General features: G+C 43.4%; 99 protein-coding genes and 3 pseudogenes (1 of these 102 running past the window's edge). 38 read left to right on the top strand and 64 right to left on the bottom strand.

Annotated elements, in window-relative coordinates; genetic code table 11:
• A protein-coding gene (cra, locus tag KI742_RS04280) for a catabolite repressor/activator (protein ID WP_170893210.1) crosses the window boundary here: on the bottom strand, positions 1 to 415 show its 5' end (the start). Its footprint begins 566 nt before the window's first position; 415 of the gene's 981 nt are visible here — the first part of the coding sequence; the start codon lies at positions 413 to 415; its stop codon lies off the left edge, out of view.
• 373 nt (positions 416 to 788) lie between these two features.
• Between cra and fruB the strand changes: the two genes are divergently transcribed.
• Genes fruB through fruA form a run of 3 tightly spaced genes read left to right on the top strand, consistent with a single transcriptional unit; the run spans position 789 to position 4,661 of the window.
• Positions 789 to 1,922 carry a fused PTS fructose transporter subunit IIA/HPr protein gene (gene fruB, locus KI742_RS04275; protein WP_005386065.1) on the top strand — a complete coding sequence of 378 codons (1,134 nt, stop codon included), beginning with the start codon at positions 789 to 791 and terminating at the stop codon, positions 1,920 to 1,922.
• A 9-nt stretch (positions 1,923 to 1,931) separates the two neighbouring features.
• Entirely contained in the window at positions 1,932 to 2,903 is a 972-nt protein-coding gene (gene pfkB / locus KI742_RS04270; protein ID WP_005386058.1) for a 1-phosphofructokinase, read from the top strand.
• Positions 2,904 to 2,921: 18 nt separating this feature from the next.
• Positions 2,922 to 4,661: a PTS fructose transporter subunit IIBC gene (gene fruA / locus KI742_RS04265; RefSeq protein WP_005376409.1), complete on the top strand. Its 1,740-nt coding sequence runs from the start codon at positions 2,922 to 2,924 to the stop codon at positions 4,659 to 4,661.
• 82 nt (positions 4,662 to 4,743) lie between these two features.
• Here fruA and KI742_RS04260 read toward each other — a convergent pair whose 3' ends face one another.
• The 4 genes from KI742_RS04260 to KI742_RS04245 form a co-directional block, all read right to left on the bottom strand.
• Positions 4,744 to 5,454 carry a hypothetical protein gene (locus KI742_RS04260; protein ID WP_005376411.1) on the bottom strand — a complete coding sequence of 237 codons (711 nt, stop codon included), beginning with the start codon at positions 5,452 to 5,454 and terminating at the stop codon, positions 4,744 to 4,746.
• A gap of 175 nt (positions 5,455 to 5,629) precedes the next feature.
• Positions 5,630 to 8,689 carry an efflux RND transporter permease subunit gene (locus KI742_RS04255; protein WP_005386052.1) on the bottom strand — a complete coding sequence of 1,020 codons (3,060 nt, stop codon included), beginning with the start codon at positions 8,687 to 8,689 and terminating at the stop codon, positions 5,630 to 5,632.
• Positions 8,689 to 9,750, bottom strand: coding sequence for an efflux RND transporter periplasmic adaptor subunit (locus tag KI742_RS04250; RefSeq protein WP_005376420.1), 1,062 nt, complete (start codon positions 9,748 to 9,750; stop codon positions 8,689 to 8,691). The genes KI742_RS04255 and KI742_RS04250 overlap by 1 nt, the downstream gene beginning before the upstream one ends.
• Complete coding sequence (locus KI742_RS04245) at positions 9,750 to 10,823, bottom strand: efflux RND transporter periplasmic adaptor subunit (protein ID WP_017820965.1); 1,074 nt, start codon at positions 10,821 to 10,823, stop codon at positions 9,750 to 9,752. Before KI742_RS04245 ends, KI742_RS04250 begins: the two co-directional genes overlap by 1 nt.
• Before the next feature lie 160 nt (positions 10,824 to 10,983).
• On the opposite strand from KI742_RS04245, the gene vdeR reads away from it, so the two are divergent.
• Positions 10,984 to 11,712 carry an efflux transporter transcriptional repressor VdeR gene (gene vdeR / locus KI742_RS04240; protein ID WP_017820966.1) on the top strand — a complete coding sequence of 243 codons (729 nt, stop codon included), beginning with the start codon at positions 10,984 to 10,986 and terminating at the stop codon, positions 11,710 to 11,712.
• Between the two features lie 70 nt (positions 11,713 to 11,782).
• Here vdeR and gcvT read toward each other — a convergent pair whose 3' ends face one another.
• Positions 11,783 to 12,901: a glycine cleavage system aminomethyltransferase GcvT gene (gene gcvT / locus KI742_RS04235; RefSeq protein ID WP_017820967.1), complete on the bottom strand. Its 1,119-nt coding sequence runs from the start codon at positions 12,899 to 12,901 to the stop codon at positions 11,783 to 11,785.
• Positions 12,902 to 13,161: 260 nt separating this feature from the next.
• Positions 13,162 to 13,785, bottom strand: coding sequence for a helix-turn-helix domain-containing protein (locus KI742_RS04230; protein WP_005376429.1), 624 nt, complete (start codon positions 13,783 to 13,785; stop codon positions 13,162 to 13,164).
• 379 nt (positions 13,786 to 14,164) lie between these two features.
• On the opposite strand from KI742_RS04230, the gene KI742_RS04225 reads away from it, so the two are divergent.
• From KI742_RS04225 to gcvP, 3 genes are all read left to right on the top strand, one after another.
• A complete protein-coding gene (locus tag KI742_RS04225) occupies positions 14,165 to 15,460 on the top strand; it encodes a serine hydroxymethyltransferase (RefSeq protein ID WP_005376430.1) in 1,296 nt (431 codons plus the stop codon).
• A 53-nt stretch (positions 15,461 to 15,513) separates the two neighbouring features.
• Positions 15,514 to 15,894 (top strand): glycine cleavage system protein GcvH, encoded by a 381-nt coding sequence (gcvH, locus tag KI742_RS04220; RefSeq protein ID WP_005376432.1) that lies wholly within the window; start codon positions 15,514 to 15,516, stop codon positions 15,892 to 15,894.
• A 126-nt stretch (positions 15,895 to 16,020) separates the two neighbouring features.
• A complete protein-coding gene (gcvP, locus tag KI742_RS04215) occupies positions 16,021 to 18,885 on the top strand; it encodes an aminomethyl-transferring glycine dehydrogenase (RefSeq protein WP_258479060.1) in 2,865 nt (954 codons plus the stop codon).
• Positions 18,886 to 19,232: 347 nt separating this feature from the next.
• Here gcvP and KI742_RS04210 read toward each other — a convergent pair whose 3' ends face one another.
• Positions 19,233 to 20,147 (bottom strand): WYL domain-containing protein, encoded by a 915-nt coding sequence (locus KI742_RS04210; protein WP_285384843.1) that lies wholly within the window; start codon positions 20,145 to 20,147, stop codon positions 19,233 to 19,235.
• Between the two features lie 208 nt (positions 20,148 to 20,355).
• Here KI742_RS04210 and KI742_RS04205 point away from each other — a divergent pair, with 208 nt between their 5' ends.
• Positions 20,356 to 24,978 (top strand): hypothetical protein, encoded by a 4,623-nt coding sequence (locus KI742_RS04205; RefSeq protein ID WP_285384842.1) that lies wholly within the window; start codon positions 20,356 to 20,358, stop codon positions 24,976 to 24,978.
• A 71-nt stretch (positions 24,979 to 25,049) separates the two neighbouring features.
• Positions 25,050 to 27,269: a hypothetical protein gene (locus KI742_RS04200; RefSeq protein WP_262628433.1), complete on the top strand. Its 2,220-nt coding sequence runs from the start codon at positions 25,050 to 25,052 to the stop codon at positions 27,267 to 27,269.
• A 444-nt stretch (positions 27,270 to 27,713) separates the two neighbouring features.
• On the opposite strand, the gene KI742_RS04195 is transcribed toward KI742_RS04200, so the two are convergent.
• The 3 genes from KI742_RS04195 to KI742_RS04185 all read right to left on the bottom strand — a co-directional run bounded on the left by KI742_RS04195 (position 27,714) and on the right by KI742_RS04185 (position 30,365).
• Positions 27,714 to 28,115, bottom strand: a complete 402-nt coding sequence (locus KI742_RS04195; protein WP_005388788.1) for a VOC family protein — start codon at positions 28,113 to 28,115, stop codon at positions 27,714 to 27,716.
• A gap of 250 nt (positions 28,116 to 28,365) precedes the next feature.
• Complete coding sequence (locus KI742_RS04190; protein ID WP_285384841.1) at positions 28,366 to 29,193, bottom strand: MBL fold metallo-hydrolase; 828 nt, start codon at positions 29,191 to 29,193, stop codon at positions 28,366 to 28,368.
• Between the two features lie 266 nt (positions 29,194 to 29,459).
• Positions 29,460 to 30,365 (bottom strand): LysR family transcriptional regulator, encoded by a 906-nt coding sequence (locus KI742_RS04185; protein WP_033906526.1) that lies wholly within the window; start codon positions 30,363 to 30,365, stop codon positions 29,460 to 29,462.
• 93 nt (positions 30,366 to 30,458) lie between these two features.
• Here KI742_RS04185 and KI742_RS04180 point away from each other — a divergent pair, with 93 nt between their 5' ends.
• The 3 genes from KI742_RS04180 to KI742_RS04170 all read left to right on the top strand — a co-directional run bounded on the left by KI742_RS04180 (position 30,459) and on the right by KI742_RS04170 (position 32,873).
• Positions 30,459 to 31,370, top strand: a complete 912-nt coding sequence (locus KI742_RS04180; protein WP_137282668.1) for a DMT family transporter — start codon at positions 30,459 to 30,461, stop codon at positions 31,368 to 31,370.
• Between the two features lie 196 nt (positions 31,371 to 31,566).
• Positions 31,567 to 32,028 (top strand): carboxymuconolactone decarboxylase family protein, encoded by a 462-nt coding sequence (locus tag KI742_RS04175; RefSeq protein WP_005376442.1) that lies wholly within the window; start codon positions 31,567 to 31,569, stop codon positions 32,026 to 32,028.
• A gap of 104 nt (positions 32,029 to 32,132) precedes the next feature.
• The gene (locus KI742_RS04170) at positions 32,133 to 32,873 is read left to right on the top strand and encodes a helix-turn-helix domain-containing protein (RefSeq protein WP_213987061.1); all 741 of its coding nucleotides are present in this window, start codon (positions 32,133 to 32,135) and stop codon (positions 32,871 to 32,873) included.
• Positions 32,874 to 32,992: 119 nt separating this feature from the next.
• On the opposite strand, the pseudogene KI742_RS04165 reads toward KI742_RS04170, so the two are convergent.
• Together KI742_RS04165 and KI742_RS23570 are read right to left on the bottom strand one after the other, a co-directional pair.
• Positions 32,993 to 33,145 (bottom strand): annotated as a pseudogene (locus KI742_RS04165) (YcxB family protein); the annotation flags it as partial.
• A 203-nt stretch (positions 33,146 to 33,348) separates the two neighbouring features.
• Complete coding sequence (locus KI742_RS23570) at positions 33,349 to 33,531, bottom strand: transposase (protein WP_373417476.1); 183 nt, start codon at positions 33,529 to 33,531, stop codon at positions 33,349 to 33,351.
• A 380-nt stretch (positions 33,532 to 33,911) separates the two neighbouring features.
• On the opposite strand from KI742_RS23570, the gene KI742_RS04160 reads away from it, so the two are divergent.
• Positions 33,912 to 34,481: a DUF6795 domain-containing protein gene (locus KI742_RS04160; RefSeq protein ID WP_256896086.1), complete on the top strand. Its 570-nt coding sequence runs from the start codon at positions 33,912 to 33,914 to the stop codon at positions 34,479 to 34,481.
• Complete coding sequence (locus KI742_RS04155; protein WP_115386625.1) at positions 34,481 to 35,677, top strand: lipase family protein; 1,197 nt, start codon at positions 34,481 to 34,483, stop codon at positions 35,675 to 35,677. The genes KI742_RS04160 and KI742_RS04155 overlap by 1 nt, the downstream gene beginning before the upstream one ends.
• A gap of 826 nt (positions 35,678 to 36,503) precedes the next feature.
• Here KI742_RS04155 and KI742_RS04150 read toward each other — a convergent pair.
• From KI742_RS04150 to KI742_RS04135, 4 genes and pseudogenes are all read right to left on the bottom strand, one after another.
• A complete protein-coding gene (locus tag KI742_RS04150) occupies positions 36,504 to 36,998 on the bottom strand; it encodes a YcxB family protein (protein WP_256896087.1) in 495 nt (164 codons plus the stop codon).
• A gap of 224 nt (positions 36,999 to 37,222) precedes the next feature.
• Positions 37,223 to 37,483 (bottom strand): DUF5062 family protein, encoded by a 261-nt coding sequence (locus KI742_RS04145; RefSeq protein WP_005376453.1) that lies wholly within the window; start codon positions 37,481 to 37,483, stop codon positions 37,223 to 37,225.
• Positions 37,484 to 37,565: 82 nt separating this feature from the next.
• A pseudogene (locus KI742_RS04140) lies at positions 37,566 to 37,934 on the bottom strand (threonine aldolase); the annotation flags it as partial.
• A complete protein-coding gene (locus KI742_RS04135) occupies positions 37,935 to 38,795 on the bottom strand; it encodes an immunity 49 family protein (RefSeq protein ID WP_213962485.1) in 861 nt (286 codons plus the stop codon). It abuts the pseudogene before it with no gap.
• Between the two features lie 356 nt (positions 38,796 to 39,151).
• On the opposite strand from KI742_RS04135, the gene KI742_RS04130 reads away from it, so the two are divergent.
• From KI742_RS04130 to KI742_RS04115, 4 genes are all read left to right on the top strand, one after another.
• Positions 39,152 to 39,766, top strand: a complete 615-nt coding sequence (locus KI742_RS04130) for a PolC-type DNA polymerase III (protein WP_285384840.1) — start codon at positions 39,152 to 39,154, stop codon at positions 39,764 to 39,766.
• Positions 39,767 to 40,018: 252 nt separating this feature from the next.
• The gene (locus tag KI742_RS04125; RefSeq protein WP_033906518.1) at positions 40,019 to 40,546 is read left to right on the top strand and encodes a DUF6795 domain-containing protein; all 528 of its coding nucleotides are present in this window, start codon (positions 40,019 to 40,021) and stop codon (positions 40,544 to 40,546) included.
• A gap of 117 nt (positions 40,547 to 40,663) precedes the next feature.
• A complete protein-coding gene (locus tag KI742_RS04120; RefSeq protein WP_172563780.1) occupies positions 40,664 to 42,424 on the top strand; it encodes an ABC transporter ATP-binding protein/permease in 1,761 nt (586 codons plus the stop codon).
• A 492-nt stretch (positions 42,425 to 42,916) separates the two neighbouring features.
• Complete coding sequence (locus KI742_RS04115; RefSeq protein WP_213962511.1) at positions 42,917 to 43,309, top strand: hypothetical protein; 393 nt, start codon at positions 42,917 to 42,919, stop codon at positions 43,307 to 43,309.
• Positions 43,310 to 43,349: 40 nt separating this feature from the next.
• Here KI742_RS04115 and KI742_RS04110 read toward each other — a convergent pair whose 3' ends face one another.
• From KI742_RS04110 to KI742_RS04095, 4 genes are all read right to left on the bottom strand, one after another.
• Positions 43,350 to 44,354 carry a metal-dependent hydrolase gene (locus KI742_RS04110; protein ID WP_213963209.1) on the bottom strand — a complete coding sequence of 335 codons (1,005 nt, stop codon included), beginning with the start codon at positions 44,352 to 44,354 and terminating at the stop codon, positions 43,350 to 43,352.
• A gap of 328 nt (positions 44,355 to 44,682) precedes the next feature.
• Complete coding sequence (locus tag KI742_RS04105; protein WP_054577846.1) at positions 44,683 to 45,141, bottom strand: hypothetical protein; 459 nt, start codon at positions 45,139 to 45,141, stop codon at positions 44,683 to 44,685.
• A 93-nt stretch (positions 45,142 to 45,234) separates the two neighbouring features.
• Positions 45,235 to 46,263, bottom strand: a complete 1,029-nt coding sequence (locus tag KI742_RS04100; protein WP_285384839.1) for a phospholipase A — start codon at positions 46,261 to 46,263, stop codon at positions 45,235 to 45,237.
• Positions 46,264 to 46,489: 226 nt separating this feature from the next.
• Entirely contained in the window at positions 46,490 to 46,993 is a 504-nt protein-coding gene (locus KI742_RS04095; RefSeq protein WP_047101474.1) for a DUF2938 domain-containing protein, read from the bottom strand.
• Between the two features lie 84 nt (positions 46,994 to 47,077).
• Between KI742_RS04095 and KI742_RS04090 the strand changes: the two genes are divergently transcribed.
• Positions 47,078 to 47,485, top strand: coding sequence for a helix-turn-helix domain-containing protein (locus KI742_RS04090; RefSeq protein ID WP_021707542.1), 408 nt, complete (start codon positions 47,078 to 47,080; stop codon positions 47,483 to 47,485).
• A gap of 72 nt (positions 47,486 to 47,557) precedes the next feature.
• Here KI742_RS04090 and def read toward each other — a convergent pair whose 3' ends face one another.
• From def to KI742_RS04050, 8 genes are all read right to left on the bottom strand, one after another.
• Positions 47,558 to 48,064, bottom strand: a complete 507-nt coding sequence (gene def, locus KI742_RS04085) for a peptide deformylase (RefSeq protein WP_005388756.1) — start codon at positions 48,062 to 48,064, stop codon at positions 47,558 to 47,560.
• Between the two features lie 234 nt (positions 48,065 to 48,298).
• A complete protein-coding gene (locus tag KI742_RS04080) occupies positions 48,299 to 48,763 on the bottom strand; it encodes an ABZJ_00895 family protein (protein ID WP_285384838.1) in 465 nt (154 codons plus the stop codon).
• A 32-nt stretch (positions 48,764 to 48,795) separates the two neighbouring features.
• Positions 48,796 to 49,125 (bottom strand): YceK/YidQ family lipoprotein, encoded by a 330-nt coding sequence (locus tag KI742_RS04075; RefSeq protein WP_017820979.1) that lies wholly within the window; start codon positions 49,123 to 49,125, stop codon positions 48,796 to 48,798.
• Positions 49,126 to 49,517: 392 nt separating this feature from the next.
• Entirely contained in the window at positions 49,518 to 50,057 is a 540-nt protein-coding gene (locus KI742_RS04070) for a tetratricopeptide repeat protein (protein ID WP_064354738.1), read from the bottom strand.
• Position 50,058: 1 nt separating this feature from the next.
• Positions 50,059 to 50,829 (bottom strand): hypothetical protein, encoded by a 771-nt coding sequence (locus tag KI742_RS04065; RefSeq protein WP_154204326.1) that lies wholly within the window; start codon positions 50,827 to 50,829, stop codon positions 50,059 to 50,061.
• A 296-nt stretch (positions 50,830 to 51,125) separates the two neighbouring features.
• The gene (locus KI742_RS04060; protein WP_285384837.1) at positions 51,126 to 52,571 is read right to left on the bottom strand and encodes an AGE family epimerase/isomerase; all 1,446 of its coding nucleotides are present in this window, start codon (positions 52,569 to 52,571) and stop codon (positions 51,126 to 51,128) included.
• 107 nt (positions 52,572 to 52,678) lie between these two features.
• Positions 52,679 to 53,221 carry an AAA family ATPase gene (locus KI742_RS04055; RefSeq protein ID WP_170960430.1) on the bottom strand — a complete coding sequence of 181 codons (543 nt, stop codon included), beginning with the start codon at positions 53,219 to 53,221 and terminating at the stop codon, positions 52,679 to 52,681.
• Between the two features lie 294 nt (positions 53,222 to 53,515).
• Positions 53,516 to 54,859 (bottom strand): magnesium transporter, encoded by a 1,344-nt coding sequence (locus KI742_RS04050; RefSeq protein WP_017635328.1) that lies wholly within the window; start codon positions 54,857 to 54,859, stop codon positions 53,516 to 53,518.
• Positions 54,860 to 55,074: 215 nt separating this feature from the next.
• Between KI742_RS04050 and KI742_RS04045 the strand changes: the two genes are divergently transcribed.
• Complete coding sequence (locus KI742_RS04045; protein WP_213899960.1) at positions 55,075 to 55,950, top strand: universal stress protein; 876 nt, start codon at positions 55,075 to 55,077, stop codon at positions 55,948 to 55,950.
• A gap of 43 nt (positions 55,951 to 55,993) precedes the next feature.
• Here the strand turns inward: KI742_RS04045 and KI742_RS04040 are convergent, their stop codons facing one another.
• Together KI742_RS04040 and KI742_RS04035 are read right to left on the bottom strand one after the other, a co-directional pair.
• Positions 55,994 to 56,383, bottom strand: a complete 390-nt coding sequence (locus KI742_RS04040; RefSeq protein WP_005376487.1) for a MazG nucleotide pyrophosphohydrolase domain-containing protein — start codon at positions 56,381 to 56,383, stop codon at positions 55,994 to 55,996.
• Positions 56,384 to 56,409: 26 nt separating this feature from the next.
• Positions 56,410 to 56,838: pseudogene (locus KI742_RS04035) on the bottom strand (PaaI family thioesterase).
• 211 nt (positions 56,839 to 57,049) lie between these two features.
• Between KI742_RS04035 and gloA the strand changes: the two are divergent.
• Together gloA and KI742_RS04025 are read left to right on the top strand one after the other, a co-directional pair.
• On the top strand, positions 57,050 to 57,436 hold the full coding sequence (gene gloA / locus KI742_RS04030; protein ID WP_005388741.1) for a lactoylglutathione lyase: 387 nt from the start codon (positions 57,050 to 57,052) through the stop codon (positions 57,434 to 57,436).
• A gap of 11 nt (positions 57,437 to 57,447) precedes the next feature.
• The gene (locus KI742_RS04025) at positions 57,448 to 58,548 is read left to right on the top strand and encodes an alkene reductase (RefSeq protein ID WP_053307640.1); all 1,101 of its coding nucleotides are present in this window, start codon (positions 57,448 to 57,450) and stop codon (positions 58,546 to 58,548) included.
• A 117-nt stretch (positions 58,549 to 58,665) separates the two neighbouring features.
• Here KI742_RS04025 and KI742_RS04020 read toward each other — a convergent pair whose 3' ends face one another.
• The gene (locus tag KI742_RS04020) at positions 58,666 to 58,941 is read right to left on the bottom strand and encodes a nitrogenase-stabilizing/protective protein NifW (RefSeq protein WP_053307639.1); all 276 of its coding nucleotides are present in this window, start codon (positions 58,939 to 58,941) and stop codon (positions 58,666 to 58,668) included.
• A 241-nt stretch (positions 58,942 to 59,182) separates the two neighbouring features.
• Between KI742_RS04020 and KI742_RS04015 the strand changes: the two genes are divergently transcribed.
• A complete protein-coding gene (locus KI742_RS04015; protein WP_285384835.1) occupies positions 59,183 to 61,033 on the top strand; it encodes an acyltransferase family protein in 1,851 nt (616 codons plus the stop codon).
• 79 nt (positions 61,034 to 61,112) lie between these two features.
• On the opposite strand, the gene KI742_RS04010 is transcribed toward KI742_RS04015, so the two are convergent.
• The 4 genes from KI742_RS04010 to KI742_RS03995 form a co-directional block, all read right to left on the bottom strand.
• Positions 61,113 to 61,583, bottom strand: a complete 471-nt coding sequence (locus tag KI742_RS04010; protein WP_005376497.1) for an RES family NAD+ phosphorylase — start codon at positions 61,581 to 61,583, stop codon at positions 61,113 to 61,115.
• A 1-nt stretch (position 61,584) separates the two neighbouring features.
• A complete protein-coding gene (locus KI742_RS04005; protein WP_258460907.1) occupies positions 61,585 to 62,037 on the bottom strand; it encodes an antitoxin Xre/MbcA/ParS toxin-binding domain-containing protein in 453 nt (150 codons plus the stop codon).
• A 165-nt stretch (positions 62,038 to 62,202) separates the two neighbouring features.
• Complete coding sequence (gene katG, locus KI742_RS04000) at positions 62,203 to 64,377, bottom strand: catalase/peroxidase HPI (protein WP_130545337.1); 2,175 nt, start codon at positions 64,375 to 64,377, stop codon at positions 62,203 to 62,205.
• A gap of 186 nt (positions 64,378 to 64,563) precedes the next feature.
• Positions 64,564 to 66,105, bottom strand: coding sequence for a glutamate synthase-related protein (locus KI742_RS03995; protein WP_285384834.1), 1,542 nt, complete (start codon positions 66,103 to 66,105; stop codon positions 64,564 to 64,566).
• A gap of 156 nt (positions 66,106 to 66,261) precedes the next feature.
• On the opposite strand from KI742_RS03995, the gene KI742_RS03990 reads away from it, so the two are divergent.
• A complete protein-coding gene (locus KI742_RS03990) occupies positions 66,262 to 66,741 on the top strand; it encodes an aminoacyl-tRNA deacylase (RefSeq protein ID WP_053303532.1) in 480 nt (159 codons plus the stop codon).
• 175 nt (positions 66,742 to 66,916) lie between these two features.
• On the opposite strand, the gene KI742_RS03985 is transcribed toward KI742_RS03990, so the two are convergent.
• From KI742_RS03985 to KI742_RS03975, 3 genes are all read right to left on the bottom strand, one after another.
• On the bottom strand, positions 66,917 to 68,329 hold the full coding sequence (locus tag KI742_RS03985; RefSeq protein ID WP_258494551.1) for a coniferyl aldehyde dehydrogenase: 1,413 nt from the start codon (positions 68,327 to 68,329) through the stop codon (positions 66,917 to 66,919).
• Positions 68,330 to 68,454: 125 nt separating this feature from the next.
• Positions 68,455 to 69,027, bottom strand: coding sequence for a GNAT family N-acetyltransferase (locus KI742_RS03980; RefSeq protein ID WP_285384833.1), 573 nt, complete (start codon positions 69,025 to 69,027; stop codon positions 68,455 to 68,457).
• 104 nt (positions 69,028 to 69,131) lie between these two features.
• Positions 69,132 to 69,590 (bottom strand): NUDIX pyrophosphatase, encoded by a 459-nt coding sequence (locus tag KI742_RS03975; RefSeq protein WP_005376504.1) that lies wholly within the window; start codon positions 69,588 to 69,590, stop codon positions 69,132 to 69,134.
• A 168-nt stretch (positions 69,591 to 69,758) separates the two neighbouring features.
• Between KI742_RS03975 and KI742_RS03970 the strand changes: the two genes are divergently transcribed.
• A complete protein-coding gene (locus KI742_RS03970) occupies positions 69,759 to 70,664 on the top strand; it encodes a DMT family transporter (protein ID WP_005376505.1) in 906 nt (301 codons plus the stop codon).
• A 79-nt stretch (positions 70,665 to 70,743) separates the two neighbouring features.
• On the opposite strand, the gene KI742_RS03965 is transcribed toward KI742_RS03970, so the two are convergent.
• Positions 70,744 to 71,058, bottom strand: coding sequence for a multidrug efflux SMR transporter (locus KI742_RS03965; RefSeq protein WP_005376506.1), 315 nt, complete (start codon positions 71,056 to 71,058; stop codon positions 70,744 to 70,746).
• Positions 71,059 to 71,452: 394 nt separating this feature from the next.
• Here KI742_RS03965 and KI742_RS03960 point away from each other — a divergent pair, with 394 nt between their 5' ends.
• Positions 71,453 to 72,817 (top strand): endonuclease/exonuclease/phosphatase family protein, encoded by a 1,365-nt coding sequence (locus tag KI742_RS03960; RefSeq protein WP_017820992.1) that lies wholly within the window; start codon positions 71,453 to 71,455, stop codon positions 72,815 to 72,817.
• Between the two features lie 284 nt (positions 72,818 to 73,101).
• On the opposite strand, the gene KI742_RS03955 is transcribed toward KI742_RS03960, so the two are convergent.
• The 4 genes from KI742_RS03955 to KI742_RS03940 all read right to left on the bottom strand — a co-directional run bounded on the left by KI742_RS03955 (position 73,102) and on the right by KI742_RS03940 (position 75,955).
• A complete protein-coding gene (locus tag KI742_RS03955; protein WP_017820993.1) occupies positions 73,102 to 73,635 on the bottom strand; it encodes a hypothetical protein in 534 nt (177 codons plus the stop codon).
• Complete coding sequence (locus KI742_RS03950; protein ID WP_005376510.1) at positions 73,629 to 74,015, bottom strand: MAPEG family protein; 387 nt, start codon at positions 74,013 to 74,015, stop codon at positions 73,629 to 73,631. Before KI742_RS03950 ends, KI742_RS03955 begins: the two co-directional genes overlap by 7 nt.
• Positions 74,016 to 74,224: 209 nt before the next feature.
• Positions 74,225 to 75,130: an EamA family transporter RarD gene (gene rarD / locus KI742_RS03945; protein ID WP_285384830.1), complete on the bottom strand. Its 906-nt coding sequence runs from the start codon at positions 75,128 to 75,130 to the stop codon at positions 74,225 to 74,227.
• Positions 75,131 to 75,232: 102 nt separating this feature from the next.
• Complete coding sequence (locus tag KI742_RS03940; protein ID WP_206957724.1) at positions 75,233 to 75,955, bottom strand: sulfite exporter TauE/SafE family protein; 723 nt, start codon at positions 75,953 to 75,955, stop codon at positions 75,233 to 75,235.
• Positions 75,956 to 76,399: 444 nt separating this feature from the next.
• Here KI742_RS03940 and KI742_RS03935 point away from each other — a divergent pair, with 444 nt between their 5' ends.
• Complete coding sequence (locus tag KI742_RS03935) at positions 76,400 to 76,930, top strand: prepilin-type N-terminal cleavage/methylation domain-containing protein (RefSeq protein ID WP_005376513.1); 531 nt, start codon at positions 76,400 to 76,402, stop codon at positions 76,928 to 76,930.
• 49 nt (positions 76,931 to 76,979) lie between these two features.
• On the opposite strand, the gene KI742_RS03930 is transcribed toward KI742_RS03935, so the two are convergent.
• Positions 76,980 to 77,960: a chemotaxis protein gene (locus KI742_RS03930; protein WP_025998672.1), complete on the bottom strand. Its 981-nt coding sequence runs from the start codon at positions 77,958 to 77,960 to the stop codon at positions 76,980 to 76,982.
• Between the two features lie 682 nt (positions 77,961 to 78,642).
• Here KI742_RS03930 and KI742_RS03925 point away from each other — a divergent pair.
• Positions 78,643 to 79,251, top strand: coding sequence for a response regulator transcription factor (locus KI742_RS03925; protein ID WP_017821556.1), 609 nt, complete (start codon positions 78,643 to 78,645; stop codon positions 79,249 to 79,251).
• On the opposite strand, the gene KI742_RS03920 is transcribed toward KI742_RS03925, so the two are convergent.
• The 5 genes from KI742_RS03920 to KI742_RS03900 all read right to left on the bottom strand — a co-directional run bounded on the left by KI742_RS03920 (position 79,248) and on the right by KI742_RS03900 (position 87,077).
• Positions 79,248 to 80,135, bottom strand: coding sequence for a LysR family transcriptional regulator (locus KI742_RS03920; RefSeq protein ID WP_017635345.1), 888 nt, complete (start codon positions 80,133 to 80,135; stop codon positions 79,248 to 79,250). The genes KI742_RS03925 and KI742_RS03920 overlap by 4 nt on opposite strands.
• A gap of 157 nt (positions 80,136 to 80,292) precedes the next feature.
• Complete coding sequence (locus tag KI742_RS03915) at positions 80,293 to 81,663, bottom strand: GGDEF domain-containing protein (protein WP_053349159.1); 1,371 nt, start codon at positions 81,661 to 81,663, stop codon at positions 80,293 to 80,295.
• Positions 81,664 to 81,672: 9 nt separating this feature from the next.
• The gene (locus KI742_RS03910; protein WP_017635347.1) at positions 81,673 to 82,269 is read right to left on the bottom strand and encodes a response regulator transcription factor; all 597 of its coding nucleotides are present in this window, start codon (positions 82,267 to 82,269) and stop codon (positions 81,673 to 81,675) included.
• Positions 82,262 to 83,428 (bottom strand): EAL domain-containing protein, encoded by a 1,167-nt coding sequence (locus tag KI742_RS03905; RefSeq protein WP_285384829.1) that lies wholly within the window; start codon positions 83,426 to 83,428, stop codon positions 82,262 to 82,264. The genes KI742_RS03910 and KI742_RS03905 overlap by 8 nt, the downstream gene beginning before the upstream one ends.
• On the bottom strand, positions 83,412 to 87,077 hold the full coding sequence (locus KI742_RS03900) for an ATP-binding protein (protein WP_285384828.1): 3,666 nt from the start codon (positions 87,075 to 87,077) through the stop codon (positions 83,412 to 83,414). Before KI742_RS03900 ends, KI742_RS03905 begins: the two co-directional genes overlap by 17 nt.
• A 447-nt stretch (positions 87,078 to 87,524) precedes the next feature.
• Between KI742_RS03900 and ylqF the strand changes: the two genes are divergently transcribed.
• Complete coding sequence (gene ylqF, locus KI742_RS03895; protein WP_285384827.1) at positions 87,525 to 88,469, top strand: ribosome biogenesis GTPase YlqF; 945 nt, start codon at positions 87,525 to 87,527, stop codon at positions 88,467 to 88,469.
• A gap of 337 nt (positions 88,470 to 88,806) precedes the next feature.
• Complete coding sequence (cqsA, locus tag KI742_RS03890) at positions 88,807 to 89,988, top strand: alpha-hydroxyketone-type quorum-sensing autoinducer synthase (RefSeq protein WP_285384826.1); 1,182 nt, start codon at positions 88,807 to 88,809, stop codon at positions 89,986 to 89,988.
• Between the two features lie 103 nt (positions 89,989 to 90,091).
• Here cqsA and KI742_RS03885 read toward each other — a convergent pair whose 3' ends face one another.
• Entirely contained in the window at positions 90,092 to 92,137 is a 2,046-nt protein-coding gene (locus KI742_RS03885; RefSeq protein WP_258460915.1) for a response regulator, read from the bottom strand.
• Positions 92,138 to 92,500: 363 nt separating this feature from the next.
• Between KI742_RS03885 and KI742_RS03880 the strand changes: the two genes are divergently transcribed.
• Positions 92,501 to 93,118, top strand: coding sequence for an HAD family phosphatase (locus KI742_RS03880; protein WP_213968442.1), 618 nt, complete (start codon positions 92,501 to 92,503; stop codon positions 93,116 to 93,118).
• Positions 93,119 to 93,207: 89 nt separating this feature from the next.
• Here KI742_RS03880 and KI742_RS03875 read toward each other — a convergent pair whose 3' ends face one another.
• Positions 93,208 to 93,756, bottom strand: a complete 549-nt coding sequence (locus KI742_RS03875) for a GNAT family N-acetyltransferase (protein ID WP_005376525.1) — start codon at positions 93,754 to 93,756, stop codon at positions 93,208 to 93,210.
• 271 nt (positions 93,757 to 94,027) lie between these two features.
• On the opposite strand from KI742_RS03875, the gene KI742_RS03870 reads away from it, so the two are divergent.
• On the top strand, positions 94,028 to 95,152 hold the full coding sequence (locus KI742_RS03870; protein WP_005376527.1) for a fatty acid desaturase: 1,125 nt from the start codon (positions 94,028 to 94,030) through the stop codon (positions 95,150 to 95,152).
• A 359-nt stretch (positions 95,153 to 95,511) separates the two neighbouring features.
• Positions 95,512 to 96,879 carry an anaerobic C4-dicarboxylate transporter DcuC gene (dcuC, locus tag KI742_RS03865; protein ID WP_203345392.1) on the top strand — a complete coding sequence of 456 codons (1,368 nt, stop codon included), beginning with the start codon at positions 95,512 to 95,514 and terminating at the stop codon, positions 96,877 to 96,879.
• Between the two features lie 102 nt (positions 96,880 to 96,981).
• Here dcuC and KI742_RS03860 read toward each other — a convergent pair whose 3' ends face one another.
• Positions 96,982 to 97,338: a hypothetical protein gene (locus tag KI742_RS03860; RefSeq protein ID WP_005376535.1), complete on the bottom strand. Its 357-nt coding sequence runs from the start codon at positions 97,336 to 97,338 to the stop codon at positions 96,982 to 96,984.
• A gap of 576 nt (positions 97,339 to 97,914) precedes the next feature.
• On the opposite strand from KI742_RS03860, the gene KI742_RS03855 reads away from it, so the two are divergent.
• The 4 genes from KI742_RS03855 to KI742_RS03840 all read left to right on the top strand — a co-directional run bounded on the left by KI742_RS03855 (position 97,915) and on the right by KI742_RS03840 (position 101,992).
• Complete coding sequence (locus KI742_RS03855; protein ID WP_005388232.1) at positions 97,915 to 99,147, top strand: OFA family MFS transporter; 1,233 nt, start codon at positions 97,915 to 97,917, stop codon at positions 99,145 to 99,147.
• A 67-nt stretch (positions 99,148 to 99,214) separates the two neighbouring features.
• Positions 99,215 to 100,828, top strand: coding sequence for a VRR-NUC domain-containing protein (locus KI742_RS03850; RefSeq protein ID WP_258470477.1), 1,614 nt, complete (start codon positions 99,215 to 99,217; stop codon positions 100,826 to 100,828).
• A 165-nt stretch (positions 100,829 to 100,993) separates the two neighbouring features.
• Complete coding sequence (locus KI742_RS03845; RefSeq protein ID WP_285384825.1) at positions 100,994 to 101,641, top strand: AcfA family outer membrane beta-barrel protein; 648 nt, start codon at positions 100,994 to 100,996, stop codon at positions 101,639 to 101,641.
• Positions 101,642 to 101,656: 15 nt separating this feature from the next.
• Positions 101,657 to 101,992, top strand: coding sequence for a YgiW/YdeI family stress tolerance OB fold protein (locus KI742_RS03840; RefSeq protein ID WP_167416069.1), 336 nt, complete (start codon positions 101,657 to 101,659; stop codon positions 101,990 to 101,992).
• An 81-nt stretch (positions 101,993 to 102,073) separates the two neighbouring features.
• Here the strand turns inward: KI742_RS03840 and yegS are convergent, their stop codons facing one another.
• From yegS to KI742_RS03785, 11 genes are all read right to left on the bottom strand, one after another.
• Positions 102,074 to 102,976 carry a lipid kinase YegS gene (yegS, locus tag KI742_RS03835; RefSeq protein WP_167416070.1) on the bottom strand — a complete coding sequence of 301 codons (903 nt, stop codon included), beginning with the start codon at positions 102,974 to 102,976 and terminating at the stop codon, positions 102,074 to 102,076.
• Positions 102,977 to 102,984: 8 nt separating this feature from the next.
• Positions 102,985 to 103,890 carry a LysR family transcriptional regulator gene (locus KI742_RS03830; RefSeq protein WP_005376541.1) on the bottom strand — a complete coding sequence of 302 codons (906 nt, stop codon included), beginning with the start codon at positions 103,888 to 103,890 and terminating at the stop codon, positions 102,985 to 102,987.
• 172 nt (positions 103,891 to 104,062) lie between these two features.
• Complete coding sequence (locus KI742_RS03825; RefSeq protein ID WP_005376542.1) at positions 104,063 to 104,488, bottom strand: bifunctional diaminohydroxyphosphoribosylaminopyrimidine deaminase/5-amino-6-(5-phosphoribosylamino)uracil reductase RibD; 426 nt, start codon at positions 104,486 to 104,488, stop codon at positions 104,063 to 104,065.
• A 49-nt stretch (positions 104,489 to 104,537) separates the two neighbouring features.
• Positions 104,538 to 105,839: a BatD family protein gene (locus KI742_RS03820; RefSeq protein ID WP_285384824.1), complete on the bottom strand. Its 1,302-nt coding sequence runs from the start codon at positions 105,837 to 105,839 to the stop codon at positions 104,538 to 104,540.
• Complete coding sequence (locus tag KI742_RS03815; protein ID WP_213877260.1) at positions 105,836 to 107,566, bottom strand: VWA domain-containing protein; 1,731 nt, start codon at positions 107,564 to 107,566, stop codon at positions 105,836 to 105,838. Before KI742_RS03815 ends, KI742_RS03820 begins: the two co-directional genes overlap by 4 nt.
• The gene (locus tag KI742_RS03810; protein WP_285384823.1) at positions 107,559 to 108,629 is read right to left on the bottom strand and encodes a VWA domain-containing protein; all 1,071 of its coding nucleotides are present in this window, start codon (positions 108,627 to 108,629) and stop codon (positions 107,559 to 107,561) included. Before KI742_RS03810 ends, KI742_RS03815 begins: the two co-directional genes overlap by 8 nt.
• Positions 108,622 to 109,200, bottom strand: a complete 579-nt coding sequence (locus KI742_RS03805; protein ID WP_017635361.1) for a DUF4381 domain-containing protein — start codon at positions 109,198 to 109,200, stop codon at positions 108,622 to 108,624. The genes KI742_RS03810 and KI742_RS03805 overlap by 8 nt, the downstream gene beginning before the upstream one ends.
• Complete coding sequence (locus KI742_RS03800; RefSeq protein ID WP_248486384.1) at positions 109,201 to 110,163, bottom strand: DUF58 domain-containing protein; 963 nt, start codon at positions 110,161 to 110,163, stop codon at positions 109,201 to 109,203. It abuts the gene before it with no gap.
• Positions 110,164 to 110,175: 12 nt separating this feature from the next.
• On the bottom strand, positions 110,176 to 111,159 hold the full coding sequence (locus KI742_RS03795) for a MoxR family ATPase (protein ID WP_005376549.1): 984 nt from the start codon (positions 111,157 to 111,159) through the stop codon (positions 110,176 to 110,178).
• An 85-nt stretch (positions 111,160 to 111,244) separates the two neighbouring features.
• Entirely contained in the window at positions 111,245 to 112,546 is a 1,302-nt protein-coding gene (locus tag KI742_RS03790; protein WP_285384821.1) for an anaerobic sulfatase maturase, read from the bottom strand.
• A gap of 106 nt (positions 112,547 to 112,652) precedes the next feature.
• Positions 112,653 to 114,179, bottom strand: coding sequence for an arylsulfatase (locus KI742_RS03785; RefSeq protein ID WP_017635363.1), 1,527 nt, complete (start codon positions 114,177 to 114,179; stop codon positions 112,653 to 112,655).
• Positions 114,180 to 114,319: 140 nt separating this feature from the next.
• Between KI742_RS03785 and KI742_RS03780 the strand changes: the two genes are divergently transcribed.
• Positions 114,320 to 115,177, top strand: a complete 858-nt coding sequence (locus tag KI742_RS03780) for a LysR family transcriptional regulator (protein ID WP_025767859.1) — start codon at positions 114,320 to 114,322, stop codon at positions 115,175 to 115,177.
• Positions 115,178 to 115,343: the final 166 nt, after the last annotated feature.

Below are 115,343 nucleotides of genomic sequence, written 5' to 3'. Positions count from 1 at the left end.
TTTGCAACTTAAGATAATACTCGTTTGCAGTGGGCATACCACTTGCCACAAACAACGCATCAATACGACGACTGACTAATGCTTCCGCCACCTTTTGCTCTGTATCAGGATCATCATCAGAGCAGCCAATCAAAATTTGGTACCCCGCTTTCCGAGAGTTCTGCTCTATCAACTTTGCAAGACGCGCATAACTGGTGTTCTCTAAGTCTGGGATGATAAGCCCAAATGAGCGTGAATTACCTGCCCGCAAGGAAGACGCCGCATGATCTGGCTTATAATTGTACTCATCTACAACGGCCATCACCTTTTTCTGAGTCTTCTCGCTGATGCGGTATTTCTGCGCTTTTCCGTTAATCACATAGCTTGCAGTTGTCTTAGAAACACCCGCTAATTTGGCTATTTCATCCAGTGTCATATTCTAAACCTTATTCTGTGCGCGCGATCATATTAATACATCAACGATCTTTCGATAAGTTGAATTATAAGCTGAACCGATTCAGTATAAAAGCTGAAAGGATTCAGCAAAACTTAAAAATTGACGTAAATCACCTGAATACACAACAAACCAATTTGTGAGCTAGGCTATAGGACAGCGGCAAAGGCTCGTTTGTTAACGTCAGTTTTTAAAACAGTTTTTCTGAGTCTTTTAAAAAATTTACCAACAAGCTGAATCGATTTAGCTTGAAATATAAAAGGTTTGAGGAGTGATAAGCGCTCAGAAGAAGCGGCGTTCAACTTCTCACACAGAATACATTTTTAAATTGATACCTTAAGGCTGGAGAAGCACCATGCTTAAGCTAAATAAGAACGACATTACCCTCTCGCAATCAGCGACAGATAAGTTTGAAGCAATAAAGAGTATTGCTCATAGCCTGACTGATAAAGGCCTAGTTGAGCAAGGTTACGTTGAAGGCATGCTAAACCGTGAAAACCAAAACTCTACGTTTTTGGGGAACGGTATTGCAATACCGCACGGTACAACCGACACTCGTGCAATGGTGAAAACAACGGGTGTTGCTGTGCACCACTTCCCACAAGGTGTCGACTGGGGTGATGGCAATACTGTGTTCGTCGCTATCGGTATCGCAGCTAAATCTGATGAGCACCTTGGCATTCTTAAACAGCTCACCAAAGTGCTAGGCGCAGATGGCGTAGAAGAACGTCTGCGTAATGCAAAAAATGAAGACGAAATCATCGCCCTACTGCACGGTGATGTTCAGCTTGAAGCAGACTTTGACGCTTCTTTAATTCAACTGATGTTCCCTGCGAGCGACATGCTACAGATGAGTGCTGTTGCTGGTGGTCTGTTGAAAAATACGGGATGTGCTGATAACGAATTCGTTGCAGATCTCGTTACCAAACAACCAACTCACTTAGGTAATGGCCTGTGGTTAATTGGCAGTGACAAACATGTCACTCGCACAGGTGTGTCATTTGTCTCGACGGCAAACGACTGCGAATATGAAGGTCAAAAAGTGCGTGCACTTGTCGCGTTCGCGGCATGTAACAATGCTCACCAACCTATCCTAAAAACGCTTTCTAATATTGTGTTTAACAATGAACACGGCAAGCTTTTAGATGCATCAGTAGAACAGATTCTTGCTTTGTTCAAAGGTGAAGAAGTCACAGCTGCATCTTCAGAAGAAGGCAATACCGCTGTATTTAAAATCAAAAACTCTCACGGCCTACATGCTCGTCCGGGGGCAATGTTAGTCGCAGAAGCGAAAAAGTTTGAATCCACTATACGTGTTTCCAACCTAGACGGAGATGGAAAAGCAGTAAACGCGAAGAGCCTAATGAAAGTCATCGCGCTGGGCGTTAAGCACGGTCACCAACTTCAATTTACAGCAGAAGGCCCTGATGCGCCGCAAGCCTTGGAGTCTATCGGAAATGCAATCGCTTCTGGCCTTGGTGAAGGTTAAGGATCCGATATGACAAACAAAACAAATAAGGTTGTCACTATTACGCTCAACCCGGCATTGGATTTAACAGGTTCAGTAAATGAACTAAACGTTGGTTCCGTGAGCTTAGTACAGCAAAGCAATCTCCACGCTGCAGGTAAAGGTGTCAACGTAGCAAAAGTGTTGAGCGATTTAGGCGCAGATGTCACGGTTACCGGCTTTCTTGGTAAAGATAACCCTGAGCTATTCCATCAGCTTTTCAATGACATCGGCGTTAAGAATGAGTTTGTAGAAGTACAAGGTGCAACTCGTATCAACGTCAAGCTCGTTGAGGCTAATGGAAACGTTAGTGACATTAACTTCCCTGGTGTTCAAGTTACGGCAGAAGAAATCGCGCGCTTTGAAGAAACCCTATTCCGCCTTGCTGAAACACACGATTACTTTGTATTGGCAGGCAGCCTACCGGGCGGTGTTACTGCAGAGCAATGCGCTGCATGGATAGAAGCACTGCATCAACAAGGCAAAAAGGTGTTGTTCGACAGTAGCAAAGCCGCATTGAAGTCAGGTATTGATGCTCACCCATGGTTAATTAAACCTAACGATGAAGAACTTGGTGATTTTGTTGGCGAACATCTAGAAACGCCTGAACAATGCCAAGCTGCTGCGCAAACACTGAGCGACAAGGGCATAGAAAACATCGTGGTTTCTATGGGACCTGACGGTGTTATGTGGCTCAACCAAGGCGAATGGCTTAGTGCAAAACCGCCTCGAATGAATGTAGTGAGCACCGTTGGCGCAGGCGATACGCTGGTCGCTGGCTTGTGTTGGGGCCACATGCAACTGATGCCTAAAAACGATTTATTGCGCTTCGCTACGGCACTTTCTGCTTTGGCAGTTAGTCAAGTTGGCGTAGGGCTAACCAGTCAGGAAGAACTGGAAAATATCAAGCGACAAACTGAAGTTAGCGCGCTTTACCCTATTACAAACTTAGAACAAAACTAAGGAACAGAAGGTTATCGTATGAATATTGCCATTATTACTGCCTGTCCGAGCGGTGTAGCAAATAGCATCCTTGCGGCAGGATTACTAGAACAAGCCGCCGCAAAATTAAACTGGAATGCCAAAATAGAATGTCAATCAAGTGTGGTTGAACCAACACTATTGACGGAAGCTGACGTTGAACAAGCAGAAGTCATTGTCATTGCGGCAAATACTAGCGTCGACACTTCTCGTTTTGTAGGAAAAAAGGTTTACCAAGCGGAAATTAGCGAAGTAGCAAAAGACGCAACTGCGTTTCTCCAGCAAGCGGTTGAAAACGCCACTTTACTTGAAAAAGCAACCACACTTGCAGCCCCTATCACTACAGATACAACATCAGCATCAAAGAAGATTGTTGCAATCACGGCATGCCCTACTGGCGTTGCGCATACCTTTATGGCGGCAGAAGCTTTAGAAGAAGAAGGCAAGCGTCGTGGCCATCAAATCAAGGTGGAAACTCGTGGTTCAGTTGGCGCTAAAAACCAACTGACTGAGCAAGAAATTGCAGATGCCGATCTGGTGATCATTGCTGCGGATATTGAAGTGCCACTTGATCGCTTTAACGGCAAAAAGATGTACCGCACGAAAACAGGCCCAGCTCTGAAAAAAACAGCCGAAGAGATGGACAAAGCATTCGAGCAAGCCACGGTGTATCAACATTCTGGTTCAGCTAACTCTTCATCTTCCACCGAAGAGAAAAAAGGCGCTTACAAACACCTGATGACCGGTGTGTCTCATATGCTGCCTGTGGTTGTCGCAGGTGGTCTGATCATCGCTCTATCTTTCGTGTTCGGTATTGAAGCATTTAAAGAAGAAGGCACACTAGCAGCAGCCTTGATGAACATTGGTGGTGGCTCTGCATTCGCATTGATGATTCCTGTACTTGCTGGCTATATTGCGTTTTCAATCGCTGACCGTCCTGGTCTCGCTCCTGGTCTTGTTGGCGGTATGCTAGCAAGTTCTACTGGCGCAGGTTTCCTTGGCGGTATCGCGGCTGGTTTCATTGCTGGTTACGCAGCGAAACTCCTCGCAGATAAGGTGAAACTGCCACAATCGATGGAGGCGCTAAAACCGATTCTGATCATTCCATTTGTGGCAACATTGTTCACCGGACTTGTCATGATCTACATCGTAGGCGGCCCAGTTTCAGGCATCATGAACGGCCTGACTGACTTCCTAAACAACATGGGTTCTGACAGTGCAGTACTACTGGGTATTATCCTTGGCGCTATGATGTGTTTCGACCTAGGAGGCCCGGTAAACAAAGCCGCTTACGCATTTGGTGTTGGCCTTCTGGCTTCACAAACTTACGCACCAATGGCGGCAATCATGGCCGCAGGTATGGTTCCTGCGCTAGGTATGGGTTTAGCGACCTTCATTGCGAAGAACAAATTTGAACAAAATGAACGTGAGGCTGGTAAAGCATCATTTGTCTTGGGCCTGTGTTTCATCTCTGAAGGCGCAATTCCATTTGCTGCGAAAGATCCAATGCGCGTGATTCCATCTTGTATGGCCGGTGGCGCGCTTACTGGTGCCCTATCGATGCTATTCGGTGCGAAATTAATGGCACCACACGGCGGTCTATTCGTGCTGCTAATTCCTAACGCAATTTCACCAGTATTAATGTATTTAGTGGCTATTGCAGCGGGTACAGCGGTAACTGGCTTTACTTACGCATTCTTAAAAAGCAAAGCAGAAGCGAAACAAGAAGTCGCAGCTTAGTTAGAGCGACTCCGGTTAACAATGCCACCCTCGAATTTGGCATTTAGCACCTCCCTTTAATTCCGGTTAAGGGAGGTGTTTTTTATTCCGCAGCCGGAACGGCTACAATGTCTACTTCCCCACTGCTCATATCCACCGTTGCTTGATAAGCGCTATGTGGGTCACCGTAGTGCTTGAAGGTAAAGTGGTAAACGTTAGCTGGCGTCCACAAGGTTTTTGACTCTGCGGGCAGAATGTCATAGCCGTCTTGCTGATAAAGCTCTGTCGCCATTACATTTGCGATTGCCGCCTGCTGGTTAGCGTCTCGATCCACCTTTGGCTCTAGTGACGGGTTACTTGGATAAGACTCACCGTTGTAACTCATGAGTCGATATGAGCCATTACTCCAAACGATAAAGTCCTGCCAACCATTACTGTAACTGTCGGCTAGTACAATAGGCGTGCGAGTTACCGACATTCGATTAATAACGTTTCCCTCATTATCAAACATATATGCAGAGCAGCCACCACTACCACAGAAATAGCGATCTTGAAGCAACACTATGTGTTCTGCCTTTCCGTCGCTGTTTAGGTCGGCGCTACCCGATAGATAACGTAGATTGTCTTGCTCGAGCGACAGCCCTTCAGGGGCTAAAACCTTACTATCAATCCAACTGGAAATTACTTCAGCACTAACACTGTTGACTTTAGGGGCAGGTTGTTTGGTTTCTGTCGGCATGCTATCCGTCGCGGTGCAGCCAACCAAGGTGAAAGAACCAACGAAGAAGAGTCCGTTTAATATGCGCTTATTCATGTAATCTCAATCTTTGATGTGTCGTTACATCAGTATACGCATGATTTGCATTGTAATCGTAAGAAAATCATTAAAATCAAGCAAATGAATGGTTTGGTATATATTAGTAAGATCAAAAAAGCCCCGAAGAAAACCTTCAGGGCTAGGCAGGAAGCTGGCAAATAGCCAGGAGTCCCTATGCAGTGGTCGGTTTTACCCTAAACAGAATTGCAAACATCACTGGCACCACTATCAGTGTCAGTACAGTAGCAAAACCAAGACCTGCCATAATCGTTATTGCCATCGAGCCAAAGAAGGCGTCGAAGACCAGTGGAATCATCCCCAAGATAGTTGTTAGGGCAGCCATACTTACCGGACGAACGCGGCTTATCGCACTATCGACAATCGCGAGGTAAGGATCTTTACCTGACTCCAACTCAAGGTTAATTTGGTCAAGCAACACAATACCGTTTTTCAGAATCATGCCACTTAGGCTTAACAAACCAAGGAATGCTGTAAAACTGAACGGCATGTTCGTGGTAAGCAAACCAAAAGCAACGCCAATGATCGCTAACGGAACGGTGAACCAAATGACCAACGGCTTTTTGATTGAGTTAAACAGTAAAATAGTAATGATGAACATCAACAAGTAACCCATCGGCAATGAACCGAATAGGCCTTCTTGTGCATCTTTGGATGATTCGTACTCACCACCCCATGTGATTTCGTACCCTTCTGGAACATGCAATGCCATCACTTTAGGTTGTACACGAGCAAATAAGCTTGCTGCCGTGTCGTCACTCAACACATCATGGTCCGCGAGAACGGTTAACGTACGCTTACGGTCACGACGCTGAATTAGCGGCTCACTCCAATCCAGTTGAACGCCATCAATCACTTGATCAACCGGAATATACGTTTGCAACGAAGGACTCCAAATGGTCACGTTTTGTAGTGATTCAAAATCTACGCGTTCTTCTTCAGGAAGGCGTGTCATAATTGGCAACGTATGTGTACCATCACGCAAGTAACCTAAGGTGCTACCACCAAACGCCATTTGCAATGTGCTTGAAAGATCTTCTTTCGAAATACCTAAGCGACGAGCTTTAGACTCGTTGAAAACGGGTACAAGTTCCTTGGTGCGCTCTCGCCAATCGTGACGAATGTTTCGGGCACCAGGGTCGGTATGAAGGATGTCTTCGACTTGCACCGCCAAGTCACGTAAAACTTGTGGATCAGGGCCAGTAATACGCGCTTCGATCTTAGACGCTGGTGATGGACCAAATTCCATCAATTTAAACTGGAACGTAGGCGCATCAAATGTTTTCGCCAGATTCGCATCTAACTTATGCAGTAAACCAAACATTTTCTCACGATCAGTCGCGCGAACTTGGAACTGAGCGTACGCTTCGTAACTTTTTTCTGGTTGATAGGTTAAAGCAAAACGCTGTAGGCCCTGCCCAATCGAAGCAGAAACAAAGTCAATATCATCTTGTTGACGAATGTAGCTTTCGACCTCTTCAGCTTTTTTAATCGTTTCACGGATGTCAGTACCCTCTGGCATCCACATATCCACGTAGAACATCGGCGTATTCGATGGTGGGAAGAACTGCTGTTTTACATTACCAAATGCCACGACAGCACCCACTAATAGCGCCACCATGCCAGCAACGGTAAGCCAGCGGAATCGCAATGCAAATTTCAGCGATGCCCCAAATACGACAAACAACCAGCCTTTATAAGGATCATCTTCGCTAGTACCTTGCTCTTTGTTTTCCTCTTTCAACAAAAGATCGGCAAGGAAAGGCGTCAGTGTAATAGCGGTAATCCAGCTTAAAAATAGTGAGAAACACAGCACCCAGAATAGAGAGCCCATGAACTCACCTGTCGCATCTTGCGACAAGCCGATAGGTGCAAAAGCCGTAATTGCAATAACAGTCGCGCCCAGCAAAGGCCATTGTGTTTGCTTTACAATATCGACAGCCGCTTGAACTTTGGTACGCCCTTTCTTTAGGCCAACCAATATGCCTTCCACGACAACAATCGCGTTATCAACCAGCATACCTAAGGCAATAATTAACGCGCCAAGAGAAATACGATGCAGTTCGATGTTGTTGTAATTCATCAAAATGAAGGTACCAAATACCGTCAATAACAACACAACTCCAATGATGACACCACTGCGTAAACCCATAGTAAACAGCAACACAATGATTACGATCGCCACTGCCTCCGCTAGACTAATTACAAACGCTTTAACAGATTCATCCACCTCATTGGCTTGGTTGTAAAAGTAGTTCATATCGATGCCAGCAGGCTTGATAGACTCAAGGCTCGCGAGCTCCGCATCCAAACGTTCACCAACCTCAACCACGTTCACACCCGATGCAAACGAGATACCGATATTAATCGCTTTTTGACCGTTAAAGAGTACGACGTTGCTTGGCTTCTCTTGAATACCGCGAGAAATCGTTGCTACGTCTTTTAGACGAATTAGATTTCCTGTGTCACGGCCATGAATGATCAGATTTTCTAGTGCTTCTACAGTGTTTAAGGTGCCGCTTGGGCGAATAACAAGGCTTTCGCCATTGACCATCACTTCACCTGCTGAAACCACATTGTTTTGCTGGTTCAACAAGCTCGAAACCACATTCATGTCTAAGTTCAGTGCAGCAAGGCGATCAAGTGAGATCTCAACGAATAGCATTTCTTGCTGATCGCCCGTGATGTCTACCTTACCAACACCATCAACAAGCTCGATTTCACGGGTCAGGTAATCCGCATAACGTTTCAGCTCTACATAGTCGTAATCGTCACCAGTGAGCATTAACATCACGCCATAAACGTCACCGAAATCATCAATGATCTGTAAAGACTGAACACCTTGAGGCAATGATGGTCGTAAATCATTAATTTTACGGCGCATTTCATCCCAAATTTGCGGCAGTTCATCAGGACCATAGTCCATTTCCATGCTCACCGTTATTTGAGACATACCATTAGAAGACGTAGAGGTAATTTTGTCGATATAAGGGAGTTTTCGAATCTCTTTTTCTAGAGGATACGTCAGTTCTTCTTCAACTTCTTTTGACGTCGCGCCAGGGTATGTTGAGATAATCATGGCATCTTTGATCGTAAATGCCGGGTCTTCTAATCGTCCAAGCTCCAAAAATGACGTTAAACCACCAACAGCAAGGATAATAATGAACAACCAGCTGATGACTTTGTTTTTTATTGAATACTCAGCAATGTTCATTATTGGTTATTCTCCACAACATCCACATGTTTACCTTCGCGTAATTTACGCAGATTTGAATTAATCAGAATATCGCCCTGGCTAACACCTGACGACACAATGGCTCCATTGCCATTCACTTGAGAAATCATGACAGGCACCCGTGTGACAATGTCACCTTCTTTTTTCCACACAAAGAACTCATTCCCTTCACTGCCAGCTTGAAGCGCCGTGACAGGAACACTGTAACCATCAATAGAGGTAATGCCCGCCTTCACCATATCGACCAAAACGCTTACGCTGGTTCCCGGCAATATCTCTGTTTTTGGCTGTGGCATCGTCAAGTACATTTCGTAGGTTTGAGTTTCAGCGTTGGGTTCACTTGTGTGCTCTAAATAGTCCAAAGCAAATCTGCCATCGATGCCGGAGAAGGTTGCTCTAGGCTTGTAGCTCATGCTGTCTGAGTTTGGGTCTACCATCGCTAAAACATTGTCGGAAAGCTCAATGCGCACGTAAACCAAATCGTTTTGGTATAGGTTTAACACGGGTTCACCAATTGCCACACGCTCAAAACGTTCTTTGAAAACATCAGATACTTTACCGGCGAACGGGGCGAATAAACGGGTGTAATTCAATTGATTGGTCGCGTTATAGAAAGTAGCCTCAGCTAGCTCTTTATTAGCGGTTAGCTCATCAAGTTCCGCTTTTGAAATCATTTGACGTGCATGCAAGTCTTCACCGCGTTTAAGCTGACGAATTGCAAGTGTGTATTGTGCTTCTGCGTCATTCACGGCTTGCTTCTCTTTGCTATCATCTAGCTTTGCGATCATTTGCCCCTGCTTCACAACGTCACCCGCTTTAACCAATACGTGCTGAACTTCCCCAGCGCGGCGAAATGCCATTGGCGTTTGCTCTGCAGGCACTACTATGCCTTTGAACGCGCGATGTTGACTTTGTACTGGTGCATCCACCGAGATAGTCGACACAAAAAGTGGCTGCTCGACGATAGCTTGGTTTTCATTTTTGCACCCTGTTAAAACTGCAAGTGCAATCGCAGAGATCGTAAGTAGAGAACGTTTCATTAAATGCCTCCCTCACGAACCCAAGCTTTCACCACTTGCCCTTCAACCAGTCTCTCAACACCAGCAATAACAACGTAATCATTGTTATCAAGCCCGGCTTTCACACCACCTGCTGCGTCAAGTGACACAGTGACTTTATTGACCTGCTGCGTGCTTCTGTCCATTACCCAAACTTCACCTTGCGTCCCATTTTTGTTGACCCAAGCAGACTGAGGTAACGTCATCGCGTCCGATACATGTTGTTTAGCAATGTGTACCTGCCCTGTCATACCTGTCAGCAAATTGCGATCTTCTGGTCGAGTGATGGTCACGATCGCCTCATAACTATTGGTATCGATGTTTGGCTGTGTCGAAATTTCTTTAAATTGCCCAGGAATACGTTTTCCTGGCTCGCTATCCATCGTCACCCACATATCGGAGTTTTGCAGTGACTCAAGTGATACAGATTCCGCATAACTTACTGGCAAGGTGAACGACACATCCAACGTCGTGTTATCAATGAGATTCAAGATCTCCTGCTTCTCTGCTACTACCTGAAATGGGTTGACATAGGTATATGACACTATGCCATCAAACGGTGCGTGAATTTTGGTATAGCTCAAATCGGTTTTAGCTTGTTCGTAGTTCGCCAATGCCGCTTTATATTGAGTTTCTTTCTGATCGTACTCATCAGTACTAATGAGTTTTTTTCCGTAAAGGTTTTTCGCGCGGTCCCATTGTGTTTTCGCTAACGCGTACTGCGCTTGAGCGGCATCTAACGCAAGCTGAAGATCTTTAGGGTCTAACGTTGCGAGCACTTCACCTTTTTGGACCTTTTGACCCATGCGTACACGTAATTCATCTACCTCTCCACCAACCTGAAAAGAAAGCTGCGCGCGATGTGTTGCATCAATACGCGCTAAAAAGGCGTGCGAGTCTTCAAGTTCTAGGTCTTTCACCGCCAGTAATTTTACAGGTTTGATTAAAGGTTCAGACGGCTCAGAAATGGCTTTATTACACCCAGTTAGCATCCCAGAAAGACTTAATGTCACCACTGCGCCAACTAAAGTGCGCTTTAAATATTGTTTTCGCACCCGCTTTCTCCGTAGGTTTTATATATTACACAGCCGTGCAGTATAAGCAGAATTTGAAATTGATCAACATATTTTCCAGGTGGATAGCAAATTAATTAGTCAAAGCGTTCGGTTTCTGGTAAAAGTAAGCGCGTGATTAATATTCGGGAAAATTCGAACTATGAATGAAAGAAAGCAGGGGCGTAGAAGTGCTGAAGCAGCAGAACAAACTAAGTGTCTGATCCTTAAAGTGGCAGCAGATATGTTTTGTGAACTTGGTTACGAGCGTGTCTCGCTGCGCAATATCAGTGAAAAGGCTGGTGTTTCACATAGTTTGATCCGTCACCACTTCGGCAGCAAAGAGAAAATCTGGCAAGCGGTTAGCGATGCAATGGACGAGTTCATGCAGTGCTATATGGCTGAACTCATCAATGAAATGCCGGAGAACACACCTTCGAATAGAAAAATTTATCTGTTTATGGTTCGCATGCTAGCATTTGCTCTCGTCAATCCTCATCCAGTACAGATGATCGCCGATGCCATTCGACAAGGCGATGACGGTGCTCTGCTGCAGTATTTCTTAAAGTCAAAAGATGAGTTCGCTGCGATATTTACCGGAATTTTCGAGCAGTACAACAGCGAAAACCCTAATGCACAGTTTGATCAGTGGGAATCAAAATGGCAAATGTTGATCTTCGCACATGGTGCTGTCAGTCTCGCGCCAATGATGCAAGAAACATGGCCGGATATTGCAGATAATCGCGAAAAACTGCTGATCAAGCATTGGGAATTGTTTAATACCATTATGGCCTCTCAATTTGGGATCGCAAAAGAAGAGATGATTCATCCGGAAAAGCTTGAAGATATCGTTATTGATATGTGCTGTACTATTGATGAAGCAGTAAACTAAAAGCAAACAAGCGAAAAGAAGACATAAAAATGCCGAGCTACAAAGCTCGGCATTTTTGTTTCAATTCGTTTTAACCACGGTAGTAACGTTGTGGTACGAACGGCATTTTTTCAACGGTCATTGGTAGCATTTTACCACGCACTTCAGCGAACACTTCAGTACCAATCGCCGCCAAATCCGCACGAACATAACCCATTGAGACTGGCTTACCTGCATTCGGACCCGCCGTACCGCTGGTTACAACGCCAATTTTAACGCCGTCAGCATCAAACAGTTCAACACCTTCACGCACTGGCGCTTTGGTTTGACCTACTAGACCCACACGCTTACGCGCCACATCTTTAGTCTCAATCTGCTTAAGAATAATGTCTGCGCCAGGGAAACCACCTTCACGTTCACCACCAATACGACGAACTTTTTGGATACCCCATAGCAAGCTCGCTTCAACAGGTGTTGTTGTTGTGTCTAGGTCATGACCGTATAGACAAAGGCCACACTCAAGACGAAGTGAATCACGAGCACCAAGGCCAATCCATTCAACTTCATCTTCCGCAGTCAGTTTACGTGCTAGCTCTTCCGCTTTGTCAGCAGGAACCGAGATTTCGTAACCGTCTTCGCCTGTATAACCACTACGAGAAACAATGCACTCGGCGCCTAAAATATCGACTTTACGAATATCCATGAACAGCATTTCAGAAACTTCTGGTGCAAAACGCGCCAATACAGCCGCCGCTTTAGGGCCTTGGATTGCAAGTAGAGCTCGGTCTTCGATAATTTCTAGCTCAACACCAGATGGTAAATGCGCTTGTAGGTGTGCGATATCTTGCGCTTTACATGCTGCGTTCACAACCACAAACAGATGATCGCCTAGGTTAGCCACCATCAAGTCGTCCATGATGCCGCCCTCTTCATTAGTGAAAAAAGCGTAACGCTGTTTACCAGACTCAAGATCCACAATATCCACTGGAACTAATGTTTCTAGGAACGCAGCTGCACCGTCACCAATTAGGCGAAGCTGTCCCATGTGAGAAACGTCAAACAGACCTGCCGCATCACGAGTATGTAAGTGTTCCTTCTTTACGCCTAGAGGATACTGAACAGGCATATCGTAACCCGCGAACGGGACCATTTTGGCACCAACTTCAACGTGAAGTGCGTGTAGTGGTGTTTTCAGTAGTTCTTGAGTCATTTTCGTCTCCATTTAGATAGACCCGAGAATGCTATCGGCATTCGATGTGTTTCCAATAATAAACATGGCTCATTCTATTTTGCACGAACAAGACGTAGATCGACTTGCAAAAGTGTGACTCTTAACATTTTAATCACAACAAATCGTACAAAAAAAGCGCTTTAATGAGCAAGTTCTCATCAAAAAAGCGCCTTTTCATCATAACGACCACCAACAGCAATCGTTTGCTTTCACTATAGGAAACTTACAAGTATTTATCACTATTTGGCTGTCACCCACAAAATGAGCGCATCTTCCTCGCTAACACTGGTCAACATATGTCCCATATTTGCATCGTAATAAACGCTGTCTCCCTCGCTTAAAACAACAGGTTCGTAAAACTCAGAATAGAACATGACCTCACCAGATAAGATAAGTAAAAATTCTTCGCCGTCATGACGAACCCAGTCTTTATATTCATCAAAACTACGAGCTCGAATTTGGCTCTTAAACGGCATCATTTTCTTATTGGAAAGTTGTGTCGCGAGCAGTTCATGTTCATAGGTTTGTGTTGGGTGTGGTTTACCTTCATTCTTCTTGGTAACATCCCTGCGCCCTGTCGCTACCTTTTTTCTAGGTGGCTCAAAGAGTTGTGGCATGTCAATTTGTAAGCCTAGTGCCAATTTTTGCATCGCTTGAAACGTCGGGGAGATCTGCTCATTTTCTATTTTGCTCAGTGTAGATCGAGCAAGCCCGGTTCTCTGACTCGCTTCTTCTAATGTGATACCGAGTTTCGAGCGGATATCCTTAATACGCTGGCCCAGTTTTAACGGCTCGATATTTTGGTCATGTTGCTCTTTTGCCAACGTCATCGATGGGTATTCATCGTAAATACTTTCTGCCATAAATCCCTCTATAGATATCCATATTTTTTGTCTTACTCGCATTGTGCATGAAGCACATAGTGGATAGAAGTCCACCAAGTGAATTAAAGCGTGCTCTTGTTAACAAATTTTGAAATCTTGTTTCCTATAGGAAATTTTTGGTTGATTGTTCCCGCCACAGGCGCTATGTTACCAACTTGTTAGATGTAGAGATGCATATTTCCGTAAGAGATTGGTAAAAGAAACACGCAATCCAACGGAGTTTTTGCCCAAATTTAGGGCCGGATGTTCACTCTGTTCTGCTACGCAGTTCAGCTGTTTTTGAGGACAAATGAACCACAACCGCAAATCATAACTCATCTATTGCGGGTTCATTTTCAGATTTGGAAGGTCAACTACCATGAATAAGAGTTACCCTAACCACAGCTTGGAAAACTTTTTCTCTACCAACCTCTCTGCGACAGATGATGCTGTCTTTGCTGGAATTCAAGCGGAATCCGCTCGCCAAAACGAACAAATCGAACTTATCGCTTCTGAGAACATTGTTTCTAAAGCGGTAATGCAAGCTCAAGGCACATGCCTAACAAACAAATACGCTGAAGGGTACCCAGGTCGCCGTTACTATGGTGGTTGTGAGCACGTAGATACAGTGGAAGCCATTGCTATCGAACGCGCAAAAAAACTTTTCAATTGTGAATACGCAAACGTTCAACCACACTCAGGCGCACAAGCAAACGGCGCAGTAAAGCTGGCACTGCTTCAACCTGGTGACACCATTCTTGGTATGTCTTTAGACGCAGGTGGTCACCTGACGCACGGCGCACGCCCTGCACTTTCTGGTAAATGGTTTAATGCAGTTCAATACGGTGTTGATCGCGAAACACTAGAAATTAACTACGAAGATGTTCGTGAGCTAGCACTTGAGCACCAACCTAAAATGATCATCGCAGGTGGTAGCGCTATTCCACGTACTATCGACTTTGCAAAATTCCGTGAAATCGCAGACGAAGTAAATGCAATTCTTATGGTCGACATGGCGCACATCGCTGGTCTTATCGCAACAGGCGCACACCCTAGCCCACTGCCACACGCACACGTTGTTACGACTACAACACACAAAACATTGCGTGGCCCTCGCGGCGGTATGATTCTTACTAACCACGAAGACATCATTAAGAAAATCAACTCAGCCGTATTCCCTGGCCTACAAGGCGGCCCACTGATGCATGTTATCGCAGCCAAAGCGGTCGCATTTGGTGAAGCGCTTGGCCCTGAATTTAAAACTTATATTGATTCGGTGATCAATAACGCAAAAGTCCTAGCGGAAGTATTGCAAACTCGCGGTTGCGACATCGTAACTGGTGGTACAGACACGCACCTAATGCTGGTTGACCTTCGTCCGAAAGGGTTGAAAGGCAATAAAGCAGAAGAAGCTCTAGAGCGTGCTGGGATCACATGTAACAAAAATGGCATCCCATTCGATACAGAGAAGCCTATGATTACATCGGGCATCCGTTTAGGAACGCCTGCGGGTACAAGCCGCGGCTTTGGCGCTGAAGAATTCAAACTCATCGGTAATTGGATTGGTGACGTACTGGACGGTTTAGTGAACAATCCTGAAGGTGACGCAGAAGTTGAAAAACGCGTTCGCAAAGAAGTAAAAGAACTTTGCAGTCGCTTTCCTCTATACCAGTAAACGATTTTTTTGAAATCATAATAATTCCTGACAAGTTATTCGGAGATTAAGCAATGGACAAAACACTGAAGTTTGCAGATAGCCACGAGTGGGTACGTGATAACGGTGACGGCACAGTAACAATTGGTATTTCTGAGCATGCACAAGAAATGCTAGGTGACGTGGTATTCGTTGACCTACCAGACGTAGAAGACGAAGTTGAAGCAGGTGAAAGCTTCTCTCTCGTTGAATCTGTAAAAGCAGCGTCAGACATCTACGCACCAATCACTGGTGAAATCGTAGAAATCAATGAAGAACTAGAAGACAGCCCAGAGCTAATTAACGAAGAGCCGTACGAAGGTGGCTGGATCGTAAAAGTGAAGATGTCTGATGTATCTGAACTAGATAACCTGAAAGACGCAGACGAATACCTAAACTCTATCGAAGAAGAGTAATTAGGATGTGACGAAAGCTGTTCCCTAGCCTGTTTAGAGAACAGCTTTTTTTCTAGGTTCGGACGTATAATTTAATTTATCAGTAACGCAAATCCGTTACCCGAACCAAGGAGTAGGTAAAGGACAATGACTGAATTACTTCAAAGCCTCAGCACACAAAACGAGTTCGTTGCTCGCCACAATGGACCAAACAAATCTGACCAACAGAAAATGTTGGAAGCGATCAACGCAGTTAGCCTAGATTCGCTTATCGACGAAACCGTACCAGCACAAATTCGCCTAGAGCAACCAATGAGCTTGGCAGAAGCGAAAAGCGAAGCAGACATGCTGGCAGCCATGCGTAAGTTCGCCGATCAGAACCAAGTTAAACGTACATTCATTGGTCAGGGTTACTACAACACCTTCACGCCGAACGTGATTCTACGCAACGTGATGGAAAACCCGGGCTGGTACACTGCTTACACCCCTTACCAACCAGAGATCTCACAAGGTCGTTTAGAAGCACTTCTAAACTACCAACAAATGGTGATGGATCTTACTGGTATGGAAATCGCGAACGCGTCATTGCTTGATGAAGCAACGGCAGCAGCAGAAGCGATGACACTTTGTAAGCGTGCGGGTAAAAGCAAGAGCAACGTATTCTTCGTTGCTGACGACGTTCACCCACAAACCATCGAAGTGGTAAAAACTCGTGCGAAATTCATCGGCTTTGAAGTCTTGGTTGGTTCTTTAGAATCACTACCAGAGCAAGACGTGTTCGGCGCACTAGTTCAATACCCAAGTACAACAGGTGAAGTTCGTGACCTAACGGACATCATCGCTAAAGCGCAAGCAAACAAAACACTAGTGACTGTAGCAACGGACCTTCTTGCTTCTACCCTGCTTAAACCTGCAGGTGAAATGGGCGCAGACGTAGCAATCGGTTCAGCACAACGTTTTGGCGTGCCGATGGGTTACGGCGGTCCACACGCTGCTTTCATGGCAACTCGTGATAAGCACAAGCGTACAATGCCTGGGCGTGTTATCGGTGTTTCTATCGATACCAACGGTAACCAAGCACTGCGTATGGCAATGCAAACGCGTGAACAGCACATCCGTCGTGAAAAAGCGACTTCAAACATCTGTACTGCTCAAGCACTGCTAGCGAACATGGCGTCTTTCTACGCGGTTTACCACGGCGCAGAAGGTCTACGCACGATTGCTCGTCGTACGCACCACATGACAGCCATCCTAGCCGCTGGCCTAACTAAAGGCGGCTTCGAGCTTGCTCACAACAGCTTCTTCGACACCATCACTATCAACACAGGCGCACAAACTGAAGACCTATACGCGAAAGCACTAACCGCAGACATCAACCTACGTAAGTTGGATACTCAGCTAGGTGTAAGCTTCGACGAAACCACAACCGTGGCAGATGTAGAAGCCCTATTCGCAGTATTCGGTGTGAAAGAAGAAGTCGCAGCACTATCAACTGAAATCGCAGGCAACGAGTTTGCAGCCATTCCAGAAGCATTGCGCCGCACAACAGAATATCTAACACACCCTGTGTTTAACACGCACCACAGCGAAACACAGATGATGCGTTACCTAAAACAGCTAGAGAACAAAGACTTCTCACTCACGCACGGCATGATCCCACTGGGCAGCTGTACGATGAAGCTGAACGCAGCAGCAGAGATGATTCCAGTAACTTGGCCTGAGTTTGGTTCGATCCACCCGTTCGCACCAGCAGAACAAGCAGCTGGTTACGCTGCACTCGCAAAAGACCTTAAAGAAAAGCTATGTGAAATCACTGGCTATGACGCATTCTCACTACAACCAAACTCTGGTGCATCGGGTGAGTACGCAGGTCTTATCGCGATTCAACGCTACCACGAAAGCCGTGGCGAAGGTCACCGCAACGTATGTTTGATCCCAAGCTCTGCGCACGGTACTAACCCTGCGACAGCATCTATGGTGTCAATGAAAGTGGTTGTGGTTAAGTGTGATGAAGAAGGCAACATCGACATCGACGACCTAGCAGCGAAAATCGAGAAACACAAAGACAACCTATCAAGCATTATGATCACTTACCCTTCGACGCACGGCGTTTACGAAGAGAAAGTGAAAGAAGTGTGTGAAATGGTTCATGCCGCCGGTGGTCAGGTTTACCTAGACGGCGCTAACATGAACGCGCAGGTTGGTCTAACATCACCAGGCTTCATCGGTTCAGACGTTTCTCACCTAAACCTACACAAAACCTTCTGCATCCCGCACGGTGGTGGCGGTCCGGGTATGGGTCCTATCGGTGTGAAATCTCACCTAGCTCCTTTCTTACCAGGGCATATTGAAGACGGTGTAGAAGGCGCAGATTTCGCAGTATCAGCAGCAGATATGGGTAGCGCTTCTATCCTACCTATCTCTTGGGCTTACATCGCAATGATGGGCGAACCTGGCCTAACAGATGCAACAAAAGTAGCAATTCTGAACGCAAACTACGTGATGGAAACACTTCGCCAACACTACCCTGTTCTTTACCGTGGCAAAAATGGCCGCGTAGCGCACGAATGTATTATCGACATTCGTCCGCTGAAAGAAGAAACAGGTATCAGCGAAGAAGACATCGCGAAGCGTCTAATGGACTACGGTTTCCACGCACCAACTATGTCGTTCCCTGTAGCGGGCACGCTAATGGTTGAGCCAACGGAATCGGAAGATCTAGAAGAGCTGGACCGCTTCTGTGATGCGATGATCGCTATCCGCGAAGAAATGGAGAAAGTGAAAAACGGTGAATGGCCACTGGATAACAACCCTCTTGTTAACGCGCCACACACACAAGTTGATCTTTCAGCTGAAGATTGGGACCGCCCTTACTCTCGCGAGATTGGCTGCTTCCCGTCTAAAGCGACCAAATCTTGGAAATACTGGCCAACGGTAAATCGCGTGGATAACGTATACGGCGACCGTAACCTAATCTGTTCATGCCCAAGCATCGATAACTACGAAGATTAATTCTTGTATGTACCAGAGTATTCTAATTTTAGACAAAGTGCTTAGTCTGGGCGAAACTTGATCTTGGTGTATAAAAAATCAGACAAACTTCCGTTTGTCTGATTTTTTAACGCTTCTAAGCATGTAAGCATGTTTATATGAGGAACCTAGAGAATCTGTATATAAAAACATTGTTCATTTTAGTAAATAATTGAACATACCAACCCAAAGCTATTCAACGAATAGCATTAGCAATGCTGCCAGCGCTCACATTAAGTCACAACGCGAACTGACAGATTTCCATAGCTAAGCTTTACCCCTGAAAGTTGAATAGATAGCCAGGTCCACCACTAGAAAAAAACTGTTAACTACGAACGCTCCATCTGCTCAATCATGTTTAAGTTAGTTAGTTCAAATTTGTAAAAACGATTAGCACCATTCTTACTATCTTCAATTTTTTGAGAGTTTGAACGTGCATCGATATACCACTTTTTCTCAAGAATCCATCTAAAAGCCGCCCTTTCCGTAACAAACAACTCATCTCTATCTTCTGGTATACCAAAATCTGCTCTTACTTTACGTCGGCCCTCTTCTGATAGTGAAGCATGTATATTTAGAACTAATGGTAGCCTTAGGTTCCAAAGTTTATCCTGTGATAAATCTTCGTGTTCTAGCTGTTTCATATCTTTGGATTGATGCTCTTCAACCACATTTCTAACTCGAGCAAAGTGAAAGTTCTTGAAGTTACGTCCATTGGTATCAGAGCGGTCATATCCTCTAAACATCCAACTAGTCCCATCGTGCATAATAGCTAGAGGGACAATAACCCTCCTTCGATGATTGCTACTATTTTCGGATAAGTAATTACATGTTATTGAATATTTGCCTGATATTGCCCTCGTAATCATAGCAACATCATAAACATTCAATTGACTCGGTATTCTTCCTATTTTCTCAAAGGCTAACTCTGTTATCCCAAAGACCTTATTACTATTAAATCCATTGGCAAGCATATCTAATGCAATATCAGCATCCATTGGGTTAAGGGCTTCAAATGAACTTCTAATTATTGTGTTTGCCTTTTGCGTTTTATTGTTTGGTCTCTGTCTAGAATACTCGGTCAAAACTCTGGAAGCAGACGCTTCTGCAATACCAAAAGCATTTTTCAAGTCAGTACGATTAACTCGACCTGTAAAAAAAAGCTTGAAATCGACGTAAGCAAGCCGAGCATTGATAGAACTACTTGCTACTGTAACGTTGTCTTTAGAACGATTATTACTCATAAAAATTTCCATCGCATTCCTCGTTGGCATCATAGCAAAGAAACTGACCACGTGTAACACAAGCTGGACCAATAGATCATTAAAAAACACCAAAATGAATCATAATAATTCATTAACAAACACTGATGGATTTTTTATACACAATAGTTGAATCAACATGACTTTTGACTTATGGTGGTAATCACTGTTTTTAATGTGGACATTCTATATGAAGAGATGGACTATCGAAGAAGAGATCAAGCTATACACTCTTATCCGCACTCACTTTGAAGCTTTCCGACGTAAAGGCAAGTTCAACGCTAATTCAGCCGAAGCATTGAGGCTTCATCAGGATTTCGGTAGCAGCGAACGTGACGCAGCCTCTCTTCTTTATCGTCTAACTAAAGATGCAAAACTCTTCACTTATGCTAGCCACCCAGGGTCTCATACGCCATTTTTTCGCTGCAAAGAGTGTGATGATAAATGTCTGTACGACTTCAGTGTTTGCACGCCTCTCCTAAAAAAGGCCCAGCATGCCGACACCATTAAAGATGTGATTGGCCGCTTTGATTTCTATTGCGACTCCATGACTACACAAGAAGCCATTACTCAAGTTGCTACTGAGCTAACTCTTTCTTCACTGATAGTCGAAAAGCTTCTAGTTGAAGCCGAAAAGATTCGCATTAACGATTATCTCAAGTACGAGCGAGTTTACGATACACCGCCATCGGTCTCTTCATTGGTTGCAATGCAAACCGCCAAAAAAGAGCTAGTTGATGCTATCAATAAAAATCGTAAGCAAGCTTCAAAGATATACCATGTGCATGAAAGAGACGGTGCAGAAATTATATTTAGCTCCGATGGTACTGGTTTTGGTAAAAGCTACGGCGTATTTGAAAGTTATGCAGATTATATTGAGAGGTTTCAGAGCAAGGTAAGTAACGATTCTGTCTTACCTGAATCCGGTTTTACCAATTTTCTGTTTCTTTCTCCGCTGAAATCTCAAATCGATCTAGAACGTAAGCACATAAAGCGTATTGAGAGTGCTGGTGGAGAGTTTATCTGTGTGCTGTCGCAAGCTGATACCTATGACCTTGATTTCGTTGACTGGGCGTCGGAACACACAAATCGCCAACGTTACCAAAGTTGGTGTAAATCAGCAGGCAAGAGTGGTTACATTAAAGCTGAACTATCTCGCCTTAAATACCTCATTAGCCAATCAGATTGGATAAACGAGCAGCTCAAATACTTGAACACCCGTGGTGGTGATGCTTATAGCCAAAAAATAGCTTACGAAGAGCAACTATCTACGATTCAATACGACATTTATAAGACTATTGTTAACGCATGTAAAAAGTTGTTTGACCGAGTGGACGCAGATAATGGGCTGTTACGCCAATACATCATAAAGGGCTTACAGGCACGAAAACGTAGAGCAGTCAAAAAAGCGGTTAACGTTAGCGTAGATGAAGTTTACTTAGACATCATCAAACAAGTGATGCCATTTGAAGTTTGTCAATTTATTCCTTCGGTCATGCTGATGACAACCAGTAAATTCGACACAACTACACTACGTTTGGTCCCGAAACAGCGCGGTGAAGGAATGAAGTTTGAAAGCGTGCGCTTTGAACACTTAATTGGTGGCAAGTTGAAACATCAAGAAGAAGGCGAGGACGATAACAATGAGTCATTTTCTGCTCTATCCGAGGTCTGTGATATGCCGCAAGCACTTCAAGCGGAGTATTTACGCAACGTGCACTTCAAACGTAACCCCGACTGCCCTTTTCGTCAAAAGAACATCCGATTTACCGTTGTAATCGATGAACTACATAGCGCTTATGACCGTTTAGTCAAAAGCTGCCACAAGAAACTCGTGAGTAAAGAAAATAATCTTTCACATGTAATATCGGTGCTCGGACGTATTTATCAGGAAGTTGAAAACCTACGTCTTCGAGATGTACCTGAATGCAATTTCACCGCATTCGAACGTGAAAGCGTTGCTTTAATCGATAAGTTGAAAGACGTCCTAGATAACTTCTGTGAGCTCTCTGAACACGTGAAATTAGATAGTTTTCTCAAGATGTTTAACAGCCAACTCGGCGCATTTGAAGTCAATAGTGATGCAGCTGAACGAGTCATTTCCATTACCAAAAACATCTTCAGCTTCAATGCTAAGGTGTATGTTAACGAACAAGCGTTGAAAAAGATTCGCCTACGACATGTTAATGGCAACAACACACGTATTGAACTTTATTATGAAGTTGAAGGAGACTCACTAGATACAAACCCAACACTGCACGACCTTTTTCAACTTGTATCAGCAATGCTTGCAGCGTGCTCACAAATCACTAATGCTCAGTATAAAAGGTGGATCAAAAATGGTGGTCAAGAGTTAGCTCCAAGTCAGAATACCCCGCTTGGTCAGTTTGTAGATGCCGCTAACAAGGTGTCAGCTGAAGTACGCCACATTTTTGAACGCGATACCAACGAAAATACACAGATCAACCATTTTTATACATACCTGTTGCCAAAAACCGTTTTTACTATGGCACCAGTAGAAACCCTTAATGTCTATAACCAAGGAGCAGAACGAACTGTCATCCTTGCGTTTGAAATGGACTTAATCAAAGAAATGCCTGAAGCCATGATTATGCGCATGCTTAGTGGTACTAACAATAAAGTACTTGGATTGAGTGCTACAAGCGGCTTTACGCACACTAAAAATGGTAACTTCAGCCGCAACTTTCTTTCCATGTTCGGTAAGGATCTTGGTTATAAACTGGTGTCACGCTCTGCTTCTGACATTCCTATATTGCAAAACCTACGCTCACAACGTGAAAAACTAAGGGATGTAACATTCAACGTGTTCGATGCGGAAAGTGCTCATTTCACAGACACCTTCAATGAGTCAACAGAGTTCAAATCCGTTTTCCGAGAAATTTATTCAGCGCTGGAATTGGTACTAAAGCATAAATTGCGGAACCCTTATAAACAAAGGCAAATAAATCGCGAGCTAGAGGCTTTGTTGCTAGCCGCCTACGACAGGAAAAACACATTGGTTCTGGCGCTTTCCGGCGAGTTTAAAACAGCCTTCATTAAAGCCTACTGGGATAACAAAGAGAGCTGGCAAACACGCTTTGGTATTTGTTTGTGTAAAGATATCGAAGCAGAACACGAACAGATTTTTGAACTAACTCCTTTTAGAAGACGAAACAGAATACGGGTAGTTTTCTTTGACTCAGCCCTTGCACGTACAATTGACGTTCGCAAATATACAAAGCTTAAAGATCCTTCACTGTCTTTGGTATTCATGAGTACTTACAACAGTGCTGGTACGGGGCTGAACTATTTCGCTACTTATGTTGATGAATGCAACAAAGTTCAATTAGACGTGGATTTCCAGCGCCTTGTTCTCGCTAACTCATCTTTTTATAGTGAAGTAAAAGAAACTGGTGATCTTAATACCCTTCCGAATTACGTTAGCTTGCTTAAACATATGTCAGATAGCAGCCAAACTTTCTTGGTAAAGGATATGACGGTGAACTTCGCTCATGGCGATAACTATCGCCTATTAATGGCCGAACATTTTATGAGTTTGTTTAAAGTCATAGTGCAAGCTATTGGGCGCGTGGAGCGTCGCGATACTAACATGCACAGCCAAATTTTTATTCCGAGTGATGTGATTGACAATGTAGCGTTTCAATTCGCGGCACTGAAAGAAGATTGCAGTAACGAAGCAGTGCTTGAGTGTATGTCTTTGCTCAACTTTAAGCTAAAAGAGCACTGCGAAAATATTTCGTCCGAAAATTCATTCTCCGAAATAGAAAAGCGAAAGGAATTTGAAGAGCAAGTAAAAAATGATGGTAAACGTATCCAACAAGTGCACAAGCGTGTTCTAACTAAAGACTGGATCAACAAAGTCAGATCGGGCAACAACAGATATCTGCCTATCTGTAACCTCTTCCGTGACCCGCTATCTTTTACTAACCCGAAAAAATGGTTAGAAGCGCTGGCGCAAACTCCTGAAGTTGTAGAGAACAAGCATATGATGTCGATTCTCACCAAAATGTTTATTCCCTATATTCAGGGAAACCAACATATTAAGATTTGCCACAAACGAGGCAGCGACGGATTACCAGAGCAAGACTTTTGGGCGCTTTCAGATTACGCCGGTGGTGCTGGTACATATGCTCCTGAACTTAGGATCTTCCCTCAGTATTCCAGAGGCATTGATTACGGCAAAAATGACGTTGTTGGCGATATTATTGACTTCTTTTCAGGCATTCAAAAAACAGCTTTTACTCAAATGGTACCTCATCCTGAGGTTATTCCATTGCTCAAAGGGAACGTCGGTGAAGCCATGTTTGATATGGTTTTGAAGCACTATGATATAACTCCATTAAGTGACCAAGACGTCTTCTCTCGCTTATCTCCTCTCGTGTACGAATTCTTTGACCGCTATATTGAAGTTGAGGATACGTTGGTTTGTATTGATGTAAAAAACTGGACTACAAGCTTAGATAACTTTAACCGTGACAGTGAAACCATTGACAAGAGTAAAAGAAAGATCGAGCAGGTCATAGAAAGATCAGGAGAAAACGAAGTTCACGAAGCCGTCAAAGGGAAATATGAAAAGGTTATATTTGTATATGTAAATACTGCATTCAGCCTCAACCCAAACAACTTAATGAGTGAGGGTAACGCAGATCATTCAGTCCACTACTTTAACTTGTTCAAGCTTGAGCCTAGCTACGAGCAGCAATATGACTATAAAGCCAAACGACCAAAAGAAGGTTCAAGGCTAGACAGCAAGATCAGGCTGAATCAACAGTTATTGTCTCTACTCAAGTAACTTACATATAGATATTAACCCAATTAAAAACTGTGTCGCGGAAATGCTACTGCACCATAGGAATCACAACAATGATAAACAACATTAAACAGCTTGAATCATCCCCAATAGCACGTACCAACATGGTTAAATTGGGTCTGTCGTCTACGGATACGATCCGAAAATTACTGCGTTCCGACTCTAACCTGTATCAAGTTGACTTTGGTTATCGATATTTCAAAAAAGCACGCGGTGAACGCTACGACCAGTTTTACAAAAGACTACACGTTGAAGTTAAACACTTAATACGGAGCAACTTATGCCTTGATGATAAACAAGATGTCAAATATGAGCTGACAAACTTGGGGAAAGGCTATTATGCTTATTTTTTTCTTAACCATGCTTTCAAAGTCGGTAGTCGAGAACACATTGAATTAGAGTCGCGTATCTCAGAACTTATTGCAAAGTTAAGCGAGAGCGGCAGTCTAAATAAACTAGTGGAAGGACTGTTCTCTCTACGAATAAAAATGGCCTTGCTAGAAAAAACCTCAGATATATTCGAAGCCGAAGCAAGTTACTTCAACTCTGAGATTTACCTAAACGCGCGATACTCCGCACTCAAAGGAGCAAAGAAGGGTAAAGGTGTTATCGAAGCTTTCAAGCTATCTGTATATGCGTCAGAACAAAATGAGCTGGCTTTCAGCCTTCATAAGAACAAGTTTCTCGTCAATGTAAGCAATGAACTGAGAGTAAACCTCGATGATGAAAGCATCTGGTTCAATACGGTTTCTGGCAAACAAGATGTTAATAGGAAACTAGACGCACGTGATTCAAAACTTCTTTTCTTTAAAGACCGAAGTCTCTATGGGGAGTCGCAAGCATATACTCTGAACGTAGTAATGAACATGGTACAAAAGTGCTTGGAACAAGCAGATATCTCTCACCAAGACATTACTTTCCAAGCTACTCACGAGGTAGATAGTTTTTCTACCGATTTGGATGCTTCACTTAGCAATCAACTTTATGTAGTAGAATCATCGTCTTGCTTTACTGATACACAAAGGCAGAGTTTCACAGAACGCTTGCAAGAAACTTTCCCCCAAGCTGAGTTTATAAGCAGCACCGAAGTCAACAAAATCGCCAATTCCGATAATAAGTGCTCTTTTCTAGTCCTAAACCCTGTTAATGATGGTAAAGGTAACAGCATTCATTCTAGTAACGCGCAGAAAAGCAGCGATGAATTCTCTGGATTTTGGCAAGCCTTCGAACAATATCAGAAAGATCCTTCGGTCAGCTGGGACTTATATACCAACCTTAAGCTCAATCGTTTAGAGAGCTGGCTGAAAGAATCACCCTTCAATGCGCCCCTACAAGGAATGAATATTGATAGTAAGTTGTTAGCAGATCTCGATTATATTGAAGAACTCAAAAACGATGCCGAAGCAAATTATGAACAAGATTTGAATAACTTTAGAAGTAAGCTTCGCAAATGCATTAACAGTCTAGACACAAAGTTCAAACGGGTAAAAACTGAACTCTGGTTTAAAGAATCTCTTCTAACCCTTAAGAGAATAGAATCTTTCCCGCATACATCAGGGCACTATACTGCATTTTACATCCGAGCACCTAAATACAACGATATGTTGGTTAGTCACGTCGAAGTTAAGTTAGATGGTGAGAGCGCTACAATTGTTAGTAACGGTGTCATTACGGGTGACGACGCTTGGGTAAAAGCAGAATATCCTGAGCTTGACAGAGTCACAAAGTTTTTTGATGGCTCCTTCTATTTATATGATCATCAAAATGATGTGCTACTCACATCATACACAAGCGGTAGAGTTCCAAAGATTATAGGCTCTGCTTCTTTTGATTCCGTTGAATGGTATTTGCATCAAGAAGATGAAAAGCACACTTCTGAAAACAAAGGGGATTCCTTTAACGATTACCTTATAACACGCACATATAAAACAGATAAAAACGTATTACCTTACTATCTTGTGCAAGGTCGCTCTAAATCCGATCCTTTAGCGAAATCGAATAAGCTGAAACACCATAGAATTTACCTAATGCCTCATAAAGAAGGGCTATATTACCTCGTTACTCATGCCCAACCCGCGAATGCGACTATTGCTAAGCAAAACCTCATTGAAAACCTGATTCTTTGGGATGCTAATGGTGACCAAGTAGAACCATTCAACCACCCTCTAACAGGTGCATTTTTAAATAGCTTTACGCTGGATATGTTGAAAAGTGGCGAAAGCAGCAAATCTTCAATATTTATTAAGCTAGCAAAACTGTTGATTGAGAACTAGGCTCTCTCCAGTAGTGCGTCCTTAGCTGATGTGTTCACTATATCAGTGTCACACCACCCAAGCAGCTGGTTCCGACTCGCTTGGTATAAAACCAATTTATTTGGAGATTTCAAACTATGGATGTATCCAACTACAATTGTTTTTTGAAATTATGTAAGTTATTGATTTTTTTCAGTTGGCTGGTTCCAACTTGATATGCCATGATCAGTAGAATCTAAATCGACAAAGGCGAACCGTTTGGTTCGCCTTTTTGTTTTTGCTGTGCCGCCCTAACATTTGTTGATACATCAAGAAGGAATGATGGCTAGTTATTGTTTGCACAAAAGTGATTTAGAAATACAGTGACTTCTGAGAACCTTTGAATTAGCACTAATATCTCAGAGCCTTAAAAGCTTGTTGGAAACTCCTCATGAACACTATGTTATGCAGGTGCTGTGTAGTTTCTCAGTTCAGTTGCAGTAAGTCCCACTTATTACCATAGAGATCTTGGAACACCACCACTGTCCCGTATTCTTCCACACGAGGCTCTTCATTAAATACAACACCATTTTTCTTCATCAACTCGTAGTCACGCCAAAAATCATTAGTTTGCAGAAACAGGAAAACACGACCACCTGTTTGATTTCCTACTGCATGCGTTTGCTCCGGTGTACTCGCTTGAGCTAAAAGTAGGTTTGTACCATTGGAGTTTGGAGGAGAAACTTGAACCCAGCGTTTACCACCACCTAGGTTGGTATCTTCAACCAGAGTGAATTGAAGTTTTTGAGTATAGAACTCGATAGCATCGTCGTAATTTTCAACGACTAGAGCAATGTTTCCGATTTGCTGCTGAACAGTTTTGGCCATGATGATTTCCGCTGTGTCAAAACGCTAATTGTACGCTATTTTGAGACTTTTCTAGAAAGCACGTAACGCCTTGCAAATGTTTAAGGCACACAATACGAATGTTTACGCACTGCGCCTTTGTCACTAGAACCGACAAACAATATAGCTGCCACAAGTGTCGAATCTTGATTGAGCAACTTATTAAAGCCTTAGCTATAACTCAAGAGCAAACCCCTAACCTAATAACGAAGGCTGCTCGTATACCACGGTATTATAGTTCTTCTAGCTTTACCTTAGCTAAATCTTCTTGTTGCTTAAGGAACATGAAGAAGTTTGCCTCACTGATAAACGGGTTATCGCTTGTGCCTAGTTTCTTCCTATTTTCAAAAAGGAAATTTTTATGTGGATGGTTCGAAAGGTTAACGTTCACAATAGGTGCCTGTAGTGAAATTTTTCTAATTTTCTCCATGCTACTCAGGAACTGGCCAATAACTTCTGGATCATGGCTACTTACGCTATGCCCACCAACGATAAAAGCACGATATTGTTCGCTATTATCTTCTACAGCGAAGTCTAAGGAATAATCACCTTCCGTGTGGCCAGGTGTGAGATAGAATTTAAACTCATGTCCACCAATAACCATGGAGCTATCGCTTTTTATCTCTATGTCTAAATTTGGAGGAAGGAACTTGTTCTCACCTTCGCTTTTGTTTGATTGCTGTATAGATAGTTCATGAGCGCTTTTGGTCATCACGACTTTGGAACCATACTTCTCTTGAAGTAACTGGGCGCCCCCAACGTGGTCAGAATGCCCATGAGTTACCAATATGTGCGTTATTGGCTTATCTTTTAGCCCTAGTTTCTCTAGGTTGATAGGTATCCACTCAGAGTAAGGGAAGTCAAGCGTATCAATGATAACAAGTCCGTCTTCTGTAGCAATGGCATATGATGAGACCCACTTGTCTCCTACATAATAGACATTATCAAACATCTGAAATGGTTCTACATAACCGTTCTTATCATTCATTGCTGGAACATATTGACTTAAGGAAGCAAAAGACGAAGCACTGAAAAGTAAACCTACAATAATTTTTTTCACGAAATCGCACACAAATATATCCTTAATAATTTCTTATAGAACTTCGCGGATGAGAAAGCTCTAAACGATTTTCAGAGGCAAATACAACTGCAAATACTTTCTACTTAGCTTGAGTTTTAGCTGACCGAATCACTTGTAAACTCGAATCCCATTAACTGCCTATGTATTCATGATTCTTTTAGAGGTTAAATAAATGAACTCAATTGAAGCAGAGTCATGAAGCTTCACTTGAGGTTACCGGCACAGCACAATGTGATAAACCTCTTTCAAGCAAACATTTGAATGCGATTTTTCCAATTTAAGACATGTTCAATAAATGCATCAACTCTTGCAGGCCTTTTATCGCGGTCTCGATACATAATGAATACTTCTTTACCCGAGCATTGCCATTCTGGCAACAAAGGCAGCAGGTTATGTTGATCATGATTTAGCTCATGAAAGTAATAGGTTGGAATCCACGCAATTCCTAAACCATGGATGACAGCGTCTCTAACTAGTAGTACATCATTTGAAGTGAATTGAAACTTTAGCGGATGATCAAATGTTTCATTGGTGATTTGATTAACTAATTTCCATTGGCTGTCGTTGTTTACCGTAATTAGGCGATGATGCACAAGTTGTTCAGGATGGGTAATCGGTTGGTGTTGTTCTAAATAGCTTCGTGATGCACAAAGCGCAAATGGAATCGACCATAATTTCTGAGCAATCCAGTCTTGTTCAATAAGATCACCAAGACGAAAACTAACATCGACACGGTTAGATACAAGATTGATTTTTTCATTCTGTACATCTAAATCGATACATATCTTCGGATGTTGCTCTGCAAATTCATAAACGCACCGCTTTAACCACATCTGTGTCATGTTAATTGGCGCTGATATTTTGATCGTTCCGCTTAAAGACTGACGCTCAGTCGCAATTCTCGATGTCACATTATTTAAGCTAAGAAGTAACGGCTCACAGAGTTGATAATATTTTTCGCCATCAGTTGTTAACGCAAAGTGGTGTGCACTGCGGTTAAATAGTCTGCAATTTAAGTTTATTTCCAGCCTTTTTAACTTCCGGCTTAGCGTGGCTAACGGGACATTAAGACGCTCAGATGCTTGTGTTAGGCTTTGATAGCGAGCAACAGAAACGAATAACAAAAGGTCATCCAAAGAGTGACGTTCCATATTTGGGATTAACCCTCTTAAATTTGGCTATTAAAAATCAAATATGAAATATATAGCATTATCGCGTCAAGTTAATTTTTATCAGGAAGATCTATGTCTAAGCATTTATCAATTTGGTGCGGTGTTGTTGTCGCTATCTTTTTTTGGTCTAGTAACTTTAACGTAATAAAGGCTATTAATAGCGATGTCTCTCCTTTGGATTCAGCGACGTTACGATTTTCCGTTGCAGCTTTAATACTCTTACTGATAAGAGGTACTAAACGCTCTCCATATGGAGCCAAACTCACACGAAAAAGTATGTTGTCGTTGTTTGTTATAGCAACCGTGGGTGTAACTATCCAAAACTTCTCTATTTTCTCTGCAATGAGCTTTACTACCCCAGTTAACGCAGCGGTTGTTCAGGCAAATCTACCACTTGTCACTATCTTGTTGTCGGGCTTTATTCTCAAAACTTCCATTTCGGTTAAAACTATTTTAGGTGCACTAATCAGTTTTTGTGGAGTGGTAATCGTCATTACAGGGGGAAATATTCATTCTATTAGCAGCAATAGTAATATTGGTGATCTATACATGTTATTTGCTTTAATTAGTGGGTGTTTATACACAATTCTAGCTAAGCGTTTAACATCTCATATCCCAGTAACTCAGCAGTTACGTTGGGTGTTAAGTATTGGTGCCATTCAAATGGTCGCTATAGCGATGTACCACGGCGACTTTAGCCTTAGCTTAAATGCCATAACATTTAAAGACCTAGCATTAATAGCTTACATGAGCCTGTTTGGAACTTTGATTGCTTATTACTTTTGGATGAAAGGCGCTATCGTTCTTGGTCCAGATAAGATGTCTCCATTATTTAATATTATGCCGGTATTCACTCTACTGATTTCGTTCATTTCTGGTGAGCAGACTCAATGGGAAAATGTTTTAGGCGTCTTTATCGTTGCGGCTGGTGTGTATATAGGTAACTCAGCACCTTTTGCTCGTTTACGGAAGGTGGTGGAGTAAAAATAGACGCCAACCTTAAGTCGCAATATTTAGCGCAATACTTTGTTAATTGGCATAAGTTTTCTTGGTTTCCAATAGGTACACTTTTCGCTTTCGTCGTTCACTCTTTTATCTAACTTTATTGAGTGCATGTCGAAAATCTTCAATCTTTTGCTAAGAGCGTTTTTTACTATGTAAAAAACAGAGGAGAATGACCATGAAAAAACGACTCAACTATATTGAAGTAGCGCCAAAAGCAATAGAAATCCTATACGCTCAGGAAGCTTACTTCCATGAACAATTTAGCCAATCAGAAACTATGAACATGATCATATGGGAACTGGTTAAGTTACGCATATCGCAAATCAATCAATGTGCATTTTGTATCGACATGCATAGTAAAGATGCGCTTAAGTTAGGTGAAAAGCCGGAACGCATATGGGGGCTTAGTGCATGGAAAGATATGCCATTCTACAGCGATGCAGAACACGTTGCGCTTGGCTGGGCTGAATTACTAACTGCTGGCCTACCAGTAGATGATGATACCTATCAGCTGACCTTGAATACCTTTGGAGAAGAAGCTATGGTCAACCTAACAATTGCGATCAACGCGATCAATAGTTGGAACCGAATAGTTAAGGCATTTAAGCCAAAGGTTGGAGTCTATAAACCTCGATAATTCTATTTGACGGTTCTTACTTGTAAGCCACTGCTTATACCTCAGCTTAATAGGATGAAAAGTACATGTGTATCACTTTCTCATTTAAGTTGAGGTTAAATAGGATGATTCATTTGAACTTAGAATTTGATATTTTAAAACCTCAAAAGGCTTTAGCTGGCTATGTTCAAGCCATTTGGTCAGCATCCGTCAAACCTGATACGACGCAAACCGTACGTAAACAATTACTCAGTGATGCTGGTACAGGTGTGGCATTCATTTTACAGAATGATGTACAAATGGATGGTGAGTGGCAAACGCCAGGGGTTGTCCTACTACCTGTGAGCATTCTGGCACATCAAGTCTGCCTACCGCCAGGCGCGGTGATGACTGGCGTACGCTTTCATCCTGCTGTTGGTTATCAACTATTTGGTAAACGTCTAGAACAGCTATTGCGGATTCAAGACGACCACCCTTTGGCTTCTTCTGCACTAGCAACATTTGAGTCTCTGCAAACAGCGCGTTCGCCATATGCAAGGATTTCTACGTTATATCGCTGGGTTCAAACACTGATTGAGGAATATGAACCGCAGTATGTCGGCCACATTATTGACCAACCTACAGGGACCATCAGTCAGCGCCAGAGAGAGCGCAATTTTCAGAAATGGTTGGGGATTACTCCTAAACATTACCAACGCATTAAACGAGTGAAGCACACTTTAGAGCAACTCCGAGCGCAACCCGATCTTACTTTATCGGAGTTGGCGCTGGAGCAAGGTTTTTCCGATCAAGCACACATGACTAGAGAGTGTAAGCAGATTGCGCGCATGACACCGAAGCAGTACGTCCGAAAGAGAAACCTCTAAACCTTATTAGCTTTCTACATCAAACCCAATTGATTCAGAATCGACCATATACTTGTTACAATGTTCGATCATATATCACCTACTTTTTCGATCGCTCATTCCAGCTTGATGTGAGTTGGTTAGCTCGCTTTTGATGCCGCGTGCCGCTCTACCATAAACGCGATCACTTCTTCGCTTAAGCAAGATTTGCTGATGTATTGGCGTTGTTTACCAAGGTGAAGGATAAAGCCCAAATCAGTTTGTTCGAGTTGGTCGATATCATTGATAGCTAGGTAGAGTTGGTAATCATGCTGTTCAACACGGCCACAGTATTCAGTGCCTCGGTCAGTCAAAACTCTCAGTATTAGCATAGGTCGAGCTCCAACGTCGAAGTATTCTCTCTGAGTGCTTTCCTAAGGTTGTTAGGACTTTTCTTACTGGCTCCAGTCAACTAAAGCTTGTACTTGCTTATCTGTCATCGGACTCTCAGCATTCTTTAACACCGCCCAACGAAGAGCTTTTTGCATGTCATTGTTTTTCGATCGTCATCAACAGCTCGTGTAAATAAATGCACTACATGGAACCAGTCGAGAGTAACATTCGCTTTCGGAAGCTCATCTTTGACACCACTCCAACCTGCCCAGGCACATCGATGAGCTTTATAGTGAACTCGAGGTATTTTCGCTGTGATATAGCAATGGTGCTGAAAAAAGTTGAGATGGCTCCATGTTTTATCGGTTATAAAAAAACAACCATCTGCGCGGTGGCTATTGTTAACTGATCTTCATGATAAGAATTCAGAATGAGACAATGAGTATGCAAGCTTACGAAATGGACGTGGATAAGTACTTTAACGAATAGCTCGGTATTTTTTTGCCAGAGGGAGTCTACTTATGTTTAACCCATGAAAGTAATAGACATGTCATTTACATTATTTTTTAAAGTATGCCTAGATATAAGCTTTGACATGACTTATTTTTGAGAATTGGGGCGGTTCTAGGCTAGCACTTGAGAGCATTAGGACATAGTATCGTCTCACGCGTGGATATGGGTTGACCTATGTACAATATTGGCAAACAAATGACTAAAATACTGGTTTCCCTTATGAGTGCCACAATATTATTGCTCTCAACAGGTTGTAACGCAGATATGTTTAATTTCTTCAAATCAAAAAAGTTTCAATACATACTTAGCTCAGAGATCACTGGTCGCTTATACTTAGACGGGAAAGCGTTTACTAGCGAGGTAGTTTATCTACACACGGCTTTTTCTAAAAACCGTTATATCACCGAGACAATTACGTCAGAAAATGGTTATTTTCATTTCGAACCTACATACCACTATCAGACGTTTAAAGAACCTGCCCTTCATGAATCCTCTAGCTACATTGGTATTTACATTTTTGTAGATGGAAAAAAACACTACTTACTAGAGGCTCGCTTTTCTGACGTGAAACCCTATGAATTTATTTCAGATAATCTTCTTGATTTAAGTTGTGAGATTAATTCGGACGAATATCGTTACTTTTTTAAAAATAAATTTGTTGAGAATGGCCTCGATCTTGAAATTATTAGTAGGTGTGATTTGAAAGGATTTTCTGAAAAAATATTACTAAATAAGGACACGTAATGGCAAAGTTAACACCAAAAATGGCTTCAGAAATAGCGGATATTCCTTACAAAGCTTATGAAAATAATGGCCGTTTTATCATGCCGGGCAAAAACAGTTTTTCAAATCACTTTTCTTTTTCTGAAGATGATGTATTTGATGGTTTTACAGGCGGTGTAGCGGGTTTATCCAATGTACCGGTATTGCGTAAAGTTATCCCTGGCTTGATGAGAACTTCAGAGGCGTTTGCAGTGGTTGGCACTGGTAAAGGTTCTACATTTGAGAATGAAATTGTCATTTCAATTCGAGGAACACAAAATGCTAATGACTGGATCACAAATGCGAATATAGGGGTGAAAGGATCACCAAACGGTTCGCCCGCTCATGCTGGTTTCAACAATTGTTTTCAAAGTCTTAGCCCCAAGTTGAAGCAGTATATTATGCAGATGAATCCTAAACCAAAACGTATACATTGCGTTGGGCACAGCTTAGGTGGAGCACTCGCATCACTTTGCGCTGATTGGGTGCGTAATGAGATGAAGGTCAGAACCACCTTATACACCTTTGGCGCTCCTAGAGTTGGTCTGGAAGCATACGCACGCTCATCGGAAAAGCTAAACGATGGTGTTTATCGATGTACGCATGGTGCTGATCCTGTACCAAAAATACCGCTTTGGCCATTTATTCATGCTCCAATCTCAACAGGCGAGTACCGCTTGGACTCTGGCACTGGGTTAAGCATATCAGCCCATTTGATGGCAAGAAACAAAAATCCGGGTTACTTAAACACTGCTTCCTCGGATTCTTGGGGAGCGTTGAAGAGGAAATCGAATGACCACTTATTTACCCCTATCCGTCTAAAGTATGAGCAACGAAATCAAGCTTCTTTTTCGGAGTATTGGGCCGATAGAATACAGGGCGCACTTATCACCTATTTGAAAGATGTGGCTCTTTTGTCAACGGTAACGATTCAAGCAGGCGTGATTGCTGGCTTGACCTTTTATGATTGGCTTTCAAGAAAGCTAGAAGCCGTTGCTAAATCATCTAAGCGCAATAAAGAGCAACTAAAAGGCTTATTAGGCCATATGCTTGTTTTTGCCGGTCACTATGGGACCATCATTGAGGATCTATCCGCCCGATTCATTAGATGGGTTTTCGAAAGAACCATTGGACGACTAGTCAGAGTATCTAAACAAGCGATATCGTTGCTAAGTTAACCTAACCATTGCAATGGCATAGTAACGTGATTGCTTAGTTAGAGGTGAACTCATCACCTCATAAGTTAACTGGTGACATTGACATAACGCCGCTAAATGGGATTCTTATTAAGCACTTTTTAGATGAAACTTTCTAACCAAATCGGGTCGCGATTTATCAAAACGAATTTGAAAATAATGAATTTTTCACTATTTTCAAATTCGTGATTAGGAGCCAAAATGTAGGTTTACAATTTCAACTGTTTTTGGATATCTGTTGGAAAAGTAACTTAAACAATTGACATTAAATAGATTTAATGGGAAATAGCTCTTACAAAACCCGAACTGCGCCCCCTTCCAAGCTGATGATGATGTAGGTTCGATTCTCGCTGCACACTCCATTCTCATAGGCTACTTTCCCTAAAACTTCGAACGCCTCCCATGGGGCTCGAATCGCAATTCCATGGATAGCCCCCTCAAATCGAATAAGTTTCTTCCGCATAGAAGTTACCTTTAGACGCATAAGTCCAACACTGGCCACATGAACTTTATTAGGGAAAATCCAACAAACTAACGAATGTAAAACCTTTGCCGAACATAGTAATCGAGCAAAAATGCTCTAGAAGTTGGCGTCATCACTTTAGGCTCACAATAAACTATCTCATTGCCACTTTTTTGGTTCAGTTTACACACTAACTCCGCAGCACACTTAAGGAGTCCATATACTGGAAAGACGCAACCAGAAACACCGAGTGTAGTGGTTCAGATTTTGAGTCTGAATCAGAGCTACCCCATAAGCATCAAACCCTAAGATCAAAAAAGCAAACCCACGGACTCGCTTTTTTTGTTAGCTCGCTTTTGATGCCGCGTGCCGATCTACCATAAACGTGATCGCTTCTTCATTTAAGCAAGATTTGCTGATGTATTGGCGTTGTTTACTAAGGTGAAGGATAAAGCCCAAATCAGTTTGTTCGAGTTGGTCGATTTCATTCCAAGCGAGGCTGCGGTCAACTTTACCGCTTCTGTAGCGCACGCCATCTGCATTAACTTCAAACACCACTTTGTTGCCACGACTTGAACTTATGGTTTGACGCCATAGCCACCAGGTTCTTTTGAAGTAAACGCTACACGCTTCAATCACACTCAATACGATAAAGAACCAACCGACGTAACCGTTAGGTAGCAGTTCAAACTCCAATAAAACCACACCAAAGATAAGAAACAGCATCCCTTTTAGGTACGCTTGTGGGAACTTCGTTGGCTGGCTAGTTTGATCATAACACTCAGCAAAGAAAGGTTTGTCGAGTATGTATTCTGTAGTGAATTCGAAATCTTTAGACATGTATGGTTACTTCAAGGCTTCTGTAAATGAGTAATCTTGGTTGCACTCTCGGAACACCTGCATTGTAGCGCTTCTCGGGATTTATCTTTAGTCCTTTTGATTCTGTTTTGTAAATCAATGGTACCGCCACGCCAAAAGACCTCGGTGCACTCGCCAAGATCAAACAAGGCGAACCATTTGGCTCGCCTTGCTAATTAATAACCTGTGTGACTTGTTGAGGTTTTCTACTTTAGAGGGTCGTTGTCTGGCAACGCACTGTGTATCCATACTGCCAGTCGGTGTTTGATGCTTGCGCCGTCTAGCTTGCTTTCCGGTAGTGGCGTGATCTGTTTAGCATCAACCAAGAATAGGTAAATCGCTTTTACTCTTAGAGGTTGTGGTGACTGAGGAAGGTCAAAGCCTTGTAGCTTCGCCATCTTCCCACCAATCTCTAGTGCCTTCTTAACCAGTTTGTCTTCATTGTGAAGCTTGGAGCTTTTTGACATTTATAAATCCTCTTCTTCGCTTCAATTAAGAATACATGAAGTGTCGCGTATGGCGTGTTAGTAAGCTCGCATATTGATAAGTTTATGCCTTCTTACCGAGTAACTGATTGAAAAACGACCTTAATTCGTCATCACCAAGATTGAGCAGGTAGTCACCAATATACCATTCAACAATCGATTGATTTGGATGTGCCGTGACTTGCGGGTTACCAAACCAAATGCCCTTTTCCGTGGCAAACGTGTGTTGGAGTTCTTTCAACTCTTCGCAGCTAAATGGCAGGATAAGGTGCAACATATTTGCTTGAGGCTGGGTTGGTCTTACCGCCAAAGATGGGAACTCATCAATGATCTTGTAGATTTGTTTTGTTCGCTCAAACAGAGCCCGCAGCTGCGCCAACCTTTCATCGAACGGCATTGCCGCAGACACTACATAAGGTGTTCTACTAATGATTTATTTAGAACAGAGATCATGCTCACCGTAAACGAGCCACTTTGGCAAATATGCGGTTTCTGGAATTGTCCAGCCATACTTATCGTATGCCAATGCAGCAAGACCAATCAGTTTCAGAGAAACATTTCCTTTTGGCGAATAGCGAACATCTTCATTTATGTAGAACTGGTAATGCGCCTCTAACGCATCCCTCAGTGCCTCTTGATAATGTGCCTCATCGCCATCGATAATGGCAACAAACACATTCACAAATGGAATAAACAAAGAGTGTACATATGGCACTCTGGTTGATTCTAAGTATTGCGGGGAGGATTTCTCCATCACAGTTTGCAATAACTCTGGTAACGCTGATGAATTGCTAAATACACCGTTAACGAACTCGACTAGCGCAACATTAAACGGCGTCTTTATAGAAACTAACGACTCATCCATGATGGTCATCAGCTCTACGCAGCGCCAATCTCTCGCTGCCATTGCTAAACAGATTTCATCCAACCAAGCATCCATTGTTCCTTCTGCAACAGAACGGTTACCCACTTCCGAAAAGTGTCGGTGCCCAACGGAAAATTCAACCACTTGGTCTGAATGATTGGCCAGCAAGTACACGTTATTCAGTAACTCAAGCGCCCTTTTTATGTAAGCTGGCGAGGCCTGATGTTGTCCGAATTCGGAAGCGGTGAAGAATGCCTCAAGCGAATCCCAAGCATCGCCTTTCATTCTTTTAAGAGGTTGCTTATAAAAAGATTGTTTTTCATCAAGCATTCTTTCCCAGAAGCTGTAGAAATCTTCATCTTCTTCACGAAAAATACGCAATTTTCTTTCTTCAGGTATCTCTAAATAATGATTCTTCATTGGTTCCATCGTTCCCTAGCCTCTCATTATAAGTTGTTCTAATTTTTTGCCGTGATGATATTCATACTCAAAATCAAGCCGTGAATGATGCCGAAGTTGATTTATAAAATCAATTTATAATCAGTATGTTGTATCGAAAGTTAATGCTTAATTGAAATGAATCGAAAAGCCGAAAAACATTTGAAATATAAGGCTACCGCACAAGCCGCGATGGGTAAGCCAGAACGTACCTGTCCATAAACAGTGGACGACGAACACTGACTTTGTGGAGTAAAGATAGACAGATATTCACCATTGTGTTCGCCTTTCTTTTTCTGTCGCTTTCGATAATACTCTTGCGCAATATTACTCAGCTGGAAAATTTTATGCCTCAAGCAAACTCTGTGGTCGTACTCGACTTTGAAACCACAGGTCTCTCTCCTACTTTAGGTGATCGCGCAATAGAAATTGGTGCAGTAAAGTTAGTCAATGGCGAGGTTGTCGATAGTTTTCAGCAACTCATGAATCCCGGTTTCAGAGTGAGTTCTTTCATTGAGAACTACACCGGCATTACCAACAATATGTTGCGATCGGCACCAAGCTGCGAAGAGGTAATGGCGTCATTTAGTGAGTTCATTGCAGGCGAAAACCTTATCGCTCACAACGCGTCCTTCGATAAACGATTTTTAGATGCGGAGCTTGAACGAATCAACTGTGGTTATTCGGGTGAGTTTGCTTGCTCCTTACTAGTGGCAAGACGGCTCCTTCAAGAAGCCCCATCACATAAGCTAGGTGAACTTGTTCGCTATAAAAATATCGACAACGACGGTGTTTTCCACCGAGCACTAGCCGATGCGCAAATGACAGCCAAGCTTTGGCTCTTAATGGTCGAAGGGATAGAAAACTCAGGCGTCGAAAAACCAAGTTTTCAGTTGATGCAAACGGTCAGTAAAACAGCCAAAGGAAAAGTCGACCTGCTACTCGCCAAAAGCCGTGCGTAACCCCCTCCGAACTAAAAGTTGATTCTAGTCTCTTCGACGTTTAAGTGATTTTCGATATACATGCGATATTGGCTATATCTGTCAATATCGCAGTGCTTCTTATTCAAAACAAAGATCGCCTGGGTCACTCTATCCTCCAAAACTTCTAAAAAAATCGTGAATTATGTCTCACCGATTTAGATACTCGCTATAGTCACTCGAGACAATACGCAACAATTCGAGGTGTATTCACTGACTACTGATTTGTAAGCGATGATCAACAATGTTTTTCTGTTCTTAGAACAGTTTGCAGCTTTACTCATACTCGTACTGATTTCTGTTTTTGCTGTTGGCTTTTTATTTTTTGGTAAGGAAGCTCAAGAGTTTACACCAAGCATAAAAGGACGTATTACGAAGAACGATACCCCCATAAAGAATGCAAATGTAGTACTTACCATTCGGTCAGAAAATCGTTCTTTCGAACGTAGCTTCACCACGAATACAAATGGGGAATTCAAGTTTGATCCTGTTTTCAGAAAAAGGAATAAAGTTCTAAGTATTTTCGACGGTCTATTTCAAACAATATGCAGTGTAGAAGTGACCACAACCGTTGCCAATCAAAAGGTTGTTATTTGGAAAGGAGTTTTCAGGCATCATGTCATCGGTATGAAGGAAAGAGTAAATATGTCTAATTTAAACTGCGAAGCCACCAACCCCATCAGAAAGTTTGAATTTCAATCCCATGGGGATTCCGTAAGTAGTCAATGTGACTTAAGTGATTACTTAAAAGTAAACAGATAGAGTAATGTTTACTCTATCAAACTCCTCAACTTCCTAATCCGAAAGCGGTAGTTCGCTGGTCTCACCAACCAAACTGGCTTACTATGCCAGGTACCTAAAACGCTTTGTGAGTCACTCATGAGCAGAAAAAATAACAAAAATCTCAGCATTCTTCTTAAACTCAGCACCTTTATTGCACCTTATAAATGGCGGGTTGCGGCAGCCTTGGTTGCCCTTGTCGCGACAGCAAGTTTGACGTTATCCGTTGGCTATGGAGTGCGCATTCTTATCGACCAAGGCTTTGCTCAGCAATCATTGCAAGAGCTCACCAATGCGATTCAGTTTATTGTCGGTGTCACATTGTGTATTGCCATTGGGACTTTCTTTCGCTTTTACCTTGTCTCTGCCGTAGGTGAGCGCGTTAGTGCGGATATTCGCCTTGCGGTGTTTAATCATGTGATTACGCTGCATCCGAGCTATTTTGAGACTAACAGTAGTGGCGACATAATGTCGCGCCTGACTACCGATACCACATTGCTGCAAAGCATTATTGGTTCATCGTTCTCGATGGCGATGCGTAGCGCTTTGATGTGTTTTGGTGCCATCATTATGTTATTCGCTACCAACGTTAAGCTCACGCTGATTGTGCTTGCTTCTGTGCCTTTGGTTTTGGTGCCAATTTTGTTTTATGGACGACGCGTGCGTGCTCTCTCTCGCCAAAGTCAGGACTCAATGGCCGATGTCGGAAGCTACGCTGGAGAAGCGATAGAACATATTAAAACCGTGCAAAGTTTTAGCTCAGAGTCGCATGAACGAGCGGCTTTCGCTGTCGAGGTGGAAAAAGCTTATGAAGTAGGCAGACAGAGAGTAAAGCAGCGAGCGATCCTGATATCAGGCGTTATTGTGATTGTGTTCAGCGCGATTTCAGGCATGCTTTGGATAGGCGGCAGCGATGTGATTCACGGAAAAATGTCTGCGGGTGACCTAGCCGCATTTGTGTTTTATGCCATTATGGTTGCCTCATCGACTGCAACCATTTCCGAAGTCATGGGTGAATTGCAAAGAGCCGCAGGTGCTACCGAACGGCTGATTGAGATCCTTCAAGTAGCCAGTGATATTAAAGCGCCAAGCAACCATTTGCCTGTCCGTGCCGACATGCCTGCTGAGGTTAACTTTAATTCGGTGAGTTTCAACTACCCTTCTCGCCCAAATCAACCAGCTATCAAAGAGTTAAATCTAACTGCTGAACAAGGAAAAGTGTTGGCGTTGGTCGGCCCTTCTGGTGCCGGTAAAACAACACTATTCGAACTGCTGCAACGCTTTTATGATCCGCAAAAAGGGCAAGTGTTGTTTGGTGGTGAAGATATTCGACAGTTCGATCCAAACGAGCTTCGACGTCAAATGGCGCTCGTACCACAACAACCAGCGCTGTTTAGCCATGATGTTTTCCATAATATTCGCTACGGTAATCCTGAAGCGACGGATGAACAAGTTATCGAAGCCGCGAAAAAAGCCCATGCCCATGAGTTTATTGAGAAGCTTCCCGAAGGCTATCACAGCTTTTTAGGGGAGCGCGGCGTTAGGCTATCAGGCGGACAAAAGCAGCGCATTGCGATTGCTCGCGCGATTCTAAAAGATCCAAAAATCTTACTGCTAGACGAAGCTACCAGCGCCCTTGATAGTGAAAGTGAACATCACGTTCAGCAAGCACTTGAAGCTCTAATGAAAGGACGCACAACGCTGATTATTGCTCATCGTCTTTCGACTATCCAACATGCGGATAAAATTGCGGTGCTCGACAATGGCGAGTTAGTCGATGTTGGTAACCACCAATCATTAATGCAAAGCTGTGAGTTGTATCAGCGACTTGTGGCATTGCAATTTAAGCACTTGGAGTAACGCCTAGTTAAGCGTTCAAAAGTAAGCAAAGGCGGACCAAATAATTTAATAACAGGAGTTTAACGATGTTTTTGTGTCAGTCCAGCGAGCCTTGGCGAGACTAAGAATCTAGCTCTGAGTGGTTAATGAGATAATTTAGACCATGAAGAGCTAGGATAGAAGATCCCACATCATGTCCCATCGTCGCTGTACAAGGTGACGAAATACAAAAGATGCCACTCGCAGTTAAACGAGCGGCATTAAACCAAGCAGCTCGCCTTTTAACAAAGGAATTCCAGTAAGAATCCAGTAACCAGCGTATTCTCCCTTCAACTAGAAACACTCGTTCACAACTACCATATAAAACCCAATCAACTTCATTTGTAACAATTAAGGTTTCAAAAATAGGAAATCATTACTGAAAAAGTTTACCGCGTTTTGTGTTGCTATCTATGGTTACAATGTTTGAGACATCAATGCCTTCAAACCAAGCAACACAAAAGCGGCACCGATATGAACAGCGAAGCGAAACAACTATTTTCTTATCTATGTCAGCGATACGATGCGCTTTCTCAAGAGCTTGAGTCTCGCCCTTTTCCTGAATTTTCTGAGACTATTACTCATCCTCTTGGGCACTGTTTAGTCCGTTGCCCAGCAGGTAGCCAACGCTTTTCTATTGTAGCAGTCAACTTTGCCCCCTCCGTTCGCGGGCAAGGCGTGCTTACTGCATTTATCGACTACATCAAACGCAATCCTTACCACTACCAAGGTGTTGAGGTTGCAATCATTGAAAACAAGAACTTAGCTAAACGGCTTTTGTCTCTTGGCTGGAAGTACAAGTCCCTGTTTGGCAAGATTTTCTTCGCTAGCAAGCCAACCCTAGTAAAGGACTTTCAGTCTGCGTAATGGTTATTACGACACCGCATCGACATCCAAAGTAAAACCATCACTCAAAATCCGTAAGCATGTTGAAAAAAACTTGGCGATCTTCTGCAGTACTTCCTCGATGAGCAGTGTATTCAACGTGCGCGTCTGCGCTGGCTTTTGGGGATAGATTGATTCCCCATAACGCATTAATTTGGTTTGGTACGATGGAATAACGCATATCAACAATTCGCATTTCATTATTCGGATCCGTCGCTACAAAACCGTTTGAAAACCAACGGAAACGTTCGATGTCTTTTGCTTGTTGCGATTGCGGGTTTAGCCACGGAAATTGCTCTTTTATATTTAACTTTGGAGTTGATTCGCCGGGGTAAATTTTTATTGAACGCCCTACCCTTACCGCATCTACATAGTAGTTATCTTCCGTTTCATAAATCAGCTTCCAAACCAAAAGGTTGCTAAAGCTTGGTTTGGCTTTTAACTGTATAGCCTTGTGTTGTCGCTCTTTGACGATTTCCCAACCAGCTGCTTCTGCTCTATCTCGTTGTATCGTTCCAAGGCTTAGGTAAGCCAGACACCATAAAAATGCAATTCGGGCATAGCTTGGGCTTCGCTTCAGTGCAGCAAACAAAAGCAATATTAAAATAGGGAGTGTGAAAGCGGGGTCGATTACCGAAATAGTGTTCCAAGCATAACGCGTGTTGCTTATCGGCCATAGAAGCTGTGTTCCATAACTGGTGCATGCGTCTAATAACGCATGGGTACTATAACCAAGCGCGCAGTAAAACCAACTCTGCCGGAAGCTTAGTCCTCGCTTTTTTGCGAACAATGGATACAACACCAAAGCACAAATGAAACTACCAAACGGGATAAACAAGAGCGAGTGAGTAAATTGGCGATGGTATTCCAAATACAGCAAAGGATCAGTTGAAGAACGGATGAGCACATCTAAATCCGGAGCCATCCCAGAGACCACGCCCAACACGCCAACAACTGCAAGGTTTCGCTTGTTGCTCACGGCCAGTGGCAAAGCTGCACCCAATAAACCTTGCGTTAACGGATCCATCGTTCACTTCCTTTAGATAGATGAAGCTCAGCTGGAAAGCGTACACGCTCAATAGTCGGTTCCAATTTAAAAACCAGAAGGTTCTTCGACATAAATTATCCGCATTTAAGTGGAAAATAATACACGACTTAGTCATGCATTTGCTTGTTTAGCAACAAACACCTTGATTTAGTGTAAGAAGGAATCACGCCGTTCGCTAGTGAACGAACAAATCTGAGTCTAGGCTTGTTTGGTATTTCAAACCCGAAGGTTTATCTGACGCGAAAAAACAAGGCGAACCAAATGGCTCGCCTTGTTTCTAATTTACTGAACGATAAACGGCAGGCGTTTAGTCTTGAGGATTCTCTTTCGCGTTGATTTCAGCGTAAGTGTGTAGCAGCTCCGTCAATGTTTTTACCCACGCAAAAACATCCGAAGGTACATTTTCGATTAGTTTTTCCACTAGAGCACAGTGTGTTTCTAGCGTGATCGCCTCTTCCAAACGGAATGAGATCGCGTAGAAATGCCAAAGCACCAATCGCGTCATTCGCTCGCTATTTTGCTTTGCGTTGTCTGAGTCATCAAACGCTTGTTGAATTTCACTCAGTGCGATTGCTGTCATGCGTAGCATTGCATCAAGACGTGCAGACAACATGCGGTCTTCACTATCCACTTCTTCTTGATCAAAAGTGAACAGCTCATTCATCACGTCTTCTGGCACCATTTTACTGATCATACGAGCACTAAACTCTTCCAGCTCATGGCGAGGCATAGTTACAAGACAATCGAAGGTGTAATCACGAAGCATAAAATCACTCTAGGTTAGAAATCAATTTCAGCCTCGCATTCTAAATATTGAAATTTCAATTGCCAGTGTTAATTTCTATCCATCTACGAAAAACTACAAAACACCGTTGATTGCAATACCAACACCAATCCGCTGCTGATTATGATCATAGTCGATCAAGCTCTTACCATAACCCGCTGAGTATTGTGCGTACCCCTGAACTTTGCCCCAAATCGGAAATGACACTCCCAGTTCTGCAAAACCCTTATGTGTTTGAAAGTTCTGGCGACCTAAAAAGGTAAACTCGTAACCATTCCACTTGTAAGCACTCGATAGCTCAAAGTGTCCCATATAGTCTTCGATATCCGGGTTATCATCACCTTTGGGATCATTAGGCGATGTCTTTTCATCTTCAGGTATACGCCACCAAGGCTGGATAGAAACCGCAAAATTGTCTTTTGCAAAGGTGAAGTTGGCATAGACACGGTTCCAACTGCGCGATAGCTCCTGTCTCTGACCGTTAGACTCATGTTCAATACCAAAACCTAACCAAGTCGAACCATCAAGTGGTTTCCAGTCAGTTGGTGTGTAGTAAAAAAGCTCTGGACGATAATTGGTTTCACGGAATGGACGAGATGCTGCACCCGTGTATACCTGCCAAAATGATTTAAGAGTCATTCCAAAAAACAGACCATCGCCATCAAACAACAAGTCATCATAGTTCATTGGTACTTTAAAACTGATTTGGAACTCCGCCTCTTCCTTACGCAGTTCATCGCCGTATTTGGTGTCGGCATACGCGCGTTTATTTACACGATCACTGTATGTAAACGGAAGAATATAGTTAACGCGATGCGCGACTAGGCTAAACGGTTCGAACGCGTTTTCTCGTTCTGATTCCAAACGCTTGTCGACCAAGCTTTCCTGAAGTTCTTCAGGCTCTTCAATTTCTGGATCTGCGGGCACTGTGCTGGTTACTGTGTCAAGCTCACACTGCGCGCGAATGCTCTTTACGGTTTCCTCACCTTTGCTTTGCTTTATTTTGTCTAGCAAACATAAATCATAAGCACTGGCTGTTTCTCCCATCGCAACTGGCGCTGCCAATAAACTCAGTATTGATATCCCTGCCACTTTTGAAGCCATCTGAAACCCTTAATATTCTTTATGTCAAACCAGATAATTTTAGTTTTTCTTGGTAAACCGCTTGCCATTCTGACGTTAAGGCAATGTTAAATGTCCGCCGACTTTACGTCTTGGATAAATGCAACAGACTTTAGACATATCGGTCAACTATGATCAAAGCGCAAAAAACAACCAAGAGTTGAGCATCATAGATAAAAACCACTCGTTTGCATGATGCTCATGTTCTCTATGCAAAATACTGGCTCGTAACTTTGATTGCAAACCCGGCTATGAATAAACCCAAACCATAACCCAAATGCGCCAATGTGCTAAGAAAACGGGCTTTCCAAGGTGTTGGGGTTTTACTCGCAGCAAAACCAAATCCTAGACAAGGTTGAATGACCAAAAATGGGAAGATCAACGTTACCACGCCTGTAATTAAGCTGGGCATTAGACTGGGCTCTACCAACCAATGATGACCAAAAACAGTAACGTGAGCCAAAGCGAAAGTAACGCCGATGGCATAATGAAAAAACCAGCCCAGTGACTTTTCTCCCGGCATCGCCTCTGACGCCATAATTGGCGCATGCATAAACTTTCCTTGGGGCATGTACAAAACCCAGCGCGCAACCAACGCATAGTTTAATGAAGGAATACCAAACACTCTCCTTTGTAACCATGCCCATAAATCCATTATCAAAGTGGCACCAATCCCTATTAGCACCGCTTGCAATCCCATTAAAAGCAGCATTTTTCTCTCCTCAAGTTTTTGATTTGTTAAGGTCTTAGTTGCATGCTACAACTTAAAGCCAACTTGAAGTCAATGGGGAATAATATGGATATTGCAGAAGTGGTTAGAAAATCAGGATTGCCGACTTCAACGCTCAGGTACTACGAACAGCTGGGGTTAATTCGCTCGATAGGAAGGAATGGATTGAGACGCCAATATTCACCAGAGGTACTCAATACACTCAATTTAATTAGTTTGGGGCGTATCGCTGGAATATCGCTTAACGAAATGGCAGAAATGTTGAATCAATCAGAAGTTTCAAAGCCATATATCGATCGTGACTTACTAACGAAAAAGGCACTTGAGATTGATGAGCAAATAAAACGTTTGAAAGCGGTGCGAGACAGCCTAAACCATGTCGCCACCTGCCCTCATGAGTCACATATGGACTGCTCTTCATTTCAAAGGCTTATGAAAGTCGTAAAGCGTTATGTCCCCCAAAAGCAGAGATGAACCGCTCTCCCTACCGTCCTATTCTTGATTTACAAGGAAGTAACTCGCGGTTGTGAGTTACTTCCTTTCATATTACTTAGCTTGCGATTTTACGTACTTCTTCACTTTTTTCATCGCCATTTTTTGCTTTAACGGTGAAAGGTAATCAATGAACAAGTTACCAGATAGGTGATCAATTTCGTGCTGCATCACAATCGCCAAGAACTCATCGCTCTCGATTGTAATCGGGTTGCCATCACGGTCTAGTGCAGAAACAACAACTGACGTGTAACGCTCTACATCTGCGTAGTACTCAGGAACAGATAGGCACCCTTCTTGACCAAGTGCTTTGTTTTCTCCGCTCACCACTTCTGGGTTAACCAAGATTAAAGGATCATTGCGTTCGTCAGAGATATCGATGACAACAACCGCCTCTTTTCTGCCTACTTGGGTTGAAGCTAAACCGATACCATTGCCCGTTGCGTAAAGTGTTTCTAGCATATCGTCTATCAGCGTTTGTACTGTCGATACATCAGTGACTTTTTCTGCTTTTACTTTAAGCCTTGGGTCTGGAATGGAGAGAATTTCGAGGACTGCCATACTTACCTTTCATATCTATAAATCGTAATTCGTGGCGAATTATACACACGTTTCTCGATACATAAACCTGCTAAGCTATCTTGCGCACAAGGCATAAACCATTAACTCAAACTACAACACAATAAATGGGTTTGCCTTTTAGACAAAAAATCCTACAAACAGGAAACTAAAACGCCAGCACATTATGGCTGACGTCTTGTCATGATCCTAATTGAATCGTTTGTTGTATTTTATCTACTGACTTTCCTTGGCTTTGAGTAATACTCTAATCGCCATTTTCTCACCACTTTTTAAAATTAAGTAGGCGACGCCAATCGTTATTAGCATTATGATAGCAATAAAAATACTTACCCCACCGAGCTCAGATAATAAATAAAACGGAGAAATATCTAACGACATTAAGATAAGAGAGAACACTACCAAACTTGCTAAAGTCCACAGTAAAACAGCATACCATCTTGTTTTTGATGGCATTACATCTCCAGTCTTGTAGCCGAAGTAATAACCAACACTCATGGCTGGGATTAACGTGCTAAGAAAGCCTGTACCACTCATTTCTATCCCAACAATATATTCAATGGCCAACAGCAATGCAGCCCAACAAACGGACGCCAGACACAACAGAGACGTAACAAGAAGTACCGATGGTGGCTGGTTTATTTCTGATTCTGAATAGTTATTTTTTAATTCCACTTTCATTTCCTTCCATTTATTTGAATAAAATAAGCGTTTTAGATCATGCTTCCGCTTGGACAACCTAGAGAAACAACACCGCCATAACTCGTTGTTGGCGTAACTACCATGACTAAATCAACAGGAAGAAACACAACGTCCGTTGCTAACGACAAAGGAATGTCAATCAATGATAGTGGGTATAACGCGATAGAAGTAATATCAGCTCTTAAATAGCAAGGTTGTCGTGCGACTGATAACGCGGTGCCTGAAAACGGCTTTCCGTATCCGCCACCAGCATGCGCATCTATAGACGAACACCCCACCATTAAAGATGCTGACACCACAAGAAATACAACTTGTAGCTTTTTAAATAGTTTTATTTTCATTTAACCTAGATTCCAACTAACTATTATTTTTACAACTAAACCCTCTCTCAAATTGTATGTTCAATGAATTTACTCATATGGGCCAAGTGCAACCATGTTAATACGTTCTATGTATTAGAAACAATTCATTTATTTCCAATGACACTAGTGAGATCATGCGACGTGATTGGAATCTCACTTAAGTTTTCATGGACCTATCGCGCTGAAAATTGAATCCTCTACCTGTCATAGAATAAAAAGCCGTCAAAACCAGTTGGTTCTGACGGCTTTTTATTTTCTATTACACACTCGATTATTGTTGCAGCTTCGCTGTGGCTTCTACTGCTTTGTAGAAGTCCAGCACTCTCTGTTTGAGGTTCGATTAAAACCCTATAAAACATTAAGCCGCAATATTAATTGAGTTGTTCTATATAGCGATTCAGCTCTACCGCATATGTTTTTTGATCAATCGCAGTGTCACCTATTTCTTCATCTAGAAATCCAAGTAGCATTTGTGCACCACCTTCACCATTATTTAACGCTTGCGTCAAGTAATAGGCTGAAAGCACCTTATTTTCAGGTAAACCACAGCCATCATCATACAAACATGATCCTAAATAAAATTGTGCACTAGCCAACCCATCATCAGCAGCCTCTGAGATTAAAGAAAAGCCCCGCTTAACATCCATGACTTTTGGCTCTTTCAGAAGGATTACCCCTAAAAGCTCTTTACTATGAACATCATCCACTTCGATAGCTTTGATCAATAAAGACTTTGCTCCTTGCACATCACCTTGTTCATAAAATTTATTTGCTTCGCTGTACAACTGCTCTGGAGCTTCTCGGTTCTTAGTTAGGAGGCTTTCTGTCGTTTTAGTTGCCTCAAACTTTGACGTAGTATCGTTACATGCCGTAACAAGGAGCACTACGAATAAAACGTTAACAATTCTCATGTTATTCCCATGTACATTTGATAAACAAGACTGCTGTCGAGTATGAATCGTCATACTGACCGCTTACAATTTGAAACTTTGTATTGATCGGAGCTTTAGCACTAGCTTCACACATATTGGCAATTTGACCACGAACATAAGCACTCGAATCAAAGTTATACTTGTCTTCTTGAGAAATTATACTTGCTAATGAAACTCTAGATAGTTGAGGAGCTTTCCCATATTCCCTTTCGACTTTCAAATACTTCACATTAACAATCAAAATGCAGCCAGATGATTCTAGATTTGCATTGTGTACTCGATTAGCTAGTACTCTAACGTTTTGTCGGATAATATCAAAGAGAAGCATAGCTCTGCCTTTCTGTAATACCATCCCTAAGGCCATGGCCCTTCCACTATTTGCTTTCATTGCAGTAGAAGCTAGAGTTGACGACTGTATTGGAGCTAGAGACGAAAATTTACGTGAAGGAATAACAGCTTTATTTTTCCAGTGCATTCGATCTGTTAACATACCAGACTTAACCGCCATGTTGCGATCTATCTGTTCCTTAAGCTTTTGTAACCTTTTCTCACCTGTAATATCATTTGGAAGCTTACGTAATGGTCCCGCAAGAGAAGTATCTTTTATGGTATTAACGGGAATTTTCTCATTATCTAATTTACTTCTTAGTTCGACACAAGAGCTAAATAGTTTGTCAGCTGGATACATGTAATTAATGTAGTTGATTGATAACGGCGTATCTCTCTCGTGCGTTAGTATAGAAATGTACATAATGATTCTCTCAAAACCATTATTATGAACAGGATTGCATAAAGTTCCAAGCTCTAAGTTGTCCTAGTTGTGAGATATACCCTAATCAATGAAAGTTAATTTATAGTTAGATATTTGTTAGAAACACTCAGCGGTCATTACAAATAAACATTCGTTAACTATATGTGTTATCACCATTACATGTAAGATTATTAAAAATAAAGGCTAACCAGTTGGTTAGCCTTTATTTTTATTACTGCTACAATTTTGCTTTGGCTTTTACGCGGACTTTAACTAACACATCACCATCGACCAACCTAAGGTCGAATATTGGTGAATGTCGCGATGGTGACTCCATCACTTTGTGACGACAACGATTTTACGTCTGCGCTAAAGTAATACGGATTAAGTGGCATTTTGCTCTCTGCTGGTCGCGCGTAGTAAAGCTTGGCAGGCTGTTTTGCCATTTGTTGCGCGTACAAATACCCGACCAACGCATGTTCAAACTGGTGGTAACCATTTCCCCAATGGAACGCTTTGGTTGATTTAGGGCTTAGACCGACGCCTCCATATTGATGATCCACCCATACGTCCATAAAAGTGGGTAACGTGTATTGAAGCGTTTCTTTCATCGAACCATCGACAAGAGAAACTGTCATTGCCGCTTGATCGAGCTCTGCCCATTCCCAAGACGAGCTATAGTGCTTGTATGGTCTTGATTGCCAAGCAGGAATGCTCTCTTGCGTCCATTTACTCTGCCATTCTGGTGAGAAAAGCGCTTTGACTTGCTCAAAGTTTTGCTGGTATTGCGCTTGCTTAAGCGTGTGTTTCATTCCTTTGAAACCAAACTCTGTCCAATTGGAATTTTCCAACAACTGACCAGTGAGATACGTCATCCAATACGCTTTGATGGTGTGTCCAAAATCATTGTGTTTCGCATCTGGCATCATTACTGCTTTGTGGTGTATCGCGCCATAAAAGCGCTGCTCTTTGACGGAATGGTAGTTATCTATCATCACTTGCGTCAGCCATTGCAGATCTTGCTTCCACTTAGCTTGCGCTGGCGGTGGTAAAAGTGGCGCCGTTAACAACAGATAGCCATTGATCTGGTCAAGTTGAGCGACTAGCTCTTGCTGCTTCGCACTTTCCCCATCACCGTCTTTCAAAACCCAAGCCAGACCGCGATCATCGCTTCGTCGGTATTGTTTAAATATAAACGCTTGCTGGTCGATGAGCGCTTGTTCGACCTTTGGATCTTGAGTCAAGTAGTAATACATCGCCAAACCCACCAAGGCGTAAGCTTGGTCTTGAGAAGTTCGTTGTTGCCACTCCATCCCCGGTTTCCCACTACGCGTAAAGCTCACAAAGCCGCCGTTTTTCTCATCTTGTAGATGATCAATCAGGTAATAAGCCCCTTTCTTTGCCAGCTCTAATGCTTGCTTGTCACCCGTAAGATGAAAAAGCACGCCATAAGCGTAAGTTTGGCGCGATTTCATGCGGGTGTATTCGCGATCGAAGTGCGGGCTAATCCACCCTTTGTTTAATTCTCCACACGGCTTTTGTGGGTCGAGAATGACACCGTTATCACAACGAAAAGTCGGAAAATTCCCCGCAGGTTGTCCATGCGCGCTTTCCATCATCCAATATGGGGCTAGGCCATTCGTCACATGGTTTAACCAATCATCCCCCGAAGGCAGGCCTACATCAGCAAAGCTGCTCATGCTCGTCGTTGCGAGCAATAAGGTAAGATATTTAAAAGACATAACACTCAATTAAGTTATTGAATTTTATCCAGTATAAATAACTCCCTTTACGCATATTGTTGTCGTGCTCACAATAGCCTTACGCATTTGTTTGCATCAATCATCTTTCAGCCTTGTTCGATGACTGAGCCGAGAATAAACGCTACTCTGTCTTCGACTGACATTTTGGGCACTTCGATCAATTGATAACCAAATTTGTGATAAGCGTTGACCATCTGTTGATACGTAGCCACCGCTTCAGAAAAGTCTTGCTTTCGCTCTTCGTCGTTGCTGAATATCGACGTCCACGGTGGAAAAATGAATACTTGAGAATGATAACGAAGCGTCTGGCAATGCGTGATGAGCTCATGCGAGATTGGCAGTTGTTCCAACTTACTGTAGCCATATACGTCCACAATACTGCGATCAAAAAACACATTCCCTTGGTGGACATTGAAAGCTCGGTAATTGCTCACTTCTGCCTTCATCATTTCGTCTCGAAAAGCTTGTTTGTCATTCCAAGGTAATGCTGAACCGTGATTGGCAACCTGCGTTTGTATTATTTGACGGCCGGTTTCTGGCGCGCAGATAAAACCTTGTGTTTTTAGCTGTTCGATTACCGAAGTTTTCCCTGCACCGGGACCACCAGAGAATACGATGAGTTTATTCAAAATCTTTTCCTTATTTTTTGTTTGAGTGAAGTAATGCGTGTACAGCCAAGAAAATTGGCATCATTTGGCGTTTGAAATTGGCATAGCATTTGGCACGCCAGCGTTAAGCGAGATCGTTAGTGGAAAGTTTTGGGGTAGAAATGAGCAGTGAAATATATTGATGAAATGAAAGCTTAAACGGCGTGTTCAGCGTTTATGAAAAACGGAGGAATTTTGAGCGAACCAAACGTACCCAAAATATTGGGTTAGGAAATGGTGCGATTGGTTCTGCTGGTTAACACGTCAATTGGATATCTATATCAAGAAAATGGCACCTAAGCCTAAGAACGCAAAGAAACCGACGACATCGGTAACGGTCGTCAATACTACCGAGCCAGCCACGGCGGGGTCAATGTTAAACTTTTTCAACGTGAATGGTATCAACGTACCCGATGCCGCGGCCGCCAAACTATTGAGGAAAATGGCACAGCAAATAATAAGCGCCAATGGCAAAGAGTCAAACACCATGTAAACGACACCCGCGATCACCAATCCCATAATTAAACCATTAATGGTGGCGATTTTTAATTCCTTATTCACCAATAGCTTCAAGTTACTTTGGTGCAAGTGGTTTAGTGCGATACCTCGAATGGCCACCGCTAAGGTTTGGCTACCCGCGATACCGCCCATGCTCGCCACGACAGGCATTAAGATCGCAAGCGCAACGACTTGCTCGACCACATTATCAAAAAGCCCAATGATGGCGGAGGCTACGAAAGCGGTCAGCAAGTTAATCACCAACCAAAGTGCTCTTAGCCTTGTCGCCACGCTTAATGGTGTAAACAAATCTTCTTCGCTTCGTACGTTTTCTGCCACTACAGCTTGTAGGCTGAGTTCACGCAAGGTAATCGCGATGGTCGCCATCGACAAGACGCCCATAATTTTGCCACCAGCCATGATAGGAAACCAATGTGCTCCACCATCAATCGAGACTTGTTTGCTGACGCTTTGAATCGTTTGAATATCTTCTAGAATTGGCGTAACTACGGTCAAGTCGGTAAGTTTGATATGATTTTCGTGCAGCAACAGGGTTTGCGGCTCTATCGTACCAATCACACCACTTGCATCACGCACAATAATCAACCGCACTGGACTTTGCCCACGTTTTAGCAGCTCGGTTTTGATGCCTCCTACGCTGTTTTTAGGGTTTGCGACCAGAAAGTGAGGCTCGGCATAACGTCCAACTTTGTTGTCTTCATACGACAATGCTTGTTGGATATGCGCGACAGACTCTTCACTTTGATCAATAAGGTATTCATCTACAAATTCGGTCGGTAGAAAGTCCGCAAAGATGATCAGTTCAGAATCCGTTATGTACGCCAAGCGTTCATGTTGTAAGTCTTTATTGAGTGATTGATGAATGTGCTTGGCGGTGTCGTATCGGAGCAAATTTAATACCGTCCAATACTTCTCAGGCGGCACTGCTTCTATGACACGTTTACGGTAAGCAATGTTGACCGATTCCAAAATGTTCGCAATCTGTGCTTCTTGATAGTCTTTCAAAAAGCTCAAGTCTTCGGTCGATTCTATCGCTTTAATGATCTCAGCAAGCAAATGTGGCACTTTGCGGTTAATTTGCAATTGGTTGGAATCTATCATTACTTTTACCTATAGCTTTCACTACCACATTCGCCACATTGACGATATGTGCTATCCGAAGGCATGAATTCTTGATGTTAAAATTCTAGGCGATAGTTGACTTAATTGCGGAATTTATATTTCGCTCGCAGAAACAAAACGCCTCTGCATCAGTTCATGGTATAGACTTGAATGTGTGTCAGGCTCATTCGCCTTGTTTGATAATGGAGTAATCAATGGCACCTGTATTTTTTCTGACTCAGCAGGCCGCCTTACCAAGTCGTAAGGTGCTTCGTAAAGTGATTCAATTTTCGACAGCGCTGGCTCAGCCTATTGTAGTTTTAGTGGAAGACCATCGCCGAAGTGAAGATCACGCATTCGCTCATTTTCTCAGTTTCAACTCTGACCATATAGAAAAAAGACAAGCTGAGTTTGAAGCTTGGACCTTAAAGTTCAACGCATTAATTTTCGAACTTTGTGAAGAAGAAGAGCTTGAAACACCAACGCTCTCTTACGAGCATTTCAAAGGGAGCCATTGGGTTGAGCAAGTTGCGAAACGGCTTGTTGACCACACTGACTTACTGCTCGTGGGACACTTTAACAAACACGAGATTCAAACGATGCTCACAGAACTAGCACAACAAGATTGCGACTTGTTGCTACTGAGTGAGCGTTCATGGCCTTCTCACGCCAACATGCTTTGTGCAATCGACCCACTTCATCGAGGGGATGAAAAGTCGATAGTAGATAAAGCCATCGTCTCGCGAGGCTCAAAATTGGAACAAACCTTAAGCGGGAAAATGACGCTCGTTTACTGCCGATACGTCGCGCCATACCTCTCTCGCTATCGTGCAGAGATATTAAGCAACCAAAAAGCAGGCATTACGGACTTTATTACTGCGCAAAAGTTAACTCGAGTACCACTACTTCTGCCAGAAGGAAACCCTGAAACGGCGTTACCAAAAGCAGTTAAGCAATCACAAGCAGCGATTTTGATTATGGGGGCATGTAAACGAAGCATGTCATCTCAATTTTGGTCTGGCAGCACTGTAGACACGTTACTTGATCAACCACCTTGTGACCTACTGTTGGTCAACAGTTCCAAGGGCTGACTAGGTATTCCCTATTGACCAACCCTTTCAATACCAAGCGCAGTTATTGGCTCTTTACATCTTCTAACTGCGCGGCTTCATGCTCTGCGTTCAAGGCTTGTTTCTGCTGCTGTTTTATCTCATCCCAACTGCGTCCCGACTCAATCGCAGATACACGCTGATCGTATTTGTTGCAGGCTCTTTCGAGTACTTTCTCAGGATCTATGCCCTTTTCTCTTTCCAGCGCTTTTAATACGTTAAGATAGTTCCACAACACATCGCCTAACTCGTCTTCCAAATGACAAAGGCGATCCTCACGAATCTCTTCGCGGACTTCATCAACTTCTTTGCCAATGGCCTCCAGATAAGTCTCTACGCCTTTAAACCAAGTGTTGGTTTGGTCATATTGAGATTTTCTCGTCGCAATTGCATACAGCTCATCAAATTTCTTCATTGCCTCTCCGTAGAACACGTTTTTATTTATGCCTTTTTAGGACGAATAAACTTCCCTTTAGCCGTCACTCTAACTTCGCTTTCGACCCGCAATTGAGCCACCAGTTGATATATACCGCGTCGTTCACCTTCACAGTGTGCAGTAATCGTGACTCGATCATCTAACTGAATAGGTGCATGGTAGCGCACATCCAACTGCGCCGTAAGGGCTTGAATGTCTCTAGATAACAAACAATGCGTCATTGCACCATCGAGAAGCGAACTGGCAATACCACCATGCAACAGGTCTGTGTAACCTTGATGACGCGGTAAAACGTGAAACTCTCCGACAACAGAACCATCGGCTAGGTATTAGTAGTTCACGGCCAAAGAGTTCGGATTCACATTAATTGAAGAACAAACCGCACATTGATGATGAGATTCGTGAGTGTAATGACAATAGCTGTTTGTAGACATGATAGTTACTCGGTTTCTCAAAAGAGTAATTAGCATATGCCAACAATTAAAAAGAAACGGCGAGTAATCTTTGTTTGCATGTTGCAGGGCCAGCAACCTCGCTTTTCATAACACTAAATAATCATTTTAATAATTAACGATAATTTCCAGTTTATTTAGAGTGGCGATATGGTTTGCATAGTGATTACGCAACGTTATGAAAAGGCGACTTATGAAGTTTCTCCACACGATGATCCGTGTAGCTGACCTAGACAAATCTATCGAATTTTATACAAAAGTTCTGGGAATGAGTGTTTTGGATCGTTTTGAAAACCAAGAATACCGTTACTCACTGGTGTTTGTTGGTAACACTGATCAACCAGATGGCGCGACCATCGAGCTAACTTATAACTGGGATACCGACAGTTACGACTTGGGTAACGCATTCGGACACATGGCACTGGGGTCTGAAGATATTTACGCCGCTTGCGAAAAAATTAAAGCGCTTGGTGGCAACGTTACTCGCGAGCCAGGTCCAATGAAAGGCGGAGAAACTCACATCGCGTTCATTAAAGATCCCGATGGTTACCAAATCGAACTCATCCAAACTCACAAATAACGAGGTTTCCTATGACAGACGCATTATTTCAACCCATTCAACTTGGCTCTCTCTCATTAAAAAACCGTATCGTTATGCCTCCGATGACGCGCTCTCGTGCTTCTCAACCAGGTAATATCGCTAACGACATGATGGCGACCTACTATGCTCAACGTGCTGAAGCGGGCCTAATCGTTGCTGAAGGCACACAAATTTCGCCAATGGGTCAAGGCTATGCATGGACACCAGGCATTTACAGCCCAGAGCAAATTGCTGGCTGGAAAAAAGTAACTGATGCAGTGCACGAGAAAGGCGGCACTATCTTCGCGCAATTATGGCACGTTGGACGTGTGACTCACCCTGATAACATTGGCGGTGAGCAACCTATTTCTTCTTCTGCGCTAAAAGCAGAAAACGTGAAAGTATTTGTCGATAACGGCACAGACGAACCGGGTTTTGTCGACGTGGTTGTGCCTCGTGAAATGACCAAACGAGACATCAAGAACGTTATTGAAGAGTACCGCCAAGCCGCACTAAACGCGATAGAAGCCGGATTCGATGGTATCGAACTTCATGCAGCGAATGGCTACTTGGTCAACCAGTTTATCGATTCTGAAGCGAATAACCGCACCGATGAATACGGCGGCTCAATTGAAAACCGTCTGCGTTTTCTTGGTGAAGTGGTAGAGGCGATGACGCAAGCTATTGGCGCTGAGCGTGTTGGTGTTCGCCTTGCACCATTCACTTCGTTAAATGGCACCGTTGATAGTACGCCAGTCGAAACCTACACCGCCGCTGCAGCGCTGCTTGATAAACTCAATGTGGTTTACATTCACATTGCAGAAGTGGATTGGGACGACGCGCCAGACACTCCGCACGACTTTAAAACCGCAGTTCGTGAGGCGTATAAAGGCACACTGATCTATGCCGGTCGTTACAACGATGAAAAGGCGCAACACGCGATTGAAAGTGGTTTAGCCGACATGATTGGCTTTGGCCGTCCGTTTGTTGCAAACCCAGACTTACCAAGCCGCATCAAGCATGGCTATCCACTGGCAGAACATGACCCTGCCACATTGTTCGGCGGCGGTGAAAAAGGCTTAGTGGACTACCCTGCGTACCACGCGGGTTAATTCATCTACGTAAAGCTGATTCGCAACTCGCGATAAACCAATAGCGAAACCAAAAGAACCTTGCTCTTCCCCCTGTAACGCCAAGATGCAGGGTTCTTTTTAGGCAAGCCACCAGAATTAACGTCTTTGACAAGATGTACAACCTCGACACGCAGAGCGCGTCTTTTTACTGAGCAAACTGCGTTGTACTTTACAGTAAGCATTCTTTAAAGCACGACGACCTGAAAACCAATCATCCGGTTTAGTGAGGATTAAGTAGCCGTGAAACCTCTTAACCAACTCGGTTCGATTGTTTTCGATAAATCGGCTATCAAACTCGATGTCGAAGTAATCCAAAGCCTCTTCGATACAAGTAAAGCTGGCAATTTTTTCCTGAATCGTATTCTCTGTCATCGTTTCTTTAGCGTAATCATTTTCAATGAAGTCTAAGTTCCTCGCGCTTTACGTTCTTTGATTTAGCGCTTCTTAAGATCATTCTTTATGGGGTTTCCATATTGAAATTCAATTTGGGAATTCGTTAACCCACCTAGCATTTTCATTTTGACAATCACTTTAAGACACTGATTTAAATAAACATTATTTCTGGTTCATATTTTGCTCTACTTCATTAAACGGAATGTTGGAGCAACACGATATGACTTACAGAGCAGAAGTAGACGGATTAAGGGCGATTGCTGTCACGTTGGTGATTTTGTTTCATGCAGGAGTTGAGCAATTCGCTGGTGGCTTTATTGGCGTCGACGTGTTCTTTGTGATCAGCGGCTATTTGATCACTACCATCGTGATTAACGACTTAGAAAACCAGAAGTTCAGCCTTGGTGATTTTTATGAGCGACGCATTCGTCGCATACTCCCCCTCTTACTGGTGGTGATCGCCGTCAGCTATTTGATGTCTTGGTGGCTATTTTTGCCGCAAGCACACAAAGACGTTGGTCAGTTTGCAGTGTCTTCCATTCTTTCCGCATCCAACATTCTTCTGTATTTAAAAGGCCACAATTACTTCGGTTTAGAAGATCAAGCCAACCCGCTGTTCCACACATGGAGCTTGGGCGTTGAAGAACAGTACTACATTGTCATTCCTTTGCTACTCATGCTACTCGCTCGTGGTAAAAACGTGTTTTACCTGACTTTTTTTATCACGGTATTTGTGCTGAGTTTGATGACTATTGTCTACGCGAGCAACGATCCTGATTTCGCTTTTTACATGATCTTCTCTCGCGCTTGGGAGCTGGCAACCGGTTCATTACTCGCATTAGTGATGAGAAAAGTCCAAGTTCAATCTAACGATACTCTAGCAACCATTGGCATCGTTTTGATATTGGCTTCCGCGCTTTTGTTTGAAAAATCGCAAGATGGCGCGGGCATTACGCTGCTGGTGCCGGTCATCGGTAGCGCGTTGGTGATTTTGTTTGCCTCTAAAGGCAATGTCTGCGGTAGATTACTGAGCCTAAAGTGGGTCGTGTTCGTCGGCTTAATCAGCTACAGCTTATACTTGTGGCACATTCCATTATTTGTCTTTTACCGCTACGTGTTGGACACAACACAAGACGTCAATATCCCGCTTTACGTTATCGCTCTTTTTGTACTGTCTTACTTCACTTGGCGCTTTATTGAAAAGCCGTTCCGTAGCCGAAAAGCCATGAGCATGCGCACTGTGTCCGCGGTTATTGTGTTGTTGACGTTGCCCTTGCTAACGCTCGGCGTTATCGGTCATCAAAACGGTGGTTTTCCAGAAAGAAGCGCATTTTTCGAGGCCATGCGCGTTAACAACGGTTATGGTTTAGATTGCAACGGCAACACCAACGTTAACGATGTGTGCTCGTCTGCGCCGCAGCCCGCCATCGCTGTGTTAGGCAATAGTCACAGCATGGTTTACGTGAAGCGTCTATCCGAAGTAACACCAACTGGCGTGGTGCAACTTACTCAAGATTCCTGTGCGGTCGGTTATGTCGACATCCTAGAAGCTGCTGGCTCAATTTCTTGCCGACAGTTCTTCAATGAGGCTGTCGATACCATTCTAAGTACCCCTTCCATTCGTCGCGTTGTTATCTCTTCTAACTTCAATAAAGAGCTTTCACAAGCCGATTATGAAGCATCATTAACCAAATTATTGAATGAACTGAAAGGAAAGGAAGTGGTCGTTTTCGGTCCAACCCCTTCTGCACCGTTTGCGGTAGGAGAATGCCTTTGGAAAGCGCGTTTGTTTGGCGAGACAGAAGAGTCTGCCTGTGACTTTTCTCCCAAACAACATCACCCTCAAAACGTGGCGAAGTTAGTGAACTACTTTGAGCAATTTGAGCACGTTGAGTTTGTCGACTTGACCGATGCCATTTGCAGAAATGGCGTATGTCGAATGAGAGTTGGAGCAAACAATGCGATGTATACGGATGACAGCCATTTATCTTACAAAGGTGCTGAGTTGGTGCTTGGGCATTACCTCAACACTACAAATGAAGCGCAACAGTTCACTTACGACCGACAATAACCAAGGAAATAAACTTTTATGCTTCAGCGCTTATCTCAGGTAAGCGCTGAATGCTTTAAAGCAAGACAAAGCTAGGCGTCTATTTGAAAATGCGCGGATCAAACGCGAAATCGAGCTTTTCGGCTTTCTTGATGATCTCTTTCATTTTGGGATGATTTGGATTCACCACGTAGTTTTTATCACGAGGTGAAATCGTTGAAGGCACTTGCAGCGCGGCAAACTCTGGATGAGGATCATTGAGAAACTGATCGCCAATGTACTGCGTAGACTCGCTCGCCGGTATTGCTCGCCACGTCACAGGGAGATCTTCTTCATCTAAGGTGGCGATGAGGTATTCTGGCATTTCAATACGATATAAATCGTAAAGTTTGGTGATAGCAGGATCGTTGTTTACGTGAACAAATACTTCCAACGAGCAAAGGGATTCCGATTCAGAGAAGTAGAGGGCTTCGGTTCCTTTTGAGTTCCATCGCCCTCCAAATAACTTTGCGCCAACGGGGCTGAATGGCGTGTCAGCAAATTTCTTTTGTGTGAGACGATAGAGCTTCATATTACGAGAATACCCCGTGCTCTAAACGGCCGATCAAATCTTTTACGATTTCAAAATCCACCGTGGTCGAGACCATATCAAGTGGACGTTTTCCACCTAAGCCATACACATTCTCTCTCATCCATTTTAACGCGCGCTCTTCGTCGTCAAACAGTTCTGTCGCGAGTTTCAATAACATCGCTAATCGATAGATTGCATCACTTTCTTGCGTATTGAAACGCTCTTCGTTTTTTAGACGACGCTTGATCGTGCTAACAGGTATCAATGTGACGTTTTGAAACTCACTCTGAGAAAGCTTCACACGCTCAACAATATTGCGATACACCTTTGGCTCAAAGCCTTTGTGAACCGCATCAGTGCGACCTGTTTCAGCGTCTTCAATACCCAACATAAACCAGAAATTGGCTTTATGAGGTTGTTTCGGTTTGAAGCTTTTTAATGCTGCAGTTGCCATATCAAGCTCCTATGGTTCATATGGTCCAGTTATTATGGTTCAAATGAGCTTAATTTTCAATCAAAGTAACAATCAAAGTAAAAAGATAGGTAAAGAAAAAGGCGAGCTTTTCGCCCGCCTCTCTTACTTATTCATCAACCCATCTACCGACAGGCATCGTTTCACTTATTGCAAGTCAAAACGATCCGCGTTCATGACTTTCGTCCATGCGGCGATGAAGTCATGGATGAATTTTTCCTGATTATCATCTTGCGCATACACTTCCGCATACGAACGCAGGATCGAGTTTGAACCAAAGACAAGATCCACTCGAGTAGCCGTCCACTTCACAGCGTCGGTTTTACGATCACGGATTTCATATTGATTAGCACTCACTGGTTTCCACGTATATGCCATGTCAGTAAGGTTCACGAAGAAATCATTCGACAAAGTGCCGACTCGCTCAGTAAATACGCCCTCTTTTCCACCGCCGTAGTTACTGCCTAGAACGCGCATACCACCGATAAGTACCGTCATTTCTGGCGCCGTTAGCCCCATAAGCTGAGCACGATCTAATAAAAGCTCTTCTGGCTTAACCGCGTAGTCTTTCTTCAACCAATTTCGGAAACCGTCAGCGACAGGCTCAAGAACTTCGAATGATTCAACATCCGTCATCTCTTGGGTGGCATCACCTCGGCCTGGCGCGAATGGCACACATACATCATGACCTGCGGCACGCGCAGCCAGTTCAATACCTACGTTCCCAGCAAGCACGATAGCGTCTGCAACACTACAGCCCTCTTCTGCTGCTATTTTTTCTAACACCGCAAGAACACGCCTTAGACGTTCAGGTTCGTTCCCTTGCCAATCTTTTTGTGGAGCCAAGCGAATTCTCGCGCCATTTGCACCGCCTCGGCGGTCAGAGCCACGGTAGGTACGCGCACTATCCCACGCCGTACTTACTAACTCACTAATGGATAGGCCACTTGCTTCAATTTTTGTTTTCACTAAATCGACATCGTAGTCTGTCTTACCTGCGGGCGTTGGGTCTTGCCAAATAAGATCTTCGCTTGGCACATCAGGGCCGAAATAACATGATTTTGGTCCTAGATCGCGGTGTGTCAACTTAAACCAGGCACGAGCAAAAACGTCATCAAAGTACGCAGGGTCATTTTGGAACTTTTCTGCAATCTTACGATATTCAGGGTCCATTTTGAGCGCCATATCGGCGTCGGTCATGATTGGATTGTAGCGCTTAGAACCATCTTCAACATCGACAGGCTTGTCTTGTTCTTCAATGTCGATTGGCTCCCATTGCCATGCGCCGGCTGGGCTCTTTTTCAGTTCCCAGTCATACTTAAATAGTAGGTGGAAGTATCCGTAATCCCATTGTGTAGGGTGTGTTGTCCAAGCACCTTCAATACCACTCGTTACCGTGTCACGGCCAATACCACGTGTTTTGTGATTAATCCAGCCAAGACCTTGCTCATGAACGTCTGCTGCTTCGGGCTCTGGGCCAAGGTTTGCGGCATCACCATTACCATGACACTTACCCACCGTGTGACCACCAGCTGTGAGCGCGACGGTTTCTTCATCGTTCATTGCCATTCGCGCAAAGGTCACTCGCATGTCATGTGCTGTTTTGAGAGGATCTGGGTTACCGTCTACCCCTTCAGGGTTCACATAGATAAGACCCATCATTACCGCAGCAAGCGGGTTTTCTAAATCTCGCTCACCAGAGTAGCGGCTGTTATCAGCGTCACTTGTGGCTAACCATTCTTGCTCAGAGCCCCAGTAAGTGTCTTTTTCTGGGTGCCAAATGTCCTCTCGTCCAAACGCAAAGCCAAAGGTCTTAAAACCCATGGATTCGTACGCCATGTTACCGGCAAGGACAATCAGGTCTGCCCAACTTAGTTTGTTGCCATATTTTTTCTTGATTGGCCATAAAAGGCGCCGAGCCTTATCGAGGTTGGCGTTATCTGGCCAAGAGTTGAGAGGAGCAAAGCGTTGGTTGCCTGTAGCAGCACCGCCACGGCCATCCGCAATACGATAACTGCCCGCTGCATGCCATGCCATTCGGATCATTAAACCACCGTAGTGTCCCCAGTCGGCAGGCCACCAGTCTTGGCTATCAGTCATTAAATCTTTTAAATCTTTTTTAAGTGCTTCGACATCTAGCTTTTTCAGTTCTTCTTTGTAATTAAAGTCCTGACCAAATGGGTTGGTTTTGGAGTCGTGTTGATGCAGGATGTCTAAGTTCAAGGCATTCGGCCACCAATCCATCACCGACTTATCTGTAGATGTTTGCCCACCATGCATAACTGGACATTTACCTACCGAACCGCCGTTTGCTTTGCTCATATAATGCTCCTTCGTGTCGTGGTTGTGGTAACCACTCTTTGTTATTCAATAAATCGAATATCCACCTCAAACAGCGTAGTTCATACACTGTTTTTTTAGTTAACGCCAAGTCAAAATTTCAAACATTTCAGCGAATAAATAATTGTTATCAAACATGTACCTATATGCAGAAAATATGGATAGAGATCAGTTTAAGTCCATACCTGAATACTTAATCCCAGACAGCCTCGCCATGTTGTGATCCCAGGTCGCTAAATCATGATGACTAAATTCATTCAGAGCGTGATGACCACACGCCCTCGCCATGACTTTCATGAGCTCGACCGAGGATTCGAAGAAATTTTTCAGTTGCTGGGATGACTTTTCAACGTCGAGACGCTGCCTCAAATCGGCATTTTGTGTCGCAATGCCTGCCGGGCAATTATTGGTGTTGCAGATGCGAGCCGCGACACAACCGATCGATTGCATCGCACTGTTTGCTATCGCTACTCCGTCTGCTCCAAGTGCCAACGCTTTGACAAAATCCGTAGGAACTCGCAACCCACCGGTGATGATTAATGTGACACGGTCACTTACGCCTTTTTCATCTAAGTACTTACGTGCACGAGCTAATGCAGGGATGGTGGGTACACTAATATGATCACGGAACATAGTTGGCGCCGCACCCGTGCCACCACCGCGACCATCTAAGATGATATAATCAGCCCCAGCATCAAGCGCAAACTGGATGTCTTGCTCAATATGGTTGGCACTGAGTTTAAATCCAATTGGAATACCGCCTGTGATGCCACGAACTCTGTCAGCAAACTTTCTGAAATCGTGAGTAGTGTGAAGATCTTTGAACGTTGGTGGTGATATCGCTGGTTGTCCCTCGGGGATGCCTCTCACCCGAGAGATCTTACCTACATTTTTATTTGCAGGCAGATGACCACCCGTGCCCGTTTTTGCTCCTTGCCCACCTTTAAAGTGAAACGCCTGAACATTAAGAAGCTTAGATTCGTCGTAGCCAAATTGAGCACTAGCAAGCTCATAGAAATACCGTGAATTAGCGGCTTGTTCTTCCGGTAACATGCCACCCTCACCAGAGCAAATCCCAGTCCCTGCCAACTCTGCACCTTTTGCTAGTGCAATTTTCGCCTCTTCAGAAAGTGCGCCAAAACTCATGTCCGACACCAACAAAGGAATGGCGAGTCTGAGCGGCTTACGCGCGTTTGGTCCCACAATCAACTCGGTAGACACAGGAACGTCTTCCAACAACGGTTGTGTCGCCATTTGCGCCACCATGATTTGTATAGCATCCCAATGTGGTAGCAAATGCCTAGGAACCCCCATTGCAGCCATCGGACCATGATGACCGAGTTTAGAGAGTCCTTCTCTCGCTAATTGGTGGATAAACTCGAGGGTTGGTTCTTCTTGAGTAGCAGACGCCGTTGGTTTGTCTCTTTTCTCTCGCTTTTGTTCCGGTCCCTCTTTACCGACTTGCTCTGCGGTAAATCGCTTGTGTGTACCATCACAAAAAGGAGCATTGGCGGTATGCTTACATTGGCAGAGATAGGCATCTTCGTCTTTTTCCGCACTAAAGCTCATTGGCTTTAAGCCGGTTCCCGAATGAGACCCATCGCAGTAAGGTTGATTTTTAGAACGCCCACATCGGCAGAAGTAGTATTCTTGCCCAGCTTTCAACTCTACTTTGATCGGCTTGTTATCAGCGATGATTGGCTTGCTCATGTTGCCCCCTATTTATTATTGTTAACCATGCTTTCTCGCTGGCTTGCAATAAGCGTAGAACAGGAGCGTAAAGAGCGTCAGTGTAGCCGAGTAAAATGCGCGATTGTCGCCCGACTAACCTATACTTTTTATGGGTCTCATACACGTGGAGGCTATATGACGATTGCAACCCGATTAGATGAATATTTGACTGAGCATAACATTCACTTTCAAACCGTGAATCACAGCCACAGTCATAGCTCGCTACAAAGTGGTGTTGCAGCAGGTGTGCCTTTAATGAATATCGCAAAAGGTGTGATTCTAGAGGATCATGAAGGGCGTCATATGATGGCGGTCTTACCTGCCAACAACAAAATCAGTTTGTCGAGATTAAACGACGAATTTAATGCCACCTTCCACTTGGTGAAAGAGCGTATGGTTTACCGACTCTTCACCGATTGTGAACACGGCGCTATTCCACCGATTGGTAGCCCTTACCACATGTCGACAGTTTGCGATGAAAGACTAACAAACTTGGAACATGTCTACCTTGAAGCTGGCGATCATGAAACTCTGATTAAGCTGGACAGAAAGGCGTTTAAAGAACTGATGAACGACTGTAGATATCTAAGATTCAGCAGTGAAGTTCTGCATTAAACTTGCCAAGATCTCTCGACACTTCCTGAACAAGGCTCTATCAACAAGAGCCTTTCTTTGTTTTGTTGGTAGCACGCGATGGAAGTTTCTCGGACTTTGGTGCCCAGCGTTTCAGAGCATATAGAAACAAAAAACCGCCTATTCGGGCGGTTTTTTATCAATCAAATCATAATTATTATCGAACAAAGATCTTTTGGATCGCTTTTATCGCCATAGCCCTACGGCGCATTAATACGCTCGTTCTTGGCAACCATTTCGGTGTGTGAAGAATGGTTTTCGCATGACTAAAAGTTCTGAATCCTTCCTCTCCGTGATAATGCCCAATACCCGATTCACCAACGCCACCAAAAGGCGCATCTTCAGCGCCAACATGTAAAACCGTATCATTAACGCCGACGCCACCACTGTGGGTGTTGCGTACAATATGTTTGATAGTCGATTTGTCGTCCGACATAACATACAGCGCAAGTGGTCTTTGGTGCTGATTAATGTAGTCAATCGCTTCATCAACGGCATTGTAGGGCTTAACAGGTAGAAATGGCCCGAAGATCTCCTCTTGCATGATTCGCATATTCGACGACACATCCGTGACCAAATGAGGATACAGAAGTCGTTCCTCTTGGGGCGACGCCTCAACAGTGTGAAGGTTAGCACCTTGCGCTTTTGCATCCTCAAGTAGCGCAGTCAAACGATCATATTGTCGTTGGTTGACAATATGGGTCAGCTTTTGATTCTTGTTGGATTTTAAATAGAGCTTTTCAAAACGTTTTAAGAATAGCGAAATGAACTCTTCGACACGTTCTTGCGGTACAAATGCGTAGTCAGGCGCGACACAAATCTGGCCTGCATTAATGCATTTACCAAACAAGATAGCATCAACGGCTTTCTTCATGTCTGCATCTTTTGCAATGATCACCGGGGACTTTCCACCCAACTCTAACGTCACCGGGGTAAGGTTTTCCGCTGCCGCTTTTGCCACTGCGCGACCAACACTCGTAGAACCCGTGAACAAAAGGTGATCGAATGGCAGTTGGCTGAATGCTTGTGCGACGTCTGCTTCACCCTCAAAAACTTCGACATACTCAGACAACCCACGGCAAATATCGACGATGACTTTATTGGTTTTTGGCGTAAATTCGCTGAGCTTCATCATCACGCGGTTGCCAGCAGCCAATGCTGTCACTAAAGGCGCAAGGCTCAAAATCACAGGAAAGTTCCAAGGTGAAATGATCCCAACGACACCTAACGGTTGATACTGAACGGTGACTTTAGAAGGTGCGAGCAATAAGCCGGATTCGCGCTTGCTGGGTTTGCACCATTTTTTTAGTCGTTTGAGGGTATAATTAATATGCGAGACCGTTGGCAAAACGTCGGTCATGGCGGTATCAAATTCTGAGCGATAGCCAAAATCGTCACTTAACGCTTCAACCAAAGCTTGTTTGTTCTCAAGCAGCGATTTTTTTAACAAAACGAGGCGCTGTTTACGTTCATCCAAACTAGGATAAGGCTCGGCTGCATATGCCGCTTTTAAGCGTTCGAGGCTTTGCTGTAACAAGTTATCTACTTCAACCTCTGTGATTGCGTTCATGATGCTTCTCCTAGCCTAGTTTCTGCCAATGACGCCCCAAGTTAACACGAGCGCAACAATGTTACTATTGTAGCGCTCGTGAAGTTAGAGTTCGAACTCTGATTAAAATATTTCTGGGGTGGATACTACATCAAACGTAGTTCATAAATGCCTAGTCGTTGAGAGCGGTCAAGCATATCGAACTCATGATCAACGTATTCTTTTAATGTGGCGCCTGCACGCTCAGCAAGATTGATGCTAGCGATGTTATCTTCCATACAATGGAACTGAATGAATTGTGCGTGCCCTTTCTGCTTCAAAAAAGGGATCAATACTGCGAGCACTTGATCAATCACACGATGACCTCGCCCATTGTTGGCAAGCCAGTAGCCAATTTCAGTAACACGCGTATGTGAATCCACACCTTTAATGCCAATAACACCCGTAAGCTGCTCATCAAAATAAATTGCACACCAGTGGGAATCCAGCGCGTTACTGTTCACTCGCTGGGAAATGTAGTTAACGGCCTCTCTATGATTCGTGACAGAATCCGTCCAAGGTAGATAGCCCTCAAGGCTCTCTCGGTGAGTGTTCACAACCTCTAGTAAAGCGGACGCGTGTTTCGTGTTGAGGGGCTCAATTGAGACCCTTTGCGAGACGGAAAAACGCTTCTGTAAGTGATTTCCTTGATACGTCTCTTGGCATGTGACTTCATCCATAGATGTTATTCCTTTTTATTGTGAACGCTCAGCGCAAATCCTAACGCTTCATTTTATGAGAACAAACCTCTCTATAAAAACTAATCAAAGCCGTTGCCGTTCATTTAGCCCTTTTGATCGATCAGCGTAAATGGCGTTAGTGATGCCACATCTACATAATGTTTCCATACATGTTCATATAGGTGATGCTGATTGGCAAACGGAGCCAGCTGCTTAGCTTCTTCAAGCGTACACCAGCGATACTCTGTATGCTCTTCGTTAAGAACAACTGATTGGTTAGGCGGACAAAATAGCACAAAACATGGGATAACCATGATACGGTTATTTTTTGCTTCGTAGAACTGCTCTAGAAAGTCTGCTGTATGTAACTCAACTTGGTCAATTAGTGTCTCTTCTTTTAACTCTCTTAAAATGGTTTGCCACCCGGCTTCACCCGCTTCGATACCACCTGCAACATGGCACCAATAGCCACCTTTTACGCGTTTGAGTAACAGCATTTTTTCTATGCCATCAATTTTTGAAATGACAACGCCTGAAACATGCGTTGCTTTTATCGGGATCATGTAAGCTCCTTAAATATCGAGTTTTTATTGTTACGCTGAGAGAGGCAGATTAATTGCTACGTATTCTACTGTTTATTCATCTTGTCGACAGAAGTGTTTGAGTTTAGAGGATTTAATCGCTAACTAAGTATGCTAAAGTGAGATCTGTCGCAACAAATGAGCAGTAAAATGTCCAATTCATTCAACACTATGATTCCCATCGGTGTGCGCTTTATGGTGCTTTCCGCGTTCGGCTTTGCTCTGATGTCGGCTACAGTAAAGCACGTCGGCAACTACGGTATCCCCGTTTTTGAAATCGTTGCAGCAAGAGCGCTCGTTTCACTTATCATTAGTTATTTCGATGTAAAGCGAAAACGAATTTCTGTATGGGGCAATAATAAGCCATTACTATTTGCACGCGGTGCTGTGGGTACGATGGCTCTGATGTGTGTATATTATTCAGTGACCACCTTACCTTTGGCAGAAGCGACGATATTCCAATATATTCATCCGGTATTTACTGCACTACTCGCCGTATTTTTCTTGAAAGAGCGCATCCAGCCGTCAACTTTCCTTTGTATTGCGTTGTGCTTACTCGGCATCTATATCATGGTAAGCCCAGAAACTGGGCAAGGCTCAGATAGCGCTTTACCAATGTTTAGCGTCATGATTGCGATCTTAGGCGCATTTGGTAGCTCAATTGCCTACGTCATTGTCAGAAAACTGAGTCAGACAGAAGACAGCTCAGTGATCATTTTCTATTTCCCGTTGGTTGCTCTCCCCGCTTCACTCTTACTGATTGGCGACGATTTTGTAATGCCCGATCTATATCTGACTTTCATGTTGGTTCTAGTTGGTGTCTTTACCCAAATTGGACAATTGGGGTTAACCAAAGCGATGCAAACTCAACAAGCGGGTAAAGCCTCCGCTTATTCGTATATCCAGATCGTATTTTCTGTGTTGTTGGGCATCATTTTCTTTGGCGAGGTTCCGATCATTTGGACGTACGTCGGTGGCGGTCTGATTGTTACAGGCGCATTAATTAATGCGTTTGGTCATCACTTACGGTTACCTTTTATTAAGCGCAACGCTTGATATACCTCGCCAGAACCGTAAACACGACATTTAGAAAAACAGCCAGAGTGACTCTGGCTGTTTTGTGTTTAGCCTAATGTTAAGCTGATATTTTTAACCCTGCGATACCAGCGACAATCATTAGCAAGCTTAAGGCTTTGATAAGTGTTGCTGGCTCATTGAACAGATAAATACTCACGACTGCCGTGCCTATTGCGCCAATCCCTACCCATACGCCATAAGCAATGCCTAAAGGCAAGGTTCTTAACGCAATGCCAAGCAACCAAAAGCTCAATAACATAAAGACAATAGTGAATGCCGAAGCACCGAATTTGGTAAACCCTTGTGAATATTTAAGACCGACAGCCCATGCGATTTCACACAAGCCCGCAATGAAGAGAATTCCCCAAGCCATGTCACATTTCCCAACGAGATGGGGTCGTCCCCGAGAAAAGATAGAGCGGTGAGGTCGTCCTCACTTCTGATTGACTGCTTATTATATACAGAAATTTAAACATAAAAAATAAAACACGGCGATAAGCATACAACTCAAACATCTCATGCACGCTTAAATTCTACGCTTTTCTTTTTAACGGTGGCGGACTCTCTATTTCGCATCAATAACGACACCGTTTTTTAACAATTTACATATAACCTTCTGGTGTTGAAAGTGTTGCATTTATTGCACAAATCACACAAAAACTAATTGAACATGTAAATATGAAAACGTTTGTGTGACTAATATCGCTTAAAACAATGACTGATGACTTTAATATTCAGCCGAATTAATTATAAGGTATGACGTACCCATGAAAGCAATCAAAACCTCTATCGCTGTCCTTGTTGGCGCCGCTCTACTATCTGGATGTAATGACGATACTGAATACGTCAATGTTCAGCCTAAAGAAGTAAAAATAGCGACTTACAACCTCTCTTTTGACCGCGCTACCTTCGAAACTTTGGTAGATGAAATGCAAATTGAACCAACGCAGCAAACTGCGTTGGTCACCTCTTATTTAGACGGTTCAATCGCAGCCGAAGACAAAACCACTGCGGAAAAAGTCATTCAAATTCGTAACGTTGCAGCAATCATTCAAAAGAATCGTCCTGATGTTCTTATGATGGCGGAATACAACAACGACGGAACAGGCGAAAACAAAGCAGCCATTGAAGGATTCCAGAAGAACTACCTATCTGTCGCGCAAAGCATCAATGGCGCGGGCGGTGAAGCAAACCTTGAGCCTATTGAATACCCTTATGCTGAATCTTACTCAACTAATACAGGGTTGTTGAGTGAGTTTGATCTCGACAACAACGGAACCGCAGGTCAAATGCCAGGTGATGCATGGGGCTTTGGCATGTACCATGGTCAATATGCATTTGCCCTTATGTCTAAGTATAAAATTGACACGGCAAACACACGTACATTCCAAGCATTTAAATGGAAAGATATGGAAGGTGCGAAAATTCCAACCATTACTATCTGTGACGGTTCGCAAAAGATTCCAGACGGCATGAAGTGTGGTGATGAATGGTACTCAGCGGAAGAATGGGATCAAGTGCGTCTATCTTCGAAAAATCACGTCGACGCGCCAATCATCATTCCAACTCGCAACGGCGAAGAAGTTGTACACTTGTTGATGTCTCATCCTACTCCACCAGTATTTGACACCGGTAAAAACAAAGCGCAAAACGCAGCAGAAGTGGAGTTTTGGCATCATTACATTCAAGGCAAAGACTATTTTTACGACGATGCGGGTAAAACAGGTGGCTTAACGAACGGCGCTAAATTCGTAATGATGGGTGATCAAAACCTTGATCCAGTGGCTGGTGACGGTATTAGCTCTGTAATGCAAGAGCTGCACAACGATCCATTGGTTAACCAAACCGTGATGAATGGTGAGCTTTACCCAACAAGCTTTGGTGCAGCTGAACACGCTGTTGACCGCAGTTCAACTCACCCATATCCGAATCGCATCACTTCAACGTTTGGCTTAGGGGTAGACTATGCCTTGCCTTCAGCAAATTTGAATGTAATAGACTCTGGTGTGTACTGGTCAGCGTCTTATGAAGAAGGCCGTAAACTATTTAACGATGCACGTATCGGTAAGTATGGTGATGGTAAGGATGTATCTTCCGACCATCGCATGATCTGGATTAAAGCACAGTTCTAGACTGCATAAAAAAAAGCCAACCACAAGGAGTCGTGATTGGCTGTATATATTTGTGAACAAGATGGTTCACTAACAACGTCAGTTGGCTAGGTGACCCTCGGCTTAGAAAGGGTCACTCATACTAAAGCATGAGGCGTGCCAACTTTTAAGCGCACAAAAACAGGTTGTTATTTAATCACTTTCATTAAAACTTAACCAATAGCTACTGTTTGCTCACCGAATAAATTGCAATTTGCAAACTACCATTGGCATTTCGCAATAAACCTGATCTTTAGCTCTTGCTTTTATTGCTTCCTAGCTAAGTCGCGTGCAAGGATTAACGCAAGTCCGAATACTTGCAAGAAGAGTCCGATATTCTTGTACCAAGCGATCTTTTCATCCTGGTTTGCCATTACCTCATTGAGCTCTACATTCTCAATGTAGTAATTATCGATGCGGTCTCTATACGAAGCTTGTGCCTGATTTATCTTTGACATCAGTTGAGGAAGTTGATCAATTTTTATTTCATCCGACTCGTTGAGAACCCAAGAAGATAAATGCCCTGCTAATACCTCTTCTAGCTCTAAAGGTATCGCTACGCTCTGACTTATGTGCACATGCAGCAGTAAAGCTTCTCTTTTCCTTTCTAGGGTTTCCACACTGTTCCATGCGAGTTGGATGGAATACAAGTTTTTTGCTGTTTGCTCTGCGAGCTGCGATTGCTGTTTACCCAACTTATCAAGGACTAAGCTAGTAACGATGATCGCGCCAATATTCAGTACTAATCCAATCAGAACGAGTACCCAAGGTGGTGGAATGTAACGTCGCAGACTTACCATAACTTATCGTATGGCAGGTAAATCATATTTAACACAACCAATGAAAGTATCACCAGAAATGTCACCTGCATCCCTCTAATGCGTTTTTTCAAGTCTTTTTTCAATATGCCTTTAGCATGAATAACTCGACCAATTACAAAAATAATACCGGTGAGATGTATCCATGTTGGGTAAGCACTATTAAATTCTAAAAGTGCCATTAAAATCAGGGTGATGGGGATATATTCTGTCGCATTACTCTGGGCACTACGAGCAATTTGTAGAGCCTCTACCCCACCATCGGCATAAGCAATTTGATTTAAGCGACGTTGCTTAATTACTTGAACAGCCAACCAAATAATGAGTATTGCGAGAATGTTGGCATACAGAGCAGTGATCATATGTCGTCCTTCTTGATCTGGTTTTCACTTATATAAGCGTGTCACTTGGCTATAACTATAGCGGTATCATTATGATAATGCGTCAAATAATCTCAAGTTATGATTTCTATTCGGGCAAAAAACGAAAGCCAATGCTTCATGACATTAAAAATGCCCTCGAATGGAGGGCATAAGAATAAAGAAGCTAATATGTGAGAATATTGAAACCACTATAAGGGGCGTTTGACCAGCTTTTTGCGCCGATGCCCTTTGATAATACTTTCAAAAATTGTTAACAACAGCCCTACCCAAATAAATGCAAAGGTCACCGCTTTCACTTCGTCAAACAACTCGCCAAAAAACATAACTGCCAACACAAACTGCAAGCTTGGCTCGATGTATTGCATTAGACCGACAGTTGATAAATTAGTTATACGTATTGCGATAGAATAAAATACAAGTGGTAAAAGTGTGATAGGTGCACTGCCAAAATACAAAAGCAATGTTGTGGTATCTGTGCCCGAAGCCAGTTCACCAGTTGCCCATTGTTTATAGAGCAAATAGGCGAGTGCAACTGGAGTCAGTAACAATGCTTCAACAAACAAGGTTGTACTCCAGTCATAATTTATCTTCTTCTTGTACAGCCCATACAAAGCAAAGAACAACCCCATCGTTAGTGCAATAACGGGCAGCTGACCATAGTGAATCACTTGGTACATAACACCAATTGTTGCCAGCACGATTGCAATAAGTTTGCCTTTTGAGAGCTTATCCCCAAGAATAAATACGCCTAGTGCAACAGATACTAATGGCCCAATAAAGAAGCCTAAGCTGGCATCGATGACCCGATGATGGGTCAAAGCCCAAGTGAACGCACTCCAAGAAATACACATCAAACTGCTCGCCACAAACGTGTACCACAAGGATTTTTTATCAAGCCAGATTTCTTTCCAATTCAGCCCTCGACGGCTTATCCCAAGTACAATTAGAAACCCGACAGGTACAGACCCAATGATTCGCCATGCTAGCAACTCATCCATAGAAGCATTTGGTAAATAACGATAATAAATTGGTAGCAATCCCCAGATCACAAAGGAGAATGCTGCCATAAAAGTGCCATAACGAGTGTTATTCATAAAACTATCGCCCATCTAAACGACCAATTTGGCATAAGTAAACAAGTCCGCCATACATAAAAAGGAATGCAATCCCGCAGTGACTTTATGATGCAGATGGCATTATTGGCTCAACGCTTGTACGACGGCGGTAAAGCCACTCACAAAACACAACATAAGTGCCCCAAACCGAATCTTTTCTTTTGGTAACGACTGGGTAGTTTTCATTGCTAGCCAGTAACCAAGCGACGCAGCAGGTAATAGAGGAATAGTAATGACCAAATGATGCAATGTGAAGAAGCCCACTGGGATTTGTACTATTAGTGAAATAATCGAACTGAAAACAAAAAATGCCGATAAGTTGCCGCGTAACTGATTTGCTTCTTGATGCTGCAACAATAACGCCATCGGAGGACCTCCAATCGCAGAACTGGTACCAAACAACCCAGAAAAGAAACCAGCACATGTCATACGCGAAGGCGTAGGCTCAACCCGAAACGGTAAAACACTCACCACGACTGCAAACAGCACCAACAAACCAATCCAAAGCGTGAGAGTTTGTGTAGATACAAAAAAGAGTAGTAAGCCACCAGCAATTGATCCCGGCACTCGCCCAATCAACGCCATCTTTAAACCGCCGATTTCAACACTACTGCGGTGCTTCATCGCATTCATCAACGAAATAAATAACGCGACTAAACAGATTGGCGCAGGAACATATTCTGGTGCCCAAAGAATCAGTAAAGGTGCGGCAACAATAGCCAAGCCAAAACCGATTGCGGTCTGGACATAAGAGCCAAGAAATATCAAACCTATTGCAAGGAAGTTTATCGAATCGAATTCCATTTAGATTATTCTTATATTTGAAAAATAAACACAAAACCAAAGCACATTCGCATGATGAATACCTCAGGCATACTGCGATATGAATTCCGCGTAGCATTCATCAAAGTGAATAAAAAGACAATCCATTTGTGCGGTTCGCCCTCATTTGCATTTTGTATTTCATTCCGCTTATGTACATGTTTGCTTACATCGAAGAGGATTCATGCTCGCCTGTTCACGCAGCATTTCTTCAGCGGAATTAATGACCTCTTAAAATCTAGCAGAATTAAACCCGTGAATTCTCCATTGCATTTAATGGATTCAGTCAATTAGTTCGGCGTCGGTATAGCACTTTACAACTCACCTCTTTATACTACTGATCGATTTATCATTACCGTACTTATTTACACAATAAACAAGTGTACGGTCAGTGTTTTTCTACCTTTAACTTGCTGTGAAAATAATATGAAAAAACAAACGGGATTTACTCTAATAGAGTTAGTCGTAGTTATTGTCGTGCTCGGTATTCTAGCTGTCACTGCCGCGCCACGCTTTTTAAACCTTCAAAGCGATGCACGTGAAGCACGTTTGGAAGGAATGAAAGGCGCTATTGCGTCAGCATTAGGCGTCGGTTATGGGAAAATGGCGATTGCGGGATTGGAAAGCAAGCCTTACGTTTCAAACTTCGTAGACAGTGCTTTAATGGCAGATTTACCATTTGACGGCTGTAATATTGGTGGTTCAAAGCGCTGTGTTTTTTTATATGGATATCCTGATTCTGATAGCGAATCGATGAAGTTACTCGTGCAAGGACTGAACGAAGAAGACTCGGATTGGAAAACATTTCATCACCCGGCTGGTTCAACAACTCGCGAAATGGTCATTGCTGCAGCCGACGAAAAACGAGCTAGCCTAACTCAATGCGGAATTTTATATGGGCCGCCGCAGACTCCAAACGAGAGTTACACCTTAGATATTCTTCCCTGCCCTCAATAAAAATAAGGCTGCCAATCGGCAGCCTTATTTGTTTCATCTGATCGGTTTTTTACGCAAAGTTAAACACGTATTTATCCATCATATTCACCATGCGGCCAATCTCTGGCTTGGTAATCGTATCATTTGCGCCAAGAGATAGTGCTTTCGCTCGGTTATCCTCACTCATCAATGACGAGAACATAATGATCGGCATTTCATGAAACGCTTCGGTATCTCGTAGTCTCTTCACTAAGTGCATACCATCCATTCGAGGCATTTCTACGTCCGTAACCACCGCATCTAATAGCTCTTTAACTGGCAAGTTTTCTTCTTTCGCGACCTCGATCAAGCTCATCAACTTCTCATGCGCCTCACCACCGTCTTTACATGTGATCACATTGTAACCTGAAGAAGCTAATGTATCTTGGATCAAAGAGCGAATAAATGCTGAGTCATCCACCACCATGATCGTTTTAGCATTACGCTTACCGACCATTCTCTGGTTGAGATCCACCGACTTGTCCCCTTTCACATCGTACTTTTCCATACTCAGTTCTGGGTTGATGTCTGCGATGATTTTTTCAAAGTCGAGAATCATGATCAGGTTGCCTTCTTTACGGACAACGGCCACTACACAATCTTGTTCGCCCGCTTCCAAAAACTGACTTGGTGATTCCACATCATTCCAAGAGATACGATGAATACGCGAAATGCTGTCAATTAAGAAGCCATTGGTCATTTTGTTGAAATCCGTAACGATTACAAACTTGCGCTCCAGATCTTGTCGTGTTGGCACACCTAACCAACCAGCTAAATCCACTAAAGGCGTCAGTACATCTCTGGATGAGAACACACCAATCATATGAGGTTGTGCGTTTGGATAATCGGTTGTTTCTGGCACGCGAATCACTTCTCGTACTTTCGCAACGTTAATGCCGTAATAACAAGTTTTTGTGCTGCCATCTGGCAATGTTTTTTCTAAATGAAACTCGATGATTTCAAGCTCATTGGTACCACTTTCTGTCAAAATGGTGCTGGTTACGTTACTCATAAAGCCAATTATCCAACCAAAAATACGCATCAGAAAAAGTTTGATGCAAACGCCATGAGAAGCCATTCTCTGGCTAAAAATCCAAAAGTCCTTTTTAGTCGTTACAACAAAATTTGTAAACCATCAAAAGGACGGCTAACGCACATTTCCATAACAAACCATGTAAAATTGTCTCATTTTTGAACACGACATTATGAGTGGCCAAAGTGCGAATTAACACCTCCACTTTTAGCGGCAGAGTCAATGAAAAGTTTAGAAATAATTTGAAGTGATGTTCAGCGTCAATAGCCAAACCTATCTAACAGATATCAGTACAAAGTTGGCTAGCGTGCTCATGCCTGGTGTAGAACAAGCTCTCTTCAAGTGGCATGGTATAAAACTGCGCTTGTGAACACGGGTTTAAATCGAAGCGCTAGAAACATCACAAGAAAATCTGAAGGCATAGAACACTGAAAGAATACTTTCAGTTTGTTAGTTTTCTGTCAGCGTAAGTTTTAAGCAATTATCCTATCACTAGGTGCTTCAATACCTGAGCTCGTTATTCCCATAATCAAGACACTGATTTTCACTTTTGGAAAGAGTCATTTTCCTTCCTCTTAGCAAGGTTTTTCCTACAATCCTATTCATCCAATTGCGCTGTCGCCTGACAGCACGCTAGTTGATGTATTAGGTGAGGTTAACTTTGAATAATGTTCTTATTATCGACGCTCAACCATTGTATAGCGAAGCACTTGCTTCTCTAGTTGAATCCGTAATCAACGCAGCTGAAGTGATTCAAACCACTGACAGTGCGGAAGTGATGGATCTTGTTCGAGGCCAAAAGATTGATTTGATTATTCTAGACGTAGTGCTTGGCGACCGCGATGGTATGCGTTTAGCCAAAAACATTTTAGCGACGGGATATCGTGGCCGACTGTTATTTGTTTCTTCACGCGACTACTCGAGTCTTTCTAAAGCAGCGTACGAAATGGGCGCAAACGGCTTCTTAAGCAAACATGAAACAAGAGAGACCATTATCGACGCAATTGTGAGTGTTTCACGCGGTTACTCAATGTTTAAGTCGACTCACACACCATCGTCGGGTAACGTAACACTTTCAAATCGCGAAGCCATGGTGTTCCATTATCTTGTACAAGGCTACTCAAATAAGAAGATTTCTGAACAACTTTCACTCAGCGCTAAAACAATCAGCACCTACAAAACGCGTATTCTGAAAAAGTACCATGCGGACACGTTGATTGAACTTCTGCATACTATTCCTCAGTCAGAAAACATTGAGTTTTGCCGCTAAGCGCTCATGTATTTTGCAATAGCACCGATTAACAACTGGTGCATTGCATCATGTCTTAAGCTTTGCTTCACCTGTACAACCACTTTTGGCCAGCCATCTGGGTAAAAATGCTCTGGCACTCTTATAAATTTATATCCATCAATTGGCGCCTGATATTCAAGTAGCACGGTTGCGGCGCTTTTTTGCTTAATTAGCTTCAATACGCTGCTTACGTTGTCTAGAGCCGCAATACGGTTGATGACCATACCGTGGCTTTCCATTGCACGCTTAACGAGCTGCTCTTTCTCTTTCCAACCGATAATCTCTAACATGATAAAGGGAAGTTTGGCCGCTTCTTCCAGAGTGGTAATTCCCAGCTCTTCAGGGACAACTACCACAGCAGGCGCATAGCCGATGAACTTCTGATAAACAGATTTCGGAACATCCTCGTTGAAGTAATGTAATTGCGCATCCACTTTGCCTAGGATTATCTCTTCTATCGTATACTCTGTAATCGTTGCTATCGAAATGTGCGCCTTGGGAAACAGCGCCATTAAATCCATTGCAAGTAAATGCCCAAATGAGTATTGAGCGGTTTGCGGTAAACAAATGGTGATGTCTTTTTCGTAATTTTCCGGTTCAAACTCATCTCTAATTAGACAAGTTTCAAGCTTCTCGAGTGCATCGGAAATTTTAGGTAATTGACGTTTTAAATAGTCCGTCGGTTCCATGTGGTGAGGATGCCGAATAAACAATTCATCGTTTAGCTGGAGTCGCAATCGGGCAAGGTATTTGCTAATTGACGCTTCGCTCTTCCCCATCGCTTTCGCAACGGGCTTGAGCTGACGGTGCTTATCCAGTAAGACAAGTATTTTAAGTAAGTTTAAGTCGAGATCTTTGTTCACGTGCGACACCAGATGTAAGGTCGAGAATAAATAGAGCAATCACTATTTGTTGACTGCTCTAATATAAAAGACCACTCATTCTGTTTGGTCAAATTAATCAAACAGTTATGTCATGGTTATGTTCCGTAACTTAACATTTAGTCAATACTAGACCTGCTTAATGGGACTTTTGTCTGTGTTTTTTCATCTCATAGAGATCTTCATCTGCACGTACAATAACGTCCTGAAGCGTTTCGTGTAACTCATTCGCCGCGATACCAGTACTCACACTAACTTCGATATCCAAGGTCTTTAGTCGGTTATCTTTAACGACACTACGAAGCTTCTTCGCCAATATTGAAGATTGACTGATACTGCAACCCGGCAGAATCGCAACAAACTCATCACCACCAGTTCGAACTAGATAATCACTATTTCGAAACACTTTAGACATGGCATCAGCAATAATTCCAATAACTTCGTCCCCTACATGGTGACCGTAATGGTCATTGATTCGCTTGATCCTATCGCCATCTATTGCAATGACGGAATATGGCGCGGTTTCCAAACGACGTTTGAACTCGCTATCTTGAAAGACTCTGCGGTTAAACAATCCCGTTAAATCATCTTTCGTCACGTTCGTCAGTGCTTTCGCGAGGCGAAGTTTGCTCTCTTTAGATTCATAAGCTTTGTTGTAATACGCTAAGGTTACGAAAAAGAAGATGATAAACAAGAACACGTAATCCAATACAATTTTACTGAATGGGTACATGTAAACGATAAGATTGTTGTTGTCTGCGACATATGATTGGGTGTACGCGAATGATGGAAAGGGGTAGCCAGCGAAATAAATCACCATTTGTTTGTTCCCATTCGCTATTTGAACATCCACCGCTTTCCCATCATTATAAAGCGGCGAGAGGTATAATTGTTCCGAGAACTCTCCCACTAACTCACCTTGAAAGTAAACCGGACTCATGATGCTTATCGCCATGTCATCGGAGTATGTCGTTTTAAATGGTAGGGAAAACAATACCCGGTCCGTTAGTTGCTCTTTCCACGCTGCTAACACACAAGAATAGTTACTTTTACACCAATCAACATCAAATGTGGCTTTCACTCCCTCTAGCGCTTCAATCGGTCTCTCTAAGATGAGTTTGTTTCCAGTATAAGAACGAAAATACATAACGGCATTTTGTCGATTGAACGCATTTGATAAATACGCTTCAGCCTGATGAAGCGATTTCCGTGCAACAGATTCAACGTAATTGAGTTTTTCATAAGGTGACAGGGAGTAAATCGCATCTTGAAAGCTCAGCTCTGTTTGCGCTTCTACTTCACTCACGCTCATGCCTTTGTATTGCTCGAGCTGCGCTTCCGTCAATAAACCCATGAGAATCACTTTTTGTTTTATTTTGGCTAAATTATTCGCGTAAGTGTTGAACTGCTTTACTTCATAAGAAATTAACACCGCACCAATCATTGTGACAGAAGTGACGAATAGTAATGTTGCGATGAAAAGAGACAACGCGATACTTTTAAGTGTCATGATGCGGTCTTACGCCCCCGCCACTCTTGTTAGCTCAACAATGTTCTTTACGTTAAATTTATCCAATAGACGACGTTTGTATGTGCTGACTGTTTTGTCACTTATTGATAGCACTGAAGCGATTTCTCGATTGGACTTTCCTTGTAATAAATACTTCATTACTGCGCTTTCTCTGCTTGAAAGTTGTGGCATTTCTCGAACGCTATTAACAACTTGCTTAAATTTGAAGAAGGTATACCCCTTCTCTACCGCTTCTATCGCGTCTTTAAGAATGTCGTGATTTTCCGATTTACACACATAGCCATCAGCGCCAGAACGAAAAGCCATTTGGCTGTACATTTGGCTAGTTTCAGCGGAGAAGAAAATGACTTTGCCTTCATAACCATGGGATTTGATACGTTTGTAGAAATCAAACCCATCGCAATCTGCCAAGTTCACATCTAAGATCAACAGTTGAATTTCTTCCTTTTTCAATATTTGTAATGCCATCTTCGCTGATGTTGCAGTAAATACCCCATTTGTTTTACCTAACTCTTCCAACAACGACTTGATTGCAACACAAACGAGAGGATGATCGTCAAAGATCAAGTAATTCAATTTATTCATATCTTTCATTTAGTATGGTTATGGCTTCTAGTGGCATGGGTTTATCAATGTAGAAGCCTTGGCAAAGATCAATGCCATACTCACGTATCGCTTGCAATGTGACTTCGTCTTCAATACCTTCCGCGACCAGTCGTATATTCAAACTTTTCGCTAACGCGCAAATAGCAACAACGATGTTGCGTTTTTTGATGTCGCATTCGACACCTTGTACAAACGAACGATCGATTTTTAACTCGTTGAATGGCAGTTGAGCCAGTTTTTCAAACGTCGATGACCCCGTGCCAAAATCATCTATTGAGACAGTGACACCGTTCATCCTCAACTTGAGTAAATTCTTGTACAGGGACGCGCTAGTCTGAAATGTATCTCGCTCTGTAATTTCAATGGTGATTTGTGATGGGTCAATCTCGCTCTCTAAACATTGCTGTAAAAAGTAATGAGAGAACGCCGTATCTTCTAAGTTTTCATGGTCTACATTGATGGATACGTTTTGCGTCAATCCGCGGTGTTTCATGTCATAGATAACATTACTCAATACAGCTTGAAACAACTCTCCAGAAAGGCGGCAACGCTCTACAATTGGCAAAAAATAATGAGGGGGTAACACACCATAAATAGGATGATTCCAACGCGCGAGCGCTTCATACCCAAGCACTTCCCCACTTTGCACATCGACTAAAGGCTGGTAATAATTTTTCACTCGCCCTTCAGCCAGAGCAAACAGGAATTCTTGATCTTCCACTTCAATAGGTTGAGCAAAGCTGACTTGTTTCGCTTTTTCATCTTTTATTTTACGTAACAAATCAACGACTTCATTTTCATCGTATGGCTTGGGTAGCTTCCCTAATACTTCAAAGCTAAATCCCTCGCACATGGCTCTTACCGCAGAAATAATGGTCAATTCCATTGCACTGACCAGTACAACTTGCCCCTGGTACTGGACTTTATCGAGCATTTCCATCATATCGATGCCGTCTTTTCCGGGCATTTGGATATCACAAAAAATTACGTCAAAATGTTGTTCCTGCACACTCTGAATAGCGGCATCCACACAGTTAAAAGGGATGACTTGCGCGCAATAGCGATCCAATATTTGCGTAAGTATTGTGGTTTGTAGCGGATGGTCATCAATCACCATCACATTAAATTGTGTATTCATTTGTCTCTACCCAATAGTTTATGTTTTCGATCTCCTGCTCGATTCGTAAAATTAGCTCCACTGTTCGCCTGTCAAACTCCGCAGCAGTAACTCGTTCTGCCTCAATGCAAAGCTCAGTCAGCATGCTTACCCCTATCGCCCCAACCGCTCCTTTGATGCCATGAATGACCCGTTTTTTGTCTCGCTCAGTCGATGCGGCGTTTAAGTTTTTTATATCTGTAGACATTGATTGACTAAACACGCGCGCAATCTCTTTTGCGTCCTGTGCTTTGAACCGTTTAATCCAGCCGGGCAGCCTACCCCTCTCTTTTTCGCCAATAAATGGAATCAAAACGGTTTTTAATTGATTAAGGTCATAGGGCTTGTAGAGCACATCATCAATGCCGATATCCTGTGTGCGCTCAATGGCAAGACGAGCATCTTCTGCTGTCACACCGATGATTGGAATTGCTTTAAATTCGGAGTTTTTCACGTGCCTAACAAGCTCATAGCCATCCATTTCTGGCATATGAAAATCGGTCAGCAGCAACACAACGTTTTCATCTTGGTTGATGTATTCCCATGCTTCGCGGCCGTTATTCACAATGACAGGTTCGATTCCAAGTTCATGAAGCTGCATTGCTATCACACTTTGGTTAATGGGATTATCTTCTGCGACCAGTACCGTGCCGAGAACCCAAGAAACCACTTCTTGATTTACGTCACTAAGCTTGGTTTCTTGCTGCGTTTGGCTGAGCAAATTGAACAATGTATCTGGATATTGAATCTCTCTTAGCGTAAGACTGCCAAGTACCCTTTGTTCGTCACGCAGCATTAGGCCATTAAAACTGGCATCGCTGTCGTGTATAGGGTGAAGGTTCGCCACCATTGTTTTTAACGTCGCTGGACGCATTTTCCACGCATCACACCACTGGCGAATATTAAGTGGTAAGCTCTCGCTATACGTCCAGTTCAAACAAACGTCTGGCTCAGAGTCGCAATGCTCAATTGGCAGTTTGACGGTAATCGTCGTGCCCAAGCCAAATTGTGAATCGATGCAGAGCACGCCGCCCATGCAGTCGATCAATCGGTCAACAATGCTCAGCCCCAATCCAGTACCGCCATATTTACGCGTAATAGTGTCATCCGCTTGAACAAAAGGATTGAGAATGCCTTCGAGTTGGTCATCCGTCATGCCGATACCTGAATCCGCCACTTTCAAAATAAGCTGCTTTTCATGAAGAATGACACTGATTCCAACCTCGCCTTCCGCAGTGAATTTCACCGCATTGGAGAGCAGATTGGTGGTAATTTGCACCAATCGCAGCGCGTCGATTTCAATGAAAGCATTCGAAAATGGTTTGATTGTCACTTTGTAATCCAAACCTTTCGCGAGCGCTCGTGGTTCAAAGCTTCGAAACACATCGCACAAGGTTTTAAGCAAGTCGGTCTTAGCTGGGGCGACGGTTAAGTGCCCTGCTTCTAACTTTGAATAATCCAGTACTTCGTCTACTAGCGTATTCAAATGATTGAGCGAGCGTATGGCTTGGGCAATTAACTCGCGATTTGAATCTGCCGTCACTTGGTGATTTAGCAGATCGAGGATGCCGTGTGCTGCCGACAATGGCGTTCTTAATTCGTGACTCATGGTTGCCAAAAAGTTTTCGCGCGCACGTACCGCGGTTTGCGCTTCTTTTTGCGCATCGATTAACGCCTGCTCACGTTCTTTTTGCTGGGTAATATCTTGAATAACCGTCAGTACAAACTTGTTCTTACCGCTAGGAGAAGCGATGACTTTGCGTTCTCGATATACATGTTTAATATCAAGTTCACAGCCCGACGAGGCAACCTCTTCTGAAACACGCTTTCCAGCAATAACAGTGGTCAGTTCATCAAAATTATTCACCAGAGGAGCGTGCGTAGAATCACTTTTCAACTTACATTGTTGGCACTGTTTACTGTTGTAGTTGGCACAATTGCTCATCTCCATATGGTTATTTTCACTATGGATAAAAACCAAGCTATTGATCTCTTTGATGATGTCCATCAGCCATTGCTTTTGCGCTTCCTCATTGTCAGCATTAAATTCGGCTAACCTCACTTTAAGTCGCATGTCAGATAAGGTGAAATACGCCGCAATTAACATGAGACAGAATATGAATGAACCAGCAACAACAAATGTAGCGATCTGCTCCGCGTCATAGCCATAAGTCAGTTTGAAGCTTCGGTGAGAACGCTGCAGTTTTTCGATCTCGTTAGAATCAATGGTTTCGATGATGCTGTTCAACATGTGTTGCAGTTGTGTATTGTGGTTTGCAACCGCAAATGCATTAGAGAACGTCAAAACGTCCTCCGCATTGATCACCAAGCCATCGACTTGATCTTGTGCAATCATGTTGTGAACGATGTCGTCAGGAATGTAAGCCACATCCAAAACGCCCGATTTCAAATCGGTAAGCAGCTTTTTCAAATCATCATAATGATCAACTTGGCCTTGCTGCCAAGTGCCCAAATGAACTAACCCTTGCTTTTTCAAAGTGAGCAGAATACCCGCTTCTTTCAATGCAGATTTATCTCGCTTGCTCTGCTCCGCTTGGATAGCCACGTAATTACTGTGCATGAATGGTTTAGTGAACAACCAATCTGACTTAGGTAGCTCACCCACATAAGAAACGGGGACTATATCGGCATCAAATGCCGTTAATCCATTAGAAAGGCTCGACGTCGGTTTCACATACTTAAAGCTCAAGCCAGTACGAGACTGCAATAAGTCGATGAAGTCTGGAAAGAAACCGTCTAGCTCGCCCGTTTGCGAATCTCGGTAGAGAAACGGATAAGCTTCGTCACTGCTGCTGTAAGTTATCACTAGTTTGTTTTGATGATTACGTCGGTAATCTACCAATAACTTATCACTGATATGGTAAGGATTTTTCGAGGCGACGGAGCGAATATTTTTTCCATTTTGCTCCCACTGAAGGATTTTGTTGATGTCATCGATCAGACTCTGTTTGTCCAACGAAGCGATAAAACTCACCTCTTCGTTTTTCAACCAACTGGGAATATCGACAACCCCTTTTACAATGTCATTCAAATCCAAATATTGGGTAATACCAACATAAGTGTAAATCAGCGCGTTCGCTTTACCTCGCTTAACTTCATTAAACGCCTCTAAACGTGTTTTAACGTAATGTATCTTATCGATACCGCGTTCAGTGAGGTTGTCACAATATACACTGCCCTCAACACACACCCATTTAAGATCACGCGCATCACTATCTCGGTAAGTGGCATTCCGATACCAAACAGCGATAGTGCTCGAAAAAAAAGGCATCGAAAACAAGAAACGCTTTTCTCTTGCTGCTGTTTTACTAAATCCAACCGCACCATCAATCCTCTTGCTTTCGACATCCGCAAGTAAAGACGGAATATGCTTGTAAGTCCGAAGTTCTAACTCATAATCCAAAGCTTTAGTAATGTTAGACAAATACTCAAGACTAATTCCGTACGAAGGACCAACGCTACCGTCAAACGAGTCTTTAGCTTCGTCTTGCGCAATAACACCAACGATGACCTTCGGTTTAGGACTCTGTTTGGCAGTTGAGCAAAAAGAACTCGCTAAAAAAATTAAGGCGACGGACGATACCGTAATACTTCTAAGAATACTGAGCATGACTGCTTCCTCTGAATGGAAGCTCAGACTAGTTTTTGTCAGATAAAAGTCAAACTTCGCTCAATAGCGAAATAAAAATAAAGCTTTGATATAAAACCAAAAAACCAAAATTCGTCAGAACAATCTGACAACACAATCCACCTTTGACTACACAGTGTTTGCGTTCGGTCTCTCACCCAGACGGATATTCACTGCGAGTCGGTATACATAAGGGATGTGTGCTTTTAGGTTTGCACGCCATAGCTTTTTACTTTCATCTTGAATGATTCATCATCATTCCATGATAAACTGGCGTATTAACATGAAAGAAAGCTCAACTCCGCGGTTTCGAGCAGCTTGAAGTAAACACAGTTTTAGAAAATGCGTTCTAGTATTGTGTCACTCAAGATTCACATTGCTACTTTTACAACCGCTGGAGCATTAGAAAAATTAAGGTATTAAATTCAAATGGTTAATAACTCAATCCAGTGGTTTCCTGGCCACATGCACAAAGCACGTAAAGAGATCGAAGAAGCAATCCCTCAAGTGGATGTGATCATCGAAGTACTGGATGCTCGTATTCCTTTCAGTAGTGAAAACCCTTTGATTTCTCAAATCCGTGGTGACAAACCTGTCGTTAAAGTTTTGAACAAACGTGATTTGGCCGATCCAGAATTAACTCAACTGTGGATTGAGCACTTGGAGCAAGAGCAACATGTAAAAGCAATGGCGATCACGACTTCTGAACCACAAGAAGTGCATCGAATCATGGAGCTTTGCCGCAAACTTGCCCCACACCGAGAAGAAATTGGTAAAAACATTCGCACCATGATCATGGGCATCCCAAACGTTGGAAAGTCGACGATCATTAACACCCTCGCAGGTCGAACAATCGCTGTAACAGGTAACCAACCCGCGGTTACACGTCGTCAACAACGTATCAACCTGCAAAATGGCATCGTATTATCTGATACTCCAGGAATTTTATGGCCAAAAGTGGAAAATCCACACAGTGGCTTCCGCCTTGCGGCTACCGGCGCGGTAAAAGATACAGCGATGGAATATGACGAAGTCGCATTCTATACCATTGAATACCTAGCAGCTCATTATGCAGATAAGCTTAAAGAGCGTTATCAAATTGAAGAGCTTCCAGAATCAGATATCGAGATCATGGAAGAAATTGGTCGTCGCCGCGGAGCACTACGTGCAGGTGGACGTGTTGACTTGCACAAAGTATCAGAGATCTTATTGCACGAACTTCGCCAAGGCACTTTGGGCCAAATTACATTAGAACGCCCAGAAATGATCACTCAAGAGCTGATTGAAGTCGAGGTTGAAACCGCCCGTAAAGAAGAAGAAAAAGCGAAGCGTAAAGAAGAGCGTCGTAAGCGCTATTTACGTAATAAGCGATAAGCTTGTCTTTTATCTACTCATGTTTCAAGGCGCGATTTTCGCGCCTTTTTTGTTATCTAATGCGCCCGTTTTTTCACTTTTCAAACTTTATATTCCTCATCCAAAATCCCAGATATGAAGCACGAAAAAAACACCGCAAAATCGCCGTATAAACTTTAAGCACAAACTAGTTTAGACCCCGGGCCCCTATAGAGTTACAGCCACCATCCAACCCTCAAATGTCGAGTTTGCAAGGGTCTGCAAACTTATGCAACCTGGTTAGTGACACTCTCCCCAAAATCCGCAATATGAATAAGTGTCAGCGCTGGCGTTTTTCCATATGAAGAAGAGATTTATTATGAGTGAAACTATACAAAGCAAACCACTTCCCTCCTTTATCGAGGAACGCCTAGATTTTTATATTCAAGATCTAATCGAACCGAATGAGAACAAAAAACACCTTGTTCTTGGTAAACGCCCACCGTGTAATGCCGTCGTCCTACAAAGCAATGATTACCTTGCACTGTCTCATAATAAGGAGATTCAAAACGCGCATCGTGATGCGATTTCCCAGCACGATGACAACGTCGTGATGTCCGCGATTTTCTTACAAGATGATGAATCGAAACCTGCATTTGAAACGCAACTAGCCAGTTTCGTTGGTATGCCTAGTTGTCTACTTTCTCAATCTGGTTGGGCTGCGAATGTCGGTTTATTGCAGACTATTTGTGCACCGAACATACCAGTGTACATTGATTTCTTTGCACATATGTCTTTGTGGGAAGGCGCACGTATTGCCGGAGCACAAATTCATCCGTTCATGCATAACAACACCAGTCACCTAAGAAAACAAATTTCACGTCACGGTTCAGGGATCATTGTTGTGGATTCGGTTTACAGCACTATCGGGACCATCGCTCCTCTACGTGATATCTACGAAATAGCACAGGAGTTTGACTGCGGCCTGGTTGTAGATGAATCACACTCTTTAGGTACACACGGTCCACAAGGTGCGGGGATACTCCAGGGTCTTGGCTTAACTCATAAGGTAGATTTTATTACCGTTAGTCTTGCCAAGACATTTGCTTATCGTGCTGGCGCGATTTTAGGCCCAGAAAAACTGGCGAAGACGCTTCCGTTTGTGGCGTACCCTGCAATATTTAGTTCTACCGTATTACCGCAAGAGATCATTCGGCTAGAGAAAACACTGGACGTCATAAGAAAATCAGATGATAAGCGAGATATTCTGTTTGAAAGAGCCAAGTCTTTAGCCGTTGGTTTAAAATGCATTGGATTTACTATTCGCAGTGAATCACAAATTATCGCATTAGAATGCGGCAACGAGAGAAACACTGAGCGAGTCCGCGATTTTCTCGAAGAGCGAAATGTTTACGGCGCAGTGTTTTGCCGCCCTGCAACTGGAAGGAACAAAAACATCATCCGTTTTTCAGTCAATGCCGACATGACAGCTGCTGAAGTTGATCATGTACTCACTGTCTGCCAACAAGCATTTGCACACCCTGACTTAGAGTTTGTGTAAGTTAGTGTGTAGATAAAACTAAAGAGCTCAACAGTTTTGCTGAGCTCTTTATTCGTGTTATTCGTTGTGAGCAACTCGCCTCAAGAAAACAAGCCGCGAATGATTAGATCCAGTTTGCGATTTTATCGAACAAGCGATTTTTATCCGCCGGTTTTACGATGAAGTCAGACATACCCGAAGACCCAATTTTGTCCAACGTGACAGGTGAACTATCCCCTGTATGTGCAATAATAGGTACCGACGCATAGTTTTTATCCGAGCTTCTAATTCGCCTAGACGCTTCTACACCATCCATAATTGGCATTTCGATATCCATCAGAATGAGATCAACATCTTCTTGCTCTAGTGTATCCAGAGCCTGCTGCCCGTCTTCTTTCTGAATCACTTCAAAGCCTTGCTTTTCAAGTAACATTGCCGTGAATTTACGCAAAGATTCATTATCATCCACGACCATAATTGTGCGCTTATTTGAATTATCTAACGTCACCGAGGCCGTTGGTGTCGATACATAGCTTGAATCATATAAGAGACGCTCAATAGTTGGTTTAGTATTCAATAACCAGGCTTGCGTTTCGATCCAAATAGGTTCATATGCAGCCTTACGTGCTCTCTGAGTCGGATGATGCTCAAAAAGATAAACGATGCGTGCTTCAGTGAAAGACAAGAGAGATTCTAATCTATCCAATTGGTTTGCTCTTGAATCTAAGCTCTCAAGATCGATAAAAATCAGATCGAATTCGAACTCGTACTCTTTCTTTTTGAGTACTTGGTTGGCATCTAAAATCGTCGAGTCAAAGCCCATAAAACGGCTAATATCTGTTACTTTAGACACCAAGATATCTTGGCTAGTCACCGTTAGAATGGTTTTGAGTTTAGTCAGATCGTTTTTGATTTCATTAACGGTATCAGATGTCGTTAGTGGGAAAGTTAATGTAAATTGAGACCACTCCCCTAACTGAGATTGACATTCAATGTTCCCCCCAAATGAACGCATGACTTTTTTACAAAACGGTAGACCCAAACCATAACTTCCTGATTTGCCAGTGGTGTAAAAGTCTTGAAAGATATTGCGTAGAACATCAGGAGCAATGCCAGCACCATTATCGGTTACAACAATTTGATTAAAGCGTTCTGAACTTATCATGGATACATGTATGTGAAAATCTTCAGATTTACGGTGATGGAAGGCATTCTTGAAGAGGTTATACATAACGTATTTAAGTAACGTATCACTACCTAGAAACTCAAACTCACTTCTCGCATCCAGCGATATGGCAAATCGATCAGTGGCACGTTTATAACTGAAGCTTTCAATTGCCTGTTCAACGACCGAGTGAACTGAATATTTTTTGAAGCTAGAACGAGAAACTCGATTTTCATCAATCGAAGTTAGCAATAAATCGATGGTTTCATTACCCGATTGGATAATGTTCATTGCATCCTGACTCACTTCACGTAATAAGGTGACATCCTCTACACTCATGACGTACTGCTCTTTTCCTGCCTCTTTCATGTTGGGCAAGATCGACTGGATAACATCTATTGAAGTGCAAAGCCCACTCAACGGGTTACGCATTTCATGTGCAATCCCTGCCCCGAATGATTTTGCCAGCGAGACTTTTGCTTCATGTTCAACTTGGTTACGAAAATAGAACAAATTACCGAAGACATAAATAAACAGAAAGATTGGCACATGAGTCCAATCCATGGTCAAGTCAAGATGGAACCCTTTTGCAACCCAAGCGAAGAATGTTGCTAAACCTATCCCTGCAAAGGTTTGAGCAAACATAACCCTAGTAACATGAACCAGTAAAATGTGTAAGAAAATTGCAGACATAAACGACATAACCCATACATTGGACCAGTCATTCATCAGTAACATATAAAAAAAGAAAAACGGTAAGCACAGCGTTATCGTCACTTGGTAGTAAATAGGAACATAATCTCTCCAAGTCGATGATAAGCGGTTTCTAAAAATGATGCCGAAAAACAATAACGAGCAAAACAATCTAAGAGGTAAATTTTCATAAGCCTGTGGAAAGGCAAACTCCCAGACAAAGTAGTACAGCGGAAAGCCAAGAAACCCCATCCAGCCAACGAGAGTTAGGTTTGGTTCTGCATATTGATAAACCTTACGTATCGAGTCCATATAATCTGTTTTGCTTACTCCGCCTGACGCACAATAGTGTGATTTTGATTCACTTTTATCATTTTATTATTAACTAATTATATATTAATCATCATTTATAAGCAGCGCGAAATGACGTAAACAGCTCGCAATACTTATCTTTAGTTTCAATCTTTTAAGACAGCTGCACTTGATTTACAACCAAATAAACAAAGTTGCATATAGTTTAGTGTAATTTTGCGATAATCGCTCTGTATCCAATTGGATGTTAATCTCATTTTGTTCTAGAAACTTAAGTCGCGCCTTTGGCACGGCTTTCCAACGATTTAAAAACAGCACTCACCGCATATAGCGCGGTGACAAACAATTGGCTTGGGGTGTGTCATGAATTCTTTCCAGATAAAAAATGTCATTTTTGATGTAGGTAATGTATTGGTACGCTGGTCTCCAGTAGAAGTCGTTCGCTTAACATTTGGTGGTTCCGTAGAGTCAGAGAAAATGGCTCAGATGCTATTTTCATCACAAATCTGGAAAGATTTAAATAAAGGGACGATCTCCGAAAGGGAAGCAAAACAGCGTTATCAACATGAACACCAAGTAACAACGGAAGAAATGGACCGCTTCTTTTATTATGTAAAACACACTCAAATATTACTTTACGGCAGTATAGAGCTGTTAAAACGAGTAAAAAGAGCCGGATATGGCGTATATGCGCTCACAGACAACATCAACGAAATTGTGGAACATCTTCGTACTACCTATGAGTTTTGGCCACTGTTTGATGGAGCAATCATCTCTTCTGAAGTTCAATTACTAAAACCACAAGCGGAGATCTACCAAACTCTACTTTCAAAGTATCAGCTTAACCCCGAAGAGACAGTATTTCTCGATGACATGCCTTACAATGTTGAAGGTGCCCGAGCAGTTGGCATGGCTGCTATTCAGTTTGAAAATGCTCAGCAATGTGAGCTCGAACTAAAAGCCATGGGGGTTAACTTCTAGAAAGCTTTTAATAACACATAACGTTAGGGTGCATAAACAAAAAAGAGCAGTGTTGAGACTGCTCTTATCTAGTGTTTTAGAACGCTAGGTTAGGAGTAAATCACGTTTTCCTCAATCCCACTAACTAATGACTGGGCGTTCTTCCAACGGAATACTTTTTCTAACACCTCTTTGCCATCAGGTGCGCGCCAAGTTCGCTCTTGATCCTCTTGTCCACCAATGTGGCGATAGAATTCAATCGCAGAAATGTTTTGCGACACAACTTCTAAATAAAGACCTGTGTCTTTAAAGTACTGCTGTTGCCATTCGGCGACAGCAAGTAATAGCTGCTTACCAATCCCACGACCACGGTAACTGTCATCAACATGCAATGCGTCAATAAAGGTTCCACGCTCGAAATCATGGTTGCCGAACACACAAACAAAGCCAAGTAGCAAACCTCCCTCCTCCGCCAAGACAATGTGCTGATTGAATGGTGGGTTGGTCAAACGGGTTTGCCAAATCAGTAGTTTGTCGTCAATCGCTTCTTTCTCAAGATAGTTATCACTAAGAATGCCACGGTAATGACGCTTCCAGCTATCCGCATGAAGATGCGCAATGCGCTCGTAATCCTTATATTCCGCTAATCGTAAATCCATTACGTATTCCTATTTTCTTACATTTTTGCTTCTTTATAGAGTCTCGGTATATTCCACCTTTATAACACTTGTTTCTTGGCAGATTTTATACACCTTAAGCCAGAGCTCACTTTTTAATACTACTCATTATTCAATTAAAAGCAAAATATCCCATCAAGTTCCTTAATCTACACCCAAAGGAATCATCACATTTGTCTAACTTTAATTTGACTTACATGTGTACGCTGATATTCTGGCGAACAGTTGTTAGCTCAAAGTTAGGGATACATCTGTGACTCAAAACAAACCACCTGTTATCTGGTTGAATACATTAATATTTTCTGCCAGTTTTGTTCTGACTTTTATTGTAATGCCTTGGTATGCATATCATTTTGGGCTGGGTTGGGAACATCTAATTTGGGGAGTGATTGCATTTAGTTTTACTAACCTTTCTATTACAGCAGGCTATCATCGTCTCTGGAGCCACAAAACATACGAAGCTCATCCTATTTTGCGCGCCATTTTTGCGATTGGAGGAGCATTTTCTTTGCAAAATAGTGCATTACATTGGTCTTCTGATCATCGTGTGCATCACAAACATGTCGACAATAACGATAAAGATCCGTACTCAGCCAAGCGGGGTTTTTGGTATTCTCACATTGGGTGGATGTTACGTGATTACAATAAATCAAAGGAAAACGAATATACAAACTGCCGTGACCTAAAGCGCGATAAAATCGTCATGTGGCAGCATAAGTATTATGTTCCACTTGCCCTACTGACTAATATTGGTTTCCCAGTCATACTAGGACTGATCTACGGTGATATCTGGGGGATGTTATTGGTCGTTGGTGCGGCTCGACTCTTTATGAGTCACCATACGACTTTTTTCATTAACTCCCTCGCACATATTTGGGGTAAGCAAACTTTCACAGACAAAAACACTGCTCGCGATAATGGTGTACTCGCCTTTTTCACATTTGGAGAGGGTTACCATAATTTCCATCATATTTTCGAGAATGACTATCGCAATGGCGTGTATTGGTGGCATTACGACCCAACGAAGTGGTTGATAAAGTCATGTTCTTGGCTAGGACTCACATCTAAGTTGCGCACAACGCCTACATTTAGAATTGAAAAAGCCCGTGCGAGTCAACTTTTGAAGAAAGCAAGAGAAAAGCTAGAATCGAAACCGAACACGCAAACAATCCTCGATCAGCTACAGCACGAGTTTGATACTCTAGTTCATCACATGCAGGAATACTACGAGATGCGCAAAGAAGTACTCGGTGCCAAAACTGCCAGTGTGGTAAAAAAATACGAATGTTCTGTAACGAAAATGAAGTACCAGCAAATTAAAGCAGAGTTCGAACGGCAGCAGCGTAGTTGGAACCTTATGGTTCGTCGATACGCATAGTTTATCCTCATTCTTACGATGACTTAGCTTCGCTTCGGCGAAGCTTTTTTGTTGTGAAGAGTGTTTTCCAATAATTGCTTACTGAGTAAAGTCTTTTTCCTATTGTGAATCAATTCACTCTTTATTCATTCACTTTCCTAGTCATATTTTCCTTCCTATAAATAGCTTCAAACCAGCACATAACACTTAGAAAACCAAATTCCAACAATACAATCTAACGAAATTATTTATTAAATTATTATTTGTCTCAGATCATGCAAGCCCCATATTTGTCTCGTGCCACAGCTAAGAATTCTGTAAATTCCTTGTCATAAACTGAAACAGTTTCTTTCTTTTTTACATAACATTCGGAGATCCCTATGTTAGAGCTCTTAATTGGCTTAGTGGTTACCATTGCGGTGGGTTACTTTATTGTCAAAGGCTATAAAGCTGCGGGCGTGTTACTGACAGCTGGTATTGCTTTACTTCTTATGACTGGCGTTTTGGGGCACGACGTGCTGCCGTCAAAAATCACCTCAACTGGTAACATGGTGACAGATGCGCTGGAATACGTGAAATACATGCTTCAATACCGCGGTGGCGGTCTTGGTATGCAAATCATGCTGCTTTGTGGTTTTGCGTCATACATGACTCATATCGGCGCGAACAACGTGGTAGTGAAACAGTTCTCTAAACCGCTTTCTGTCATCAAGTCTCCTTACGTCCTTTTGGTAGCGGCTTACATTGTGGCGTGTTTAATGTCTCTTGCGGTAAGTTCTGCAACAGGCCTTGGCGTACTATTAATGGCGACACTATTCCCAATGATGGTCGCGATGGGCATTTCTCGTCCAGCAGCCGTTGCAGTGTGTGCCTCTCCAGCGGCAATCATCCTTTCTCCTACTTCTGGTGATGTTGTTATCGCAGCAGAAAAGTCTGGTTTAGAGCTTGATGTGTTTGCGGTACAAACTGTGTTGCCTGTTTCTATTTGCGCAATCATCGTCATGGCAGCGGCAGCGTTCTTCTGGAACAAATACTTAGATAAGAAAGAAAATACGCCAATGGAAAAAATTGATGTATCAGAGATCAAAGCTGACGCACCAGCGTTTTATGCAGCTCTTCCATTTCTACCTATCATCGGCGTTTTCCTATTCAACGGTCGTACCATTCCAGGACTTAGTCTAGACATCTACACTATTGTGGTTGGTTCGATTTTCCTTGGATCTCTGATCCATTATGTTGTAAATAAGTTCGATGGTAAGAAATCACTAGAAGATTTAGATTCTTGTTACGCGGGCATGGCTGACGCGTTTAAAGGCGTTGTGATGCTTTTGGTTGCCGCAGGGGTTTTTGCACAAGGTCTGATGTCTATCGGCGCTATCGATAACCTACTTCATCTCGCAGACAATGCTGGTGCAGGCGGCGTTGCTTTAATGCTTATTCTAACTGCATTGACAGTTGCAGCAGCAATTGCAACGGGTTCGGGCAACGCGCCTTTCTATGCGTTCGTGGAGTTAGCACCATCTTTAGCTGCTAAAATGGGATTAAACCCTGCGTTCCTAATTATCCCGATGCTTCAAGCATCAAACCTAGGCCGTACTATCTCACCAGTATCTGGCGTAATCGTTGCGACATCAGGTATGGCAAACATCAGCCCGTTTGAGGTTGTAAAACGCACATCCGTTCCAGTTCTAGCAGGCCTTATCACGGTGATTATTGGTACTATGGTGCTTGTTCCAATGAGTGCCTAACGGTATTGCCACGATCAAACTAAAAGCAATATCCGAACAAAATTACGTTTAATTAAAAACGCCAGCAAATGTGCTGGCGTTTTTTTATTCTAATGTGATGATTTACGCTGACTTAAATCGGTCAGGAATCTTAGTGATGCTCTCTCTGTAGCTAAACCATAAGTAGGTAACGGCAAGCGAAAAGAATAAATATGAAAGTGCGAATACGATTGGAGACGTGATTAATTCCGCGGACATTCCCCACATCACACCGACTACGGTTATCGTCAACTTAGAAAGCATACCGCAAATGAGTAGGAATAAAGCAAGCTGTGGAAAGCGCGAGCTGCGAAATGCGAAGAAATAACAGCTCCCTACCGCTAAAGAAGCAATGGATAAGCCCAACATAAATGAATGGATGTGGTCTGCTGATGCGATACCAGCGGATACCGAAGCCATGAGTAATAGGAACAGTTTCATAAGTCACCTCACAACAAATCTAAAAAGCATCCCTTCATAAATGAAAACTCATTTTTCACTATATTTTGCGCCTAAAATCAGCAATTACAAGTTACTTTTTTGCTCACTTAATGAACACAAAAGCTAATCAGCTTCAATTATTACAAAAGGTTAACAATTAAAAATTAAGAAACCCTTTGCATCTGATACTTACGACCGTCAGATGATAAATTCGCCATTTTTGTTACAGATGGTTAACATGGAAACATTTTGAAATTTTTTATTTGAAATGTGAACTGTGCACTCAACAGCGTAAAACCTCTCTGTCTTGACTCATCATTCGTTATTAGCGAACAAAAAATATCACTTTTTTACAACGTTCTTACTACATACAAAACCATGAATTCACATCCACTTTTAATGTTGCAAATTATTTTATCAGTAACCGTAAAAAGAGATTCCAATCACATATTTATTGGTTATAATCCGCGCTCATTGCGTTAAACGTTGAAAAACGCAAACTAATTTTGAGAAAAAACATCTTTAAACCAACCTTCTTTGCGGCATTGCCAATAAGAGGAAAAACTGAGAATAAAAATGAGCAAGATTGATAAAGCTATGCGCATCCTGTTAGCAGGGTTCTGTATCAACCTTTGTCTTGGCATCCTGTATGCTTGGAGTGTATTCAACAAGGCACTGGTAACTGAATCAGGCTGGAGTGCTGCAGAAGCTTCTGCACCTTACGCAACTGCAACCATCACTTTCTCTATCTGTCTTCTTATTGCAGGTATTCTTCAAGACCGCATGGGCCCTCGAATGATCCTTATCCTAGGTACTGTTCTTACAGGTCTGGGCATGATCGCTTCTGGCTTTGTGAACTCTCCACTCATGCTGAACATTACATTCGGCGTGATCACTGGTGCAGGTATCGGTTTTGGTTACGCATGCCTATCACCTTCTGCGATGAAGTGGTTCCACGCTTCGAAGAAAGGTATGGTTAACGGCATTATTGCGGCAGGTTTTGGTCTAGCGGCTATTTACCTTGCGCCAGTAACTTCTGCGCTAATAGACAGCATGGGCATTCAAACTAGCTTTATGGTTCTTGGTGTTGGTATCCTAGCGATTGCAGTTCCTCTTGCAGCAACCATCAACAACCCACCAGCAGACTACACACCTGCGGAGCCTAAAGTAAAAGAAGGCCAAGCACCTAAAGCGGTGAAAAAGTCAGATGACTTAACTTGGAAAGCAATGTTGAAAACGCCACAGTTCTACTCTCTATGGATCATGTACGCGTTTGCAGCTTCTGTTGGTCTAATGATCATTGGTAACATCACGACAATCGCAAGCGTTCAAGCAAACTTGCCAAACGCGGTTTACCTAGCGTCTATTCTTGCTGTATTTAACTCTGGCGGTCGTGTTGCCGCGGGTATGCTTGCAGATAAAATCGGCGGTGTTCGTACGCTTCTACTCGCGTTCGTTCTACAAGGCGTAAACATGGTGCTGTTCGCGACGTTCGACTCTGAGTTTACACTGATCATCGGTACAGCAATCGCAGCGGTAGGTTACGGCACACTTCTAGCGGTATTCCCTACTCTAACGGCTGAGTTCTACGGTCTGAAAAACTACGGCACTAACTACGGCGTGCTTTACACAGCATGGGGTATCGGTGGTGCAATCGGCGCAGCGGTTGTTGGTTTCTCGATGACAAATGGCGACGGCTACACCTTGGCTTACACAATTTCTTCAGCAATGATGGCAGTATGTATCGTACTAGCGTTCATCACTAAGCCATTGTCTGAAGCGAAAGTAGCACAGCTAAAAAACGCATAATTGCGAATTGATTTGATAGCGAAAAGGCTTAACCTATGGGTTAAGCCTTTTTTGTTATCGGTCGTTTATGGAAAGCCCTATCGAACTTGCACCAGACTACTATCTAGAGAACTTCTTCAAGCTGACTCATCACGCAATAACTTGGTACAGCGATTTACTGACCAAGGAAGAACACGCATGGCTTTGCTCGTTTGATTCTTTGAGCAAACACGCCCAGTGCCTTTTGGTGCGTTTATACAGCCGAAAGGGATGTTGGTTTCGAAGTGATAAGCTGAGTTATCAAGAAATACCTTCTATCAATGAAGCACTGGCAGAATTGAGTCAGCATGAGTTTGTAGCCCTTTCCCCACCCCTTTCTCATCAAGAGTTAGCGGCTAATTTACTGACCAAACCAGAAATCTCCGCGCTTTATCCCGAACTGCCGAAATCACTCAAGAAAGACGCCCTTGTCGAACATTTGAGTAATACGGAATTTGATCGTATAGAGCGGCTTGAGTTTACGATCGTCAAACTCAATTCTGCTCATATGATCGACGTGTTACTCACTCTGTTTTTTGCCAACACCCATCAAGACTTAAGTCAGTTTGTGCTTGATGACTTAGGTTTGCATCAGTTCGATCAATATCAATTGAGTAAAGTGCGCCGTTTCTTTGATTCACGTGAGCAAATAGACCGCTTAATTGAACTGAGCCAGTTGGCCAACCTGTACTGGCAATTTGACCGAAAAGACAAAGCCAATCTCGACTTATTAATTGAGGCAATGCCTCAGCCCGTTAAACACCGTTACGTAGATCGTAAACGCGAGCACATGTTGAATGACATAGCACGTGATTACGAACGGCTTAATGATCTAGAGACCGCCCTATCTCTATTTGGCCAAACTCAACTCACACCGAGCCGAGAACGACGCGCACGTATCTATGACAAATTAAACCATGATGATTTATTTTGTGACATTGTCACAGATATGCTTAACTCACCGATCGATGTGTCTGAGCTCGAAGTTGCACAAAAACTTGAGCAACGGTTAAAACGAAAACAAGGCGAGAAAGTGCCAAGAGTGACGAAGCCAACCTGTACGGAATACTGCCTTGAACTGGATTTATCTCAACAGAGAGTCGAACTCGCCAGCAAAGCGTATTTTGAGTCCTTAGGCTGGACTGTATTTTACGCCGAAAATGCACTGCTTAATGCATTACTTGGTCTCACTTTTTGGGATGCGATTTTTGCTCCTATTGAAGGGGCATTCATTAACGCTTATCAACACCGTCCTTTAGATTTATATCACTCGGATTTTGTTACCAAGCGCCAAGCTTTGATAGACACCGCTTTTGCCGAACTAGAAGCGGGCAACACCCAGATGTTATTGACAAAATACGATGAGAAGTTTGGCATCAGTAATCCATTTGTACATTGGAATTTAATAAGTAAAGAGCTACTCGAAACAGCACTCAACACTATCCCAACCAATATGCTGATGGCGCTGTTCAAAATACAATTGAGCGACCTTAAGCTTTACCGTAATGGGATGCCGGATCTCATTGCTTTTAAAGAAAACGAGTTCGAGTGGATTGAAGTGAAAGGCCCTGGCGATAAACTCCAGGATAACCAATGGCGTTGGATCAAAGAGTTTACTCGCCTTAATGTCCCGTTTGCGGTGTGTTACGTCGCAGCAACTTAACTTACTCTATATAAAGAGCTTGGTGTTTGTTCACTCAAACCGCCCCTCGGTTATCGCCCCTTGCTCTTTTTTCTAAACATTTTTTCGTTTCTTCACGATCGCTTCACGCTTCTTCACACAAAATGCGCTTCTACTCACTAAGTTGATTTGAAGAGGCAAAATAAAATGAACAAAACACTTCTTGCGTTACTTGTTACCTGCTCAGTTTCGGTATCTGCGGCTCCTTATGTAGGTCTGGAATATGGACTAGGCACCACTGACCATGATTTGGAACCTCACTTTTCAACTGACAACGTAACACTCAACCCTGAGCTTGAAGACGGTATTTTCTCAGGCTTTGTCGGTTACGCATTTAATGACAACTGGGCATTGGAACTAGGTTACAGCCAGTTTGACCTTGATGATAGTCGTTCAAAAAACCTAGGTATCAAGTCAATCGATGGCAAAGATTACCATCATGAAATGGATTGGGATGCGTCAATCAAAGCCAAGCAAGTGTCGTTGGCTCCGGTGTTTAACTATGCATTAAATGATAAATGGACAACAAAATTCAAAGCGGGTCTAACGTACACGGAATACAACGCCAAGGTTTCTAAACATCAAGAATACGAACTTGTCACGAACGACGATGTGGAAATGACCAACACGCTTTTCCATAGCGCGGAGAAAAACAACGAGCTAGGCACAATGTTCTCAGTGGGTGCGGAACACAGAATTTTCCCGCAGCTCACCATAGGTGTAAACGCAAAATATCAACTAGACCGATACGCGAACACTGCATCCTTTAACGTAGGCACAACTTATTACTTCTAATATCAGGAGAGGATAATGAAAAGAGTATTGTTAACATCCATGCTTGCCCTACTTTCAAGCTCGGCTTTCGCCGCGTTTAATGGTCCAGAAGTCAGTGCAATCAATACGGTGAAAGAGGCGCGCAACGCAACCGACGACAGCGCTGTAGTGCTAACCGGGCATATTGTTCAATCATTTGGTAACGAGACTTACTTGTTCAAAGACAACACTGGTGAAATCGAAGTAGAGATCGACAACGAAGATTGGATGGGTCAAGAAGTGACACCAAAAGATACCGTAATTATTCGAGGAGAGGTTGACTCAGATTGGACAACTACGCAGATAGACGTTGAGACCATTCAAAAACGTTAAGAGGTTGACTGATACCTCAACACAAGCAACACAGCCACATTTTAGTGGCTGTGTTAAGCAATAATCATGGAAAACGCTCGTTTAGCTAGTCAAGCAAGGGCAATCTTGCGGTACGACTAATCGTATACTCTTAGGCTGAACATCAAATCTAATGGTTCTCGAATGATAAGGTTCTCCATCTAAATTAAGAGGCAATGGATTCGGAAAATCTATCTCCAACCAGCTTGCTTTAGTGTACTTCACAAACTCTCCTTTCTCACTCGGGTTATTGATCTCGTCGATTACTTTCGGCAGCTCATGAGGTAAAAATGGGCGCACCAATGTTAGATCCATCATCCCATCATTAATCATCGCTTTTGGAGCTAACTCTTGCCCACCTCCAGCAAGGCGCCCATTACAAAACGCACCGAGCAACATTTCTCCCTGATACGCGCCACCTTCAATCGTTATTGTTCCGTCATATGGTTTAAAGCCAAGTGCTTTTACAACACCAGTTAACGTGTAAGCTCCACCGCCAAGAAAGTTTTTGAGTTCAACAGGCGTTTCTGCTGTAACTTCTGCACCAAACCCTGCTGTTGCCACGTTAATAAAGCAGCGATCGTTCGCTTTGACGCAATCGACCAAAGCGGACTGCCCCTCAACAGCAAGAGATAAAGACGCCTTAATGGAATTAGGTACTTGAATAGCGGTAGCAAAGTCATTGGCGGTACCAAGGGGAATAATGGCTAACTCAGGGCGTTTTTCTTCGTCAATTTGAATAACCGCAGAAGCCGCCTCATTGACGGTCCCATCGCCACCAGCGACAACAATACGTTCAATGCCTTCATCAACCGCTTCTTTCACTAGCCGCGGCATGTCTTGAGATTCCCACGTCACACGCACCTGCACGTCGATGCCTTTGTCTCTCATTTTCATGATTGCATCTCTTAACTCTGGATTCCCAGCTTTTTTTCCGTTAAGGATGGCACGTATTGTCTTTTTCATTGCACTTCCTATTGGTTGATGACTTTTCCTGCTTGCTTAATCTGTGAACGCAACCACTGATGGGCGCTGTCGTTTGTGCGACTAGGATGCCAGATTGTGCAAAGCTCATACATTTGTTCATCAAATGGCATTGATAAAGATTTAACATGATAGGTGTTATTGAACAAGTTGATCATCGACTCTGGCATTAAACCAATGTATTCACTACCACAAATAATTGGGAGCATTTCTAGTACGCCTGAGGCTCGATACTTAATCTTTCTCTTATCCAAGTCGACAATGTCATCGGCGTTTAACAAGCTCTTACGACTCTGCCACTGCGAAACCACTACGTGTTCTTCTTCAAAAAATTGTTCAGCCGTAATCTCGTCATTCAGGCGTGGATGCGCTTCGCTACATACCACCACCAAACGCTCGGTAAGTACAGTTTCCAGTTTTAGCACCGTTCTTGCTCTTGGTGTGATATCAATGATCAAATCGTATCGTTGTAACCTCAGATCACTTTCAAAATCTTCCGTAAAAAGCGGATGTACTTCTAATGCAACATTTGGCGCCGACACACGGATTTGTTTCATGACTTGAGGTAGCAACTCAAAGCTTGCAACGGACACACAGGCAATAGAAAACACTCTATTCGACACTTTAGGGTCAAACTCACTAGAGGCCGATAATGTCGAAGTGAAATTTTGTACTGAAGCTAGAAGAGCAGGATAAATATCCATCGCAAACGAGGTAGGCTCGACACCTTTAACGCAACGATGAAACAATGGGTCATCATAGATATCACGTAGCCTTGCTAGCGCTTTACTCACCGCAGGCTGGGTGATGTTTAAACGCGCCGCCGCCCGAGACAAGTTACGCTCTTCATAGATGGCAGTGAAAATGGGAATAAGATTAAGGTCGGTCGGTTTCATGCTATTAAATTTTTCAAAAGTCACTTTCTCTATTTTAATCTAACAGCATGATCCTTCACGTAGCCAAGTGCAATAAATGGGCGGTATCGCTTGTTTTAATGAGTTTTAACTCAATTTTGACGCACTTCATTCACCACATAAACTGGCACCATAGTGCAACGTAAAGCTTGACTTAGGCTTTGCCTAGGTAAGGGGTAAGAAACTCGCTGACTTCCTCGCCGCACAAACCCGTTTCTACCTCTATACCTGCTTGTTTTAGAATCTCGATACCTCGACCACTGTTGCGCGGGTCGGGGTCCAATATGGCTACGACGACTTTGCTTATGCCGGATTTGACTAATGTCACCGCGCAAGCTGGCGTGCGACCAACAAACGAACACGGTTCCAGCGTAACGTATGCCGTCACCGATTCTAACGAGCCTTGATACGCATTCAGCGCTTCCACTTCCGCGTGATTGCCACCAATCGCTTGAGTATGACCTTCAGAAACGATTTGATTGTCTTTCACTAACACGCAGCCAACCGGCGGGTTGGGTTGACATTCAGGAAGCGCATTTTTGGACACTTCCAATGCGCGGCGCATAAACTCTTGGCTCATTTGAACTCTATTCTCTAATAAAAACGAGGCGCTATATTAGCGCCCCGTTTTATTCATTGCCATCTCTTCCAATGACTTTGTCCAGTTCTGGTAACGCTCGCGGAATACGGAATTTAAAGCGTTTTTGTTTGGTCTGGACTTTGCGCCACATCGACTTCAGTAAATGAGCGCTATTTTCACCATTTTGCATTCGCGACGCACTTTTTTGCCACGATTCACTCGTATCGGCTTTGGTCATTTCTAGCTCGGCCGTATTTAAACGCAATTGTTTGTACAATATGGTCCTTGCTTCAGACCAACGTTTAGCCTTTAACAAACGGTGGAACGTCAACCATGCTGGTGTCGGTCTGTTGCGGTAGTAACGTTTAATGGCTACCAATGAAATAATCACAAAACCCAGCAACACAAGCGTGGAAACAATCCATGCAAAGTACGTTCTGATGAAGGACTTCAACGTGTGCTTCGCGGCAAAAGTTTTGCCCTCTAACATCACCGTTTCCACTTGCTGAGTCTTACTGTTCCACCAACGAAACTCATAATCAGGCAGGGTTAATTCACCACCTTGTTGAATCACGTACACGCTCTCTTCTGTGCGTGTTGACTGGTAATCACCACGTGTTTGCGTATCTGTCAAACGGTGGGGTTGAGGATACGCTTGATAACGGGTTGTTGATTCTCCTTTCAACAAGTCTGGTAGCAATACAGATAGTGAATCTTGAGCCGAAATGGTGATTTTACGCGTGATTGCATCCCCAACTGTGAGTGACTCAGTGGAGGTATCCCACTCTTGCTTTACCTCTACATCTGTTGCAGAAAACCAAGGTGTCTCACCACTCAGCAGGCCCGATGGCAAGACAGTTTTGAACTTAATCGGCTGCGTGTAAAGTGTGCCTGACACCTTCTCGCCGTCCGGCGCAGACACCTGAACGCCCACTGCGACAGGTGGAATCACAAAATCACCAGAAGCTTGAGGATACAAAGTCACTTCCCATCGTTGACGCGACCAAGTTTGTCCCTCTTTTTGCTCAGTAAAGTTGGTTGCTAGTTGATTACGCTGTTTGGCGATAACATTGGGCATTTCAATATTGCCAATTCTCGTACCACCCGTAAACCAACGCGGCGTTGCCACTTCGATGGTTAAAATAACTTGCTCATTGACGCTAAAACTTGGTGTTTTACGCTTCTCTCCAGCCGTTGGTTGTTGACCAACCCACGCTTGTAACTCTACACCATGCTCTCGTTGAACGTCACGAATATCTTGAGCTAACACACTACTGCTCTGGAGGAAACCGAAACAGATAACTAACCACAAGGGTAAAGCAAAGTGCGTAAAACGGTGGCTTTTCATCATTGCACCGCCTCCTCTGTATTTTCGTTCGCAGTAGAGGTTGATTCTCCGGTTTCTATTGAACGCAATTGAATCTGAAACTTCGCATTTAAGAAGTATTTAGGATCCGCTTCGACTCGCTTTAACCATTTGTCGGCTAATTCTTGGCTACCTAAGATGTCGTCTGCACTTAACGTCTCTTTAATCATCAACTCCGCTGACGTTTTTTCATCCGCCCCTTCTGCGGTTTGAGGGTTATCGCCTAGCTCGGTTGATGCTTCTTGCTCCGTTCCTGCCTGACTCTCACTCATCCGGTTGATGTCCTCTACAATACCACCAATCACTTTCAAGTTATGCTCAACATCCGGTCTTAGCCTCTCGCTTAACGTTGGCTTGTTGGCTAGGGATTTTAACAAGTCACGTGCAGCCAAATATTCACGCTGACGCGCCAATGCACTCGCCGCATTATAAAGACCGTAATCTCGAACCTCTTCGGACGGGTCGTTTTGCATTTCCAAAAACGCACTGTGGGCGAGTTCAAACTCGCTAGCGTAGTAGTACGCCGTCCCTTTGCGTAATGGATCGACAAAGTGTTTTGCAGCTTCTAAATACGCTTGTTGGTTGAACAAACGCTGTCCTTGTTGGTCTGGCGTCAGCCACAAATCCCACCACCATTGCGCCACCTTGTCGAAAGCCGTCACTTTTTGCACAACTTGTGGCTGCTCGGCTTTAACAGAAATGTTCTCCGCCATTGCACTGGTCGGCATCAACAGTGTACCGCTCACCATCGCAATCACACACCATTGCACTAACCACCCTTTTCTAAACCACAGCATCATGATCAGCGCGATTGGGAACAGAAGTTGATACCCCATGTCTTTCCAAGGCATTGAAGATTCGCCATTAAGCTGCATATTGCGCTCAACGTATCGATTCAGTTGCTCGATATCACTATTATCGACGGTCACTTCCACCAATCGACCGTTAGCCTGACTAGCCAGTTCTTGTAGAGAATCCAAATCCATTGGGTTGTTACTCACAATGTCAGCATTCCCTGCCGCAAGAATTAACAGTTGATAAGATTTGCCCGAGAAATACGCTTGGTATTGCTCAATCGTGGCTGGATTAACGCCATCACTCACCAACAGAACGGTAGAGCCTGGTTGACCTTGCAATTGTTGGTCAATTAACGGCAAGGCTTTTTCGGCAAGCTTACCTTGCACGGGCATAATTTCTGGCGTAATGGCCGCCAAAAACGGGTCAAATACTTTACTGTCTTGAGTTATAGGCATCGCGACATGAGCACTGCCCGCAAACACGACTAACCCCGTTTTTCCGCCTTTTCGCACGGCTAGCAAATCGCGTATTTTCTGTTTGGAACGCTCAAGGCGGCTTGGTGGGAGATCTTTTTGCAGCATCGATTCGCTGTTATCAAGCACCACCAGCAGAGAGGCTTTATCTTCGCCAAAGGGGGAAGATTCACGTTGCCACGTTGGGCCTGCACAAATCACAATGGCGATGAACACAATCAGCATCAAGAGCTTAAGCGGCAGTTGCTTACGCCAACCTCGCTCACCTATCGTCAAAGCATTGCGTAAATGTTCGGGCAGAATATCCTTCCAGCTTGGCTTGCTTTCTTCTCGCCAGCGTAACCACACCAAGAAAAACATGGGGACCAAAGCCAGTAACCACAGTGGTCGAATAAAATGAAACTGCGTAAAGAATTGCGTCCAACTAAGAGAATCAAACATCGCTCTCTCCTAATGATGATCGTGTAACAGCCCTTCTTTTGAGTGTTGCGACGCTGAACGCGAGCAAATGCATGATGACCACTAACGCCATCAAGTAATGATGAAGGCTTTGTTTTGGGCGGTATGTGGTGCTTTCGTAAAGTTGAGGTTCCAGTTTGCCAATTTCGTCGTAGGCAGCCGATAGTTCATCACGGTTGAGTGCTTCAAACGCTTCACCGCCGGATTCTTTCGCAATGCGATGAATCGTGTCCATATCCAACGCGGTTTCACCTATCGTTTCCGGATCGCCCATCGCAATGACGTGTACTCTCACGCCTTTGGCTTTCGCAACTTTCGCCGCATCAATCGGTTCAACAAAACTGCCCGTGTCGTTACCATCGGTTAATACAATCGCGACTTTTTCACGGTTTTGGTCTTGTTCTAAAGCACCACGCGACTTATCGCTTTGCTCAAAAACTTTAATCGCTAAGCCAATCGCATCACCAAGATGGGTACTCTGCCCTGCCATTGCCACATCGGTTTGGTTAAGCAGTTCGAGCCACACTTTTTGGTCTGCGGTAAATGGCGTTTGCACGAAAGCAGCATCACCAAAAAGCACCAAGCCTAATCGGTCACCTTTACGAGACTGAACAAACTCCGACAGCACTTCTTTTACCGCATCAAGACGAGAAATTTTTTCGCCTGTACGTGAGGTGAAATCTGGCTCGGCCATGGAGCCCGAAAGATCCACCACCACCATCACATCGCGGCCTAAACTCTCGCGAACTTGAGGCTCGCCTAACACGGTGGGTTTTGCCATCGCACACACCACCAAAAGCCATGAGAGAATTAACGTTGCTCGTTGCCACCAACTCGGGGTCAACTGGCTTGCACCTTCTGATGGCGTCTCGCCAATCGCTTCCACCAGCTGACTAAAAAACGGCACTTTGATCGCCATTTGCTTAGTGCGATATGCGGGCACCAAGTAGTACACCACCAACGGCAAGGGCAAAACCAGAAACCACATTGGGTGAGCAAATTCAAAACCAGACAAACCAGTTATCGATGCAAGAAGATCATTCATGTTGACCTCCCTGATGTGCTTTGCGTTTCAATCGTGGTGATTTATTTGCCGCGCTTTTTTGAGCATCACAACGGTGCTCACTCACCCAGTTTTTCGCACGAGCAATAAGCGTTACTCGCTCTTCGTTGGTTAGCGTAACGCTTGGGTCAACAATACTTTGTAGCCAGCACTTTGAAAGCTCATCGTTAAAAACCATTTGCGAGTTTGCTTGAGAGTCTCTGGTTTGCGGATACAGCGCATCGAGCTTGCGCAGAAAGGCGGTATCAAACAATTTCGCGTTGCGGCTATCAATATGAATCAGCACTATTTTAAGCACAGAGAACAATACTTTTGGCATGTCTTTGTCGCTCGGGTTGATTTGCGAAATCGCCAGTAGTGCTTCTTTTCGGTAACGATTATGCCACCATTGCCGAGCCAAGCGATATGCGAAATATACCAATGCAATGAACGCAACCGCCGCTAAAATTTTCCAGCCAATAGTTTGCGGGTACCAACTCACGCTAGATGGTACGGCCACATCATGCAGCTCTCTGAGTATGTAGGTACTTGGAGGCGTAGGAAGATCACTCATTTAACGCCCTCCTACCAGTTTTTGGAATTGTTTAATGTGCTCACCTGTCGTATCGAGTTCGATGTGCGGAAGGTGTTTCATCGCCATAAGTTGAGAGAGTGATTGACGCTGTAAGCTAGTTCGAGCCTCAAGCTTTGCGCTCGCAGCTTCTACCTTTGCTTTGCTGTCTAAATTGAGTTGATACTGCCCATCACCAACCACCCATTTCGATTTTGCCAAATCGTCTGGTAGCGCTTGTTCTAATGGGTCACTGACCATCACTGCAAGAACATCGTTGTGCTGTTGTAGCTGTTTAAGGTGATCAAGGTGGTGCTCCTCGCAGTCGCTCCAGTCGCTGATAAAAATCAAAGTGGATTGCTTGGGCTTCATGCGTTTAATAAGCTCAATCCATTGACTGAACGTTACTTTTTCGGAATTGCAGGAGTCCACATTGAGCGATTGATTGGCTTTAGCGAGACGTTTAAGTTGCGCCAGAAGATCGTTTTGCGAACGCTGTGCCTTGCTGTGAAACAACGCCTGCGGGGATGCGATGACAAAACCGACTCGGTCGCCATCTTTTAATACTCGCCACCCACACATCGCTGCGATCTCTGCCGCGACAACTGATTTCATTACTTGCGTCGAAGCAAAAAACATTGTGCTTCTCTGGTCGACACACACGATTACGTTGCGATCTTTTTCTTCTGTATAGCTGCGCACGTGCGGCTTACCTGTACGCATCGTAACTTTCCAATCAAGGTTACGAATATCGTCACCCAATTGGTAATGGCGCAGCTCTTCGAAGTTCAATCCACGACCGCGAAACAACGAATTGTGTCGGCCAGAGAGTACGCTACCCGCTTTTAGATGAGGAAGTAAACTGAATGATTCTGCTTGTGCTTGCAGACGTACTAAACGAGCATAATCGCAGTACAAACGGGGATCCATCCCCTGTGATTTTGGCGCAAGAGTTGGCTTAGCCATAATGCCTCCCACTTACCCAATTTCTACACAATCTAGCAGCTCTTGTACGACTCGTTGATGATCGACCCCATCTGCCAGTGCATCGTAGGTCAAAGAAAAACGGTGGCCCAATACAGACGGAACCATGGCACGCACATCGTCAGGAGTAACGTGGTCACGTCCTTGCATCCACGCATACGCACGAGCGCATTTGTCGAGTGCGATAGAAGCACGAGGACTAGAGCCAATCTCAATCCATTTTGCTAAGTTTGAATCAGCATAACGCTCTGGCTTACGAGTCGCCATCACTAACGCAACGATGTAGTTTTCCACTAGGTCTGATACCACGATGTTTGGTAACTGACGGCGCGCTTCTAGCACCACGTCTGGCTCGATGTGTTTTGGCGTAATAATTTCGCTGCTGGTTTCCGCACCCAATTCTTCACTGCGCACCAAACGAATGATGTCACGTTCTGCGTCATCTTCTGGATAATCGACGGTAACCTTCATGATAAAGCGGTCCATTTGCGCTTCTGGCAGTGGGTACGTGCCCTCTTGCTCTACTGGGTTTTGCGTTGCAAGCACCATAAATAAGTCTGGCAATACGTGAGTTTTATCGCCTACTGTGATTGTGCCTTCGGCCATGGCTTCAAGCAGTGCCGCTTGTACTTTGGCAGGTGCACGGTTGACCTCATCAGCAAGTACAATGCTGTTAAAAATGGGCCCAGGTTGAAAGTGGAGTTGCGGCTTACCATCCAGCTCTTGATAAACCTCAGTACCCGTCACGTCAGATGGTAAAAGATCCGGCGTAAACTGGATTCGACCAAAACTGGTGTTTAACAAGTTCGCCAACGATTTTACGGAACGTGTTTTTGCCGTTCCCGGTAAACCTTCTAGCAGAATATGCCCATTTGTTAATAACCCGATGACTAAAGCTCGAACCACGTGGCTTTGTCCAATGACGCTTTTTTCTGTTTGTTCGATGAGTTCTTTTATCGCTTGTTGTGCGTGGTTCATAGGATACCTTTTCAATGGTTTAAGCCGTCTTTTCGATAGTTAAGTATAAGAACAAATGAAATAACTTAAGGTTATATTCACTATGTTATCTTTGCGGTTCTTGAGATTGGAGAAGTTGTGCAAGACCAACCAACATCGGTAACGCATAATCAAAGAACATTTTGATTCCCGAACACAAATAGTTTAGACCACTCTCACCATTCGGCGTTTTGATCAAACGGTTTTTTGGGCACTCACCCCAACAATAAGGCAAGTAAGGGCATTGCTTACAATACGTCGGCAATGAATCGCGTTTTGCCATGCCAAAAGTATATTGTCTTGTAGAGAAGGCCATTTCATTCAGTGAGTGTTCATGAATGTTGGCGAGTTTGTATTCTGGATACACATAGTGGTCGCAACTGAACACGTCGCCATTGTGCTCAATCGCCAACCCTTTGCCACAAAACTCCGCCGTCACGCAAAGCTGAGACGGTTTCCCCATTACTTGCGCCACCGCGGTTTCAAACAGATTAACCAGCACACGGCCAAGATCGTTATTCACCCACTCTTCAAAGGTCGCCATTAAAAAGCGTCCCCAGTCTTCAGGATCGACTGACCAATCCGTTACAATCGACATTGGATGCCCCGGTTTAGCCAGATCACTGCCTTTGGTTGGGATCATCTGTTCGTTCCAAAACTGCGGCGCGGTTGTTTGGAAGTTGTTGGCTTCTACCACCGGCGCAAACTGAATATAAGTCACACCCAATTCTTGGGTTAAAAATCGATATACTTCGAGCGGGTATTTCGCATTGTGACGATTCACCGTGACCAACGCGTTGAATTTCACGCCATGCGCTTTGAGCTTATCTACCGCTTTCATCACGAGATCAAACGTTGGCTTACCGCTGCGGGCTTTGCGATATTTGTCGTGCAGCTCTCGTGGTCCATCAATCGACAAGCCAACTAGGAAGTTGTGCTCTTTTAAAAACGCACACCACTCATCGTTTAGCAAAATGCCGTTGGTCTGAAGGTCGTTTTCAATGCGAACGCCTTTCGGCTGATATTTCTTTTGCAAAGCTACGACATTGCGGAAATAGTCCAACCCAAGCAGCGTCGGTTCCCCGCCCTGCCATGAGAATACAATTTCTTCGCCATCCTGACTTTCGATATAGCTTTTCACGAACGCTTCCAGTGTTGCGTCGTCCATTTTTGGCTGCTTTTCTTGGTGCAGTAGATTTTCTTTATGCAGATAAAAGCAGTACTGACAATCGATGTTGCACTTTGCTCCGCCTGGCTTTGCCATCACATGGAATCGACGGTCATACGCGCCCAGAACAGGCGCTTTAGACGCCGTTTTAAGAGGAACAATAGGCATAGTAGTAGAATGGCGAGGGGAAATCTTACTCATACGTTTCTCACTATTACATATACCCAAATAACCTCGTGAGCGCTGTGCAGCAAAAGTGAAGCTATTTGGGTATATAGCGCTCCAAAAAGCGCTATATAATCTTAATTTACTTAGAAGACTTAGGTACGAACGAACCTGCTTCCATACGAGGAGGGAATTCTTTGAATGTACCCATCACCTCTTTCACTGTATCCATTGCTGGCATCATTAAGAATGAACGCTCGTACATCCAACGAGAATAACCCATGCCTTGATCGCCTCGTTCAAATGGATCAATGCTCAAGTCAAAGATCAGTGGCACACGAAGTTTAGTGAACGGCTTACGCCATACATCCATACCCGTTTCATTCTCTTGAATCATAAAGTGGAACTTGTACTTTCCTTGGCGCAATGCCACAAGATCGCCGTCGTCGCTCCAGTAAACGAACTCATTTCGTGCGGATTTGTCTGACTTACCCGTTAAATATGGCAATTGGTTGTAACCGTCTAGGTGAACTTTGTAGTCCATATCACCAACTTTTTTGCCTTTTAGTAGTTCGTCTTTAACTTTGGTATCACCTGCCGCAGCAACTAGTGTCGGGAAAAAGTCCTCTAATGACATCATGCCGTTGAATGTTTTACCTGCCTCAATTTTTCCAGGCCATTTAATCAACATTGGCACACGGAAACTCCCTTCCCAGCCAGTGTTTTTCTCTGAGCGGAACGGTGTCATCCCTGCATCCGGCCACAAATCAACCATAGGACCGTTGTCAGTGGTGTAAACAATGATTGTATTGTCATCCACACCTAACTCTTTGATCTTGTTAAGTAGCTGACCGATTTGGTCATCGTGCTGCTTAACACCATCCGCGTAGAAACCGGCACCTGTTTTACCTTGGTATTCTTCAGGAACATGTGTGAAGTTGTGCATGCGAGTGGTGTTAAACCAAGTAAAGAACGGCTTGTCCGCTTTTACTTGTTTTTCTATGAAGCTTTCTGCGGCATCAAGAAACTCACCATCAACATTTTCCATACGCTTACGCGTAAGTGGACCGGTATCTTCGATTTTGCCGTCAGCGTAAGAATGGATAACGCCACGAGGGCCAAATTTCTTCTTGAACTCCGGATCTTTAGGGTAATCCACGTTCTCTGGCTCTTCTTCTGCGTTCAAGTGGTATAGGTTGCCGAAGAATTCATCAAAACCGTGGTTGGTAGGAAGATGCTCGTCTCGGTCACCTAAATGGTTCTTACCAAATTGTCCGGTTGCGTAACCCATTTGCTTAAGCACGGTTGCAATCGTCGGATCTTTTTCCGAGATACCTTCCGGAGCGCCTGGTAAGCCCACTTTTGATAGACCTGTACGTTTTGGCATTTGACCAGTGATGAATGCAGAACGGCCTGCTGTCGAGCTTTGCTGTGCGTAGAAGTTAGTGAACTTCGCACCCTCTTTAGCAATGCTATCGATGTTTGGCGTGTTGTACGCCATCATGCCTTGGTTGTAGGTACTAAGGTTCCAGTAACCAACATCATCACCAAAGATGACAAGAATGTTGGGTTTGTCCGCTGCATGTGCAACTGCAGATGCAGCGCCCAAAGCTAACGTACATGCGTTAAGTACGAGTTTTTTACTGCTCGTTTTGGTCGCATTTTTCATATTATCTCCAAGAGTTCGCTAGTGCGTAGAAATGGTATTCGCTTTTCAATACCATTGTTGATATAAGATAAAGCACTAATTTCAGGCGATAAATGCAGTCAAAATTAGTTAACCTATAAATTAAATTTATGAGTGACGTTATGGACTTGAATTTGATCCAAACTTTTCTTGTTGTTGCGGAGTTTCAATCTTATACAAAAGCCGCGGAACAATTAGGGCTTACACAACCTGCTGTGAGCGCTGCAATAAAGCGTTTAGAGCAAGTCGTAGATAAGCAATTATTCGTTAAAAAAGGACGAGGGATCGCACTAACCTCCACCGCTTATCAATTACTGCCGCAATTCCAGCAAGCGGTTAATATTATTGACAATGCGATATCTGATAAAAATCATTTTGAAGTGTGTTGTTCGGAAATTTTGTTGCACATTATGGACCCGATAAAGAACACTATTTTTTATGAATCACCACCCGAAAAATTCCTATTATTTGAGCTGTTAAGACAACAAAAAGTCGATCTAGTAATCGATACGGTGATCACAAAAGATGCAGCGTTTATTATTGAAGATGCCTATGAGGAAGAAGCCGTGGTTATCTGTCGTGAGAACCATCCCCGTGTACACGGCACGCTCACAAAAGAGCAATTTTATGAGGAAACTCACTGTTTATTTTCAGGAAAATGGAACAACATGTCGGGGTTCGAGCAACTAGCAAAGGAAACTATTCAAGAAAGAAAAGTCGACTTGATCACATCTTCGCTAGCGGGCATGGCGCTGTATGTCGCCCAAAGAGACAGTTTAGGGATCGTGTCTCAATCTTTTGCAAACAAGTGGAGCAAAGCGCTCAAACTTCAAATTTTGCCCTGCCCCATTTCGATACGCTCTATCCCTTACAAGTTCGTCTACCATAAGCGAGAGGTAAACAACCCAGCCCACATCGCTCTACGTGAAAAAATCAAAGCCAACTTAACGGCAGCCCACTACGAACCAATTTGTTTATAACTCTTGTCAATTGAAGCGTTAGGCGTTTTCGTCATCAAGCTTTCTACAAAGCTGAATAGATAGAATTTTACAGATAAAAAAGAGGCTCATTTTAATGAGCCTCTTTCTATATGTGTGTGCCGTCCTAAATAAGGTTGACACTTTCTACCCCCAAAATTGGAGAGTG

The organism is Vibrio sp. D417a (assembly GCF_030248595.1).
Classification (GTDB): Bacteria; Pseudomonadota; Gammaproteobacteria; order Enterobacterales; family Vibrionaceae; genus Vibrio; species Vibrio alginolyticus.
Note: the sequence above shows the minus strand (reverse complement) of the source record. Positions and strands in the feature narration are given on the sequence as shown.

Coding starts and splice junctions, on each gene's coding strand:
- fruB (WP_005386065.1), top strand. CDS start 789: ATGCTTAAGCTAAATAAGAACGACATTACCCTCTCGCAATCAGCGACA.
- pfkB (WP_005386058.1), top strand. CDS start 1,932: ATGACAAACAAAACAAATAAGGTTGTCACTATTACGCTCAACCCGGCA.
- fruA (WP_005376409.1), top strand. CDS start 2,922: ATGAATATTGCCATTATTACTGCCTGTCCGAGCGGTGTAGCAAATAGC.
- KI742_RS04260 (WP_005376411.1), bottom strand. CDS start 5,454: ATGAATAAGCGCATATTAAACGGACTCTTCTTCGTTGGTTCTTTCACC.
- KI742_RS04255 (WP_005386052.1), bottom strand. CDS start 8,689: ATGAACATTGCTGAGTATTCAATAAAAAACAAAGTCATCAGCTGGTTG.
- KI742_RS04250 (WP_005376420.1), bottom strand. CDS start 9,750: ATGAAACGTTCTCTACTTACGATCTCTGCGATTGCACTTGCAGTTTTA.
- vdeR (WP_017820966.1), top strand. CDS start 10,984: ATGAATGAAAGAAAGCAGGGGCGTAGAAGTGCTGAAGCAGCAGAACAA.
- gcvT (WP_017820967.1), bottom strand. CDS start 12,901: ATGACTCAAGAACTACTGAAAACACCACTACACGCACTTCACGTTGAA.
- KI742_RS04230 (WP_005376429.1), bottom strand. CDS start 13,785: ATGGCAGAAAGTATTTACGATGAATACCCATCGATGACGTTGGCAAAA.
- KI742_RS04225 (WP_005376430.1), top strand. CDS start 14,165: ATGAATAAGAGTTACCCTAACCACAGCTTGGAAAACTTTTTCTCTACC.
- gcvH (WP_005376432.1), top strand. CDS start 15,514: ATGGACAAAACACTGAAGTTTGCAGATAGCCACGAGTGGGTACGTGAT.
- gcvP (WP_258479060.1), top strand. CDS start 16,021: ATGACTGAATTACTTCAAAGCCTCAGCACACAAAACGAGTTCGTTGCT.
- KI742_RS04210 (WP_285384843.1), bottom strand. CDS start 20,147: ATGAGTAATAATCGTTCTAAAGACAACGTTACAGTAGCAAGTAGTTCT.
- KI742_RS04205 (WP_285384842.1), top strand. CDS start 20,356: ATGAAGAGATGGACTATCGAAGAAGAGATCAAGCTATACACTCTTATC.
- KI742_RS04200 (WP_262628433.1), top strand. CDS start 25,050: ATGATAAACAACATTAAACAGCTTGAATCATCCCCAATAGCACGTACC.
- KI742_RS04195 (WP_005388788.1), bottom strand. CDS start 28,115: ATGGCCAAAACTGTTCAGCAGCAAATCGGAAACATTGCTCTAGTCGTT.
- KI742_RS04185 (WP_033906526.1), bottom strand. CDS start 30,365: ATGGAACGTCACTCTTTGGATGACCTTTTGTTATTCGTTTCTGTTGCT.
- KI742_RS04180 (WP_137282668.1), top strand. CDS start 30,459: ATGTCTAAGCATTTATCAATTTGGTGCGGTGTTGTTGTCGCTATCTTT.
- KI742_RS04175 (WP_005376442.1), top strand. CDS start 31,567: ATGAAAAAACGACTCAACTATATTGAAGTAGCGCCAAAAGCAATAGAA.
- KI742_RS04170 (WP_213987061.1), top strand. CDS start 32,133: ATGATTCATTTGAACTTAGAATTTGATATTTTAAAACCTCAAAAGGCT.
- KI742_RS04160 (WP_256896086.1), top strand. CDS start 33,912: ATGTACAATATTGGCAAACAAATGACTAAAATACTGGTTTCCCTTATG.
- KI742_RS04155 (WP_115386625.1), top strand. CDS start 34,481: ATGGCAAAGTTAACACCAAAAATGGCTTCAGAAATAGCGGATATTCCT.
- KI742_RS04150 (WP_256896087.1), bottom strand. CDS start 36,998: ATGTCTAAAGATTTCGAATTCACTACAGAATACATACTCGACAAACCT.
- KI742_RS04145 (WP_005376453.1), bottom strand. CDS start 37,483: ATGTCAAAAAGCTCCAAGCTTCACAATGAAGACAAACTGGTTAAGAAG.
- KI742_RS04135 (WP_213962485.1), bottom strand. CDS start 38,795: ATGGAACCAATGAAGAATCATTATTTAGAGATACCTGAAGAAAGAAAA.
- KI742_RS04130 (WP_285384840.1), top strand. CDS start 39,152: ATGCCTCAAGCAAACTCTGTGGTCGTACTCGACTTTGAAACCACAGGT.
- KI742_RS04125 (WP_033906518.1), top strand. CDS start 40,019: ATGATCAACAATGTTTTTCTGTTCTTAGAACAGTTTGCAGCTTTACTC.
- KI742_RS04120 (WP_172563780.1), top strand. CDS start 40,664: ATGAGCAGAAAAAATAACAAAAATCTCAGCATTCTTCTTAAACTCAGC.
- KI742_RS04115 (WP_213962511.1), top strand. CDS start 42,917: ATGAACAGCGAAGCGAAACAACTATTTTCTTATCTATGTCAGCGATAC.
- KI742_RS04110 (WP_213963209.1), bottom strand. CDS start 44,354: ATGGATCCGTTAACGCAAGGTTTATTGGGTGCAGCTTTGCCACTGGCC.
- KI742_RS04105 (WP_054577846.1), bottom strand. CDS start 45,141: ATGCTTCGTGATTACACCTTCGATTGTCTTGTAACTATGCCTCGCCAT.
- KI742_RS04100 (WP_285384839.1), bottom strand. CDS start 46,263: ATGGCTTCAAAAGTGGCAGGGATATCAATACTGAGTTTATTGGCAGCG.
- KI742_RS04095 (WP_047101474.1), bottom strand. CDS start 46,993: ATGCTGCTTTTAATGGGATTGCAAGCGGTGCTAATAGGGATTGGTGCC.
- KI742_RS04090 (WP_021707542.1), top strand. CDS start 47,078: ATGGATATTGCAGAAGTGGTTAGAAAATCAGGATTGCCGACTTCAACG.
- def (WP_005388756.1), bottom strand. CDS start 48,064: ATGGCAGTCCTCGAAATTCTCTCCATTCCAGACCCAAGGCTTAAAGTA.
- KI742_RS04080 (WP_285384838.1), bottom strand. CDS start 48,763: ATGAAAGTGGAATTAAAAAATAACTATTCAGAATCAGAAATAAACCAG.
- KI742_RS04075 (WP_017820979.1), bottom strand. CDS start 49,125: ATGAAAATAAAACTATTTAAAAAGCTACAAGTTGTATTTCTTGTGGTG.
- KI742_RS04070 (WP_064354738.1), bottom strand. CDS start 50,057: ATGAGAATTGTTAACGTTTTATTCGTAGTGCTCCTTGTTACGGCATGT.
- KI742_RS04065 (WP_154204326.1), bottom strand. CDS start 50,829: ATGTACATTTCTATACTAACGCACGAGAGAGATACGCCGTTATCAATC.
- KI742_RS04060 (WP_285384837.1), bottom strand. CDS start 52,571: ATGTCTTTTAAATATCTTACCTTATTGCTCGCAACGACGAGCATGAGC.
- KI742_RS04050 (WP_017635328.1), bottom strand. CDS start 54,859: ATGATAGATTCCAACCAATTGCAAATTAACCGCAAAGTGCCACATTTG.
- KI742_RS04045 (WP_213899960.1), top strand. CDS start 55,075: ATGGCACCTGTATTTTTTCTGACTCAGCAGGCCGCCTTACCAAGTCGT.
- KI742_RS04040 (WP_005376487.1), bottom strand. CDS start 56,383: ATGAAGAAATTTGATGAGCTGTATGCAATTGCGACGAGAAAATCTCAA.
- gloA (WP_005388741.1), top strand. CDS start 57,050: ATGAAGTTTCTCCACACGATGATCCGTGTAGCTGACCTAGACAAATCT.
- KI742_RS04025 (WP_053307640.1), top strand. CDS start 57,448: ATGACAGACGCATTATTTCAACCCATTCAACTTGGCTCTCTCTCATTA.
- KI742_RS04020 (WP_053307639.1), bottom strand. CDS start 58,941: ATGACAGAGAATACGATTCAGGAAAAAATTGCCAGCTTTACTTGTATC.
- KI742_RS04015 (WP_285384835.1), top strand. CDS start 59,183: ATGACTTACAGAGCAGAAGTAGACGGATTAAGGGCGATTGCTGTCACG.
- KI742_RS04010 (WP_005376497.1), bottom strand. CDS start 61,583: ATGAAGCTCTATCGTCTCACACAAAAGAAATTTGCTGACACGCCATTC.
- KI742_RS04005 (WP_258460907.1), bottom strand. CDS start 62,037: ATGGCAACTGCAGCATTAAAAAGCTTCAAACCGAAACAACCTCATAAA.
- katG (WP_130545337.1), bottom strand. CDS start 64,377: ATGAGCAAAGCAAACGGCGGTTCGGTAGGTAAATGTCCAGTTATGCAT.
- KI742_RS03995 (WP_285384834.1), bottom strand. CDS start 66,105: ATGAGCAAGCCAATCATCGCTGATAACAAGCCGATCAAAGTAGAGTTG.
- KI742_RS03990 (WP_053303532.1), top strand. CDS start 66,262: ATGACGATTGCAACCCGATTAGATGAATATTTGACTGAGCATAACATT.
- KI742_RS03985 (WP_258494551.1), bottom strand. CDS start 68,329: ATGAACGCAATCACAGAGGTTGAAGTAGATAACTTGTTACAGCAAAGC.
- KI742_RS03980 (WP_285384833.1), bottom strand. CDS start 69,027: ATGGATGAAGTCACATGCCAAGAGACGTATCAAGGAAATCACTTACAG.
- KI742_RS03975 (WP_005376504.1), bottom strand. CDS start 69,590: ATGATCCCGATAAAAGCAACGCATGTTTCAGGCGTTGTCATTTCAAAA.
- KI742_RS03970 (WP_005376505.1), top strand. CDS start 69,759: ATGTCCAATTCATTCAACACTATGATTCCCATCGGTGTGCGCTTTATG.
- KI742_RS03965 (WP_005376506.1), bottom strand. CDS start 71,058: ATGGCTTGGGGAATTCTCTTCATTGCGGGCTTGTGTGAAATCGCATGG.
- KI742_RS03960 (WP_017820992.1), top strand. CDS start 71,453: ATGAAAGCAATCAAAACCTCTATCGCTGTCCTTGTTGGCGCCGCTCTA.
- KI742_RS03955 (WP_017820993.1), bottom strand. CDS start 73,635: ATGGTAAGTCTGCGACGTTACATTCCACCACCTTGGGTACTCGTTCTG.
- KI742_RS03950 (WP_005376510.1), bottom strand. CDS start 74,015: ATGATCACTGCTCTGTATGCCAACATTCTCGCAATACTCATTATTTGG.
- rarD (WP_285384830.1), bottom strand. CDS start 75,130: ATGAATAACACTCGTTATGGCACTTTTATGGCAGCATTCTCCTTTGTG.
- KI742_RS03940 (WP_206957724.1), bottom strand. CDS start 75,955: ATGGAATTCGATTCGATAAACTTCCTTGCAATAGGTTTGATATTTCTT.
- KI742_RS03935 (WP_005376513.1), top strand. CDS start 76,400: ATGAAAAAACAAACGGGATTTACTCTAATAGAGTTAGTCGTAGTTATT.
- KI742_RS03930 (WP_025998672.1), bottom strand. CDS start 77,960: ATGAGTAACGTAACCAGCACCATTTTGACAGAAAGTGGTACCAATGAG.
- KI742_RS03915 (WP_053349159.1), bottom strand. CDS start 81,663: ATGACACTTAAAAGTATCGCGTTGTCTCTTTTCATCGCAACATTACTA.
- KI742_RS03910 (WP_017635347.1), bottom strand. CDS start 82,269: ATGAATAAATTGAATTACTTGATCTTTGACGATCATCCTCTCGTTTGT.
- KI742_RS03905 (WP_285384829.1), bottom strand. CDS start 83,428: ATGAATACACAATTTAATGTGATGGTGATTGATGACCATCCGCTACAA.
- KI742_RS03900 (WP_285384828.1), bottom strand. CDS start 87,077: ATGCTCAGTATTCTTAGAAGTATTACGGTATCGTCCGTCGCCTTAATT.
- ylqF (WP_285384827.1), top strand. CDS start 87,525: ATGGTTAATAACTCAATCCAGTGGTTTCCTGGCCACATGCACAAAGCA.
- cqsA (WP_285384826.1), top strand. CDS start 88,807: ATGAGTGAAACTATACAAAGCAAACCACTTCCCTCCTTTATCGAGGAA.
- KI742_RS03885 (WP_258460915.1), bottom strand. CDS start 92,137: ATGGACTCGATACGTAAGGTTTATCAATATGCAGAACCAAACCTAACT.
- KI742_RS03880 (WP_213968442.1), top strand. CDS start 92,501: ATGAATTCTTTCCAGATAAAAAATGTCATTTTTGATGTAGGTAATGTA.
- KI742_RS03875 (WP_005376525.1), bottom strand. CDS start 93,756: ATGGATTTACGATTAGCGGAATATAAGGATTACGAGCGCATTGCGCAT.
- dcuC (WP_203345392.1), top strand. CDS start 95,512: ATGTTAGAGCTCTTAATTGGCTTAGTGGTTACCATTGCGGTGGGTTAC.
- KI742_RS03860 (WP_005376535.1), bottom strand. CDS start 97,338: ATGAAACTGTTCCTATTACTCATGGCTTCGGTATCCGCTGGTATCGCA.
- KI742_RS03855 (WP_005388232.1), top strand. CDS start 97,915: ATGAGCAAGATTGATAAAGCTATGCGCATCCTGTTAGCAGGGTTCTGT.
- KI742_RS03850 (WP_258470477.1), top strand. CDS start 99,215: ATGGAAAGCCCTATCGAACTTGCACCAGACTACTATCTAGAGAACTTC.
- KI742_RS03845 (WP_285384825.1), top strand. CDS start 100,994: ATGAACAAAACACTTCTTGCGTTACTTGTTACCTGCTCAGTTTCGGTA.
- KI742_RS03840 (WP_167416069.1), top strand. CDS start 101,657: ATGAAAAGAGTATTGTTAACATCCATGCTTGCCCTACTTTCAAGCTCG.
- yegS (WP_167416070.1), bottom strand. CDS start 102,976: ATGAAAAAGACAATACGTGCCATCCTTAACGGAAAAAAAGCTGGGAAT.
- KI742_RS03830 (WP_005376541.1), bottom strand. CDS start 103,890: ATGAAACCGACCGACCTTAATCTTATTCCCATTTTCACTGCCATCTAT.
- KI742_RS03825 (WP_005376542.1), bottom strand. CDS start 104,488: ATGAGCCAAGAGTTTATGCGCCGCGCATTGGAAGTGTCCAAAAATGCG.
- KI742_RS03820 (WP_285384824.1), bottom strand. CDS start 105,839: ATGATGAAAAGCCACCGTTTTACGCACTTTGCTTTACCCTTGTGGTTA.
- KI742_RS03815 (WP_213877260.1), bottom strand. CDS start 107,566: ATGTTTGATTCTCTTAGTTGGACGCAATTCTTTACGCAGTTTCATTTT.
- KI742_RS03810 (WP_285384823.1), bottom strand. CDS start 108,629: ATGAATGATCTTCTTGCATCGATAACTGGTTTGTCTGGTTTTGAATTT.
- KI742_RS03805 (WP_017635361.1), bottom strand. CDS start 109,200: ATGAGTGATCTTCCTACGCCTCCAAGTACCTACATACTCAGAGAGCTG.
- KI742_RS03800 (WP_248486384.1), bottom strand. CDS start 110,163: ATGGCTAAGCCAACTCTTGCGCCAAAATCACAGGGGATGGATCCCCGT.
- KI742_RS03795 (WP_005376549.1), bottom strand. CDS start 111,159: ATGAACCACGCACAACAAGCGATAAAAGAACTCATCGAACAAACAGAA.
- KI742_RS03790 (WP_285384821.1), bottom strand. CDS start 112,546: ATGAGTAAGATTTCCCCTCGCCATTCTACTACTATGCCTATTGTTCCT.
- KI742_RS03785 (WP_017635363.1), bottom strand. CDS start 114,179: ATGAAAAATGCGACCAAAACGAGCAGTAAAAAACTCGTACTTAACGCA.
- KI742_RS03780 (WP_025767859.1), top strand. CDS start 114,320: ATGGACTTGAATTTGATCCAAACTTTTCTTGTTGTTGCGGAGTTTCAA.